This is a genomic window from Rhodococcus sp. MPR-R1B (assembly GCF_058793255.1).
In genome coordinates this window covers 115,343-230,685 of record NZ_JBXAFO010000009.1, presented here as the reverse complement: position 1 = coordinate 230,685, position 115,343 = coordinate 115,343, and the positions used below count along the sequence as shown (strand labels likewise).

Sequence of the window (115,343 nt, the reverse complement as noted above, 5' to 3'; positions counted from 1 at the left end):
AACGAACACCAAAACCGTTATCGCGCAACAGATCCTTGGCTCGTAGACAACCTACCGAGCACCTACCTGCCGATGCTGCACACAGCAGAAATCGTGGCCGAACGGTACAAGGTCAGCAGAGACCGGCAAGACGAGTTCGCGCTGCTGTCCCAGCAGCGGACCGCCGCAGCGCAGGCCGCGGGCCGCTTCGACGCCGAAATCGTTCCCATCGACAGCGTCAAAACCACCGAAGACGGAATCGCGCCCGTACAACTGATCGCCGATGAAGGGAACCGCCCCTCCACCACTGCCGCCGGACTCGCCGCCCTCCGGCCGGTCCTCCTCGACGGCGAAGTGACAACCACGTCTACTGTGACCGCGGGCAATGCTTCGCAGCTCTCGGACGGCGCCTCGGCGTCGGTCCTGATGGAGGCGAAGGAGGCCGAGCGACGCGGTCTCGAACCGCTCGGCGTGTACCGCGGCATGGCCGTGGCAGGGTGCGGACCGGACGAAATGGGAATTGGACCGATCTTCGCGATCCCGAAACTACTCGCGCAGCACAACCTCACTGTCGACGACATCGGGCTGTGGGAACTCAACGAAGCGTTCGCCTCCCAAGCCGTCTACTGCCGCGATCATCTCGGTATCAACCCCGACCGATTCAATGTCAACGGCGGCGCAATCTCGATCGGTCATCCGTACGGGATGACCGGCGCCCGCCTGGTCGGCCACGCTCTCGTCGAAGGGAGGCGCCGAGGTGTTCGGTATGTCGTGATCTCGATGTGCGTCGGCGGCGGAATGGGCGCAGCCGCACTCTTCGAAACAAACTGAAATCTGTCATCCCGCAGGACTTTTACCCTGAAGGCGCAAGATGGGCAATTGCAACGTGCAAATGTCCGGCCCGGTGGATTTCGCTCCTGGACCGTCAACCCTGCGTAGGGCTGACGGTCCAGGAGCCGTTTGGCAGCTAGAGCCGGTCAGGTCCACGGAAGGTCGACATAGTGGACGTCCGGCCCGGGGGTGGTCAGTGTTATTTCGGGAACCGCGCACCGCGGCGAGGTGCGCAAAAGGAATCGCACCGCTTCGGCGACGTCCGAGGGCGACAGCATGGCACTTGGCTCCTTGTCCATCCACGTGGATCCGGGTGTCTCGACCAATCCCGGGCAGATGGCGGTGACCTGGATGCCAAGGCGGCTGAGCTCGCCGTGCGCCGATTGGCTCAGGGCGATCATCGCCGCCTTGGTCATCGAATACGCGGCCACTCCTGCCCGCGGCAACTTGCCGAAGATCGAGCTCACGTTGACGATCAAGGCCTTACCGTGTTCGGCTCCCGCCACCTGCAGTGTCGGAATACAGCTTTGCATCAGCAGATAGGCGGACCGAAGGTTCAGATTCAGATGGAGGTCGAGCTTCGGTGTCGCCATGTCGGCGATGTTTCCGCTCAGTCCCAGGCCGGCATTGTTGATCAGGACGTCGGTGCGGCCGTACCGCTCGACGTGCGAGGTCACTACGGCCTCGCAGTCGGCGCTGTGGGCCAGATTCCCGGACACCGGCAGGACCTCGACGCCACGCGTGCGCAGGTGAGTCGCAGCGTCGGCGAGTTTGCCCTGGTCCCGGGCGACGATTGTCAGGTTGTAGCCCTCGTCAGCGAGCGCTTCCGCGATAGCCAGCCCGATTCCTGCAGACCCGCCAGTGACGAGCGCGGCTCGTTGATTCCCGTTCATCGCATCCTGCTTTCTATTCATGTTCGTTGCGGCACGTGGTTGTTCGGCGTGCTGTGGCATCCGCCCAGATTGGGGCCGCCACCTCCCGGCGACTGCCGGACGCAATTCTCAGGTGTGTCCCTTGACACATCAATTTACATTGGTGTTCAATATCTTACATCAACGTAAATGCTGTGACCATGGATGGCAGGACAATGACAGACACAGGATTCGCAATCAGGGATGTAAGAGTCTTCGACGGAGAGGACGTCGTCGAGCATTCGACGGTCCACATCAAGGGCGGATTCATCGAGTCCGTCGCGACGCAGTTCGACTCGACTGCCGACATCGACGTCATCGACGGGCGGGGCAAGACTCTGCTCCCCGGACTGATCGACAGCCACACACACGCGCAGCCGCCATCATTGGAGAACGCCCTGTTGTTCGGCGTGACAACGGAACTCGATATGTTCTCCTGTCCGGAATGGATGGACTCGCAGCGGCGCGATGCCGCCGAGCGCAATGACCTCGCTGACGTGCGGTCCGCATCCGTCGGTGCCACTGTGCTCGGCGGGCATCCATCGATGATGATCGGGACCTACTTCGATGAGCAGTACCCGGTGGTGAATTCCCTCCAGGACGCCTTCCCATTTGTCGCCGCCCGCGTGGCGGAGGGCGCGGATTACATCAAACTTCTCATCGATGACGGCACTTCGCTCGGGCACGATTCCCCCACCCTCGGCGAGGACGTGGCACGGGCAATCGTCGACGCGGCACATGACCACGGCAAGATGGCGGTTGCGCACGTCACGTCACTGGCCGGAGCGGAGCAGGCTCTTCGCGCCGGAGTCGACGGGCTCGTACACATCTTCTTCGATCGACCGCCCACAGACGAGATCATTGCCCAGGCACTCGATGCTGGGGTCTTCATCACTCCGACACTCAGCACGGTTGGTTCCCTCGCCAGCGACATCGACGGCACTCACCTCGCCAACGACGACAGAGCCCGTCCACTGATCCCCGCTTCGTGGCGCGAAAATCTATGCCAATGCTGGCATCTCGGTTCTCCTGGATCTGTCGACCATGCAATTGAAGCGACCCGGCGGATGCACGAAGCTGGAGTGGACATCTTGGCAGGCACTGATGCTGCCGGCATCGGAGTGGTCGGCACCGCGCACGGCGTAAGCATGCACGGCGAACTCGAGCTTCTCGTCCGGGCAGGTCTGTCGCCGGTGCAAGCGCTGCGCGCGGCGACGTCATCGCCCGCCCGGCGGTTTGGTCTCACAGACCGGGGTCGTATAGCACCAGGTCTTCAGGCTGACCTGCTTCTGGTCGAGGGCGATCCCACGCGTGAGATCACAGCAACTCTCTCGATCGCGGGCATATGGCGGCGCGGTGACAAACTCTCTCGCGTCCCCCGATAATCGGACAGGTACCCGACGACCGATCGGCAGGCGGTCTGATCGAAACGCACACTCACCGTCACGATCTCGTGTCCAGCGCGAGCAGCGGCGCATCCGGACTCCTCACGAGAGCATCTGCGGTTGCGGACAGGGTCTTGGCGAAGAGGGTGGCGGTAGCTGCATCGAAGAGATCGACGGAGTAGACGAGTGCCGCCTCGATCCCGGCGGGTTCACCGGTTTCGTCGAACACTTCGGCAAAGTGAAAATGAAGGTCACACTTGGCGATGTCGAGTGGCCGCGGCGTGACCTCGAAGGTAAGCCCGTCGGATTCGAGCACTGCGGCAGGGAAGTTCTCGAACGACATTGCCACCTGGAAGAACGGATGCAGCGACGCATGACGAGGAGGATCGAGATAGTCGACCAGTCGCTCGAACTGCACATCACTGTGGTCGTGCGCCAACAGTTCTACTCGGCGGCACGCGGCTACAAGAGAGTCGAAGTCCGCCGAAACGTCGACGTATGTGCGAAGCACGAGTGTGTTCACGAACATGCCCACGAGGTCGTCGAGTTTCGGATGGCCGCGGCCTGCGACCGGGCTACCGACGATGATGTCGTGGTCACCGGACAGAGCACTCAGTGTCGCCGCTAAGACGGCGTGAACGACAGTGAACAACCCGGTCTCGGCTCGCTTTGCAGACGTCGTCAACCCGCAATGAGTCTCGGGATCAAGCAAGAATTCGACTCGGCCGGCCCCGAACGTCCACATCGAGGGTCGAGTGTGGTCGAGTGGCAGAGAAATCTCGCTCGGTGCCCCGTCGAGAACCGTCGCCCAATGTTCGAGTTGACCGACAGCGAGGTCGCTAGGCGCCTCCTGCGCTCCCAGAATTTCCGTGCGCCACATGGCGTAGTCCGAGTACCGCACCGCGGTCTCCGGCCACGTCGGGTGCGTGTTCCGCGCGCGAGCCTCGTACGCGATGGACAAGTCGCGCGCGAGGATGGCGAGAGACCATCCATCTGCCGCGATGTGATGGACAACCGCCGCAAACAGATGATCGTCCCGACCGTATGCACACACGATCAAGCGAATGGGGATCTCGGAACGCACATCGAAACCCCGAGAGAGCGTCTGGTGAACGATCGATTCTGCATCGCTCGAATTCCCTTCGACCACTGTAAGTCCGCGCGGAATCCGGTCCGGATTCACTACTAGCGGGCTGGGCGAACCCGCGACATCCGGATATACGGTTCGAAGTGTTTCATGCCTGACCATTACGTCATGTACCGCCGAAGCCAATGCGTCGTGGTCGAGTCCGCCACGCACGCGAATTGTGAAGGGCAGGTTGTACAGAGCAGGAGAGGTGATTTCTCGACCGATGTATTCCTGTGCGGGTGAAAGCAGTGGCGGCGAGGCGTCGACGGCCTGTTCCACTGGTGGCACCCGTCCGACGTGTTGGCCGAAGGAACTCGCGAGCGCGGCGGCGCTCGGCGAGTCGAACAGATCACGAACACCAAGGTCTATGCCGAAATCAGCGTTGAGGCGGCCGATCACTCGAGTTGCAGACAATGAGTCTCCCCCGAGATCGAAGAACGAATCGCTGTGGCCGATCTCGGTGGCCGTGAGCACTTCCTCGAATGTACGGATGATGCGGGACTCGATCGGTGTTGCGACCCGTACCGCTTCTCTCCGCTCGAAGGTGGGAGCGGGGAGCGCGCCCCGATCGACTTTCTTGTTCGTGGTGAGCGGAACCGCGTCGATGCGAATCACGACGATCGGGACCATGTATTCCGGCAACTTCTGTGTCAGAAGGCGTTCGATACTCGCATCCGAGTCCAGGATTCCCGAGTGCAGTTTCACGTAACTCACCAGCGCCGGCGAACCGTTGGCCAGATCGCGGACCAACGTCGTGGCGAACTCGACCGACGGGTGGCCGTACAGGACGGAATCGATCTCACCAAGTTCGATTCGGCGCCCACGCACCTTCACCTGATCGTCTGTGCGGCCGAGGAATTCGAGTTGGGCGTCGTCTGTCCATCGGACCCGATCGCCGCTTCGGAACATACGCTGGCCCGCTGAAAGAGTGGACGCAACGAAACGCGCAGCCGTCTCCCCCGCTCTACCCTCGTATCCTCTGGCCAAACCAGGCCCCGACAGGTAGAGCTCCCCCGCGGCCCCGGTGGACAACGGCTCGAGCGATGCGTCGAGTACCACCGCCTCGACTCCGTGCATGAGCCGCCCGAGTGTCACACGATCGTCGACGTTCAAGACGTCGGTGATGGTGACACTGCATGTCGCCTCGGTAGGACCGTACGCGCTTCGAACACGCACGAACGGCGCCCACCGGCGCATCAGTTCGTGCGGTAATTTCTCGCCACCGACTATCAGGAATTTCAAACAGGGCACCCGTTCCGGAGCCAATGTTGCGAGCGCCGAAGGTGTTACGAGTAGATGTGTCACGGCATGACGGCAGATGAGGTCTTCCAGCTCGAAACCACCAACGGTCTCGGGTGGGCAGATCACCGACGAGGCGCCGAACAGAGCGGGAGCGAGCATCTCTACGACAGACGTGTCAAAACTGGTTGAAGCACAATGCATTACGACAGAGCGTGAATCGAGCTCGTATTTCTTGCGAATGTCGGTAGCCAAATTGGCCAGGCCACGGTGAGTGACCGACACCGCTTTGGGCCGGCCCGTGGAGCCGGAGGTGAAGATCATGTAAGCCCGATGATCGGCATGTGAGGGCTCGGCGTCGAAGGACGGCCCGAAAGCATCGGGGTTACGGTCCAAAAACAGCCACTCGAGGGCGTACGGCAACGAATTTCGCAGCCCGAAAGTCGTGAGCCCGATCTTCGGTTTGCATACACCCAGCATGTCCACGACCCGTTCGGCGGGGTGGGCCGGAACGATCGGTACGTATGTGGCTCCTACACGCGCCACAGCCCACATTGCCAGGACCGATTCGATGGATCGCGGGATCGCCACGACGACAACATCATCGGGGCCTACATCGACGGACTTCAACTGCCGACTCCAGAGTCCCGCCATCCGATCGAGGTGCCCGTAGGTCCACGATCTGTCACCGTCGGTGATGGCAACCGAATCGACAGCGCGGTGCACTGCGGAACGCAGAAGAGAATCAAGACTTCTGGGCTCGATCGAAGGCTCGCCACGCGCCGGCCTCGTGGCTCCCAGCTCGGCATCCGTCCACAGGGGCGGAGCAGGATGATCCGGCGGCGTGTCGACGAATGCCTCGAGAAACCGAACGAATCGATCATGATGCGCAGAAAGTTCGGCAGAGCTGTACAGCGCACCGTTGGCCTCGAGATCGACGCGAACGTTCCCTGTGTAACCGGGGTAGACGTTTAGCGCGATATCGTCGACCGGTCCGGTCGTGAGTATCTCGACGTGACCTCGTACCGCGCCCAAGGTCAGGGTCCTGTCGAACAACATGACATTGACGACCGGACCGAACGCTTGCACTCTTGACTGCCGTCGACCGTCAGTCAGAGCAGACATGTCCTCCCGGCGGTAACGTTGGTGCCGAAGTGCCTCGCTCAGTGCGCTTTCGACAACGCATACCGCCGAGGAGGGGGTCAATGCACCCACTCCGTGAAGTACCAGAGGAACCACGTTCGACATCGCGCCCGGCAACGATCTCGACGCAGCAGTCACTCGTCCGGATACCGGCAGAGACAAACACAGGTCGTCGACACCACACATCAGTGCGACGTATGACGCGAACGCCGATATCACGGTTGCTGCCGAGAGATCGGACAGTGGCACTGTGCCACTCGCTCGCAGCGTACTTCCCCAAGAAGTGCCCATCACACTCGTACCCAAGGACGGAAGTGAAGGAACTGACCGGAGTTTCTCGTGCCAGAATTCTCGATCGCGGCCACAGCGTTGTGATTCTCGGTATCGGCTTTCCTGGCGGGCAACCGCCGCCGCGCGATCCGCCACAACCGAGTCGACCTGATCCGGCCTCACCGGACCAGCGGACAGATAGATCTCGGCGGTGCGGCGCATCAGAAGTGCAGCGGAGTAACCGTCGAGTGCGATGTGATGCGCACGGTAGTACCAGAACCAGCGATGAGGGCCGACCTGCAACAGATTTGCGACGGTGAGGGCAGTATCCGGATCGAGAGTTGCCGTGCTCCACTCTCGATTCATCCACGTCTTCGCTGCCCGGACGGGATCGTCGTATCGACGGAAATCCAGCCTTCCGCCGACCAGTGTCAGATCAGGGTCTTCATCCAATTCGGGCACTCCATCCGTCACACGTAGACGAAGGCCCGCAACGCCGAACTCCCGGTGCGCGGCGACTGTCGATGATTCCAGCCGAGATGCGTCCAGTTCACCGTTCAGATCAACGAACTGAGCTATGACAAACGGCGACGCCGGGTCAAGGGACTGAGCGAACCACAACGAGCGTTGTGCGGCTGTCAACGGCGTCATCGTCTCGCTCGGATCACGACGATCTCCTCGGTGACCTGGTCAGGGTCGATGACGCCGATCGACTCCAGGTATCGCCTGCGCGACAGCAAGACCGGACCGAAAGGAATCGAGGTCCTCGAGACCACCGATGCCTCGAGTTCGTTGTCGGCGAGCAGTTCGACGGTGCGATCGATGCCGCTGAGTGCGGACTGGATCAGCAATATCGTGCCCTCCTTCTGCAGAACACCCGGTGCCGTCGCACATATGCGATCGAGCAACAGGCGTCCGTCGTTGCCTCCGTCCCAACTACGAGCACGGCCGGTGCGCGGCGCACGGTCGTCCACGGAAGGAACATAAGGCGGGTTCGAGACGACGAGGTCGAATCGACGACCGTGAAACGGGGTCAGGAGATCTCCGTGACGGGCGTGGATTCTGTGACCGCGGAGTCGCCCGTTCATCCAGGTGCACACCGCGGCACGTCGTGAGATATCCACGGCGAAAACCGTTCCCGCCCCGGCCTTGGCCGCACACACACTCAGCGCACCACTACCGGAGCACAGATCGAGAACCTGAGAAGACGCATCCAACTTCTCGGCGCGTACTGCGTCGGAAATAAGACGGGTATCGCTCTGAGGCGCATAGACACCGGGAAATCGAATCATCACACTGCGCTCCTGCCGTGGACTTACTCGGTGGATGTCTACGACTGCTCCTGCCAGACTGCCTTCGCTCCGCTCTCACCGATGCGATAGACCTGAACCATCGAACCCACTGCCGCGACAACTGCGATCGCCGCCATCGCGACTGTCACGACTCGGAGCAGCGTCGAACTGTCGGACAGTGAAGTTCGTGCGCTTCGCCACTCGGTGAATCTATTGGTATGCAGGACCCACCATGTCGCCGCGAACACGAACACCGCGATGGACCAGATCAGAAGTTGATCACCGAGTTCGGCGTGAATCTCGATCAACTCGCTGTGAGGCGAATTATGTTCGAGCCATTCACCTGCATCGGTGGTGATCGGTACGAGTATCAACGTGACGAGGGCGATGGCCGGTGGGAAGATCCCGAGCCTGCGCCGAGCACTCGGCCACAGAACGGAGCAGAGAACCAGAACCGCCGAGAGCGGAACCAACACGACAACGAAATGAACGAGGAGTGGGTGAGCGGGTAATCCGCCGATCGTGGTCAGGCCCATGTCGATCAACGTAGGCAGAATTTCTTGGAGAGTTCTGGGGACCCTGCTCGAACGTGCTCGGTGTCAACGAGCTACCGGCAGCACAATCTCGAAGGACGAGCCGACATCCGGTGTCGATTCGACGAAGACTTTCCCTCGGTGCGCGTGCGCGATCTCGCGAACCAAGGACAATCCGATGCCATATCGCCGGCTACCGGCGGGTTGAGTCGGGCCATGTGAGAATCGGTCGAACAGAACCGGAACCGCTTCAGGTTCGATTCCGATTCCCGTATCGCTCACGCGGATTCTGACGTGGTCGCGATCTCGCTCGACGCGGAGAAGGACGTGCCCTCCTGGACGCTCGTGAGCAAGTGCATTGTCGACAAGCGCGAGAACCGCTCGGCGCAAAGCCGATTCGATACCCAAGACCATTGGCTCTCCAGTCCCGGCCTTGCTCACGTCGACAGCAATGCCAGATTTCTGAGCATGATCGGCCACACTGTCACGGACCTTCTCACACACTGCCGCCATGTCCACTCGATTCCGGGGTTGTCCGCTGTCGTCCATTGATGCGGCCATCAACAGGTCCTCGATGACTTCGCCGAGGGCCCGAGTGTCGTCCACCAGCCCGTTGAGCTGCGAAACAAGCTCAGAAGACTCGAGCGAGTCTCCGCGTCGAGCCAAAAGTTGTGCACGGGTGTGCAGTACGGTCAACGGCGCACGTAGTTCGTGCGACGCATCGGCGACAAAACGACGTTGCAGCTCGAGCGCCTGCGTCAGCGGCTGAATCGCACGTCGGGACAACAACACCACCACGCCCACAGATGCAGCAATTCCGGTGAGTTCGGCAAATCCGAGTGCGAGAAGTAATCGTTGCCTTCCTGATTCATAGGGCTCGAGTGCCGCGATCACGACAACGCGACCTTCCGCACCGTCTGAGACGAGGGCCCTGAAGTTACTGTCACCATCGGTGAAATCCGAATACCCAGCAGGCGAATCCAAAAGTTCTGCGGCCCCGGTGGGGGCATGCACGCTCACGGTCTCCACGCCACCATTGGAACGAAAGGCCAGCGACATACCGGGTGGAGGATCGTCCGCATCGTCTGCTGTGGCTGCGACCTCGGTCAGTGCAGAACGAATCTGACGATCCTGTGCCCGCGCGTACCCCACGTAGGACACCGCTCCAACGATCAGCAACACGGCACCGAGAGCAATGGCGGCTTGGACCGCAGCTGAACGTCCGGCTCGCCGTAGGCGCACCTCGTCACCGAACCCGATCCCAGATGACTGCCTGTCCTTGTTTTTGCTGCGGTCAATCATGATCCGAGCCGGTATCCGAGTCCGTGGACGGTGGCTACGACGTTCCTGCCCAGTTTCCGCCTGAGATAGTGGACATAAGTGTCAACGGTGCCTGGAGTATCTGCACTTCCGAAGACACGCCCCAGAAGCTGAGTCCGAGAAAAGACTTGCCCAGGCGATGCGCACAGAAATCCGAGCAGTTCGCTCTCGCGTTCGGACAACGAGGTCACCGATCCGGACTCGGTGTCGGTAGCCGTTCGGTTCGCTCGATCGATTTCCCACCTTCCGACCACGATGGGCACTATGGAGGTTCGGCGACGCAACAGTGCACGCATTCGAGCCAACAACTCGGGGATCTCGAAGGGTTTGACCAAGTAGTCCTCGGCACCGGCATCGAGTCCCTCCACTCGATCGGCAACGGAACCGCGAGCAGTGAGGATCAACGACGGTACTGAGCAATCCCTCGCCCGGAGCGTTTTGAGCAATTCCACGCCGTCGATGACCGGTACTCCACGATCGAAGACGAAAGCATCGTAGGTGCGAGTCAACGCCAGATGCAGACCGACTTGTCCGTCGTGCGCCACGTCGACCTCGTGCCCTTCCTCCTCGAGGAGGTCCGCGAGCATGCCAGCCAATTGCCGGTCGTCCTCGACAAGGAGAATTCGTGGTTTCGTGCCCATGCCTGCGAGCCTGCCACGTCCGTTCTGAGAACTCTCCAAGATTGCAGCGCGATCGTGGAACTCGGAACTCTCCAACGGCACGACCGATTCCCTGCAGCTTCACAGCAGACATGCAGCCCTGGACAAGCACCTCGGCCGATTGTTGAGTTCTCAATCGAATCTTCGAGAGCAGGCATCATATGGATACACCGGAAGACGGATTTCGACGCACCCGAATCGTCACCGGGACCCTCGTGGCATTCGGAGTCGTGGGCGTTGTCGGCGGAACAGTACTTGCCTATTCGGATACGCAGGCCACGGCAATCACAGCGACCACAGACGAAACCAAGCAATCGAGCAGTGCACCTGGCGGCAGTTCGACTCCGAACTCGCAATCGAAAACTACCTCAACCGCGGCGGCACCGAAGACCTCGAGCGGAAGTTCTACTCCCCACGCTCGATCGGCCGGATCGTGACCACCTCCCCGATCGTCGCGAGTTCCATGTGGAGGGTGTGGGGCCTCGAAGCCTCGGTCGTGGTGACAAAACCCGAGGCGATTCCATCTGCCAGGTCGATAATCGACGAGCGCCTTCTCGAAATAGAATTGGCATGCAGTCGATTTCGTGACGATTCAGAGATTCGAGCTCTCGAAAAGTCGACAGGCCTACCGGTCGAAGTGAGTAGCACGCTTGCCCTGCTGATCCAGACAGCACTCGATGGCGCAGAGTGCACGGACGGCGCCGTCGACCCGACCATCGGCGCAGCGCTCGTCGCGCTCGGATACGACCGCGATTTCGCGCAGATCGAAGGCAGGGACGTGCCGATCAAGACATCGTTCGTCTCTACTCCGCAGTGGACCTCGGTCAAACTCGACGGACAAAAGGTCACAGTTCCCTCGGGCGTCCAACTCGACCTCGGGGCAACGGCAAAAGCACTTGCAGCAGACGAATGTGCGCACGCCGTCAGCATGTCACTCGACTGCGGAGTGCTTGTGTGCCTCGGCGGAGACATCGCTACCGCCGGACCGGCGCCGGACGGTGGGTGGATCGTTCTCGTCCAAGACGGCCACGACGCCCCGGCCGATACGGTCGCCATTCCAGGCGGGACATCCATCGCTACATCGAGCACCAGGAAGCGTCGATGGTCGCAAAATGGTAGACACGTGCACCACATAGTCGATCCGCGGAGCGGCACCAGCGTTGATGCCGCATGGCAGACAGTCACCGTCGGCGCGGACAGTTGTGTGTCCGCAAACCTCGCGAGCACCGCCTGCATCGTCCAAGGTTTCGAAGGTGCACGGAACCTCCTGAACACCGGGCTACCGGCGCGACTGGTGGATCGTGCAGGTGCGGTCCGCCTACTGAACGGATGGCCGACGGACGATGCTGTCGGCACCGGCAGAAGGCAACCCTAGTCGTGGACGAAGCACTGTGGGCATTGGGTCGAGGGACAGGTATCACCGCTCTCGTGTTCTTGACTGTGTCGATGATTCTCGGAATCGTCACGCGGTCCGGTAGGGCTCTACCGGGACTACCTCGATTCGGCGTGCAGAACGTACACAGGGCCGCCGCCTTGATCGGGGTGATCCTCGTAGTCGTACACATGCTGGCACTGTTGGCCGATCCGTACGCACAACTGAAACTCGTCGACTTCGCCTTCCCCTTCCTGGGCAACTATCGTGCCTTCTGGCTCGGACTGGGCACCCTTGCGTTCGATGTTCTGTTCGCGGTGTCCTTGACAGGACTGCTGCGAAATCACATAGGAAACAGCACTTTTCGACTCGTCCATTGGAGCGCGTACGCTCTCTGGCCGATCGCGTTCGCGCACGGACTGGGAAACGGAACGGACTCTGGACACACATGGTTTCTCGCCATCGCCATCGGATCAGCCGTCGCGGTGACCGGAGCAGTTCTCTGGCGAATCCGGACAGACTTCGTCGAATTCTCGACCCTGCGCCTCAGAGAAGGGACATGACGTGACAACCGAATCTACCGATGCCGGCCTTCTCGCCGCATGCTCACCCGATCTAGCCGCCCACACGGCCCTCCACGGCCACAACCCACGCCCGTCACGGGGTACCTTGAGCCGACAGCTCGCCGATGCGGGTCTCCACGGGAAAGGTGGGGCGGCATTTTCCACTGCGCGAAAACTCGATTCCGTAACTGGACGGCGTGTTGTGGTTATCGCAAACGGCAGCGAAGGCGAACCGCTCAGCGACAAGGATGCAGTACTACTCGAACGTGCGCCGCACCTCGTCCTCGACGGCTTACAACTCGTCGCACACGAGTGCGGAAGCGGAGAAACATACCTGTACGCAGGATCCCAGCAGCTTCACTTCCTACGGAATGCGTTGCAACAAAGAAGGACTGCCGGGCTGACCGAGCCCTTGGTCACACTCGTGGCTTCACCGAAGACATTTATCAGCGGCGAAACGTCCGCGGTAGTCGGAACGATCGAAGGCCGAGCACCCATTCCTCGAGACCGTTCGGTACACAGCACCGTGGCCGGGCTGGACGGTCGACCCACCGTGGTTCACAATGTCGAGACACTGGCACACATCGCACTCATCGCCCGATACGGACCCGAGTGGTTTCGCACGCGAGGGCTGGGCGGCGCGTCGGGGACCACCTTGATCACCCTGTCAGGTGATGTGACCGTGAGTGGTGTCGTCGAGATCCCGATGGGAATTCCATTGGATCAGTTGGTGACCCAGTATTCACGTACTGATACTCCGTCGATCAGAGCAGTCCTCGTCGGCGGGTTTCACGGAGGTTAGGTCGATGCGCAAGACTTGCCGACCACAAACATGACAACAACGGCTTTGGCGACGGTCGGTGCTTCGCCCGGCGCCGGAGTCATTCACGTACTGGGTCACGCAAGGTGTGGTCTGAAGACTTCAGCCGACATCGTTGAGTATCTCGCCGATCAAAGCGCTCGTCAGTGTGGACCGTGCATCAACGGAATGCCCCGAATGGCACGCGCGTTGTCCGATATTGCCTATCGCTCAGGGGCGGCCCACACCCAGGAGTCGATCCGATATCTGGCGGATCTGATCGAAGGGCGTGGGGCATGCAAACATCCGGACGGGACAGTGAGATTCGTGAAGAGTTCCCTTCGCGTTTTCCAGCACGATCTCCGAATGCACGCTGCAGGAGCCTGCGAGGTCGGCACACGGATGGGAGCGGCATCATGAGCGCAAGAACGCCCAAAGTCCTACACATCGATTGGACTACGTGTGAAGGTCGAGGACTGTGCACGGAGTTGCTGCCGACCCTGCTGACGCGTGACGAATGGGGATATCCACTCCCACACGATCGCCGACGTGAGCCGCACATCCCCACCGATCTCGAGACTGATGCCCAACGCGCCGTCAAACTTTGTCCCAGAGCCTCATTGAGGGTTCTCTCGGTTCGAGATCGATGAAAAACTGATTCCGTGCTCAGATCCGGACTTCGTAATCAGTCCTCACTGTCGACATCGATCATCGACCGCCGAGAGGCAGCGCTCCCCCGCCGACGGGATAGGGCGGCAGCGTTCCCACAAGCGTCGGTGTCAATGTGGTCGCAGACGGATCTGCACGACCGAGAGTGAATTTCCGAACTTCGGCACCCGTTCCGTTGCTGCCGCTGACGAGGAGATCCGCGCCGGCAGTCGTGCTCGTCGTGGCCACTCCCACACCCGACCCTGGAGCGGTGAACGGGTCGAAAGCTGCAACCTCCCGAAACGCCACGTCCGTCGAATGGTGATCTGGACTCTCGAGGTACATCTCGGGTGCACCGTCGAGCCTGGATCCACTCGAAAAGACGCGGATTGATCCTTCTCCTCCGAGCATGCCTGCCACTATCGACTTTGCGCCACCCTCGGCGCCGGCCACCCAACCCGTCGACAGAGACACCCCGTCGCGGTAGCCCTGGCCGAATGCCAAGAACTGTGATGTCGTTACAGGACCATTCGTATGACCTGCGTGTTCATCGGAGTCGCCCTCCGCAGCCGCAGTCGGTTCGTACAGGTCGTAGCGGAACGTCTTGATCAACGACTCCTCGCCCGGACCCGGTGCGGTCACGATGCTCGCTCGACCGGAGTGACTGTCAACCATTCCGGTTGCGAACGTGACTCCGCTACTCGATCCCGGGTACGGCGAGAACGAACCGAATTCTGCGGGTGCGGACCTCTTGTCCGCCGGAAGGTCGGTGGAGTAAATCTTGACCTGCGACTCCATCCCTGGGCCCGAGGCAACGATGATGTTGTCCGCCAGTGCGTTTCCGTCGATATCGACGCCGCCGATGTTCACTCCGCCACGAAAACCCACATCGAAGGGGGCGAATCTTGCCAACTCGTCGGTGAACGGCACGCCGCCGACTGCGTTGTACGCCACCACTTCCGGAGCCGAGCCTGCCCCTGTTCCAGCGACCAGATCAAGCACCATGTCTCCGTTCACGTCCGCCATCGCAACACTCGGGGTGCCTTCGAACGACGGGAAGGGCGTCACAGCGGTGATCAGTTTGTCGCCGTTGGCATCGAATATCTGCACCTTGGCGGGCACGCCGGCCGAACCAGGTACCGCGACGGCATACGTCGATACCTCGGGAATCACGCTGACGGTAGCCATCAAACCGTTGTCCTCGTGGTTGAGTCGGTGGCAATGGATGACAAAGGTTCCGGTGTACTCGGTGAACTTCGTCCGCAACGTCACCGATGCTGGTTCCAGCGCATTCTCGTTCTCGTCCGTCACCGGCGCCGGCACGTTCACGTTGTCGATTCCCCAGGGCTGAACGCCCGTCGTGGTACCTGCGACGGGATCCACAACTTCCGTTACCTGGAAGTCGTTGACGTGAATATGCATCGGGTGTTCGTCGTTGTTGAGGTTCGTGATCTTCCATTCCTCAACGGAATTCAGTCGCGGTTGAATCAGCGGAATGTTGGGGAACGTGTTGTCGGCGAATTCGTAGGTGAAGGCCTTCGGATCACTGTTGCTGGCCTTCTCGTTTCCGAACCCACCGGACACTGTGAGATTGCGGGTCACGTCGGGCGTCATCGCTGCGGTATCCACGAACGAGGTGTAGGTATCGAGCTTCTGTCCGAACTCGAATGGAGTCGTCTTTCCTTCACCCTCGTCTGGCGTCGCACGGATCAACTGCTGAGTCGGGAACGTGAAGAATCCGTCCGCGTAACTGATCACCGACGGGTCGACGGTGACGGTTCCGAGTTCGGCGGGCGGATTGTCGGTACCGTTGTTGGTGTAGAGAATGCCTGGATTGCTCACCGGCTTTGCACCTTCGAGCGGTGGCATCTCCAGCACCAGATCGCCGGACTCCGGCATCGTCACTGCGATTGCGTATCGCGAGGCCGGCGGAATCACCAGCCTGGTTCCGTCCCCATCCACGGGTGGCCTGACCTCGTCGAACGGGTTTCCGTCCTGCCCTACGATGGCGAACTTCGGATGGGCGCCGGTTGCGGTTTCCGTCAACGTGACCGGCATGTAGGCAAAGTCGCTGATGTTGGCAAGCACCCAGATCTCGGTCTGCCCCGGCTTCAGTTTCAGCGACGGCTGGAACTGACCGTTCACGGTGTACTGCACATCGCGTTGGTTGTCCGGCAGTGAGGGATCGGCCGGTACAGTCGTCGATTCACCCACAAAGCTCTGCAGATTGCCTGGAACGAATTGATTCTGTCCACGATGATTGGCCGGGGACAACGGTCCGGTATACCAGTTGGTGAAATACTGCGCGCCCTCGGTGGTGTCCGAGAAATTCACCGGAGCAAGGCTCGGACGGTACGTCCCGTCGGCTAGTTCCGTACCGGCGGGTGGCGTCAACGTACTGACGAATTGGGGCCAGTTCGCGTCGTTGAGCTGTAGGCCCTTTCCTTTGCGGTCGAATACGAAGTTGTACTGCAGTGCCATATCGCGAATCGGAACGTCGTTTGCCGTCACGACAGGCAGATTGCCGTCCGGCCGGCCGATTTCCAGTAGCCCGGCCAGGCCCATGTACGTCTGCTGGGCGGTGAGGGTGTGCCGGTGACTGTGATACCAGTACAGACCGTTCGGCATCGTCCCCGGAATCGCGTAGTCGTACACGTTTCCCTGGCCGGCGGGAATGTTGAGCAACACGTTGTCCGCATTGCCGTCCGGACTCACGTGCACTCCGTGCGTGTGCAGATTCAGCGGAGCCGACGTCAGCGCCGGCGGATAGATCGGCACGTCCCCGCCCGCCGGTGTGAATGCCGGATCGTAGAAGTCCTGGATCGTGAGATCCTGCAAATCGTTGTCGTAATGAATGATCAATCGCTCTCCGGGATTGACGCGGAGAGTCGGCGCCGGATAGACGTCACTCGCCGAGGTCGATCCGTCCGACGCCGTACCGCGGATGACCTCGTACCCGAAGAGCAGAAAATTCGACACGGGCGCCGAAGCGGTATCGAGCGGAATCACTCCCTGATGAGCGGACAAGCGCACCTCGAGAACACCATCTCGGCTACTCAGTTTCACCGGCTCCCGATAGTCGACGGCGGTTCCGCCAGAGCCGTAATTGCCGCCCACCTCGGGCGCCGATTCACCGGAGGTACACGCGGCCAACGCCATCGTCATGGACACCACTACTGCTGCGGCTAACGACTTTCCTCGCAGTGTGATCACTGGTTTCCCCGTTCCATGGTGGCGTGAGATACGTCCGATCAGCGCTCACCAGCCTATCGAGAAAACATGGGCTGAACAGGATATTCACGATAAATCGCCCACCTAAGGCCTGCGTGAGTGCTGCACCTTGCAAGCAGTCTCAGCAAACCGATCAGAAATCGAGAAGCACAGCCACGGGACCCGCAATTACGTTGAAAAACATGAACACACCACAGAAGTCCACTTCCGACCACACGTCGTCGATCCACACATCAGCAGGGAGCGCCCAGATGACCACCGCGCAATCCGTGATCCTCGACGTTCCCGACCTCGCGGCAGCCGAAGCCTTCTACAACGCTCTCGGCGTCGGAGATCGAATCCAGCTACACGAATCGAACGAACCGACAACAGGGTTTCGTGGGTACACCCTTTCGCTCGTCGTCTCTCGACCTAACATCGTCGACGCCTTCGTCGGCGCAGCACTCGCAGCCGGTGCCACCGCCTTGAAGCCTGTCAAGAAATCCCTCTGGGGATACGGCGGAGTCGTCCAGGCTCCAGACGGTTCCATCTGGAAGATCGCCACGTCGTCGAAGAAGAACGACGGGCCGGCCACCCGCACGATCGACAGCCTCGTGCTGCTACTCGGCGCCGAAGACGTCAAGGCCAGCAAGCAGTTCTACCTCGACCGCGGACTCGAGGTGTCCAAGAGCTTCGGTCGCAAGTACGTCGAATTCACCAGTGCAGCAAACAATGTGACACTCGCACTGTATGGTCGCCGCGCTTTGGCAAAGGATGCCGGGGTTGCTCCGGAAGGCACCGGATCACACCGTCTGACCGTTGCCGGCGCGTCTGAAACCTTCACAGACCCAGACGGTTTCGCCTGGGAAGCCGCCTGCGCTTGACATCAAGCACAGATCACCGGGAAGGCGGCCGGTATCAGACTTCGGAGTTGGCCGCGTCATGCGCCGGGTACGCATGCACCAAGGCAGTAGCGAGTTTGGGCACCGCGTGAGTGAGCGAATGCTCGGCGCTGTGTGCAATCGCATGAGCTTCGGCAAGTGTTGCCCGGGGATCGATGTCGAGTTCTGCATCGGCATGCAGTCGGTGTCCGATCCACCGCATCTTCAGATCACGAACACCGAGGACTCCAGGTTCGTGCATCAATGCATGCTCTGCGTCGTCCACCAACTCAGGTTCGACGCCGTCCATCAACCTCCGGAAGACGTCTCGCGCTGCAGTCCTGAGCACCGCCACGATGGCAACGGTGATGACAAGGCCGATGATCGGATCTGCCAACGGGAAACCCAGCGCAACTCCCCCCGCCCCCAGAAGGACTGCGAGCGAAGTGAATCCGTCGGTCCGAGCATGCAATCCATCGGCCACCAGGGCCGCTGAACCGATTTGCCTGCCGACCCTGATCCGATACAACGCCACCAATTCGTTTCCGATGAAACCGATCAAACCTGCCGCCGCTACCCAACCGAGGTGCTCGATCTCGACCGGGTTGATCAATCGCCTCACCGCCTCGACACCGGCGATCACTGCCGACAGTGCGATCATGGCGAGCACGAACAGTCCGGCCAAATCCTCCGCACGCCCGAAACCATAGGTATAGCGCCTGGTCGCAGCGCGCCGACCGAGCGCGAAGGCAATCCAGAGTGGGACTGCCGTGAGCGCGTCGGAGAAGTTGTGAATGGTGTCCGCCAGCAGCGCCACCGAACCCGAGATCGCCACGATCGCGACCTGAGCAACTGCGGTGACTCCGAGCGCAACAAGACTGATCTTGACCGCCCGGATGCCGATTACGCTCGATTCCAATGCGTCGTCGACACTGTCGGCAGCGTCGTGACTGTGCGGCGAGAACACTTCGCGGACTGCCGATCGAAATCCCTTCGGCCCGTGGACATGGCGGTGGCCGTGGCCGTGGCCGTGGGACGTCTTGGGTTCGTGCGTCACGACGCACCTTCTTCTTGATCGGTCCGATCGACGTTCGCCGAGCGCTCCGGGTGTATCTCCCGAAGCTCACCTTCACTACGGTGATGCCCCGGCAATCCGGGTCCGGCATGCTCCGCATTGAAGACCGCGTCCGTAACCAGTTGGCGCACATGGTCGTTCTCCAGGCGATAGAACACCGTCGTACCATCGCGGCGGGTTCGTACCAACCTTGCCATGCGCAATTTCGCCAGGTGCTGCGACACCGAGGGCGCCGGCTTGCCGACGCGTTCCGCCAGTTCGTTCACCGAGCACTCGCGGTCGACCAATGCCCACAAGACCTGCACACGGGTTGCGTCGGCCAGCATGCGGAACACCTCGACGACGAGGTCGACTTGATCATCGGGAAGCTTGCGGCGACAAACACCACTATCTGCGTTCATACGTAGATAGTAGATCATGCTGGACGCCGAAGATGACCTCTCGTCGATTCACCAGTTGTGCAAAGCTTGGCGGCAGAGCCCTTCGCCACTCGCAGACCGGGAGACAACGATGAGTACCGACGATTGGAACGCAGGAATCATTGCGGAATTTCGGGAGAACGAGGGCAAGGTAGGCGGCCCCTTCGAAGGTGCGCCCATGGTGTTGGTCCACCACACAGGACGCAAATCCGGACGCGATTTCGTGAGTCCCATGATGTATCTGGCAGACGAGCAGGATCCGAAGACCATCTACGTTTTTGCATCCAAGGCCGGTGCCCCGACCAATCCCGACTGGTACTACAACCTCGTTGCCACCGACCAGGCAGAGGTCGAGATCGGCACCGAAACATACCCGGTCTCCGTCAGCGAAGTAACCGGCGAGAAGCGTGACCGCATCTACGACGAGCAGGCCAGTCGATACCCGGGATTTGCCGAATACGCGGAGAAGACCGCTGGGATCCGCACAATCCCGGTGGTAGCCCTGACTCGCGCGTAAATCCTGGTAGCACCTCCCAGTCGTTTCCATTCGGAAACGGCTGGGATCGTTTGTACGGAATCAGGTCGCTGAAGAGGCTTTGACCTCACCCTTCGCATGCCGTCCGAGCAGCACGTATCCTACCCAGGATCCGACAACCACTGTCGCCGCGAGCGCCTGTACAAGGCCTTCGATACTCGCCGGATAGAACACGCCGGTGATGTAGTGCGAGATGAATCCGGTGGACGGCAACTCCGCGATCCCGGCCATCCGGCGGGCCCAGTTCTCGAGATTGGTCAGCGGGCAGTCGTATCCGACCGCTATCGAACCGACTCCCCAGACGACTGCAAGAAGGTGGAAACCGATGGTACGACGCCACTTCCACGCCACGAATCCACCCAGCACCACATAGAGGACAAACCCGAAGTGAACGAACACCGTTACTACTTCGATGAGCCGATACACCATCGTCGTCTCCGCTCGTGGCGCGGAAGTCCCGCAACAACCAGACTAATCCGATGTTAGTCCTCGTAGAGGTGATCTACCCGGTGTATGCAGCGGTCGTGCGAGCCGCGGCGGCTGCAGCCGCATCCGGGTCGTCGCCCGATGCGATCGCAGCTTCGGCCCACAGTTCACTGCTTCCCGCGATGAATGCCTTGGCCTCGTCGCTCGCCGACCACTCGGGTGTCTCGAGTGGCGTCGCGATCCCCAGTTCCACGTGTCGAGCCAGCCCGAGCAGTCCCATGTCCCACCCGACGCCGACGGCACCTGGACCGTACTCGGCCCACCGATCCGGCTCCACGTCCGCGGCATGTTCGAAATCGAACAGCGTTGCACCACTGCCCTTTTCGGCGAGATTTACAGTCACATAGCTCACATCGCCGCCATATTCCCAGGTGATGCGAAGAGTTCGAGGAGCTTCGCACGCCAAAATCTCGCCGCCGGCGTTGCCCTCGAGCTGATAGTGGCCGCCGATCATGGCTTCTCCCGCGACCGGCATGAACCATTGGCGAATGCGGTCGAACTCGGTGATCGCCGCCCAGACCGTGCCTATTGGTGCCGCGAGAGTCCGCGACATGCGCAGCATGCGCGTTTTCCCCTCGTCTCCGCCGAACGGGCCCAGTTCTCGCGCCACCAACTGCAACGAATCAACTGCTTTGTCGACCATGAGACTCCTCGGTTCGAGCGAAACTTTCAGCTCAGTCGCTGCTGTAGATGTACCGCTACCTCTTCTCCAGCGGCGCTCTTGCCGATCGCCTTGCACAGCGCCACGCGCAGCGGAAGCCAGTGCGGTCCGTCACCGGAGGGCATCAGCGTCGCCTCGAAGGGATGCTCACCATCGAGGGTCCCGACCACCTTCACAGCGCGTCTGGTTCCCAGAATTTCCGCCGAGCCGGGCACGGCCAAGAACGTTGCGAACGCACCGTCTTTCTCGATGGGAGCGGTGAACGAGTAATCGAGCGGTTGTGGAGTCTTGTCAGTGGCCATCTCGCGTCACTGCTCAGCAGCGAGCAGGACGTCGGTGTCGAAACACGTGTGAGTGCCGGTGTGGCACGCGGCGCCCTCCTGATCGACGATCAGCAAGACGGAATCGCCGTCACAGTCGAGTCGCACCTCGTGGACGTACTGGGTGTGCCCCGACGTCTCACCCTTGACCCAGTACTGCTGCCGCGAGCGCGAATAGTACGTCCCCTTACGGGTTTCCAGTGTTCGCGCGAGCGCTTCGTCGTCCATCCACGCGACCATCAGCACATCACCGGTCGACTTCTCCTGCGCAACCGCGCTGAACAGTCCGGCGTCGTTTCGCTTCAGCTTCGCCGCGATTGCGGGATCAAGACTCATATGACGTTTATACCTTCCACCTGTGACTTCCGTGGAATTCCCCTGCACGGCCGCCCTAGAATGGAAGTTCCTTCGCTTCTCTCGCTCTGGAAGAAGATCCGACATGAACCATCAACGTCATGACGGTCCGCACCCGGAGTACATCTGCCATCTCGCGAACCTGAGTACCGATCGCGTCCGAACCCGCCACGTCGTTCTCGGCATCGACCCAGGTGCTACCAGCAAGAATGTACTCAGCTACGCACTGACGCTTGCCGCCAAGGAGGATTCAGCCCTCCACGTCGTTCACTGCATCACGTCCGAGGACCTACCTGTCGAAACCGACTCACCAGAATTCGAAACGCGTCTGCACGACGAGATGGTGTCGCAACGCGAGCAGACAACCTCGGCACTTGCCTCGCACGCCGACACCTGGACGTACGACTGCACCTATGGAGACCCGGCCGGTGTCATTCTCGCAACCGCGGACAAATACGACGCATTTACCATCGTGATCGGATCTCCGCGAAAAGGCGCTGCCTCCGCGGTGAGCCGACTGATGCACATCTCGGTCACTTCCCGACTGAACCGGCAGAACCGTTATCCCGTGATATCGGTTCCGACCGGAGTCAGCTCGGCAAGATAGCCGAACGCGGGACAAGCCCGCCTAGATGATCGAATAGTCCTCGAGCGGAAAGCGTTTCGCTTCGACGAACGCATTCCGTGTAGACGTGGGCCGCAGAATCGCAGCCTCGCCGTGCTGATTGAAGTAATAGCTTCGTGCAGTCTGGCAACTACCGCCGTAGAAGACGGAGTCCGCCAGGTTCTCGGTCATCCGGTCGAGGAACTCGGCGTTGGCAGTTTCGGTGACCTCGAATGTTTCCGCGCCGCGCCGTTTCACCTCGCCGAACAGTCGATCCATGTGCTGCATCTGGGATTCGATCGTCGTGAAGTAGGACAACCCGCTGTACGAGTACGGACTGGCGAGCGTGAGGAAATTGGGGAAATACGGAACCGCGACCCCTTCGTAGGCCTGGAAACGGTTGTCGCGCCACCACTTACCGAGGTTTCGTCCCTCTCGACCGATAACCTCGATGGCTGGAAAATTCACATCCCAGAGGTTGAATCCCGTTGCCAGCACCAAGGTGTCGATCTCGGTCTTGCGACCGTCGGCGGTGACGATTCCGTCGGCAGCGATGTGGTCGATCGGCGTCGTTTCGAGATGCACGTTGTCCTTGGTGAACGTACGGAAGTAGCTGTTGGAAAATGTGGGACGCTTGCACCCGAAGTCGTAGTCCGGTGTGAGTTGTTTGCGAAGGCTGGCGTCGCTGACCTGGGACCGCAGAAACGCACGTGATGCGGCCGCCGCACCCTTGTTCAACAGTTTGACCTGCTTGTAGTGCAGGACCGCGCTGACCATGATCATTTCTAGGATCGACGAACTGACAGCGCGCGCGATTCGCTGGGTGAGCGGAATACGCGAGAACAGCTTCTGCACTGCATTCGGAATGGGGACGTCGATCTTGGGAACCACCCAGATCGGCGTGCGCTGGTAGACGGTCAACTCTGCGGCCTGACGCGCCACCTCGGGGATCAACTGCACAGCGGTGGCGCCGGTTCCGATGATTGCGGTCTTGGTGCCGGACAGATCGTAGGAATCGTCCCAGGCCGTGGTGTGGATGATCTTGCCGGCGAAGTCGTCGATACCGGAGATGTCGGGCCGATGCGGTTGCGAGAGGAAACCCGTCGCAGTCAGGAGGTACTTGGCAGTGATGTCCGGCGCGCCTTCGACGGATACGGCCCAGTGCGAGGAATCCTCGTCCCAGCGGGCTCCGTTGACCACGGCACCGAACGTCATGTGCTTCCGCAGATCGTACTTGTCCGCGACGTGGTCGGCGTACTTCTTCAGTTCCGCGCCCGGTGCGAAAAGCCTGGACCAGTTCGGATTGGGCTCGAACGAATACGAGTAGGTGACCGACGCGATGTCGACAGCCAGACCGGGATAGCGGTTGACGTGCCAGGTTCCACCCAGATCGTCCTCGCGCTCGAGGATCGCCAGGTTGTTCAGGCCCAGCCGCTTGAGTTGAATGGCCGCACCCATTCCGCCGAAGCCCGCCCCCACTACTACTGCGTCGTACTGCACTGCCATCGGAGAATCCCTCTCGTGAACTGCACATCAGAAAAACTGCACATCAGAAACTGACACGTCATTCCGTTATTGAGAACGGTATCATTCCTGATGTGACGAAGGCCATGACCAGAGCGGAACGAAAAAAGGCGGAATTGCGCCGCGAGATCATCGACGCATCATTCGAGTGCTTCGCCCAGCGCGGCTATCACGCAACCGGAATTGCCGACATCGCAACAACTCTCGGAATCGGCCACGGGACCTTCTACCGGTACTTCGAGAACAAGCGCGACATCATCGATCACGTCATCGACGACCTCGTCGCAAAGATCATCAGCGCACTGGCCACCGAGAATGCTCCCGACGCCGCCAGCACACTGGACGAGTACCGCGCCCAAGTGGGACGGATCGCCGAGGCGCTCCCCCGCATCTTCTTCGACGACCCCCGCATCCCGCGGGTTCTGCTGTTCGAGACGACGGGCGTCGACGCCGATCTGACGGGCCGGATGCTCGATCTACTCGACCAGTCGGCATCGTTGACCGCGGCGTACCTGCACCACGGAGTCGAATGCGGCTATCTACGCGCCGACCTCGATGTCGACAACACTGCCCACGCCGTCAACGGCATGATGCTGGCAAGTGCGATTCAAGGATTGCGAGCCGGTTCGTCCGTCGACTGCACGGCGTTGAACCAAGCCATCAGCCGCCTCATGTTCGACGGAATCCGCGCCGAGAACGCCTAGCGAACGACGATTCCCTCGGCACGCATCGCATCCTTGACCTCCGGGATGCTCAGATCGCCGAAGTGGAAGACACTTGCTGCGAGAACTGCGTCTGCGCCCGCTTCGACAGCCGGGGCAAAGTGCTCGACCAGGCCGGCACCGCCACTGGCGATCACCGGTACGTGGACTGCCGCCCGGACAGCGCGGATCATCAGAAGGTCGAAGCCCGCTTTGGTGCCGTCGGCATCCATCGAGTTGAGCAGGATCTCCCCCACTCCCAACTCTGCACCACGCTCGGCCCACTCGACAGCGTCGATCCCGGTGCCGCGCTTGCCCCCGTGCGTCGTGACCTCCCACCCCGACGGTGTGTCCGGCTGCCCCTGGGGAACGGTGCGGGCATCGACCGAGAGGACGATGCACTGCGAGCCGAAACGCTCACTCAGTTCCTTCAGCAGTTCCGGGCGCGCAATCGCCGCGGTGTTCACGCTGACCTTGTCGGCACCGGCACGCAGCAGACGATCGACATCCGCGACCGTGCGCACTCCACCGCCGACGGTCAGAGGAATGAAAACCTGCTCGGCAGTGCGACTTACGACGTCGAGCATCGTGCCGCGATCCGACGTGGAGGCGGTCACGTCCAGGAAGGTCAGTTCGTCGGCGCCCTGAGCGTCGTACGCTGCCGCGAGTTCCACCGGATCTCCGGCGTCGCGAAGATTCTCGAAATTGACACCCTTGACCACTCGCCCGGCGTCGACGTCGAGGCACGGAATCACACGAACTGCGAGGGTCATGACTGTGGTCCTCCTGAGGACGAAGCGCGCGGATCACCGAGCGCGTTGAGGATATCGAGAATCTCACCGTGGATGCCCGGAGCGGCAGCGAGCACCGACTCCGATTCTACGGTCCACGGGCGGCCGGCCAGGTCGGTGACCACCCCGCCCGCACCGCGAACGAGCGCGACCCCGGCCGCGTTGTCCCACGCGTTGCGGCCGTAGACGATCGCACCGCCCAGGATGCCGGCCGCGGTGAAGGCCAGATCGACTCCGGTTGAACCGTGTATCCGGATCCGCGAGGACACCTTGCTGATCTCGGCGAGGAGGTCGAGACGGAAACTGCCGGGGATCCGCCCTCGACTGTTGACGTTGAGCGCACCCAAGCCGACGATCGACGACGCCAGATCGGTTGGCTCCAGCGGCGGTACGGCGATTCCATTGACCAACAACGGACCGCCGGCGCGAGTCGCGTACGTGTGACCGATCAATGGAAGCCAGGTCAATCCGAGCACCGGGACACCGTCGTCGAGAAGCGCCAACAACGTTCCGGCAGTGGGCAATCCGGCCGAGTAGTTGAAAGTACCGTCAACGGGGTCGAGAACCCAGACGAGCCCGGAACCGACGTCGGGACCGCCGAATTCCTCGCCGTGCACCTCGATGCCGGTCTGCTCGAACAACTCCGCGGTCAACCGCTTCTCGAGCGCAAGATCGACCTCGGTGGCAAAATCACCCCAGCCCTTGCGGACCGCACTCGGGGCGCCGACACCGGAGACGAACTGATCGTGGACGCCGTCGAGAAGCCGACCCGCAATCGCGAGAAGTTCGTCGAGGTCACGCGTCGGAGTCATCTGGAAAATCTATCCGGAAACTGCTGCCAGTGCTTCGGGGAGAGTGAAGCGACCGGCATACAATGCCTTGCCCACGATCGCGCCCTCGACACCCTGATCAACCAGGCTGGAAATGGCGAGTAGATCCTCGATGGTCGACACACCACCGGAGGCGACGACGTGCGCGTCGGTGACCGCGCAGACCTGGCTGAGAAGTTCGAGATTGGGACCGGTGAGTGTGCCGTCCTTGGAGACGTCGGTGACGACGTAACGAGTGCAGCCGTCACGGTCCAGACGCGCGAGGGTCTCCCACAGATCGCCGCCGTCGGTGACCCAGCCGCGACCACGGGTGCGGTACCGACCGTCGACGAGACGAACATCGAGGCCGACAGCGATCTTGTCGCCGTACTTGGCCAATGCACGCGCACACCACTCGGGATCCTCGATAGCGGCAGTACCGAGATTCACGCGAGCACAGCCGGTGGCCAGTGCGGCTTCCAGGGAAGCGTCGTCGCGGATTCCACCGGACAGTTCCACCTTGACCGTCAGGTCGCCGATGACGCCGGCCAACAGTTCACTGTTGGACCCACGCCCGAAAGCAGCGTCGAGGTCGACAAGATGCACCCATTCGGCACCGTCGTTCTGCCACGCAAGAGCAGCGTCGCGGGGCGACCCGTAACCGGTCTCACTTCCCGCCTCTCCTTGCACGAGGCGAACAGCTTCACCGTTGACGACATCTACAGCAGGCAAAAGGACCAGGCTCACGTGCGGTAACCCTAGTAGGTCAGGACCTCGAACCGTCTTCCGGGTCACCGAACGCTTTTCGGGTCATCCGCTTGGATACGACGCCCATTGCCGCAATCGCAGCGACGACCCCCACGAGACCGATCACGAGGCCGACGCCCGGCGATGGTTTGAGAACAACGATGACGACGGTTGCGACCGCCAGCGCAGCCACAGCGGCGCCGAGCGAGAACAACGCCAGACGGGCGAGGGAGAAATCGTCACCGCGGTTCGGTCCGGATCCCCCGGTCACAAACTCTGCACCCAGTTGCTCAGCAACTCGGCGCCTGCGTCACCGGATTTCTCGGGGTGGAACTGCGTTGCCGACAACGCACCGTTCTCGACGGCAGCGAGGAACTTTCCGCCGTGATCGGCCCATGTCAGCTTCGGGGGTGCAATGTGCTCGGACGGCGCGAGCTCCCAACTCTGCACACCGTAGGAATGGACGAAGTAGAAGCGGGTATCGGCGTCTATGCCCTTGAACAGGGTGCTGGACTCCGGCGCCTCCACGGTGTTCCAGCCCATGTGCGGCAAAACCTCTGCTTGGAGCCTCTCGACGGTGCCGGGCCATTCGCCACAGCCCTCCGCCTCGACACCGAATTCGACTCCCCGGTCGAACAGAATCTGCATGCCGACGCAGATGCCCAGCACCGGTCGGCCACCGGCCAGGCGTCTGCCGATGATTCGGTCACCCTGCACTGCACGCAGACCTTCCATGCAGGCCGCGAACGCGCCGACGCCGGGCACCACGAGACCGTCGGCCGCCAGTGCAACCTTCATGTCGTTGGTCACCTCCACCTGCGCCCCGGTGCGCGCCAGTGCGCGAGTGGCCGAATGCAGGTTGCCGGAGCCGTAATCGAGTACAGCAATCGTGGAAGCGCTCATGCCCCAACTCTATCGGGCAACCCTGCTGCCGATCACTTTGCCGCCTGCGGCCAGTGCCGGGAGGAGCGCGACAACTACCGCGGAGACCGCGAAGACCCACGCATAGCCGGCAGTCGTGGCCACGAATCCCAACGCCAGTGCACCGATTCCGGTGCCGGCGTCGTAGCCGATGTTCCAGATCGCGCTGGCGGATCCGAGTTGCCTCGGGCCGGCAGCCTGAAACGCCATGACCAAGGATTCGTTCTGCACCGCCCCGAACCCGAGCCCGAAAAGGACCGCCGCGCAGAACAAGACCGGCGTCGACCCGCCGTCGACGTTGATCGCGAACAGCACCAATCCGATGGTCGACGACGCCAATGCCGGCGCGAGTGTCCGACCACTGCCGAGACGATCGGCGATCAGTCCCGCCGAGTACCGGCCGACCAACATCGACCCACTGGCGGTCGCCAACACCACTCCAGCAACGGCCGCACGCTCCGAGATTGCGATCGGCAGTAGAGACGACAATCCGCCGAACGAGGCGGACACACACGCCAGAGCGAGCACCGGAACCAAGACGGCGAACACACTCAGTCGAACGGATTCCCCGGTCGGCTGGGCGAAGATCTTCGGCAACCCGGCAATGGCCACCAGCGCGAGCGCCGGGATCAGCGCACCGAGAACGAACACCGGTGTTGCCGACCACCGTTCCATGATCGCAAGCCCCAGCGGAAGCCCCGCCATTTGTGACGCTGCGATCGCGATTCCCTGGGCACCGGTGGCACGGCCCAGAATTCGTTTGGGCGCCAACTCGGCCACGAGCGCGCTGCCTGCGACCGTCAGCATGCCGAAACCGATTCCTCGCACCGCGGAAACCGCCAGGACGGGGCCGGCGTCGGCCGAGATCAACAGCACCAACGACGGTGGACCGAGGAGCAGACACCCGACCGCCAGCACGCGCCGGTAGCCCTGCGTCCGCAACAACCGAGGCACGAGCAGTTGCGTCAAGACCGTGGCCGCCATGAAGACACCGGTCACCGATCCGGCAAGCGCATCCGATCCGCCGGACTGCGCAGCCAGCAACGGCACCACCGGCAACAGCAACGACCAGCCACCGAAAGCTGCTGCCGCCATGATCAGGACACCGATCATGCCCGGAGTGCGAAGCAACCCCGGCGATGGAGCAGGATCTTGCGTCTCAGACACAGTCACTTTTCGCGTCACAGACGCAGTGCGCCCGCTACCGCCGCCAGAACCGCCAACGCCAGAAGGATTCCCGACGCAAGCTTGTTGACCTTGAACATCGAGTAGGCGCCGCCCACGGCAATACCCGCGCCGATGAACAGCAGATAGGTGAAGAGGACGCTCACAGTGTGCCCTTCGTCGACGGCACGCCACTCACGCGCGGATCCGGCTCGACCGCCTCACGCAGAGCGCGCGCAACGGCCTTGTACTCGGCTTCGGTGATGTGATGCTGATCGCGGCCGTACAGAACCCGAACGTGCAGTGCGATACGTGCATTCAATGCGATCGACTCGAACACGTGGCGGTTGATCACCGCGTGATACGGAACGCCCGGGTACCCGCCGATGACGGAATGCACCATGTAGTCGGGCTCACCGGTGTGCACGCAGTACGGGCGACCGGAGACGTCGACCGACGCGTGCGCCAGCGTTTCGTCCATCGGGATGAAAGCGTCGCCGAAACGACGGATGCCCTTCTTGTCGCCGAGAGCCTGGCCGAGCGCCTGGCCGAAAACGATCGCGGTGTCCTCGACGGTGTGGTGAGCGTCGATCTCGACGTCACCCTTCGCCTTGACGTCGAGATCGAAGCTGGCGTGCGTACCCAGGGCGTTGAGCATGTGGTCGAAGAACGGAACGCCGGTGGAGACGTCGACGATGCCGGTCCCGTCCAGATTCAGTTCGACGACGATGCTTGATTCCCGAGTTGTTCGTTCGATCCGCGCGATGCGATCGCTCATGCCGTCTCTCCTGAATTCGTGTCGACCAGCTGGGTGCCTGCGATTTCGTCACTGGCCTTGATGAACGCGTCGTTCTCGGCTTCGAGTCCCACGGTGGCCCGCAGGTATCCGGGGATGCCGATGTCGCGGATGAGAACCCCGCGGTCGAGGTATTCCTTCCACGCCTGTGCACTGTCGGTGAACTGACCGAACAAGATGAAGTTCGCGTCACTGGGAATCACTCGGAAACCGTTGTCCGCCAGCGCCTTCGACACTCGATCGCGCTCGGCGGACAAGGCGTGCACACTGCCGAGGGTCTCGTCGGCGTGACGCAGGGCGGCACGTGCCGCCGCTTGCGTGACCACCGAGAGGTGATACGGCAAGCGCACCAACAACAGTGCGTCGATGAACGCGGGAGCGGCGGCGAGGTAGCCGAGTCGGCCACCGGCAAACGCGAAAGCCTTGCTCATGGTGCGGGTCACAACCAGCTTGGCTGGGAACTCCTCGATCAGCGTCATCGCGCTGGGGGCAGCGGAGAACTCCGCGTACGCCTCGTCGACGATCACGATGCCCGGCGCCACGTCGAGGATGCGTCGCAGTTCCGCAATGCCGACGCTGTGTCCGGTCGGGTTGTTGGGGCTGGTCACGAACACGACGTCGGGTCGACGTTCCGCAATCACGGTGACGGCAGCATCCACGTCGAGTGCGAAGTCGTCCCGACGGAAGACCTCGACCCACTCGGTATCGGTACCGTCGGCGATGATCGGGTGCATCGAGTACGAAGGCACAAAACCCATCGCGCTACGTCCCGGACCTGCGAACGCCTGAAGAAGTTGCTGCAGAATCTCGTTCGATCCGTTTGCCGCCCACAGATTGTCGACGGTGACCGGTACACCTGTCTGCTTCGCCAGGTACGCCGCCAGATCCGTCCGCAATGCGACAGCGTCACGGTCGGGGTAGCGGTGCAGTTCCTTCGCGGCTTCGCGCACGGATTCGGCCACATCGTCGATGAGCGCCTGGGTCGGCGGATGCGGGTTCTCGTTCGTGTTGAGCTGAACCGGAACCGTCAACTGCGGTGCGCCGTACGCCGACTTTCCACGCAGGTTCTCGCGAATCGGAAGGGCGTCGACCGAAATCGACTCTCCAGGAGCACTACTCATCGCAGAGCCTCGAATCGCAGACGCACAGCCTCGCCGTGAGCCGGCAGGTCCTCCGCATTGGCCAGCGTGATGACGTGTCCGGCAACGTCTTTCAGTGCAGACTCGGAGTAGTCGATCACGTGGATTCCACGAAGGAACGTCTGCACACTCAGACCGGAGGAGTGGCGTGCACACCCGGCCGTCGGCAGAACGTGGTTGGAGCCGGCGCAGTAGTCGCCGAGACTGACCGGCGCCCACGGGCCGACGAACACGGCACCAGCGCTGGTGACCTGAGCTGCCACCCCCGTTGCATCCTCGGTCTGGATCTCGAGGTGCTCTGCCGCATACGCATTGACGACGCGCAGACCAGCGGAAACATCAGAAACGAGCACCGTGCCCGACTGGCTGCCGGTCAGCGCCGTGGTGACGCGCTCGCGATGCTTGGTGATCTCGAGCTGCGCAGCCAGAGCCTTGTCGACCGCGTCGGCCAAGTCGACGCTGGTCGTGACAAGAACGCTGGCGGCCATCACGTCGTGCTCGGCCTGGCTGATGAGATCGGCGGCAACGTGGACCGGGTCAGCGGTGTGGTCGGCGAGGATCGCGATCTCGGTGGGACCGGCTTCCGCGTCGATGCCGACCAGTCCGCGGCACAGACGCTTGGCGGCAGTGACATAGATGTTGCCGGGACCGGTGATGAGGTCGACCGGGACAAGCTCGGTTCCATCGGTGTCGGTTCCGCCGTAGGTAAGGAGGGCGACGCCCTGCCCGCCGCCGACGGCCCACACCTCGTCGACGCCGAGCATGGCTGCGGCGGCAAGAATGGTCGGGTGCGGCAATCCGCCGAAGTCGGCTTGGGGCGGCGAGGCGACAACAAGCGACCCGACGCCGGCCGTCTGAGCCGGCACGACGTTCATGACAACGCTCGACGGGTACACGGCATTGCCGCCGGGTACGTACAGCCCGACGCGCTCGACCGGAACCCAACGCTCGGTGACCGTGCCGCCCGGAACGACCTCGGTGACGGTGTCCTTGCGACGCTGATCGGCGTGCACCTTGCGGGTGCGCTCGATCGCAACCTCGAGTGCTTCCTTGACTGCGGGGTCGAGTTCACGAAGTGCGCGCTCGAGCTCGGCTGCGGGTACACGAACCGAAGCCGGACGAACGCCGTCGAACTTCTCGCCGAACTCGAGGGCGGCTTCTGCCCCGCGATCACGAACAGCTTCGACCATCGGGCGAACCTGATGCAGCACCGCGTCCACATCCACTCCACCTCGGGGAAGCGCGGCGCGAAGTTCGGCCGTGGATGGGGTACGACCACGCAGGTCGGTGCGGGCAAGCATGAGAGTTCCTCTCGTACGCAAACGGGGTGCCTGTGCAAGCGGCAGCAAACCGGTCCGGCATCACAGGCCCTGAACAGCGCGCCTGAAACACAGAACTGACGTCAATTATCCAGGATAGGCGCACCCCATTTTTCACCGGTCCACCTGCAACGCTCACTGCAGGTCCGGCGCCCGCCGCCGGGCGAGTTCGATCAGCTCGTCCCTTCGAGGTGTTGCCACCGAGATTTCACGCCCGTCATGCAGACGAAAGCGGACCCCGTCGCCGGGAGATGCGAGAATTACCCGCATACCTGGGCCGGTCATTCGATAACCGATTCCGGAGCCCATCCCGATATGTACTGCAGTGGCAGACACAACTTCGTCCCACCGAAATACCTGACGCAGCCCCGGAGACAGCGCGATCGACACTCGTTCGACGTCTGTGGTGATGATCACGCGCACCTTCCACATGTACGCGGCCAACCCGAAGGACAGGACCGCGGACAACACGGCGCCGACGTAGCCCGCCGAGTCGCGATCCACGATTGCCGCGAACCCGCAGACAATTACCAGGACAATTCCGAGGACGACGCAGAATGCGGCCGCCGACCGCCGCAGTAGTGGGCTCAGCGGAATGGACTCGTGAAATTCGTGCACAGCACCCCCGCCTCGATCGCCGACAACCCCACCCCGAGGAATGACACCGGGAACACGACCATCCCATTACTCGCGCTTTTATAACAAACACGTCACGCACAGATAGGGTCCAAAGTCGTGACAGACAGTGACGTGGCCACGACCGCACCTCCGGCCTTGCCGACCCCCGAGCGATCCAGCGGACCGAACCGAGCACGGATCGTTGCGATTGTCGCATCCATCCTCGGCATAGTTTTGTGCGGCTCGATACCGTTCCTGCCGATCGAACAGGACACCGCCGCCGTCAACTGGCCGCAGGCCGAGTCGACGACAAGCGTCGAGGCGCCATTGGTCTCGTACACACCGTTGCGCATGGAGGCATCGATTCCGTGCGCGTCGATCAGTGAGTTGGCCGCCACCGGAGGAACGCTCGTCTCGACTGCTCCCCCGGGTGCCGCCGATGCGCGCCGCTACGGATTTGTTGCCACTGTCTCCCCCGAATCCTCCGACGCTCCCGCTCGGGTCGACGTTGTCCTGCGCGATCGAGTGTTGCTCTCGACACCCGTCGCTGATCTGCCGAGTGGATGCGCACTCACGCTCGCCGCCGAGCCGACCCGAACCACCTTCAGTGCCACCGGTTCCGAACCGCGCGTCATCGAGGGCGACAGCCGGCCACAGGTAGTCGGCGTCTTCAGCGACCTCGATTCGGCGGCAGCCGGTTTGAACGTCTCGATCGAGGCGGACTCACGCTTCACGTCGAGCCCGTCGGTGATCAAGACTCTCGCCATGATTCTCGGTGCACTCACGGCTGTCGTGTCCCTCTTCGCGCTGCACCGCCTCGACAACCGCGACGGCCGGGGCACACGCAAATTTCTGCCCGCCCGATGGTGGAAGTTCACCGTCCTCGACGGCGTCGTCGTCGGAACGCTGGTGCTGTGGCACTTCATCGGCGCTACCACCACCGACGACGGCTACCAGTTCACGATGGCAAGAGCCTCCGAGCAATCGGGCTACATGTCCAACTACTTCCGGTGGTTCGCGGTCCCCGAAACCCCGTTCGGAACGCCGTATTACAACATCCTCGGACTCCTGGCCCACGTCAGCACCGCAAGCCCCTGGGTCCGTCTGCCTGCTCTGTTGGCAGGCATCATCACCTGGCTCGTCATCAGCCGGGAGGTTGCGCCTCGGCTGGGCGCCGCCATTCGCGGAAATCGACTCGCCCTCTGGACCGGCGCGCTTGTCTTCCTCGCATTCTGGCTTCCGTTCAACAACGGACTGCGCCCCGAACCGATCGTTGCCCTCGGCGTGCTGCTGACCTGGTGCTCGATCGAACGCGCCGTCGCGACGAGACGACTTCTGCCGGTCGCAGTCGCGATCCTGATCGCCGGATTCACCTTGACTGCCGGCCCTTCCGGCCTCATCTGCTTTGCCGCACTCATCGCCGGAATACGCCCGATCATGCGCATCATCATCGAACGTGCGCGCACCACCGGTTACGTCGCGGCTGTCGGGCCACTGCTAGCTGCCGGACTCTCGATTCTCATCCCCGCGTTCGGCGATCAAAGTCTGGCCGCCGTCATCGAGATGCAACGCGTCCACTCGATCTCACCGAATCAGCCCTGGTTCGACGAGTACCTCCGCTATCAGTACCTCTTCAACATCTCCGTCGACGGTTCCCTGACTCGCAGATTCGGTGTGTTCGTCATGGTTCTGTGCCTTGGCGTCTGCACCGCGATGATGCTGCGCAAGGGGGGCCGGATTCCCGGTTTGGCCGCCGGCCCGTCACGCCGCGTCGTGGGGCTGACGATCGGCGCACTGCCACTGCTGATGTTCTCGCCGACCAAGTGGACGCACCACTTCGGAATCTTTGCCGGACTCACCGCCGTTCTGGCGATGATGACGGCCGTCGCCGTGGGAACGAAACTCCTGCGCTCGCCGCGCAATCGTGCCCTCTTCGCGGCGGCCGTCCTGTTCCTCCTCGCGGTGGCATTCACCGGCAGCAACAGCTACTACTACGTGTCCAGCTACAGCGTTCCGTGGTGGGACAAGCCTGTGTCCATCAGCGGACTCGGCGCGAGCACCGTCCTCCTCGGGCTGACGGTGCTGATGCTCGGCGTCGCCGCGTGGTACTTCTTCCGTGAGCCGTACACCGCGGGGAAGGAACCGTCCGCGAAGCACGCTCGACTGCTTGCCATCTCGCCACTGACGGTTGCCGCAGGTGCCATGGTCCTCTTCGAGGTGCTGTCCATGGCCAAGGGCGCGGTCACCCAGTACCCGGCCTATTCGGTGGGCCGTGCAAACGTCGACGCCGTTCTCGGCCAACACTGCGGTCTCGCCAACGACGTTCTGCTCGAGACCGATCCGAACGCCTCGATGCTGACGCCCCTCTCGGGCAGCGTCGCCACAGGACTGTCCGCCGGTGGGGCTACGGGATTCGATCCGAATGGCGTCGCCTCCGACCTTCGAGCAGACAAGGAAGCCACGGCTACCGGCGGCGCGAACACCGTCGACACCTCCGAGGACACCGCCGGCAACTCGGCCGGAACCGGCGGTGGCGCCGGACAGACCGGAGTCAACGGCAGTTCGGTCGCGTTGCCGTTCGGTCTCGACCCGGCGACAACACCCGTCATGGGTAGTTACGGTCAGCCCTCCCCCGGCACTCTGACCAGTGACTGGTACCAACTCCCCGACGTGGGCGAGAACGCCACACGTGGCGACATCATCTCGATTGCCGCGGCTGGTCGTGTTCGGTCCGTCGACAAGGACGGAATCGTCACCTACGGCCAGAACGTCGAGGTCGAGTACGGCACAGCGCGTGGCGTCGACGATGCCGAAACAGACGCTGTCGAAACACTCGGAAAGATCGCGCCCCTCGACATCGGCCCGGCGCCGTCATGGCGGAACCTGCGTGTGCCGTTGGATCAGATTCCCGTCGAAGCCAACAGCATTCGACTGGTCGTCAGCGACTACGACAGCAAGCCCGACCAATGGGTGGCCGTCACCCCGCCGCGGGTTCCGAAGACCCAGAAGCTCAACGACGTCGTCGGTTCACAGGCGCCCGTCATGCTGGATTGGGCTGTCGGACTGGCATTCCCATGCCAACGCCCCTTCGATCATCGGGTCGGTATCGCCGAGGTCCCCGAGTATCGGATCCTTCCCGACCATTCCGGCGCGCTCGTGACCAGTGCCTGGCAGGACCACTACGGCGGTGGACCGTTGGGGTGGATCGATCTGCTCCTGACCGCGCAGACCATTCCGTCGTATCTCGACAACGACTGGGCTCGCGACTGGGGTTCGATCGAGAAGTACACACCGATCGATCCGAGTGCAGTACCTGCCCAGGTCGACGAAACGACCGTTCAGCGCTCCGGGACGTGGAACCCGGGATCGATGACCATGGTTTTCTGAGCGGAATTTCTGAGCGGCTGGGTCACTGAGTGACACGGTCCAGCCGCGGGCGGATCGGACGAAACGCCTGCGACTGGACACTTGTATGACTTAGTCTCCCAGGCATGGGAGCCCTGTCACGGTCTATCGCGCCTGCGCTGATGGCACTGACGTGCCTGCTCGGGGCGCTGACCCTTCCCGCTCACGCCTCGGCTGAGGTACCGGATGACTTCCTCTGGGGCGTTGCCACCTCCGGATTCCAATCGGAAGGTTCGTCGCCGGACAGCAACTGGTCTCGATACTCCGATTCCGGACGAACCCACGACAAGATCGGTGACTCGGTCGACTTCCGTCATCGCTACGCCGAGGACATCGACCGGGCGGCCGATCTGGGATCGAAGGTTTTCCGATTCGGCGTCGAGTGGGCGCGAGTTCAGCCCGCCGCCGGGAGCTGGAACGAGACCGAATTCGCCTACTACGACGACGTGGTAGCTCACATCCGCGCGCGGGGCATGACTCCGATGATCACGCTCGACCACTGGGTGTATCCGGGATGGGTTGTCGATCAAGGCGGCTGGACAAATCCGAAGACGGAAGCCGATTGGCTCGTCAACGCAGAGAAGGTAGTCGAGCGGTACTCCGGAATCGGGGCGCTGTGGATCACGATCAACGAGCCGACTGTGTACGTTCAGCGCGAATTGACCTACGGCGGAATCGCACTCACCCAGGCGCCGTCGATGTTCGACTCATTGGTCCGAGTCCACCGGGCGATCTACGACCGCATCCATGTTCTCGATCCCGGTGCCCGTGTAAGCAGTAATTTCTCCTTCATTCCCGGCGTGTCCGAGGCGATCGATTCGGTATTCACGGATCGAGTGCGCGACAAGCTCGACTTTCTCGGCATCGACTACTACTACGGTGTGGCCCTGAACAATCCGACTGCCGCGTACGCCGCACTCGACGAGTTCTACAACGTCACGCCGCAGCCCGAAGGCCTGTACGACGCATTGATGCGGTACTCGGGCAAGTACCCGGAACTCCCCCTCTACATCGTCGAGAACGGCATGCCCACCGACAACGGAGCGCCGCGTGCCGACGGATACACACGCGCGAATCACTTACGCGATCACATCTATTGGATGGAACGCGCCCGAGAAGACGGTGCCGACGTGATCGGCTACAACTACTGGTCCATCACCGACAACTACGAATGGGGTTCGTACCGACCTCGATTCGGCCTCTACACGGTCGATGTTCTCGGCGATCCCACTGCGGCGCGAATCCCGACCGACGGCGTCGACGCCTACCGCCGGATCATTCACGAGAACGGCGTCGGGGCCGACTACGTGCCCGTCATGGCCCCGGCTTTCTGCTCGCTCGTCGATCCTCCCCGCAGCTGTACGGCTACTCGATGAGGGCCGTTTTCCGAAATTCCTCCACTCCTCGTCGTTAGGATGTCCCATGCGAACACTGCGAAATATCGCCGGAACTGCCGCTGCCACCGCTGTCCTGATCCTGGTTGCCGGAGGCGCTGCGACGGCAGCCCCGAACCCGGCCGATTCACCCCGCGAGGCGCAAGCACGCGCCTACATCGACGCCCTCGTCTCCCATGACGTCTCCGATGTTCATTTCGCCCCGGATGCGACCCGCGTCGAAGCCGGACTCAAGACGGGGTTCTCCGGACCACAGATGTCCGCCGACCTCGAAAACGGCATCCAATACCGCGTTATCCAGGGCGTCCGAGACCTCGAGATGTCGGAGGCCGGGGACATCGTCTCGACCACCTACCTGCTGGACGCGGGAATCGGCGGCACTCGCCTCATGACCGTGGAGATTCGTGAAACCTTCGAAGTCCGTGACGGTCTCATCCACGACGTCGTCGCCGACATCATCCCGGTGTCTGTGTCGTGACGCGCGCCCGATAGCTACTGGGCGGTGCACCCGAGACTCGGGTGCACATCGCCGCGAAGGCAGCCGGCGTCGAGTATCCGAGTTCAGACGCAACGGCCGTCACACTGGCCCCGGCAGAAAGTTTCGGAAGCGCGTGAAGAATGCAGGCACGCTGCATCCACGACGACGCGCTCATCCCCGTTTCCGAGATCAGCAAGCGGTGCAGTGTTCGTTCACTGACGTGGAGTCGGTCAGCCCACCGCGTGGGCGAGTCATGGATCGACGGGGCTGCGAGATACTGCGCGCACAACGCCCGCAATCCCGGGTGCCGAGGCAGCGGGAGTTCCACAGGTAGGGGCGCAAGATCGCGAAGTTCGTGCAGGATCAGCTGAAGTACCGCGGCGCCGCGTCCGTGTGCGGGGAAGTCGTCCTCCACATTCAGCTCGACATCCACGTCGACTGCAGCGACAAGTAGCTCACGCAGGAGCGACGATACTGCGACGACTCGGCACCTGACCGGGAACCACGGCGCTGCGGACGATTCGATGTAGAGGCTTCGCGTGCTGACGCCGTCCATTGTCACGGCATGAGCGACACCGGCGGGAATCATGACCGCATTGGACGGCAGAACCGTCCACTCACCGTCTTCGGTTTCGACGTTCATCGCACCGTTCACAGCGAAGAGAAACTGGGCTCGCCGATGTTCGTGGGCCGCCAGCACGTGACCGGGTGGGTAGTCGGTTCCGATTGCGAGAACACCGCGGGGTGAGTGATCGACGTCGTTGATCGAGATGTTGCGCACCGGAGGAACCTACCGAGTCCGTGTCCGATTTACAATGGAGCGTGGCGAACCTTCGAATGTGCGCCAACGGAGAAATCGCTACCGTTCATCAAGTGCTTCACTACTCCCTCATCCTTCTCGCTTTCGGCGCCCTGACCGGAGTCACCACCGTTCTTTTCGGATTCGGTGGCGGGTTCGTCACTGTCCCAGTCGTTTACGCTGCATCGACGCTGAGGCCGGACGTCATCGATCCGATGCATGTCGCCGTCGCATCCTCGGCGGCCGTGATGGTGGTCAATTCACTCGGTGCCACAGTCGCATTCAGGAAGTCAGGACGGCTTCGGACGGAGTACATCAGACCTCTGATCGGCCCCGTCGCACTCGGAGCCGGGCTCGGAGCGGTTGCGGCGGGCCACGTAGACGACGGCGTCGTCCGGATTCTGTTTGTGCTCTACCTGCTGGTGACAATCCTGGACAGTCTTCTGCGACAAGGGTTTCTGACACCACCTGAACCTCGCGAACATCTTGACCGTCACGGCGTCCGCGCTGTCGGGATAGGCATCGGTGCCGTCGCAAGTTTCCTCGGAGTCGGCGGGAGCGTCATGACGGTTCCGATGATGCGACGCGGCGGAGTTCCGATGGCCGACGCCGCCGCGAGCGCCAACCCGTTGAGCTTGCCTGTCGCCGTCGTCGCGACTGCGGTGTATGCGGTCTCATCAGGGCACAGTTCAGCCTCGGATCTGTCGGCGGGCAGAGTCGGCGCTGTCGACCTTCTGGCCGTCTGTGCACTACTCGCCGGTTCCCTACCGGCGATCGCGCTGAGCCGACGAATCGTCGGTGCCATACCGGACCGAGTCCATGCCGCCGCCTACATCGCTCTACTCGGCGTCGTCACGGCAGTGATGGTGATTGCTTAGCGAACGGCGTATCGCAGATAGATGACGCCGCCGTCGAAGGTTTTCTCCTCGAGCAGTTGCAGATCAAGCCGGCTTTCCGGGAGAGCTCGCAATCCGCCACCGATACTGACCGGACACAGGAACAGTCTGACTTCATCGACCAAACCCGCCGCGAAAGCACTAACCGCAACCGTCGGTCCACCGATCGAGATATCTTGTACCGCTTCACTCTCGAGCAAACGGATGGAGTCTTCATCGAAGCTCGGGACAATCCTGGTACGTGCGGTCGACACCTCGTTCAGCGTCGTGGAGTACACGATCTTGTCGATTCCACGCCAGATCTGAGCGAACTCGGCGGTCGCCGCCTCGATACCGGCAAACTCGTCCGGAGCCGAAAGTCCTCCTGCCACCGAAGAACGCTCGAGATCCTCGGATGCCATTGTTTCCCAGGGAATCATCGTCTCGTACATCCGGCGCCCGAGCAGGTACGTGCCGACTCCCCTCTCGAGCTCGTTGACGAACGCATGGACCTGCGCGTCGGGAACCGCCCAGTCGAAGTTTCCTTGCTCATCAGCCACATACCCGTCGATCGAGCAGATCGCCGAGTAGATCAGGCTCACCATCGGTCCACGTGCAGCACGTTGTCGACCGGTTCACGGGCGGCGGGTTTGAACGTCTCGCCGGTGAAGTACGCCGTCGGGATGAGCGCAGCCTGATGGAATCCGGCCGGAATACCCAGCAGCTCGGCAACTTCCGCTTCACGCTGCAAATGCAATGTCGTCCACGCCGTACCGAGCCCACGTGCCCGCGCGGCCAGCGCGTAACTCCACGCAGCCGGGAGTAGCGAACCCCACAGGCCGGCTTGGTTCCCCTCCGGCAGCGTCTTGCCCGCCTTGATACACGGAATGAGAAGGACCGGCACCTCACCCATGTGCTCACCGAGCCACGCGACGCTGGTGCCCACGCGCTGTTGGATCGGCGCGCGATCGGGATCATCGGCGAAGAGTTTTGCCGCCGAACCGTGAGAGGCAAGGTACTCGTCGGTCACTTCCTTGTAGATCTGCCCGACTGCTGCACGCAGTGCCGGATCGGTCACCACCATCCACTGCCAGCCCTGGCGATTCGAACCGGAGGGCGCTTGCAGGGCGATCTGGAGGCATTCCTTCACCAGGTCCAACGGCACGGGACGGGTCAGATCCAGACGCTTTCGAACGGTCCGCGTTGTGGTCAGCAATTCGTCGGGTGTCAGGTCGAGTACGGGATACGACGTCATCTCCCGATCATTGCACTGTCGCGAGCAGTGAGCAGGACTGTCCGTCTACACTTTTCTGATCCCGTGCGTGCTCGTTGTCGGGAGTATTTCCCGATCAAAGGACTTTCGACATGAGTTGGCACGTCTGGTTGGCGTTCTTCGGAGCAAGTTGGGTGATCAGCCTGTCGCCGGGGGCCGGCGCCATTGCGTCGATGTCGTCGGGACTTGCCTACGGCTTGCGACGCGGATACTGGAACATCTTCGGGCTGCAGTTGGGATTGTTGCTGCAGATCGGAATTGTCGCGGCGGGGGTCGGTGCAATTCTCGCCAGTTCGACCGTGGCCTTTTCCTTGATCAAGTGGTTCGGTGTCGCATACCTCGTCTACCTGGGGATCAGGCAGTGGCGATCGGCGCCCACCGAGGTGGAGACCGACGAGGCAGCCGCGAGCAGTTCCGGTCCGATGATGATGCTTCGCGGATTTCTCGTGAACGCGAGCAATCCGAAGGCCGTCGTTTTCATGCTCGCAGTGCTCCCGCAGTTCCTGGACCCGTCGGCGCCGCTGCTGCCGCAGTATCTGATCATCGCCGCCACGATGTGCGCAGTCGACGTGATCGTGATGACCGGATACACCGGCCTGGCCGCCCGGGTGCTCACCTTGATGCGCTCCCCCAAACAGCAGCGAACCACCAATCGAGTGTTCGCCGGCCTGTTCTTCGGAGCCGCCGGCTTCCTCTCGAGCATCGGGCGTGCAGCGGCTTGATCGGTCACACGGCTCGAGAGATCACAGGCCCGCAATCAAGTTGACGACGGACGCCACGATCACCGAACCGAACAGGTACGACAGCAATGCGTGGCCGAGTGCCATCGCGCGCATGTCCGACGACTTCAAGTTGGTGTCGGAAATCGCGAAGCTCATCCCGACCGTGTACGCCACGTAGGCGAAATCGCTGTACCTCGGCGGTTCTTCCTGATTGAAATCGATTCCGCCGTCGGGGCCGGAGTAGTACAGCCGTGCATATCCGAGGGCGAAGAGCGTGTGGACCGCCAGCCACGAGATCACGACGCTGCCGACTGCAACCGATGCCGCCACTACTTGGTAGTGATGTCCGTCGGGTGCCGCCAGGAGCAAGAACGCGATACCGACCAGGCTCGCGACGGCGGCACCGAGAATCAGCAGGTGCGCGACGTTTCGGGCCGGCTCTTCGCGCGTTGCGTGGCTTGCGGTGAGCGTCGCGTCGAAGGGCCAGACCAGAATCCACGTCCACACCGTGAACACCATCGCCGCCACATCCCAGCCGATCAGAAACGCGAATCGGGGATAGCCGACCAACGCCGTGACGACACCGGCGGCCACACCGAGCAGCAGACCCGTCGACACTCTCAGCGCCGGCCCGGCACCCAGGGCGCTCCGTGGAACCGGGTTGATCGGAAGGTCGTGCGGTCGATCGTTCACGGGCTCAGTCAACCACTGTTAGAAGTGAGACGGTGGTTACGTGACACGGCGACTCAGGCGTTGCACGCACCGACTATCGGCTTGCCGTTGAATCTGTCCAGCACGTACTGCAATCCGACGCCGAAATCCGCTACGGCCGGCGCGAGGTGGTTGTTGCCGCTCCCCGGATTCACCGCAGGCAAAGTGTCGGTGAACAACGTCGCCTCGGCCCCGCGCGCGCACCAGTCCTGAACCAGGCGCCGGGTTTGCTCGTACGGGATGAAATCGTCGTTGAGCGCTCCGTTGACCAGAATCGGCGAGGCCGGGGTTCGCCACCCGATGCGTTGTTCCTCGATCACCTGTTGGATCTCCGGTACCGATTCCACCACGTCGGCGAGTGGTCGTCCGTCTGTGGTCCACGACGCCGTCGACTGCTTCCCGTACTTGGTTCGGGAATCGATGAGGCATTGCCCGGCGACGTCGGCGAGCACGGACCGGCCGTAGTCGTTGAGTCGAGATTCGATCGGCTCTCGGGCGGCGGGATAGCGGTCGAGGACGCCGTTGATCGTGTAACCGATCGCGGCCATCAGGCCGGTACCGTCGATATGACGCAGAACGCTTGCCAGGTCTGCCGGGGGCGCGCTCGCGTAACTCCCGACCAGATTCAACTCAGGCGCGTATTCGGGTGCCAGTTCGGTTGCAGCGGCAGTGGCGCCGCCGCCCTGCGAATGGCCCCACAGCGCTATCGGATCGTCCTCTCCTGCCTGCGCGAGGGCTCGGGCAGCGCGTGCACCGTCCAACATCGCATGGGCTTCCTCGGCGCGATTGACGTAGGTATGGACGCCGGGTGTTCCGAGTCCGATGTAGTCGGTGACGAATACACGAACGCCCTGGGTGAGGAAAGCGAAAGCAAAAGCTGACTCGTAGTTGACACCGACACTGTCCACACCGGCACCGTAGTTCGACGGATTCCCGGGTTCCGCCAGGCGGAGCTGACCGGCAGTGGGAAACATCCTCGACGGCGCGCACTGATCACCTTGGCCCTGCGTACCCGGACCGATCACCACCGTCGGGCGGGGGCCCGCTCCTGACCACGGGGCAGCCGGCTCCAGGTACGAGCCCGACACAGCAACCTTGGATCCGTGGGTGTCGGTACTCGAATACAGGATCCGGGTCCCCACACCAGGCACTCCGCCGACGGCACCGGCCAGAGCCAGCGGTTCCGTCCGAATCACCGAACCCGGATCACCGACGTCGCCCGGAATCGCATCGTAGAAATCGTTCACAGGTTCGGCGTTCGACATCGGTGTGAACAACAGCGAGGTCGGCAACAGCGCTGATACCGCAACGGCCGAAATCGTCAGTGCCGCGAGGACAACCTTCCGGGTGCTCATGGAAATCCAACGTATAGGCCTCAGTCGACGCGCGGACCGGTTTCGATCTGCGGGACTTCAATCGATCGATACCAGTTGTCACGCGAGCGGGCCATGCCGCTGGCCCCCCGATCCCCTGGTTTCACGGCCAGAACCTGATGAATCGTAAGCCTGTGCGGCTCCTCGAAACCCAGGGCACTGGCAGCGAGATACAGCAACCAGGTACGCACCCGGGGAGCACCGACCTGTAAGACCGATGCGTCCCAGTTCTCACGAAGGTTCTGGACCCATGCGCGCAGTGTCAGTGCGTAATGCTCGCGCAACGCTTCGCTGTCACGCGTCTCGAAACCCGAAAGTTCCAGCGCATCAATGGTTTTACTCAAAGGAAGGATCTCACCGTCCGGGAAGATGTACCTGTCGATGAAGCTGGGACCGTCATCGACGTTGTCCGACAACGACTTCACCGCGGCGATGGCATGATTGAGCAGACGACCCTGCGGCACGAGCAGGTCGTAGAGTTTTGCCGTGTACACCGGCAAATTGACCAGGCCCACGTGCTCGGACATGCCGATGCTCGAAATCGCGTCGTAAGGGCCGTCGTCGACGTCGCGGTAGTCCTGCACCCGAATCTCGATGCGATCGGTCAAACCCGCGTCGGCAACTCGCCCCTTGGCGTATTCGACCTGCTCGTTGCTCAGCGAGACTCCGACGACGTCGACGCCGTAGTTCTGGGCGGCGTGTAATGCCATCGATCCCCAACCGCAGCCGACGTCGAGCAGTCGCATTCCCGGCTTCAGATCGAGCTTGCGGCAAATCAAGTCCAGCTTCGCGTACTGAGCAGCTTCGAGGGATTCGACACCTTCCGGCCAGTATCCGCACGAATAAACCATGCTCGGCCCGAGGAGCAGTTCGTAGAAGCGATTCCCGACGTCGTAGTGATGGGAGACAGTCGCCGAATCGCGTGATCTACTGTGCCGCTTGCCTCGCTTACTACGCATCTCGATCGCCGGGGGTGACGGTGGTGGACCCACCGCTCCCAAGCCGGCGAAAGTACCGGCGGCGCGAACAATCGAGCGCAGCGGCAACGTCGACAAACGTGACTCACCGAGCCGCGTGACCAGTTCCGGGACGTCGAGGAGCGCGAAGATGTCGCCGTCTACGTCCAGATCGCCGGAAACGTACGCCCTCGCCAGCCCTAATTCGTTGGGAGAGTAGAGGACCCGCCGTAGGGCACGCCGATTCCGGAAGTGAACCTGTGCGGCGGCGTCCGGTGGCCCTGCCTCCGAACCGTCCCAACATCGCACGCGAACCGGAAGCGGAACCCCGATCACTTCCTCGAACACCGTCAAAATCTTGGCCGCGGCACCAGTCACTGATCAACCCTCCGACAAAAGATGGTTAGCCGATGACAGAAAACTTACGCCCGATTCGCGAATCTTTCGCGCCATTTGTCCGAGTTTTGGACAGTGTTCATCGCGGTTTCGGTATTCATCGCCGAGTTCAGGGCTCCACCATTCCGGCGAGGAATTCCACCAGCAGTCTCTTCGTGGCCTCACGTGGCAGCGATTCCACTGCCGCGAGGACGGCCGCCATGTCCAAGGGAGAATCGGAAGAGCCCCGAGGATCCAGCCCCGCCGACGTCAACGCTGCCGCGACGGCGTCACTGGGCAACGCAAGAACATCGGCGACGGTGACATCGCCACGTTCGAATGCTCCGGCCAACTCTGCCAGGGCCGGCGGCGCCTCGGCTGCCGCCGAGCCGCGAACGTCGTCGGCACCGAGGACGAGTGCGCTGGTCAACTCGCCGAGCACAGATTCCGTCACCGGGGTGACGGTGAGGTGGGTTGTTCGAGGCAACGTCGTCCCGTCAGGTTGCGTCGACGCCGGCTGCCCTTGAAGGACGAAGCCGCGAGCACCGACAGCGCTCACCCAGCGATGCGGATCCACTCGCCGTTCGAGCGGCACGGAATCGTCGGTAGCGACCGCGAACAGTGGTCCCACCGGCGAGCCCACGACGCGAAGACCCTCGATTGCCTCGACCGTGCCGATCAGTGCACGAGTGGCCCGCTGCGCCCGGGACACCAATTCGGCGTACCCGGATTGCCCGAGGACTTGCGAAATCGCCCAAGCACCGGCAAGAGCAGCAACGGATTTGGAACCGAGAAGCGTGGGATTGACCACCGGGTACCCCGGCCAGTCCGTGAGTCCGAAATACTGCTTGCGATGCAGATCTCGCCCTCGGTGCAGCAGGACCGAAACGCCTTTGGGCGAGTATCCGTACTTGTGGAAGTCGACGGACATGCTGGTGACCCCGGGCACCCGGAAATCCCAGGGTGGCAGATCACCCCACCACGGCAACGCAAGCCCACCGATGCAGGCGTCGACATGCAGTGGAATCGAATGTGCACGAGCAACTTCCGCGACATCGGCGATCGGGTCGAGCGCCGCGAACGGGTAGCTGGGCGCGGAGACGACGATCAAGACCGTGTCTTTCCGAACTGCCGTCGCAATATCTTGTGCGCCGACGCGCCCCGACGTGGGATCTACTGGTACCAGGATCAGTTCCAGTCCGAGCAGGTGAGCTGCCTTGTGGAAAGCGGCATGCGCGGTGGTCGGAAGAACCAGCGAACCCTCACCCGGCGGGAGCCCACGGAAGTCGCGAGCTGCCTTGACGGCCAACACACAACTCTCCGTTCCGCCGCTGGTGACATTGCCGACGACTACGCCTCCGGCGTCTGTATCTGCGGCTGGGTCTGAAGCTCCATGGAGGAACTCGCGTGCGAACGCAACCAACTCACGCTCCATCACCGCGGTGGACGGGAACACCGTCGGGTCGAGACCGTTGACCGGCTGAACCAATCGAGCTGCGTCCGCTGCCAACTCGTCGAGCGCTGCGAGGCCGCTGTCGTACACGTACGACAGAACCCGGCCTCCGTGCGTCGGAGCGTCCTGCTCGCGAAGCGAACGCAACCGACTCAAGATGTCGGCCGCCCTCTTCTCGAGGTTTGCGCTCTCGACGATCTTGCCCTGAAGTTCCTCGGCCCGAGTGGAACTCATCGTTCACCTTTCGTTCTCGTGAGTGGATTCTTGTTCGGTGCGGTAATTCCGCAATACGACCAGGCTGATCGCAACCAGGATCGCCGGCACGACCGAGAAGCCGAGGGCAATTCCGGTCAGCGCCGATTCCGGTTGCACGACAGTCTCGCCCGCAGTTTTCGAGACGAAGCCGGTCACCGCGAGTACACCCAAGAACACCGCGGGTCCCAGGGCAAGGCCTGCGGTTTCCGCGGCGGTCCAGATACCACTGAGCGAACCACCGCGTTGGCGCCCACCGATTCGCGCGTCGTCCTCGATGACGTCCGGAAGCATCGCCAGCGGGAACACCTGCATGCCGGCGTAGCCGACGCCGGCAAGCGCGACGGCACCGTAGATCCACGAACCCGCGTCGACAGCCGCAAGCGTCAACAACGCCGTGGCGACGACGAACAGAACCGAAGACACCACGTAACCGCGAAGCTTTCCGTACCGATGCGAGAACCGGTACCACAGCGGCATGACGACGAGAGCTGGTCCGACGAGTGCAACGAACAGACCGGTGAGCGCACCTTCGTTGCCCATCACATAGGTCGCCAGATATTGCGCACCCGCCAACATCACGGCGGTGGCAAGAGCTTGGAGCACGAAGACGCTGACCAGCAATCGGAACGCGCGGGTACGTCGTATCGCGTCGAACCCGTCCCGGTACTGCGAGAGCAACGAGCCGACCGGCGCGTCCGCGTGAGTCACCGTGTGGCGCGCGGCTCCGCGAACTGCCCAGATCATTGCCCCGCACATCAGCGCCGACACCCCGATCGCCATGACCAGATAACCGCGTGCTCCGCCTCCGGCAGCATCGCGGAGCTCGGGTCCGCCGGCGCCGATGACCAGAATTGTCAGGGCCAACACCGCAATTCGAACCGATACCAACCGAGTGCGCTCGTGGTAATCGCCGGTCAACTCGGTCGGCAACGCGATATATGGAACCTGAAAGAGGCTGTAGGCACTCGCCGCGAGCAGGAAGAAGACGAGCACCCACATCGCCCCGACTCCTGGGCCGGCCGACACCGGGGCCGAGAACGTGAGAATGAAGAGCAACGGCAGTCCCAGAGCGCCTGCGAGCATGAGTGGCACTCGCGTACCAGTTCGATGAGAGCTTCGGTCGCTGATCGACCCGATCAGCGGATCGATCAGGACGTCGGCGATTTTCGGGACAATGACCACAAGCGACGCGAGCGCCGCGGCAACGCCGAGCGTGTCGGTCAGGTAGTACGCCAGTACCAGACCTGGCAGAACACCGAATCCACCCGTACCGACACTTCCCGCTGCGTATCCGGCCACCACACCACGCGAAAGCCTGTCAGGCGATCTACCTTCACGAAGACGTACCGGTTTGTCTGTAGTCACCGTCCACACACTAATGTCACGACTCCGTACCGCGAGGGCAAAAGAATCCCGATGACCAGAAGTCGCTCACTCGGACGGGCCTGGCATGCCAGACTGTGACCCGATTCGCACACGAAACGAAGGTCTGAAGCCGATGGTTGACCCACTGCGAGAGATCTGGCCTCCGTACGGAGTCACGATCACGTGTGGGCCCGTCACCTTGCTCCCTGTGCGCGACGATCATTTCCCCGAACTCACTGCGCTGGTCCGAGCCGGCATTCACCCTGCCGAACAGATGCCGTTTCTCGTCCCCTGGACGGTGGGCACTCCCGACGAAGTGTCGCGAAGATTCATCCAATACCACTGGTCGGTCCGCGGAGCGATGACCATGACCGACTGGAAATTCGAAACAGCCATTGTCGTCGACGGAGAAATCGTCGGCTGCCAGGCGTTCGCCGCGACGGACTTTCCCAAAAGTCGTACCGGTGAAACCGGCTCGTGGATCGGACGCGGGTTCCAAGGCCGGGGTGTCGGCACTCTCGCCCGACAGGCAATCTGCGCATTCGCATTCGACTCTTTGGGTGCACGAAGCGTCGTGTCGTCGGCATTCACGGACAATCCCGCCTCGATCACGGTGTCCACCAAAGTCGGGTACCGCGCAGACGGCACAGTAGAGGAGTTGGCTGCCGACGGTCGCATGACCGTGCGTCGTCTCTTCACCCTCAGCCGCGAAGATTTTGTCGCACCGCCGTATCCCGTCGAAGTGACCGGCGTGCGCGCGTTCAAGACGATGCTCGGCATCGACTGAGCGAGCTCCCCGTGCACAGTGAGAACCGAGAGAGCAGCGACAACCGGAAGACCAGTGACAACCGGTAGAACAGACACATGGAACCCTCCGACATGATGGCCGCAGTCACCTCGTCCATGCGCGACCGTACCGGGCGCACCCTCGAAGAATGGGTTGAGGCCGTACGGACGTCCGGGGTCGACCCGCTCGATCAGAACGAAGTGCGCAAGTGGCTGAAAGCAGAGCACGGTGTACCGCAGAATTCGCAGTGGGCAATTGCATTCGAGACTGCCGAACAGTCCGGATGGGTGGAGCCGACCGTCGAGCAATACATCGACCAGCAGTACAGCGGCCCGAAGGCAGCACTGCGGCCGATCTTCGATGCAGCCCGACGTCTGATCGAAGAACTCGGAACCGATGTTCGGGTCGAAGGCCGCGGAACCTACACGCCCTTCGTTCGCGCTCGCCAATTCGCCGCCATCGCAGCGGCCACCAAGGCCCTAGTCGACCTCGGACTACGTTTTGTCGAGGCCCCCGAATCCGAACTTCTTGTCCCGGCCAAAGCTCCCGGGCAGTCGACCCACAAGATCGGGCTCAGCAGCACCGCAGACGTGAACGACGAAGTCGGATTGCTGACAGCGATCGCGTATCAACAGAACGGCCGGTAGGTCACTCACTCACCGCCACGCAAACGCTCACCTGCAGGCTGCACGAAAGTCCCTGTTCTCCTTGTCGGAGAACAGGGACTTTCTTCACCGCGGGGGAAGGTCGCTGCGACGTGTCAGCTCAGGCCGAAGAGCGCGCCGATGATGGTCCGAGCAGCCTCGAAGAGCGCGTCGACGGACGGAACACCGATTTCAGAGCTGATGGAAAAAAGGGAACCCAACATACGATCCTCCGGAGATAGTTTCTGAATGGCTTACTGCCACAAGGGAAATGCTACAGATTCTACTTGCGGAACTGAAGCAAGGGGACCACGGGAGTGACAATTCCGGACCAAAGTCCCGGCCCGTTAGATCTACTGCACCCCAGTATGATTGCGATCCTTCGAATCCGAATCGACATCTTCGAGATAGCCGACGAGAACTTGGGCGACCTCCGCCAACACCTCAGTGCTCGACATTTCCGAGTGGGAGCAGTCGACCAGGTACGCCCGCAACGGCCCCACCAGTTCGGACCACCTTTCGACCAGGTGACGATGTTCAGGCAGATCATGCTGCGCCACAAACAGTTCCACTGACCCGAAATAGTGCCTCGGCGTGTGGTCCCGAACGATTCGCGACAGTTTTTCCACACGACCCACTACGGATTCGAGTACCGTATCGGAAAGGAAATCCATACCGGTCTGCCTTCGGATCTCTGTCGCAACGTCTGTGAAAGTCAGTGCTGCAGTTTCAGTTTCAACCTCGGATAGCCCGATCTGCGCGAACAGTTCGGAAGGTTTCGGAGCCGCTTGTACCGATGGCATCATCTCCGGTAACAGCGCGTCGAGCATGACAACCGAACCGACTAGATCGCCGGCCTCTTCGAGCTGGCTCGCCATCTCGAGCGCGATCGTTCCGCCGGCAGACCAACCCAGTAGATGGTATTCACCCGACGGCTGCACCGTCCGTACGGCATCGACGTACCCCGACGCCAACTCCGCCACCGTGCCTGGCAATTCACCTGCTCCCGTTGCCTGGATGCCGTACACCCGTCGACCCCGCAGCTGACCGACGAGTCCGGCGTAGCACCAGGCGATTCCGCTGACCGGATGCACACAGAACAACGGCGGCCGTTGGTCATCGGGGTCGCCGCCGAGCATGACGACCGTGTCCAGCGGATCCGAACGAAGCGAATCACCCTCGAAGACATCGGCATGAACGAGATCCATCCGAGAGGCAAGCTCCGCCACAGTTCGGTCGGTGAAAATCCATTGAACCGGGAATTCCCTGTTAAGGCTCTCACGCAAGCGCGTAGCCACTCGAACTGCACCCATCGATGTCCCGCCGAGCTCGAAGAAGTCGTCGTAGCGGCCGACCGATTTCGCGCCGGTCACGCCCTCGAATGCCTGTGCCACGTGACGTTCGGTATCCGAGATGGGTCGATCCACACTCGACCCCGGCTGCGGTGAAGGAGCAGGAAGTGCCGCTGCGTCTATCTTCCCCGAAGCGAGCAACGGTACCTCGCCCACTATCGTCACCGACGAAGGCAGCAGGTGCTTCGGCAGCAGGCCGGAGACGAACCCGCGAAGCTCCGATTCCGTCGCCGAACCGTTTTCCGCCAACGTCACATACGAACGGAGCTCAGCGGATCCGTACCCGTCGTCACAGACAACGGTTACCGAGAAGGCCACTGCTCCATGGCTTGACAGAGCCGCGTCGACCTCCGCCGGTTCCACGCGGACACCCCGCACCTTCACCTGCGCGTCGTTGCGACCCAGGTACTCGAGCGCTCGGTCGTGACGCCTACGACGCACGAGGTCACCCGTGCGATACATCCGGGTCCCCACCGCATGAGGATTGGCAACAAAGCGCTCGGACGTCAGAGCCGGGGAAGCGACGTACCCCCGTGCCACATTCTCACCGGCGAGGAACAGTTCTCCCGCAACGCCATCCGGAACCGGTCGGAGCCTCTGATCGAGAACAAATGCTGTCGTACCAGGGACTGGAGTGCCGACAGTGACGTCCGCGTCAGTGATCCGTGCGGAAATCGATGCCGCGATCGTTGATTCGGTCGGTCCGTATCCGTTGACGATGCGATGTCGGGGTGACCACGCCGACGCAAGGCGCGCAGAGAGCGGCTCCCCCATCGATTCGACGATCAACGGTTGCACTGCATCCGGATCGACTGTCGCCAGGACCGTCGGCGTCACGATCAGATGTGTTACGTCAGCGGCTATCAGCAGATTCGTGAGTTCTTCTCCCCCGTAGACGAAGTCGGGAGTCAGAATCAGCGTTCCACACCCTGCAGCCGCGAGAAGGATCTCGATCACCGACGCGTCGAAGGTCGACGACGCCAATTGCAGGACTCGGGGGCCACGCTCGAGCTCGGCGATCTCGGCGTGGGCGGTGCAGACGTTCATGATTCCGCGATGTGAAACCTCCACGCCCTTGGGTCTTCCCGTGGAACCCGACGTGTAGATGACGTAGGCGAGGTTGTCGGGGTGAGCCGGCGTTGCCGATACCTCGGCAGCGCCACCAGCAGTGCGGGATTCGTCCATCGCCACCCACTCGACGCACTCGGGCAAACTCTCGGATGCACCTCCAGCTGTCAAACCGACAACCGAACCGCATTCCTCGACCATCGTCTGCCGGCGCGCTGTCGGCAGCGCCGGATCGAGCGACAGCCACGCTGCGCCTGCACGCGCTACTGCCCACAACGCAACGATCCACAGATGCCCGCGCCCGAGCGCAACGGCCACCACGTCGTCGGGTCCGATTCCTCGGACCACCAACTCGCGTGTCCAGTGCGACGACTCCTCGTACAGGTCGCGGTAAGTCCAGCGTCTGCCGTTCTCTTCCAGCGCTACGCCGTCGGGCGCCTGACGCAGAGCGCGTTCGAAAATGTCGGCAATCGTCAGAGGTTCGACGTGGCGAGGATTCGCAGCAGTCAGCGCCGAGCGTTCGAGTCCGGACAGCAGTTCGATCTCCCCGATCACAATCTCGGGTTCCACGGTCACTGATTCGGCGATACGTCTCACCCGCTGCATGAGCAGTTCCGCGGTCGACTCGCGGAACTTGTCCGTCGCATACAGCAATCGAATAGTCAGACTGTCACCGGTGTCGACCAGGTCCCACGTCAAGTCGTAACCGGTCGACGCCCCTGCATTGTCGATGTCGAAGACGGTAATGCCGTCGATCTGCGGCAACTCCAGCGCTCGCCGGTACGCCAGCATGACCGTGAACAGCGGATGCTCGTTCATCCTGCGCGGCGGATCAACCTTCGCAACGACGTCGTCGAACGAGACGTCCGCGTTCGCCATTGCTTCCAGATCGACGCGGCGAACCTCGTCCAGAACAGCAGCGAAACGATCGGTGGAGTTGATTCTCGTGCGCAATGCGACAGTACCCACCATCATTCCGGCGACGCTCAGCAGCGCCGGATCGTTCCGCAGACTCACAGCTGCTCCCACCACGACGTCGTCCGTGACGCACTCGCGAGCGAGCAGCACGGCAATCACGCTGTGGACGACCATGAATACCGTGACGCCATGCGAACGAGCCAACGCCGACAACGCGTCGTAGGTGGCGCCGTCGAGGACTTCCGTCACCATCTCCTCGGATCGTGAAGACACGGGACTCCGGGGGTTGTCGACGGGTAGAGCCAACACATCCTCGACGCCACAAAGTGCGTCTGACCAGTAGTCGAGTTGCCGGTGGGCCATGCTGAGAGAATCCTCGGGGTCACCCAAGCTCTCTCTCGCCCAGAAACTGTAGTCGCCGTAGCTGATCTCCCCCGACGAGCGATCCCAGGGAAGACCTGCCGACCTGGCCTCGAAGGCTGCCACGAAATCGGTCAGGATCGGGCCCATCGACGCTCCGTCGATCGCGATGTGGTGAACAACGATGACCAGGACCGTCAGTCCTGCAGAGTCGACTCCTGCCTTTTCGGTGAACACACGCACACGGAACGGAACATCTCGTTCGAGATCGAACGGCACAGTCGCGAATGCCGAAGCGCTCGCACGGATATCGCCGACGTATACCGCAGTGAGATCGAATGCAACAGAGTCCATTTCAAGTTGTTGCGGACCGAATTCACCCGGAACACAGACAGTTCGCAATACGGCATGGTGATCGACGACGTCGCCGAGCGCGCTGCTCAAGACCGAACGATCGATGTCGTCTGCCAGGACCGCTGCAAACGTCAGGTTGTACGCAGTCGATTCCGGCTGAAGCTGATTGATCAGCCAGAGTCGTTGTTGCGAGGGCGCCAGCGGGGCCGGCTTGCCGGGATCACGTCGAGTCAGTTCGCGGCGTTTGCCATCGGACGCGCTCGCCGACAGCCACTGAGACATCGCTCGCGGCGACGGATTGTCGAAGACGGCGCGAACAGGCACATCTCGCGCGAAGATCGAGGCGAGTCGACCTGCCACCGCTGCCGCAGCCAACGAATCACCACCTGATTCGAACAGGTTGTGCAGAGCGCCGAAACTTCCGGACACGTGTTCCGACATGACAGCGGTGACGAGTTCCTCCGAAACCGTCACTGCTGCATCGGGCGCCTGGCTCTCGAACACATGGCGCCGCAACGCATCTGCGTCCAGTTTTCCGTTCGTCGTGAGCGGGATCGACTCCAATACGACCACGCGGCCGGGCATCAGATACGCAGGCAACATCGCGGCCAACTCGATTGTCAGCTGATCCGCCTCCACACCATCGCCGACCGCGCACGCAACGGCGATGTCGTCGACGAGGACAACCGCCGCAGCCTCGACGCCCGTGCACCGACGCAGAGCTGATTCGATTTCGGCGGGCTCGACGCGGATTCCTCGCACGCTCATCTGACGGTCGGAGCGTCCGACGAATCCGAGCCTGTCATCCGTGCGGCGATGAACCAGATCACCGGTCCGATAACGGCGGTGCCCGCCGGGTGCTGCGATGAACGACGTGGCGGTGCCGGCAGGATCTCCGGCATAGCCCATCGCAAGCCCGGGCCCGCTGACGTACAACTCACCGATCCCGGCCCACGGCACCGGACGCAGTCGCGTATCGAGCACCTCTGCACCGATTCCGGCGAGCGGGACTCCGATGGTGACCCGATGATCCACCTCGGCGACAGTGGTGACCACCGTGCATTCCGTCGGTCCGTACGCATTGAGCATTCGCGCGCGGCGACTCCACGCACGCGCGGTGGAAGGTGAGAGCACATCGCCACCGACTGCCACCACCTCGAGCGAATCGAACCGCTCTGGAGCCATCGTGTCGAGTACGGCTGGAGTGGACAACATGTGAGTGACGCCGCGTTCTGCGACGAATTCTTCGAGTGCCCTTCCGCCGAAAGCCTCCCGAGGAGCGACCGCCAAGGTAGCCCCGGCGCCGATCGCCAACATCATCTCGAGGATTGCTGCATCGAACGTCGGTTTGTAACCGTGCAGCACAACCGAGTCCGAGGTCACGCCGTACTTGCGGACAGCATCGTCGGTCAGCAGGCCCAGTCCTCGGTGGGTGACTGCAACGCCTTTCGGTTCACCGGTCGACCCGGACGTGTGAACAACGTACGCGACTGAATCCGGATACTGCCGACCGGGAACAGGGCTGCGATCGGAGAGGACTGTGCGCAGCTGCTTCAGACGTGCCGGTGGCAGGTCGGGGTCGATCGGCACGAATGCCGCTCCCGTTTTCGAGATCGCCAACATTCGGACCAGGTACGCGATAGTCCGCACCGCCGGAATCTCGTACACGGCACCCGGTCCTGCTCCCCGAGCCACCAGTTCCCAGGCTTGGGCATCCGAGGCAGAGTCGAGTTCGGCATACGTCACCGTGCGGTGTCCGTCGTCGAGAGCAATGTTGTTCGGGAATCGCGCCGCGGTGGCGGCGAAGATCTCGGTCAGTGTGCGGGACGAATCGACCTCGGCAGCAGTCCAACTGGGCGCCGCGCCCACCACGAGATCCGAAACGAGTACTGGTACATCCTCGGCAATCGAGGTGAGCACTCTCGACAGCTGTCGGGTAACCGCGTCGGCGCTCGAAGGATCGAATGCGCTCGCGGCATAGATGAGCGCTCCGGTCAATGAACCGTCGTCAGCGGGTGCGAGCGAGACATGCATGGGGAACTTCGTTGTCGCGGTCTCGATTTCGCGAGCCTCGATCGTGAGGCCGGAAACCTCCACGGCAGGGATCGCGAAGTTCTGCAGACCCAGCGCAATCTGGGGAGTTCGTCCACCGAGCAGCTCACCAACCAACTCGGCAGGAACAGAGCTGTTTTCGAACGCTGCCACATCAGCATCGAAAGCTGCACCCAACAGAAGATCGATCGGCACGTCCCCGTCGATCCGAAGGCGAAGAGGCACCGTATCCACGAACATGCCGACCACGCCGTCGAGCTGAGGCGCCCGCCGTCCGTCGACAGCTGTCGCGATCACGACATCGGGATTTCCACTCAGCTTGGCAAGCACCACCGACAACGCCGCATGAACCACCGCGAACAGCGAGACCTTCAATCGGTCGGCTCGCGCCTGCAGTGCCGAGGTGATGACGGCTGGTATCACGAAGTTCACTCGCTGCGCTATGGTATCCGGCCCGCCATCGGAGTGATCCACCGTCAGCGGAGACACAGATGTCACACCGTCCAGCGTTCGGCGCCAGAACTGCTCGACGCCAGGGGAAACGTCACGTGCTGCCTCCCACGCGGCAAAATCCCCGTACTGGATCGGCAACGGAGACCATTGCGAATCCAGTCCAGCTCGTCGCTTGCCGTACGCGGTCAGCAGGTCGCCGACCACCGTTCGCATCGACACCCCGTCGACTGCGATGTGATGAAAGCTCACTGCCAGAACGTGCCTGACCGGTGACACCTGGAGCAGCATCCAGCGCACCGGCAGGTCTGCCGCTACATCGAAACCACGCGAGCCGAACTCTCGCAGCAGCACCTCGACCTCGATGTCGGCGACCAGCCGCGTTTCCATTGTCACGGAGGTCGGAGGATCCACGACCTGAACCGGTGGAGTGCCCGGATACCGGGTTCTGAGGACATCATGACGACCGACAAGATCCGTTGCTGCCTGACGCAGCGCCGCCGCGTCGAGTTCACCGTCGATCTCGATGCAGATCGGCAGGTTGTACGCGCCGCTCGCCGTGTTCCGCTGATTCAGTACCCACATCGCACGCTGGTTTCGTGACAGGGGTGCGGGCGTGGGGTCGCGGCGCGGTTCCAGTCGGACAAGATCGGTCACCGAGTCGTTCTGCTCGAGCGAATCGAGCCGGGCTGCCAACGCCGCAACTGTTGGATGCTCGAATACGGTCCTGAGCGGAACAACCAGCCCCAGAGTACTACTCAAGAGCGAGGTAACCTCCGCGGCCGACAGCGAGTTGCCCCCGAGCGAGAAGAAGTCTGCGTCGCGGTCGTCCTCATTCCCACCGAGGACGGAACCAAAAGCTCCGGCTACAACACGTTCGGTGGCGGTGGCCGGCCCCTCGGCACGGGAAGCATCCAGTGTCGGAGACGGGAGACGGGCGAAGTCGACCTTGCCGTTCCGCATCGGAAGCTCGCCCTCGATGTCGACGATGGCATGCGGAACCATGTACGTCGGAAGGACTTCTGCGGCGGCAGCGCGAAGTTGACCAGTGTCAACTCTTTCGGCACCTGAACTTCTCACGTAGGCGACCAACAGAGGACTTCCACCTTCGGCCGACCGAACCCCGACGACACAGAAGTCGACGTTCGCGACAGACTGAATGACTGCCTCGATCTCACCCGGTTCGATCCGGACACCGTTGACCTTCACCTGCACGTCGGTTCGCCCGAGATAATGCAGGCGATACGTATTTCCCTCGGATTTGGGGCTTTCCGGCTTCCACATCACCAGGTCGCCCGTCCGGTACTTCCGGGCGCCTGAACCGGTTGCCACGAATCGTTCCGCAGTTCGGGCCGGTTGGCCGGCGTAACCGCGAGCGAGCATTCGACCCGAGAGATACAGTTCGCCGGCGACTCCCGGCGGCACCGGTTCGAGTCGATCATCGAGCACGACGGCGTCGACCCCGGCCAGTGGATACCCGATCGATCCGTCGTGAGTGTCACCCGACAGTTGTTCGATCGACAGTGGTTCGGTAGCAAGCGAATACATCGTCGACTCGGCAGGTCCGTATCCGTTGATGACTCGGCGTCCGGCTTGCCAGCGCTTCGCCAACGCGCCGCCGAGTCGCTCGCCCCCGAACATCACCGTGGAAAGGTCCGGCAGCGAAGGATCGCCGATCGAGGCGACGACAGTAGGTGTGGCGCACAGATGAGTAATTCGCTCGCGCCTCAGTGCTGATGCGAGTCCCGAGCCGAACAGTTCTTCGTTCTTCGCCAGAACGAGCGTGGCCCCGGACGCACTCGCGATGAGCACCTCGAGCAACGTCATGTCGAATCCTGGCGCTCCGCGATGGAATACGCGAGAACCTGGCCCAGCCGAGAATCGACCGGGCAGGTCTTCGGCGATCACACCGAGCCCGCCGTTGGTCACGACCACAGCCTTGGGGGTTCCGGTCGTTCCTGACGTGAAAACTACGTAGGCCGCCAGGTTCTCGGAATATTCGCGCACCGAGTCGGTGACTTTCTCACCACCAGCGTCTTCAGCACCAGCGTCTTCACCACCAGCGTTGCGGCCGCCGATCGCTCCGGTGCCCAGTGTTTCGAGGACATCGCGTACTCGCGCCTGCGGCTGTTCCGGGTCCGTCAATGCCGGAGCTGCACCGACCTTCGCGATTGCCCACAGTTGCACGATCGACGCAATCGACCGATCTGCAGTCCAAGCAGCGACCTGGTCGACTCCAACTCCCCGGGAGCGCAACTCGTCGGCTGCGACATCCGACTGGGCATCGAGTTCCCGGTAAGTCAGTGTGTTGCCCTCACCCTCGACCGCCACAGCGTCCGGGGCGGATTCGACGCCGAAGCGCAGCATGGAGGCAAGTGTCGTACCGGAAAGTCGAGATCGATCAGGCCGGTCGACCGCGCCGTGTGCGGGGACGAGAAGAGCTCGTTCCGCACTGTCCAACAGGTCGATTTGCCCTACGGCGACATTCGGGTCGACAGACACTTGATTCAGGAAGCGCTCGAACCGGCCCGCAAAGCTCGATACCGTCAGATCATCGAATAGATCAGCGTTGTAGACGAATTCGAGACCGAGTTCGCCCCCGACCCCCTCGTCCGTGACGTTGACCTGCAGATCGAAATTTGCGTGCCTGACTTCAGGAGCAATCTGTGTGATGTCCAGCCCTGGTATCGACCACGCGGCGGTCTCAGCAGTTCGGAACGAGAGCGCCACCTGGAACAACGGATGTCGCGAACGCGATCGCGGTGGGTCGATCAGATCGACCAGCGATTCGAAGGGCATCTCTGCGTGCGCGAACGCCGCTACGTCACGCTGACGAACCTGCTCGACCAACCGGCCGAACGAGTTCGACGGATCGACTTCGGTTCGAAGAACAATCGTGCCGGCAAACATGCCGACCAGCTCGTCGAGTTCAGGTGTGACGCGTCCGGACACAACAGTGCCGACAGCTACGTCATCGCTACCGTTGTACCTCGCCAACAGCGCCGCGAGAGCGGCGTGTACAACCATGAACATGGTCGCGTTGTTCGATCGTGCGAGTGTCTGAAGGCCCGTTCGTACCGAACCTGAGATCTCCACCCGACAGCTCGACGCACGGGCGAACGTCGAACGTGGACGATCGAGGGGAAGCGTCACCTGCTCGGGAAGTCCTTCGAGAGCCTGCATCCAGTAGCTGCGTACCGTCTCGGGAATCCCCGATTCCCTTTGCCATGCACTGTAATCGGAGTATTCGAGCGCGAGCGGCGACCACTGCGGAGCGTGCTGCGCCGAGCGGGCGATGTACGCCGCAGTGAAGTCGCGGACCAACAATTCGAGTGATCGAGCGTCGGCGGCAATGTGATGGACGACGACAGCCAGGATGTGCTCGACAGGTGAAACCTGGAGAAGTGCCGCACGTACGGGCGGATCAACGGTGACATCGAAGCCCGAACCCACCAGTTCTGCTACACAATTCTCGGCGTCGCCGCCGTCGAGTGCCTCGAGCTGAAAGGCCGGAAGCGCATCCTCGGCGTCGAGCACCGTCTGAACCGGGCCGCCGCCGACAACCGGGTACACGGTCCGCAGAGTGCGATGGCGATTGATCACGTCACGAATTGCCAGTTCGGCCGCAACCACGTCCAGCTCGCCTGCCAAGCGCAGCACGATCGGGATGTTGTATCCGGCGGAGTCTGTATCCAACTGATTCAGAATCCACATTCGATGCTGGGAAGCTGACAGGTGCACTTCCGTGTTGTCCGAACGAGGCCCCAAGGACACGTCAGACGCGTGCTCCGCGCCGGTTCGCCCTACACCTATCCGCGCAGCAGCGATGTCTGCGAGCTGATCGACGGATGGGTGCTCGAACACATCGCGGACGTCGAGGTTACAGCCCAGGGCGGAGTTCAGACGCGACGAAAGACGAGTGGCGATCAAGGAATTGGCGCCTTGATCGAAGAGGTTCCGGACCGGATCGACATGCGGAACTTCCATCAAATCGCTCAGAATGGCTGCGACTGTCTGCTCGAAGAAGTCTCGCGACTGCCGAGTCGGCTGCGTGAGAGACACCGGGGTCGGCAACGATGCTCGGTCGATTTTGCCGTTGATCGTGACCGGTAATGACGCGAGCGCCATCAAAGCCGACGGAACCATGTGCGCGGGCAGCAACGAACGAGCAGTCCGCAAGACGCCGTCGAGGTCGTGTCCGCTCCCCGGGGTGATGTAACCGACCAAAGTCGGCCCGCTGTCGAGTTCTCTCACCACTACCGCGGCCTGCTCCACCGACGTGTGAGCCAACAGCGCGGATTCGACCTCGCCCGGTTCGATGCGGTAACCGCGCAGTGCCATCTGACCGTCGGCGCGGCGAACATATTCGAGTCGGCCGGCTCGCCAACGGACCAGATCGCCGCTGCGGTACATCCGTGATCCATCGAATCCGGGTTCAGGCACGAATCGCGAAGACGTCATCGCGGGTCGACCCAAGTAGCCTTCGGCCACCTGCGGACCCGCAACATACAGTTCGCCGACAGATCCCGGAGGGACGGGCTTCAACGACGCGTCCAGTACGTAGCTGCGCAACCCTGGTAGTGGGGACCCGATCGGCGAGACAGTCTCGTCACCGGGGACAAGATCGAAACTGGTGACATGGACTGTGGTTTCGGTGATTCCGAACATGTTGACGCCCCGCACGTCCGGGTGCCGATCGAACCAAGCCTCCACGCGCCCGGCGTCGAGGCGATCACCGCCGAAAACAATCGTCCGGAGCGGAAGCAGCATTTCCTGCGTGACTTCCGCCAACGCATAGAAGGCGGCCGGGGTCTGATTGAGAACGGTCACTCGTTCCCGCACAATCAGATCCGCGAATCTTTCGGGTGAGCGCGCGACATCACCGTCCACGATCACGAGGGATCCGCCAGTGGTCAACGAACCCCACATCTCCCAGACCGAGAAGTCGAATGCGTACGAATGAAACATCGTCCATACATCTTCGGCGTTGAAGTCGAAGATCTCTCGGGTCGAGGCGAGCAGCGCCAACACGTTGTCCTGAGACACCACTACGCCTTTGGGAGCTCCAGTTGATCCGGAAGTGTAGATCACGTAGGCGGCGGACTCCGACTGTGCAACGGGCCAGTCGGCCGTAGCGTCAGTCGTCTCGTCCACGAAGATGACAAGTTGCTCGTACCCAACGAACCGCCCAGCAGATTCGTCCGTCGACAGAATCGCTTTCGGGCCTGCATCGGCAAGTACGTAGTGGATACGAGCGTCGGGATACTGCAAGTCGATCGGTACGTACGTCGCGCCCGCGCGAACGACAGCGATGATGGCTACGACGAGGTCGACCGATCGAGGCAGGGCGACCGCCACGCGATCACCGACTCGAATTCCTCGATCGATCAAGACAGCGGCAAGGCCCTCCGAACGAACTCGCACCTCTTCATAGGTGAAACGAGTATCGCCACTCGACACCGCGATTGCATTCGGATGCCGGGCTGCGACGGCCCCGAAGAGGTCAGGCAGCGACTGCGCGACAATCGACGGCGCCGGCACCCGAGCCGACAATTCTTCGCGTTCCGCAACACTGAGAACATCGATGTCACGCAGCATGATTGACGAGTTCTCGGTAATCGAGCCACACACTCGACGAAGCCGCTCGACCCAGCTCTGCACGGTGCCTGCATCGAACAGATCGGCGGCATATCGGAAAGTGCCGCGAACACCGCTCGCGTCGCCGTCAATCGTACGATCCTCGCGCACAGTCACTTCGAGGTCGAAGCGAGGGTGGACCGGAGGTAGCGGAGTGCCGTGCGCCGTCAAAGTTCCCATCGCGATCGCGGAGTCGGGCGCTACCGGATCGACAGCGAGAACCACTCTGAGGAAGGAATTCTTCTCACCTACGCCCCCACCGACCGCACGGTCGACCACCCAGTCGAACGGAACGTCGGCATTGGACAGGGCCGCCACATCAACCTCGCGCACCTGAGTCAAGAACTCACCGAACATGTCTCCGCCGCGAAGGAGCGTTCGCAGCGCGACGGTCCCGACGAACATACCGACGACACCGTCGAACGAAGGATGCGTTCGTCCGGAGGTCGGGGTCCCGATGACCACATCGGACGCACCGGTGATCTTGCTCAGTGCGATCGAAAGGCAGGCGTGCAACACCATGAAGGTTGTGCAGTCGTGCGCGCGAGCGATCTCGTTCAGCGCCGCATGGATAGGTGAGGGCAACTCGAACGTCACGTCCCGAGCCGACGACGGTTGGTCCGGCCGGCGGGATCTGTCCACGGGAAGCGCCAGAGTCGGATCAACACCGGCGAGTGTGTCGGACCAGAATTCCAGCTGGCGCCCTGCCAAGCTCTGTGGATCCGCGGGATCACCGAGAATGGTTCTGTGCCAAGCGGAATAGTCGCGGTAGTCGAGAGCGGGCGAAGGCCAGATCGGCGAACTCCCAGCGGCGCGAGCGTCGTACGCCGCGACGAGGTCCGAGACGATCGTCGCGAACGAAAGGCCGTCCAGGGCGACGTGATGGGCAACCACGGTCATGCGGTGGTCGGCGTCGCTGCCGGAGGCGAGGATCAAGCGAAGAGGCGCATCGGTCGCCAGGTCGAAACCCGCCGCAACCAAATCCGCTGACGCAGCCTCGTAATCCTCGGACGCAACCTCGATCAGAGTCACCGGAGTCGCGGTCGCAACCTGGATCGGCCACGCATCGTGATTCTGGTCGAACGAGAAAACAGTACGCAAGACGAGATGGCGATCGGTCAGGTCACCTACCGCCGCCCTCATCGCCTCGATATCCAGAGCACCACTGAACGCGACCTCGAACGCAATGTTGTACGCCGACGACTGGGGATCCAGACGGTTGAGTAACCACAGGCGTTGTTGCGCCGGTGCGATTTCCACGACGAGGTCGTCCGAAATGCGCTGGGGTTCCTCCACCCACTCCGCCCGCCCCGCACGGATCACCCGGGCCAGGCGCGCCGGCGTCGGGGCACCGAACACGTCCCTCACGCCAACCCGTCTTCCGAGGGCGGAACTCACTCGCGCGGCAACATACACGGCGTCGAGTGAACTACCGCCCCAGGCGAACAAGTCGGAGTGCGGTCCGAGAACTCCGACGCCGAGGACCTCGGCCATCACCGAGGCAATCAATTCCTCGTCGTACCCGATCGGGTGGTTGACCGCCGCGCGCTGCTCGGCCGGCGCGGACGACGCCGGTTCGGGGAGCGCTGAACGGTCAGTCTTTCCATGGCTCGTGACGGGCAATACTGCCAAAATAGTCACCGAACTCGGCAACATGGAACGAGGAAGTCGGGAAGCCAGATGATCGAGCACCATCGTCTGGCTCAACGGATGAGCTGCACCTTCGGCCACGGTCACATACGCCGCAAGCGACCCGGATCGCTCGACCACCGCTGCTTGCGCAACGCCGGGAGTCGACAGGAGCACAGCCTCGATCTCGCCCAGTTCGACGCGTACTCCACGGATCTTCACTTGTTGGTCAGAGCGGCCCAAGAACTCGAGTTGACCGGCAGCGTTCCATCGCACCATGTCCCCGGTGCGGTACATACGCTCACCAGCGCCGGCAGCACCGAAGGGCGCAGCGACAAAACGCTCCGCGGTGAGCGTCGGAGAAAGGTACCCTCGCGCCAGTCCGTGTCCCATCACGTACAGCTCCCCCGCGGCGCCGACCGGAGTGGGCAGCAACGACGAATCCAACACCACAGCGGAAACGCCGTCGATCGGGCGCCCGATCGGAGTATCACCACCAGGCTCGAGCGGCTCGCTCATGAATGCCGCGACGGTTGCTTCACTGGGCCCGTACGAATTCACGATATCGACGTGACTCGACCACGCATCCACGAGCGCTCCCGGCGGTCGCTCGCCGCCGACGTTCAGGACTCGAAGTTCCGGCAAAGCCCGAGGATCCATCGTCAACGGAACCGATGGCGTCGAGTTCAGGTGCGTGACACCTTCGAGCCGCAAATAGTCTTCGAGGTCCACTCCGCCGATCAATCCGGGAGGAACGATCACTGCGGTCGCGCCGCAGCCGTGTGCAAGCAGAATCTCGAGGATCGCCACGTCGAACGATGTGTTTGCAAGGAGCGCGACGCGGGAGGAACTATCGATGTTCAGACGCCGTGCGTGAGAACGCAGCAACGGCACAATGCCTCGGTGCGTGACCGCGACACCCTTCGGTCGCCCGGTAGAACCAGAGGTGTAGACCACGTAGGCGGTGTCGTCCAGAGACAGGTCGGCGATAGATGAACCCGCCCCCACGCGTCGATCCACCGGACCTTCGACGGTCTCGTCTTCCCTGGGGTTGACGACGCAGACCCAAGCCGGCACGTTCACGAGTTCGCCACCGACCACAACGGACACGTCGGCGTCGTCGAGAATGAAAGCGGCACGCTCGGAGGGTGTTTGAGGATCCACGAAGAGAAGGGCAGCACCAGCCCGCACTACTGCGTGGAATGCAACTACGGAATCGGTCGAGCGCCCGGTGAGGATCCCGACGACGTCGCCTCGTCCGACTCCGTTCTCCACGAGCAAGGCGCAGAGTGCATCCGCGCGAGCGCCGAGCTGGTCGTAAGTGACGTCCACACCTTGCTCGCGGATCGCGACGGCACTCCCCTGCCCTGCGCCGCCTCTGATGACCGAATCGAGCGTCGCGAATCCGTCCGTCCGCGGACCTAGCGCAGGGACCAGATCCTTCACTTCATCCGTCGAGAGGATGGGGAGGTCACCGAGCGCACGGGTAGCCGAGTCGAGGAACCCCTCGAGTAGCCGAACGAACTGACGATGATGCATCGCCAAGTCACGTTCGCTGTAGAGGTGCGGATTGGCTTCGAAGGACAGGCGAACGTTCTCCCCCGCGATCGACGGATAAATGCTGAAGAACAGGTCTTCGGTGGGTCCGGATGTGAGGACGTGAAATTCGCCGACGACGTCACCGAGCCGAATCGCTTCGTGAAACATCATGACGTTCACGGCCGGGCCCGCCGCCTCACGGGATCCGCCCTGACCCTCCTGGAAGCCCATGTCCTCGTAGCGGAATCGCTGGTGGCGTAGCGCACCGGTCATTTGAACCGAGATCTGACGCACCAGTTCTTGTGGCGACAGATCCCGTTCGAGTTGCGCACGAACAGGCACGATGTTGGACAGCATCCCACCTGAACGTTTCGACGTCGCCGTGGTGCGGCCGGACACCGGCAAGCTGAGGACTACGTCATCGGAATCAGTCATGCGACCGAGATAGGACGCGAATGCACCGACGAGGACCGCCACCTCGGAGGTAGTCCACTCGGTCGCGACATCCGAAAGCTGTTTTGCAAGAGTTGGATTCAGTGTCCGCACCATCATGCGCTGCGGCATGGACGTCAGGCCGGCGCCGTCGGCGAGGCGAACCGGGCGGGGCAGGCCTTCGGACATCTCCGTCCAGTACTGCTCGTCCGATCGATACCGCGACGAGGATCGGTAGTCGACGTCGAGGTCATGCAGTGCACGTACCCCGAAACCACCGAAAGGAGTCAGCGTCTTGCCATGAACCAGATGCGAATAGCGCTCGGCCACCCGAGCGGTGAGTGTCATCGCCGCATGTCCGTCGAGCACGAGGTGATGGGCGTGCGAGTACCAGTAGTAGTGCTCATCTGCCAGGTGAAGCAAGGTCGCCGAGATCAGGCGGTCAGACATCACGTCAAGTGGCCGTGAGTATTCCGCTGTCATCCACTCGTTCGCGCGCTGAACCGGGTCGCGGTCGCTGCGTAAGTCGAGGTATGCGAGATCGTCGACGATCGCATGATCGACGACCTGTGCCGGCTCGGCATCGGTAGCGACGAGGCGAACGAACGGCGACTCCAATTCATGACATGCCGTATTCGTTGCCTCGATCAGCGCGTCGACGTCAACCGGTCCGCGTAGTTCCACGTACTGAGCCACCACGAACGGAGTTGACGGACTCAATTGCTGCGCGAACCACAGCGCGAGCTGAGCCCGAGACAACGGAAAAGCACTCAACCCGTCACCTCACATTTCACCAGCCTTGTTTTTCACGAACGTTCGGTGGCTGATCACGTGAATCCATGGGAGCGAACACCACGAACGGCCGAACCGAACCCTACTGTCTCGTCTAAGTTTTCACCACTGGGCCAACACTGCTAGACATGTCGACGCAGCTTTCACGCACTCAAACGTCAGGAGCTTCAGCGGATGAACAACGACACGGTGGGACCAAAGTCCGACGACGATTCCGGGGCTGAACCGATCGGCTCCAACACCATCCCACCGAGGGGCCCGGAGCGCGAAACCAAGGGGGCGGCCGCTTTTCTCCGAAGCCGTAGAACGGCAGTCGCGATCACCGCAACGACGCTGGTAGTGGGCGGTTTCGTGGCATGGCTCGGGTACACGGCATACGAGGCGAAAGATAACCTGGAGGCGGCTCGCGACCACGCACAGTCGGCGAAGAGCGCTCTCCTGGCCGGAGATACGGGAGTCGCAGAGTCTGCCGCGGCGGAAGCCGATCGCGAAGCATCGGCCGCATACGACAACACCCATTCACTCCCCTGGAACATCACCGCCGCAATTCCCGTCATCGGGTCGCCGTTCGAGTCGACGCGCCAGATGACCGAGGTCGTTCAGGGGCTTACGCGTGACGTTCTCGGCCCTGCCGTGACTACCGGAACTTCACTCGCACCAACGGAATTGGTGCAGCCCGGTGGGCGCTTGGCACTCGCACCGTTACGCGAAGCGGAACCGAAACTGGCCGAAACAGCTATCGCCGCGGAATTGCTGTCGTCGCAGGCACAGGAAGTTCCCGAATCGAAGTACCTGGGCCGAGTTAACGATGCCAGAGCAGAATTACAGTCGCAGACAAGCGAACTGGCTACCCTCCTGACGAACACCGCCACCGCGGCGCGCATCACACCGGCGATGCTCGGCACCGACGGACCGCGCAACTACTTCATCGGTTTCCAGACCAATGCGGAAGCGCGAGGAACCGGCGGCCTGTTGGGTGGATACGGCATCGTCCGAGTCGACAACGGCGCCGCTCGGGTGGACACACTCTCCCCCAACTCCGAACTAACACTGGACAATCAACCGATAGACCTTGGTCCTGACTTCAACCAGCTGTACGGAAACAGTCGACCGACCACCGATTTTCGCAACAGCAACCTCAGCTCGCACTTTCCGTACGCAGCGCAGATCTGGCAGTCCCTGTGGTCACAGGAGTCCGGGGGTGAGCTGGTCGACGGCGCGATAGCGACCGATCCGATAGCACTGAGTTACCTCCTCGCGGCGGTGGGACCAGTAGAGATGCCGGACGGAGAGTCGGTAACGGCCGACAACGTCGTTGAGTTGACCGAGTCGACCGCGTACGCACGCTTTCCCTCCGACAACAAGGCACGAAAGCAGTATCTGCAGACAATCGCGGCCCGTGTCGTGGCGAAGATGACCGGGAACATCAAGTCGCCGAGCGCATTACTGGAGGCTCTGGGCAGAGGTGTCAGCGAGGGCAGAATCGCAGTGTGGAGCTCTCACCCCGACGAACAATCGGTTCTTGCCGACACCGTCCTCGGGCACACCATTCCCGATGATGCCGCTCCGTACGCCGGTGTGGTGATCAACAACCAAGCCGGCAACAAGCTCGACTACTACCTCACACGAGAAATCGACTACACAGCCCAGACGTGCACCGGCGACACCCGAAAGACAACGGTCACCGTTCGACTGACCAACAACGCGCCCGACGCCGACCTGACCGAATATGTCAGCGGGATCGTCGACAACCCCGGACGACTGCCCAATGGCACCAATGTGGCTGCAGTCACTCTGCTTGCGACAGCCGGCGCCAAACTCGATGCCGTCTCCGTGGGTGGACAGATTTCGTTTGCCGTCAACGGAACCGAACAGGGTCACCCGGCCTACATGACCAGGGCCGTCATTCCGCGAGGCCAGACGGTTGAGCTGAAGTTCGATCTGACCGAGCCCACAGCCGAGGGCGAAGCTCGCGTACCGGTCCAGCCGCTTGTCGACGACCCGAAGATTACCGTCGACGTTCCTAGCTGCTGAGCTTGTCCGGCAAACGTCGACGAGGCCCCTGGCATGTCGCCGTTTGTCGGACTCGTGAACTTTCAGCAGATTTGAAACTTTGGCGAAGGCTAGCCTATGCTTCCTGACGCGCCTGGAACCGGCCGTCGGCTGCGATCCGTCGGAGTCTCACTCCTCGGCGCATCGACAACGGAAGGTTCCCCATGCGATACGCCCGTGTGCGCTCACTTCGCCGAACTGTGGCGCTGAGTGGATTGGTCATTGCCGCCCTGGTAATCGGCGGATGCAGTAACAACGACACCGCAACCGAATCGAGCAGCAGCGACTTCGAAACCGTCACCATCGAAAGTGCGCTCGGAAACGCCGTCATCACCGAAAAGCCCGAGCGAATCGTGACTCTCGGCATGGGGTCGGCGGAGACCGTAATCGCGCTCGGCACGATCCCCGTCGGCGTCGAAAAGTACGCATGGGGCAGCGACGACACCGGGTATCTGCCGTGGGTCCACGAAGCGGTCACGAAGCAAGGTGGCGAACTGCCAGAGCAGTTCACCGGCGGAACCGATCTCAACATCGAGGCGATCATCGCTCTCGAACCCGACCTGATCCTCGCCCCCTGGTCCGGCATCACACAGCAGCAGTTCGACTCGCTCAACGCGTTCGCGCCGACCGTCGCCTACGCCGAGAGCCCCTGGACCATCACGTGGGAAGACCAGATCAACGTCATCGGCAAAGCCATGGGCGAATCCGAGAAGGCGACAGCCGAAATCGACAAGATCAAGTCGCAGTTCGCGGAATCGACTGCAGCACATCCGAACTACGCCGACGTCAGCTTCTCCTTCATCTACAACACGGGCCCAGGAACCCTCGGCGTCTTTTTCGCCGAAGAGCAGCGTGTGGCCATGGTCCGCGCACTTGGCCTGCAGGTGGATCCCGTCGTCTACACCTTGACGGAATCTGAAGGAACAGACTCCGCCGTCATCGGCCTCGAGAACGCAAACCTCCTCGACAAGTCCGACCTGCTCTTCACCTTCTACTCGGACCCGGCCAACCGGGCCGAGATCGAAGCGCAGCCCGCTTACCAGGCAATCCCCGCTGTGGCTCGGGGAACTGTCATCGCTCCGACCGAACAGCCCTTCGTCACCGGTTCCTCGATGATCAACCCTCTGACCGTGCCCTGGTCGCTCGAGCGCTACGTGCCGATGATCGACGAGGCAATCGCGAAGCTGAACAAGTGATGTAGATCAGCATCGTGCGATCGAGAAACCCGCGTCCTATTCGGACGCGGGTTTCTTGCCGTCGCGTTCAGCTTTGAATCGCATCCACTCACTGCTCAGCATGCGATTGCCGATGATCCACCCCATGTAATCGCGCATGTTGAGCACACGAATGTACGCGGGACCGTTGGGATTTGCGTACTGCAGGGCCTCGGTCGCAAGCTTGCGTTGATTCTCGAGATACACGTGCTCTGTTTCGAGGAATCCGCCCCACACGTCGGAATCCATGACGTAGTAGTGAGTCCGATCCCGAGGCTTGCGCGTGAGCTTGACGAACCCCCGGTCGATCAACCGACGAATGTAGGTGGACACCGATCCGCGACTTGCTCCGAGTGCCTGCGCCAACTCTTCGGCGCTGACCCCTGGCGACTCGCTGATCAACAGATAGCCCGCAATACGTCCTTCGATGCGGGCCCCACCGCCGGACTGCCAGTACACGGAGAACTGATCGATGAACCAGGTGGAGAAATCGTCACCGCGAGCAGGGCTGGCATCGCCCATTCGTTGAGCCTCCGACGTCTCTGGGTACGAACAATTCGCCACTATTGTGCCAGCACCACCGTCACCGAGCCGAAATCACCAGCCCTGGAGTGGTTGCGATGAACTCGAGCTGTTCGATTGTCAAAGGCGACGCCGATGTGGAGCCAGCCGATGTCACGAACTGGGTCACCACTACTGTTTCGCCGGAGGGGTGAACAACCCGGACCGTGTCATCGCCCGAGCCATCGGGATCGACCAGGCGAGTCACGGTGGTGGAGCCTGGCAACGTCAGTGTCTCACCCGGTTCCGGCACAGCGGTACCAACTGATATTTCGACATCGCTGCTGCCGTCCGCTGTCGAGGCGACGATCCGCTCGCACACTCCTCCCTGTCCGTAATCATCTGGAACCAACGAACCGAGCGGGCGCTCCAAAGTGACGCCTGCCGCGCCGAGATCCTTCCAACGTGCATCGAGCAACTGATTCAGTCGGTCGATATCCATGCGCGACGCAGGTGGACCGGCATTCACAGAATCGGTGTAGCAGGATGCCATCGGCGGCGGCGTCGAGTCTGGAACCGGCGCAGTCACCGCAAGCCCCGGCGCGGTCGCTAACGCGATCAGTTCGTCCATCGTCAAGAGCGGGGAAGCATCCGACGAAGTTCCGGTCGACGTGTCGACGCTGGCAACAACCCGGGATCCATCACCGAGATACGCGACGACTCCGCGCTCGCCCCCGACTTCCGAACCGTCTGTGTCTTCGAAATCGGCTCTGTCCTCGAAATCGGCGATGTCGAGCACTGTTCCGTTTTCGAGATGCTCCCGCCGATCCACCAGACCCTCCAAGCACGGCGGCACCGGCTGATCCCATGCACGCACCTGAACCGAGATATCCGCAGTCCGCCCGACGCGAGTCAAGGTTCCCTTCGCCGACGTAGAACCGCTGAACTCGATCGGGTCGACCCCGTCAGGAAACGAGGCACCCCGGTAATTCTGGATCGGCGCAAACTCGAGCGATTTCGATGGACTCGCAAATGCAACGTCGACATCGGAAGGCAGCGATTCGAGTAGTGCGTCGCTCATGGCGGTGGCCTTCGGTCCCGAGAACCATGGATAGTCCGGGTCGTCATAGCCGGGCTCACCGGCAAAACCGTAGTTGATACGCACCGGCGGACCCGGCGATGCCACCGAATCGCAGCCGGGAATCGACGCGCCCGTGTCTTCGTTCGTCACCGCCGCGACAACAGTTCCCAAGGCGACGATCGAGACGATCACCAGCCCGTCACGCCAGGTCCATTGCTCGCGGCGACGGTTCGACTCGTGTGCGGTGCGCCCAGACATTTCTCGATCATTGCCTACCACAACAACTACGTCGCTATCCGACATACCCGCTGAGGTCGTAGATCGTGGAATTTCCCACCGTTGTCGACGTGAAATTCGCTTCGACCCATTCCTGGATGACACTCGACGTGCTGTCCCCGCTTTGGCCCTCTCGCTGGCTTCCGCCCTGGCCACCGGCAATGTAGTAGTGAATTTTTCCGTCTGCCACGTACTGGATGAATTGATCCAATGTCGGTGCGGGATCGGAACTCCAACCGCCGATCGCCATCACCGCGGTATTGCTGGCCAACTCGTAGGTTGCTGCGCTTTGCGAGCCGTTGGTCGCGGCCGACCACGTGGTGCCCGCATTGACCAGCATTGCCGTCAACTCGGAAGTACTTTCACTGCCGCTACTCAGTTCTTGCCCGTTCGACGCCGGATTTACAGTCGCGTCAGAAGAATTCGGCGGAGCGTCACCGTTTTGCAGCTCTGGGCCCCCACCCATACCTCCTCCCCCGCCGATTCCGGAGTCGGACACGGCGCCGGTCGATCCGGCCGTCGGGATGGACCCACCGTGCGCTGTTGCGGCAGTGGCAATCGCGTAAGACGCAGAACCGGTTATCCCTGCCAACGATCCAAGAATCAATCCAGCGACAGCGAGCTTGCGAAATCGATCCTTAGCTCCCACGAGAACCAGGATCGCGCCGACGACAGTGCCTACCAACAGAATCCACTTCAGCATCGGCAGCCAGTCGGCATTGCGGTGCAACAACACCCAGCTCCAGATTCCTGCGGCCAGCATCGTCGCAGCCAACCCGCAACGTCCGATCCAACGGGCACGGACCAACCACAGAGCGTATCCACCGGTCCCGATCATCCCCGCGACGGCGGGCGCCAGCGCAACTGTGTAGTAGGGGTGGATCGTGCCGGACATGTAGCTGAAGATCAGGCCGGTAACGAGAAACCAGCCACCCCAAAGGATCAACGACGCACGGACAAGATCTGTGCGCGGTGCGCGCCCACAGGCGAGCAGGCCGAACACCAGCGCAATCAAAGCCGCAGGAATAAGCCAGGAAATCTGGATACCCATCTCGCTGCCGAACAGCCGTTCGAGTCCGGCACTTCCCCCGAAGCTCGAACCTGCACTGCCACCGGCCATTCCGCCACCGCCACCGGTGCTCCCGAAAAGTCGACCCAATCCGTTGTATCCCACTACCAAGTCCATGACGCTGTTGTTGGTCGATCCGCCGATGTACGGGCGAGAATCAGCGGGCCACAGCCACACTGCCAACACCCACCACCCAGCCGATATGACAACGGACGCAGCACCGATCACCAGGTGGACCAGGCGAGTCCGCAAGCGCACCTGTCCGGCGATCAAATACGCGGCACCAAATGCAGGCAACACCATCAGCCCTTGCAGCATCTTGGTGAGAAAGGCAAACCCCAGCGCTACTCCTGCGAGCGCCACCCACATAGCGGCTCGACGACCTATCGCCGTGCACATGGCGCGAATAACGAAGTAGCCGGCGAGAGTCATGAGCAGAACCAACAGTGCATCAGGATTGTCGAACTTGAACATCAGGGCGGCAGCGGGCGTAGCTGCCAAAACAGCTCCCGCCACCAAACCCGCAGCGGGCGACGCCACTCGTTTGACGGCCGCGTATACGAGCGCAACCGATCCGATGCCCATCAATGCCTGCGGAACTAGAAGGCTGGCACTCGAAAATCCGAAGATTCGCCCGGACACACCCATGACCCACAATGAAGCGGGCGGTTTGTCGACCGTGATGAAATTCGAGGTATCGAGGGACCCGAAGAACCACGCTTTCCAATTCTGGGAGCCGGCCTGCGCCGCTGCAGCGTAGAAGGTGTTGGCGTAGCCACTCGCGGTCAGATTCCACAAATACAGGACTGCCGTTGCTGCCAACAGGATCGTCAGCGCCAATCCCGTACTGCGCGTGCGGAACCACGACGGCGAGGGCTCCGCGCGATGGGCAGTTGGTGCCGGCCGCTGACGCGGGGCCGGATGCAGAACGGCGGTCATCAGGAAGTCCCTTCACGAGTTACTGTCCTGCCAACGATCGCGTCTCCAACCCTGGCGGCACTGGGAGCCGCCTGGAAAGTTGCTGTGAATGGATCAGGTCAGGGAGCGCTCGAACAGCACGACGCTGAACCACCCGTTGTCGGCATCGTCTCCGAAGTCACGACGCCCTACCTCGGCGAAACCCGCGTCTCGGTAATAGCGGCGCAACCGCACGTTGGTTTCTACACAATCGAGCCGCAGGTACTGCGCGTTCTCCTGCGCGGACCGTCGATGGGCCCAGACGAGTAAGCGTTCGCCCAACGAGGTGCCCGAGAATTCTCGATCGATAACCAATCCGTGCACGTAGCCGGCAGGATCGTTCGAATTGGGCCAGACCACGGGGTCTGACCAGATCAACCGCAGGGCACCGACAATCCTCGACTGTTCCCGGTCTCGCGCAACAAAGAACTCCCCTCTCGAAATCTGCTCCCCGACCTGCTCGACAGACACTGAACGCGGGCGCCACTGGATGATTCCGCGTTCTGCCAACCAGTCTTCTGCCGCGTGCCGCAGCGCCAGAATCTCCGGCCCATCGGTCTCGACCGCTTGCACAACGTCGACAACCATATGACCTCCCCCATATCTGCAGCCGTTCACAACAACACGGCCTCCAGGCCCCAACCCGGGTGTATCTCCGAGTTGAAGCCTATCGGCGTGAAGTTGTGCGCCTGAACGGGTGTCACCACTCAGTCAGGTTTTGAATGTGGTGTTGGCCGGTCGCGGGTGCTGGCCGGGGTCGATCGAGGGCGGCGGGATGAACCACGGTTTGTTGTCGGCGCCTATTCGGATCGCCCATTTCCCGACGAACCCTGATTTGCGGTGCATCAGTCGGTGATGTGAACGGCACAGCAGCACCAGGTTGTTCATCACCGTCGGGCCACCGTTCGCCCAGTGCCGGATGTGGTGCGCATCAGTCCAGGCGGGCACGCATGTGCAACCCGGGAACGCGCAGCCTCTGTCGCGGGCAATCAACGCAGTCCGTTGTTCGGCGGTGACCAACCTCTTTCCTGGTTTCGCATCCAAGGGCGCGCCGTGATCGTCGAGCAGCACGGTCGACAGGAAACAATCACACCCGAGGAGCCTGGTCTGCGACACCGACAGCGGGCCCAGCCAGGGCATGTGCCCGACATCGAGATCCGACACAGCCATTCCGTCATCAGAAGCAGCGGGTGCGGCGGCGCAGTCCCGATGCTCCGCCAGATCCCGAGCGTTGATGTGCACGTTCACGTGCGGCCGCTGACCACCATCGGTGCCGGTCTTAGCGCAATCGAGATACCGCCGGATCAGTTCCGTGAACCCGTCCGCGGTCCGCTTCGCCGCCGACCGAGAATCCGGCGTCCCATCCGGTGCCTGGGTCGGCATCGTCAGATTCGACAACGCCGACAACAACATTTCACCGGTGAGGGCGTCGAAATCACCGCGCACCACCACCCGGCCGTTCAAGGTCGAGGCGATCCGCAACTCGTTGAGATCGACATCCTCGGCGGGCGGGATCTCATCCGATTCGAACAACCGCTCCAAGGTCGCGATTACGTTCCGCACCTTCGTGGTCGTCGCCTCCACCCCCGATGCCGCAGCCAACAACAAATCGATGCACTTCGGTAGCGCCTCCTCCGGCATCCCCTTCGGCGGTGACTCACAGAACGCCACGATCAACACGGCATGATCGAACGAGCAATCCCCGCCATCGAACCGAGCCGCCACCGCCGGAAACGGCCGCAAAGCCGCACCCAACGCGGCGATCTTCTTCCCGTCCCGAACCTGCAGCATCGTGTTCGCCGCCAACCAGGACCCCACACCGCGGCTGGCAATCACCTGATCATCCGGGCGCAACGACAACTCGTCCACCACAGCCACACGCACAGCTTCGAGGCGCAGAATCTCCGCACTCGCCGACACCGCAGCAGCGCGCAACTCAGCAGCAGTCAACCGCCACAACCGTCCGCGTAACCCCACCGCAGAACCAGACACCACATCCGACAACAAGACACTCATTGAATCCCCCGATCCCCTCCCCAAATCATACTCGAACACCCGTTCGAGTCAAGAGTGGTAGACCTCGAGCGCCCGCGCTACCGATTCGTCACCCGCAGGTAGCAACGGCAGTCGCACATGGGGAGTCGGAATCTGTCCCAACGCATGCAATACGCCCTTGATCACAGTCGGGTTCGGTTCGGAAAACAGAGCTCCGGACAGCTTCGACAAACTCCGCCCGAGGTCACGGGCGCCGTCCACATCGCCACTGTCCCAAGCTTTTACCAAGCGGACGAACTCAGCGGTCGACACATGAGCGGACGCCAAGATGCCACCGGCCGCACCCAAGGCCAGAAGAGGCGCGAGAAATAGATCATCCCCCGCCAGTACGGCGAAGTCGCCTGGAAGATCCGCGAAGAGTTCGACGGCAGCTGCGTCGATACCGCCCGCGGCATACTTCACACCAACAACCCCGGGCAAAGTACCCACCTCCTGCAAAGTGCCGCTGTCCAGATCGCACGCAGTCCGGTACGGCACGTGATAGACGATCAGCGGCACTGGGCTCGACGACTGCAGATGCGCGAAATGCGCCGCCACACCGGCTTTCGACGGCCTCGTGAAGGAGGGAACCGGCACCAACGCCGCCGAGACCTCAGGCCACCGAGCCAGCCTCCCGAGCGCCTGCGCACTGCCCGCCGTGTCGTTACTGCCCGCGCCGACGATCAACGTCGCACCTCTCGCACGGCACACATTCGCACAGATATCCAGAACGGTCACTCTCTCCTGTTCGGTGAGTGTTGCGGCTTCCGCTGTAGTCCCCAGCGCAACGAGTCCGACCGCACCCTCGGAGAGGACCTGGTGCGCAAGCTGTTCGAGTGCACCGATTGCAATACGACCGTCGCTCTCGAAGGGCGTGATCAGTGGAACATGGATTCCGGCCAGGTCAACTCGAGTCGTAGTCATAGAACTCAGCCTCACCGAACAAACCTTGTAGGTCTAGTTCGCATTTCCATCGTCGAGCGTAAGCTGAGCTGATGCTCGATGTTCGCCGACTGAAGCTCTTGCGCGAACTAGCGCTGCGCGGAACCATCGTTGCCGTTGCCGAGGCGCTGTCGTTCAGTCCCTCCGCGGTGTCGCAGCAGTTGGCCGTCCTCGAACGTGAAGCCGGCGTGCCGCTGCTGGAACGAACAGGCCGTCGCGTCCGACTCACACCCGCCGGTGAGAACCTCGCACGTCATGCCGAAGCCATCCTGCAACGCCTGGAGCAGGCGTCAGGTGAATTGGTCGACGCACGTCGTGGACTGGCGGGGCCGCTGCGCATTGGAACGTTCCCGACCGCGGCACGGGCGATCCTCCCGGCGGCATTGATCGCCCTGTCTCGCGAGCATCCCGGGTTGGAACCGATGGTTTCGGAGATCGACCCGGCGGACGTCGCCGACGACCTACGAGCTGGGACTCTGGACTTGGCGTTGATTCACGACTACGACTTCGTCCCTCGCCCCACCGAACCGGGCCTGACGACATTGCCGCTGTGCAGCGAAGCCGTGTACCTCGCTTCGAGTGACATCGAGTCAGATCCCCACGACGCTGTCGCATCACTGACCGACTGCGTAGAACGTCCCTGGATTACCGCAATTCCCGGAACTGCTTGTCATGCAATGACTATTCGCGCATGCCAGGCAGCTGGATTCACCCCGAAAGTGCGACACCACATCGACGAATTCGCCACCGTTCTCGCCCTCGTCGCTGCGGGACAGGGTGTTTCGCTGGTTCCTGAACTCGGAGCAATCCATCCGCCGCTAGGTGTGCGCCTGACGCCGATGCCAATTCGACGAAGGACGAAGATTGCACACCGAGCGGGCTCCGACGCTCACCCGGCGGTCGCAACCGTGACAAACGCGCTTCGCTCGGCCGTCCCACAACTGCTGGACGCCGAGCAATAGCGGCATCTACATGTCGAGCCCGAGGTCGAGGACCGTCACCGAGTGTGTCAGGGCACCGACAGCGAGGTAGTCGACGCCGGTTCGGGCGTACTCTGCGGCAACGTCGATGGTGAGACCACCGGATGACTCGAGTTTGGTTTCTGGAGCAACAGCGTCTCGGCGCTGGACCGCGATCTGCGTCTGCCACAGCGGGAAGTTGTCCAGCAGAACAAGTTCCACGTTCTCCGCCAGCACCTGATCGAGCTGAGTGAGGTTGTCGACCTCAACTTCGCACTCGATGTCCGGGGCGAGCTCACGGACCGCACGAAGTGCTGCGACCACCGAACCGGCAGCAGCAACATGGTTGTCCTTGATCAACGCCGCGTCACCCAATCCCATACGGTGGTTGACGCCTCCGCCCACGTGGACTGCATATTTCTGCAGAGAACGCAGTCCGGGCAGTGTCTTTCGGCTGTCCCGCACTTTGGCATGAGTGCCGGCGATGGCGTCGACCCACTGTGATGTCGCCGTGGCGATTCCCGAGAGATGGCAGACGAGGTTGAGCATCGTGCGCTCTGCCGTGAGAAGTCCGCGGGTGGGTGCGACAACGGTGAGCACCGATTGACCTGGCGCAACCCGAGTTCCGTCGGCCACCCGATCAACGACCTCGTAGTTACCCGCGCCGATCACCTCGTCGAGAACAAGCAGTCCGACGTCGATGCCGGCGACAGTACCCGAGGAGCGTGAGACGACCGACGCCTTCGCGACCGCATCGGCGGGAACCGTTGCGGTAGAAGTGATGTCGGGGCCATAGCGCAGATCCTCGTCCAGAGCGAGCCTGACCAATGTGAGCAGCTCGTCACGGTCGAGCGGCGCGGGCAGGATCTTCTGCTCGGTCATCAATGAACTCCTGTCAACAACATGTCGGGTATTTCGAGCGCTCCGTCGGCACCCATCTTGATCCGAGTGCTGCGACGCTGATTCGGATCTGTTTCAGGATAGTCGGTGCGGGTATGGCAGCCACGGCTCTCGGTTCGCGCCACGGCCACGTCGACCAATGCAGTCGCGGTCAACGTGAGCGCCGCGTCTTCGAGGTCCGGAGCAGCCACCGCCACTGTCTGTTCGGCGTCGGCAAGCGCGGCTCGCGCAATCTGGAGACCGCCTCCGTCGCGAACCACTGACGCGTGTGCCGTCATGACGGACTGCACGGTCTCTCGCGGCAGGATCGGCATCGGCTTGCGCACCACGTTGACCACTTCGGCATGAACCTCGCGACGCTCGGCAGCTGCGATTCCTGCACGCTCCCCGACTACCAAACCCTCGAGAAGGCTGTTGGACGCAAGACGATTCGCGCCGTGCAATCCCGTGCGAGCCACTTCGCCTGCTGCGTAGAGACCAGGCACTCCCGTTCGTCCATGGACGTCGGTGGCGACTCCGCCGCACGAATAGTGCGCGGCCGGAGCGACCGGAATTAATTGGGTGCGTGGATCGATGCCCGCTTCGAGGCAGGACGCCGTGATGGTCGGGAATCTCGAATCGAAACCGTCGAGCTTGCGAGCGTCGAGATAGACGTGATCAGTGCCGAGATCGCGTAGGCGTGCTGCGATTGCCCTCGAGACCACGTCACGCGGGGCGAGATCACCCAGCGGATGAACACCTGCGGTGACCGAATCACCGTTGGTGTCGACAAGAATCGCGCCCTCGCCGCGGACCGCCTCACTGATCAGGGGTCGGCGGCCTACCCCGCCCGGAGTGAAGAGCACCGTCGGATGGAACTGAACGAACTCCAGGTCCGCAATCGCCGCACCGGCTTCGAGTGCCAACGCGATTCCGTCGGCAGTCGCTCCGGGCGGATTTGTGCTGCAGGCATACAGCTGACCGAGTCCGCCGGTAGCGAGCAGCACCGCGGGCGCATGGATCACTCCGAGGCCTTCCGGCGAGGAGACGATGAGTCCGCACACCCCACGCCGGTTGGTCACCACCTGGACTGCCGCTGCACCGAACAGAACGGGGAGCCCGGCAGCATTGAGAGCCCGCTGCACTTCCGCGCCAGTGGCGTCGCCGCCGGCATGGATGATCCGACGCGTGCTGTGCCCACCCTCGCGGGTGCGCGACACCTCGCCGTCTCGCCCGCGATCGAAGACCGCTCCCAACGCGGCCAGCGCAGCAACAGCGTCGTGACCAGCTTCGACGATGGAATAGACAGCTTCCTCGTCGCACAAACCGACGCCGGCCTCACACGTATCCGAAACGTGCGACTCGACGGAATCGGTATTCAGATCGTCGACGACCGCGATGCCGCCCTGCGCGTACTGAGTCGCGGTGTCCGTCGGACCGCCCTTGCTGACCGTGAGTACTTTCAGTCCCCGCAGAGAAGCGGTGCGCGCAGCGGTGAGGCCCGCGACACCGCCTCCCACGACGACCAGGTCGGCATGAGCCTCCCAGGCGAAACGCCCGGCAGGGCTGGTCACTCGCCGCCGCCCGGATTACCGATCTCGATCATGCGCTGCACCGACTTCTGTGCACGCTTGGCCATCTCGAGATCGACGTGGACCTCGTCCTTGCCCTCGAGAAGGCAGCGAAGCAACGCGGCAGGCGTGATCATCTTCATGTACGGGCACGACGCGCGGTCGTTGACGGCCTGGAAATCGACGTCGGGCGCTGCCTTGCGCAACTGGTGCAGCATCCCGATCTCGGTCGCGACCAGAACCTGCTTGCTCTTGGTGACGCGGGCAGCGTCGAGCATTCCGCCGGTGGAGAGAATCTTGACCTTGTCCGCGGGGACCGCGCCTTCACCGGCTAGGTACAGAGCCGAAGTAGCGCAACCACATTCAGGGTGCACGAACAGCTCGGCGTCTGGGTGCGACTTGGACTTGGCCGTCAGCTCGTCACCGTTGATGCCGGCGTGCACGTGGCACTCACCGGCCCAGATCTGCATGTTGGTACGGCCCGTCACGCGCTTGACGTGAGCTCCCAGGAACTGGTCCGGCAGGAACAGAACCTCGCGGTCGGGATCGATCGAGTTGACCACGTCGACGGCATTGGACGAGGTGCAGCAGATGTCGGTGAGACCCTTCACCTCTGCGGTTGTGTTCACGTACGACACCACCAGCGCGTTCGGGTTGTCGGCCTTCCACTCACGAAGCTGCTCGGCATTGATCGAGTCGGCCAGAGAGCAGCCGGCTCTCTCGTCCGGGATCAGCACGGTCTTGGACGGCGACAGGATCTTCGCGGTCTCGGCCATGAAGTGCACACCGCAGAAGACAATCGTGTCCTCGGGCGCCTCGGCAGCGATTCGCGACAGCGCCAGGGAGTCACCGACATGATCGGCGACGTCCTGAATCGCAGGCAGCTGGTAGTTGTGCGCAAGAATCGTCGCGCCGCGTTCGCGAGCCAGACGTTTGATCTCAGCGGCCCACTCGGGGGTCGCTTCGACTCCGTTGTATCCGCCGGGGCCGTCGTGAATCTGCGAGGCCGATCCCTCCCATAACGTCGTGGTCGTCATGGCGTTCTCCTTCACCGTGAACCCGGGCTCGTCACCCAGTTCAAATCCGGACGGGCTGGCCCGGATTTCCGTATTCGAGGTTTTCGACTTAGGATCGAAAACGTGCCCAATAGTAACACCACCCACGAAGTGCTTGCAGCGGTGTTCCAAGTTCGCACCTTCCCCGCAAGCATCGCCGCAGGTGACGGCGATCACTGCCCGCAAGGGCGTGAAGAGTTGGCCGTACTGCTGTGGCAGCGTGCACTCAACCCACAGAAGGGCACGTGGTCCCTGCCCGGGGGCACTTTGCGCGACGACGAGGACCTGACGACCTCCGCTCGACGACTCCTCGCCGAGAAGGTCGACCTACGAAAGGTCGCCCACCTCGAACAGCTCTCCGTCTTCAGTGATCCACAGCGCGTGCCGGGTCCGCGCCGCATCGCGTCGACCTTCCTCGGACTCGTTCCCCTCAGCGCCGACCCACAACTGCCACCGGACACAGCCTGGCACCCCGTTTCGAAGTTGCCGGAGATGTCGTTCGACCACGGAACCGTCGTACGGCACGCGCGCAATCGACTTGCCGCGAAACTCTCGTACACCAACATCGCATTCGGGCTGGCCCCGGAAGAGTTCGCGATGTCGACACTGCGCGAAATCTACTGCGCTGCCCTCGGTTACCAGGTCGATGCCACCAACTTGCAACGCGTGCTGGGGCGTCGAGGCGTTCTGACTCCCACCGGCAACACCGCACCGTCCGGCAAGTCGGGTGGACGTCCACCCGCCCTGTACCGTTTCACCGACTCCACCTTGCGGGTCACCGACGAATTCGCCGCACTACGGCCGCCAAGCTGACACCGATCGCACTGTCAGGCAACAGCTTCGAGACTTCCGCGCTGCAACCACACCGAGGTCACGGCGCCGGCCGGATCGATGACCCGGTTGATTACACCGAACCGAGTCGTCACCCGATCGAGAATCCGATCGGCCTGCCAACGATCCGTCGGATCGGCGACAATCGCAAAGAAGCGATGGGCAGGTTTTCCCGCCATGACGCGAACCAATTCGGTGACCGTCCGCGCCGTGACTGCCACGCTCCAACCAGCGTCGAGAAACTCGGCGGCCGTGCGCGCACCGTGCTCGAATCCGATGTCCGTGACAAGTACAACTCCCCTGTTGGGGGCGATCTCTGAAACACTCATTGCCGAACCTCCACTCGGAATCAAACTTCTTGACTCCTATGTAAGTCCGCAATCTTGTGCTTCCCTTGTGCTGGTTCTGTGAGAACTCTGGGGAATTGCGCGCCCCACCTCAGACTGCCCTGGAAAGGCCCGCCCAGAAGACCGTCGAGGCCGCGTTCACCACCTCGCCCACCGGCACGTCGCCCAACATTCCGCCCGCAGCAAGCGTCGCGACGCCGTGGAACGTCGCAAAGGCAACCAGCGCAATACTTTCCGGATCACCGGCGGCAATGTCACCTGCGGCCTGAGCTTCCGAAACGAGCCGGACGGTCAGGTCCATCGTCGCGTGCCCCGCGTTGACGACAGTTTCGGCGGCGCCCGGCGCATGCTTGTTGCTGTACATCAGAGAGAGCAGGCCCGGATGCTCCAGCGCAAAATCCACGTAGGCATTGGCGAGCGAGGAGAACCGGGCCCTCGCGGTCGGTGGAGCATCCGCGACTGCCCGCTCGAGCGCACCGGTCATCCGATGGAATCCACTTTCGGCCAAGGCATCGAGCAAAGCCTGGCGATCACGAAAGTGCTTGCCCGGAGCCGCGTGGCTCACGCCCGCCTCACGCGCGAGTTGCCTCAGCGACAACTTGTCGACGCCATCTCGTTCGAGTGTTGCTTCGGCCGACGCCAGGAGTTCCTGTCGCAGGCTGCCGTGATGATACGGCTGTTCGTGGGCGGGCATGGTGGCACCATATCAAAATGTTGTCATTGACAACTATGGTGTCAGTGCCTACATTTGGGATCACCCGAACCGAAGGAGCCACCATGGCCATCGACGTAGCCGGAACCACCGTCCTCATCACCGGAGCCAGCGCTGGGCTCGGAGTGGAATTCGCTCATCGCTTTGCCGCTCGCGGCGCAAACCTGGTTCTGGTCGCCAGGCGGGCCGACCGCCTCGAGGCACTCGCCACCGAACTCCGTGGCGCCCACGGCATCATCGTGACAGTCCTGCCCGCCGACCTGGCCGCACCCGGCGTCGGTGCATCGCTGCACCAGGAGCTGACAAACCGTGGCATCACCGTCGACTCGCTGATCAACAACGCCGGATTCGGAACACACGGGGCATTCGTGGACGAAGATCTCGAGCGCGTCACGTCCGAGATTCAGCTCAACATCGCCACGCTGGTCGAGCTGACACACACATTCCTGCCCGACCTTCTCACCGGCCGCGGAGCACTGGTCAACATCGCCAGCACAGCGTCGTTCCAGCCGACACCGGGCATGGCCGTCTACGGCGCGTCCAAGGCGTTCGTACTCAACTTCACCGAAGCACTCTGGGCCGAAGCTCGCGGCAGCGGATTGACTGTATTGGCGGTGTGCCCCGGTCCGACGCGCACCGAGTTCTTCGACGTAGTCGGCTCCGAAGACGCGGCGGTCGGGCGAATGCAGACGGCAACTCAGGTGGTGGACACCGCTTTCCGAGCACTGGATCGACGCTACGCGCCGCCGACCGTCGTATCGGGACTGCCGAACTGGGTGTCCTCGATCAGCACTCGCTTCGCAACCCGCCGGTTGGGCGCGCTGATTTCCGGGCGACTGTTGGGTGACGTGCGAATGAAAGCCGAAACCAAGCGCTCGTCGACCTCGCCGGCCTAGCGACGCAACAGTTACGGAAGTTTCGGCTGGCTCTCGACTTCGGTCTGTTCGGTGTCGGTGGCCGGATCCCCAGATTCCGGATCCCCGGATTCCGGGTGGTCCCCCACCCCGAGGTCGTCGTACGGATTGAGCACTGCAAGAACCAATGTCACGACGCACGCCGCGAGCGGCTGAAACAGAAGCACGAGCAAAGTTCCGACGTTCGGGGCCCGCGCGATGATCTCCCCGACCGCCGGATTGTCGGCCGTAGGGAAACGCAGTTTTGTCACGCCCGAACCCACGAGTGCCATCAGTCCGGCACCTGCCACTGAACCGACTATCAACCCGCCCAGGGCATAAGGACCTCGACTCAGGCGTGCCAACCAGGCCGCCACAGCCGACAGCACACCGACGATCAGTGCCAGCCAGATGAACACGGCGCTCGCGTCGAACTGATGAAGGCTCTCACCCGTCAACGCGACGCCGCGCCCCTCGGACACCACCAACAGGTGCTCGGCCGGAGCCAAGAACGCCCACAGCACACCGACGAGCACGCTCACGCCCGCAATGGTTGCGGCGATCACGATCGCGGTGCGCAGACGAGTCTGCCGAAGAGAGATCACACAGAGTGACGCTACCTGCGGGCGACGTCGATCGAGTCGACGACACCGTGTCGGGAGCATTTCGCCCACCATCCGTCAGGGCTGACCTGAACGATCATGCGGCGCCCGCACTGCTCGCAGAAGCGAGGAGGCTCGAGCCCCATCGACGCCCGGTGAACGGGTTGTACCGCTCCTCGGTCACCGGAGTGCTCACAGAGTGTCGTTCAGTGCTTTGATCGGCATCTGCAGATCCACCAACAAATCCAGATCCTTCTCGGCGGGACGTCCGAGGGTCGTCAGATAGTTGCCGACGATCACGGCGTTGATTCCGCCGAGGATGCCCTGCTTGGCACCCAGGTCGCCGAGAGTGATCTCGCGTCCACCTGCGAAGCGCAGGATCGTGCGAGGCAGCGCGAGACGGAAAGCGGCCACGGACTTGAGCGCCTCACTGGCGGGCAGCACGTCCAGATCACCGAACGGCGTACCCGGACGCGGGTTGAGGAAGTTGAGCGGGACCTCGTCCGGCTCCAGTTCAGCCAGGTTGGCCGCGAATTCTGCGCGCTGCTCCAGCGATTCGCCCATGCCGAGGATTCCGCCGCAGCACACTTCCATGCCTGCTTCACGAACCATCCGAAGCGTGTTCCACCGCTCTTCCCACGAGTGCGTGGTCACGACGTTCGGGAAATGCGACTTCGAAGTTTCCAAGTTGTGGTTGTACCGGTGCACACCCATGGCGGCCAGTTGGTCGACCTGCTCCTGGGTGAGCATGCCGAGCGAGCAGGCGATCTGGATGTCGACCTCGTTGCGGATCGCCTCGATGCCTGCGGCAACCTGAGCGAGCAACCGGGCGTCGGGTCCGCGGACGGCGGCCACGATGCAGAACTCGGTAGCGCCCGACTTCGCAGTCTGCTTGGCAGCTTCCACCAAGCTCGGGATGTCCAACCACGCCGCGCGAACCGGCGACTGGAAGAGTCCGGACTGCGAGCAGAAATGGCAGTCCTCAGGGCAGCCGCCCGTCTTCAGGCTGATGATGCCCTCGACCTCGACCTCCGGTCCACACCACTTCATACGCACATCGTGGGCGAGAGCCAGCAGGTCTTCGAGCCTGTCGTCGTCGAGTCGGAGTACGTCGAGCACCTGGCTTTCGGTCAGGCCAACTCCTCTTTCGAGAACTTGCTCGCGCGCCTGGTCGAGGATGTCGACCGTCGCAGGGGCCGTGCTAATCGGGGGCGGGGTCACAGACGTCTCCTTCGAAACCAGCAAAATTGAACACCGTACAAGTTGAACGGTGTTCACGTTAGAGACGTGGTGGAATACTGTCAAAGGCGGGTCCGATCGACATCCGATCGACATCCGATCGCGAGCGGTCCACAGCGGGACGAAACGAGGGGAACAACAAGTGCAGTTGCGACGCGGCGACGTGCTGGACGGCGCCATGGCGATACTCGACGAGTTCGGACTTGCCGACCTCACGATGCGCAGGCTCGCAACCTCACTAGGTGTCCAACCCGGCGCTCTCTACTGGCACTTCCCGAACAAACAGACCTTGCTGGGCGCGGTCGTCGACAAGATCCTCGAAGACCTCGACGCCCCCGTCGACGCAGACACGTGGCAAGAAGCGTATTCCGAACTGGCACACAGACTTCGGTCTGCCCTACTGGCGCACCGCGACGGCGCCGAGTTGGTCAGCGCCACCTTCGCCTCGCGGATGACGAACAGCAAGGTGCGCGAGCATTTCGTACAAGCCGGGCAAGAATCCGGTCTCTCACGCGAGCACGCCCAACTCGCGGCGTACGCCCTGCTGTATTACGTACTCGGCCATACCGTGGACGAGCAGTCCCGAGCGCAGATGGAAGAAATGGGGGCACTGACCAGAGCACCCATTTCCCCCGACTCCCCCGAGGTGATCGGCGGCGGTTCCGACGAGGACCTCCTCGACGGCGATCCGACAGTGCGCTTCCAGTTCGGCCTGGACCTGTTCATCGACGGCATTCGCACTCGCCTGAATTCGATCCCCGATTCAACGCCCATCGAATCGGCTCTACGACACTCCTGACAGTCGGAGTACTGCAGTAGTGCCGGCCGCGACAATCACCACGACCACCAACGGCGCCTTGAACCAGGCGCAGATGCCTCCGGCCACCACGCCGAGCATCCGCGCCGGCCCCGCAACGTCATGCCCGGTGAAGACCGTCGATGTCACAACCACTGCGAGCAGCAGCACCACGACAGCACGATCGAGGGTTTTCTCGGCGAAGCCGGAGAGCTTCACCCGAGCGCGGAGCAGAACGCCACTTGCCCGCAAAGCGTAAGAACCGCAAGCGAACACGACGATACCGATCCAGACCGACGCGGTATTCATCGAACCTTCTCCCGGAACGGTATCGTCACCGCGATACTCAGCAGCGCAACGAGCGGAGCGGTACCCGACGGCAGGAACGGCGACGTGGCCACCGCGACTGCTGCACCGATCAGGGCGGCAAGCAGCGTCACCTTTTCCTTCAGCGCAGGCAAGACAAGGGCCAGAATGACAACCGGAAACGCGGCATCCAATCCCAACGCGCCGGGGTCTCGGACGACTCTGCCGAGCAGCCCGCCCAGGAGAGCTCCGATCGGCCACGACACCGCGATCCCGATCCCACAGAACCAGAAGGCCGCACGCTTCTGCTTCACCGAGCCCTGCGCCATGGCAACCGCGACGCTTTCGTCGTTGACCAGGTGCGCGCCGACCAACTTGCGCCAGCCCGAGCCCCTGCGCCAGCCTGAATCCGTGTGGCGAGCCTCGCCGAGAAAAGATCCCGCTGCCAATCCGTAGGCGAAGTTTCGGGAGTTGATCAGCAAGCCGGCTACAACTGCAGCGACGGCGCCGCCTCCGGCCGCGATGATTCCGATGAATAAGAACTCCGAAGACGCTCCCAGAACGAGTACAGCCAACGCCGAAAGCTGCCACAACGAGAATCCAGCCGATCCTGCCGTCACACCGTAGGACACACCGACGATGGCCACGGAGAGACAGATCAGCACGCTCACCCGAACCGTGTCTCGATCAACTGTTCGCCATAAAGAACGCATGTATTCTATGTTGAACGAAGTGACACCGTTCGTCAAGTAGAACGATCGATCGGAGAATCGAACGATGCCCAGTAATGAAACGGATACAGCGGAGACTCCTCAGAAACTGGTCGCCGTCGCACTCAAACGCGAACGTGCCCGAGCAGGCTTGAGCCTTTCGGAGGTCGCCCGGCGCGCCGATATCGCCAAGTCCACACTCTCCCAACTCGAATCCGGACTCGGAAATCCGAGCCTCGAAACTCTGTGGGCACTCGGAAACGCATTGGGTGTGCCGTTCTCACAACTCGTCGACTCTCAGGCACAGACCGTTCAGTTGATTCGAGCCGGAGAAGGTCCGGCGATTGCGTCGGCAAACGCGTCGTACATCGCGACGCTCTTGGCGCCGAGCCCACCGAACGCACGACGCGATCTGTATCGGATAGTCGCCGAACCGGGCGAGCCGCGTATTTCCACTCCGCATGCACGCGGCACCACCGAACACGTCGTGATCGGCACCGGACGGGCGGAGGTCGGGCCCACTGCAAATCCGATCGAACTCGGACCGGGCGATTATCTTGCTTATCCCGGCGACGAGGAGCACATCTTTCGGGCGCTCGAACCAGGGACGACAGCGATCTTGGTGTCGGAACACACCTGAGCCGCGATGAGTTTCGCCGCTGCGGGAAGTCTGTATCTGGGAGGTGACGTGGCCAGAGCCTCGATTGCCGACGACAGTAACGACCGACAGCAGGAGGACCCATGTCCGGATCCAGCATCAGCAGCATTTTGCTCTCGAGCACCGACCCCGAACGCTTGCGCGACTGGTACGCCGAGGCGTTCGCCCCGAAGGTCGACCGGACTCCCGGCGAACCCGGCTACGACGTGCTCGACTTCAACGGTTTCTACGTGATGCTCGACAGACGCGACGACGTCGGCGAGACCAACCCCCAGCCGGGTCGCATGTTCCTCAACGTCGAAACCGACGACGCCCGGTCGATCGCACAGCGCATCGATACGCTCGGCGGAAACTGGCACGCTCCACTCGAAGACCGCGGGGGCAGTTTGTTCGCCACTGCGATCGACCCCGACGGAAACTACGTTCAGATCATCCAGTTCAGCGAGGAAGCCAGGGCCGAGATGGAATCCGGAATGACGGATTCCCAAACCACCTAGTCCGGCAACCGCTGGGAACGGAGATAGTCATGCTTACAGACACGAAAGCATTCAGCGGATTTTCGGTGACAGACATCGACTCTGCAAAGAAGTTCTACGGCGAAACACTCGGGTTGAAGGTAACCGACGGAGACATGGGACTGATTCGCCTACATCTTGCCGGCGGAACCGAGATCCTCGTTTATCCGAAGCCGAATCACGAAGCGGCGACCTACACGATTCTCAACTTCGTCGTCGACGACATCGACACAACCGTCGACCAACTGACCGCACGTGGCGTGGAGTTTCTCAAATACGACGGATTCCCCCAGGATGCGCGAGGCATCATGCGTGGCAACGGCCCCGACATCGCGTGGTTCACCGATCCCGCCGGCAATGTTCTGTCGGTGATCAAGGAGTCCTGACGCGCTTAACCGCTGAACAGCTGCGACTGCCGCTGTTCAGCGGTGTCGGTGTTGGAGCGTTCTGCTGCCGCAGTTTCACGCTCGGCAGCCAGTTGCTCGGCGCTTTTTGCGTCGACAACGGGCTCCGACGCGCTGAGGTCGGAAAACAAGCCACTGCTCGATTCGTTCACATGCCACCCTTTTGCCTGGTCATCGTTGCCGCGCGCAGATAAACCTGCGTTAGAGATCGGTCGATGGCTACTCAATTACTGCCGCCCGTACGGCGCCGACAAGACGCCGATGACTCAGCAGTTCTTCACCCAGTGTTGCACGCCTGTGTTTTCCACGAGAAATTCGGTCCAGACGGGTTGTCATCGCCCGCACGGCGGAGCAATGTGAAAGATGAGCGCGGAGCAGGTCGGCAGCACTTTCGTCGGACACCTGGCCCCTCAATTCACCGCACAATTTTTGGAGGAATCATGTTGGGAATTGCTTTGGGCCTCGGCAGCGCCGCTGTCGGAATCGGCCTCGGACTGCTCGGCGCAGGAGCGGGAATTCTGCTGAGCGACAAGACCGTCAAAACCGCACGACGTGAACTCACCGCCTGACGAGGGCGAGCGCACTGAATTTTTGGGCACTCGGGTCGGTATTCGGGTGAACGCCGCGATGCGACACCCCGCGCAGTGGGTGTTCGCACGGGCCGCGCATCGACGTGGCGTGCATACCGGCGTAGATGTTCCGACGAGCGCGCAGGACGTGCTCGACCGGTTGACGGCACTCCGAATAAGTACGTGGAGTTACGGATTCGACCACAAGTCGGTCCGTCACCTGGGTCCGATGGCGCAAGACTTTGCGGCGATTTTCGGCTTGGGATCCAACGCCCGCCGGATCTCCGCCGTCGACGCGAACGGCGTCTGCATGGCGAGCATCCAAGCGTTGAACCGCAAAATCAGTGCCCTCGAGACAGAAGTCAGCGCGCTCGAGAAGGACGTGAACAGACTGAGACGGGAAACGGGAGACACGAGCACGACTCGGAATGCATTGGAAACAAACAACAATCACATATCCACACCGCTCGACGAATTCGGTGGATCCACCGGTCTGTAGTTTGTTCGGTGTGACCGCCCCTGATTCAGACTCCGACTCAGCGCCCAACGTGATTGCCGCGCTGTTCGACGTGACGTCCGATTCAGTCGGCGACGAACATGTCGAACAGGTACTTGCCGAATTCGGCTTTGGCGCAACGGAGGTCGCGGAGACCGCGGCCCTCATCCGGGCCAGTCGGTCGGAATTTCGGCGACTTCGCCGTCGCGAGAACGAATTGGCGGTTCTCTATTCGAGTGCACGTGAGCTCGCGCAGGTTCGCGACGTGGACACACTGCTGCAGAGGCTGGTCAACCGCGCACACGACATCATGGGCACCGACGTCACGTACCTGTCCGAGTTCGACGTGATCACTCGTGACCTGAATGTTCGAAAGACGGCCGGCGCGGTCTCGCCGGAACTCCAGCATCTGCAAGTTCCTGCCGGCGCGGGACTGGTCAGCGCGATTGCCGAATCTCGAGCAGCCCAATGGGTTCAGAACTACAGCGACTACACGCAGTCGCGCCATGACGAAGTGGTCGATGCCGCGATCGTCGCCGAGGGTCTGGTGGCGATTCTCGGCGTGCCGATGCTCTCCGACGGCCAGATCCTCGGAGTCCTGTTTGCCGCCGACCGCCGGGAACGACGATTTACCGCAGATCAGATCGCCCTGCTCTCTGCGCTGGCTGATCACGCCTCGGTAGTCCTGCAAACCGCACGGGCGCTGGACCGCGCCGAGGAATCCGCCGCCGAGACCGGGCGAGCACTCGACGAGCTGCGCGAGCACGTGTCCGCGCGGGACAAATCGAACATCGTCCACCAGGATCTGATCCACGCCGTTCTCCGCGGCGGTGGCTACGCCCAGGTTGCACGAACTCTCAGCAGCTCGCTCGAGCGCAGCACCGTCGTCGTCGACAGTGAGCTACGCCCTCTCGTGAAATCCTCTGGCGAGCAGATCACGACGGTGCCGTTGTCTCTTCCTCCCGCCGTGTCCGAGGCCATCGACCAGAGTCGCCGAAGCGGCCGATGCACGTTTGTCGCCGATGACAGTGAGACCGTGATCCAACTCGTCAGCGCCGTCACCGCCGGAGAATCGTTCCTCGGGGCCATCTTGCTGAATCGTTCGGACGCGCCGATCGGCCCCGTCGAACTCCGGACCGTGGAACGGGCAGCTCAGGTCACTGCCATCCTCGTGTTGCAACACTCGGCGGCAGCAGCAGCGGACCGGCGTGCACGTGACGAACTGGTCGCCGACTTGCTGAGCACTGCGCCCGAGCGCAGGCGCGATCTCGAACGTAGGACCCGCAACCTCGGCATCTCCCTCGGCGAACTGGACACCGTCCTCGTGGTGTCGGTCGCTCCGGAACTCCGCACCGCCGCGCTCCGCGCAATCGGGCAGTCTCTGCCGGTAGCGGGGTTGGCGGCGCAGCATGCCGGATTGATCGCGGTGGTCTCGCGCTCGGGAAACCCGGCAGCCGCGGCGACGGTCATTCACCGTCAGATCACCGGTTCGGTAGGACCGCACGCAGTAGTCATTGCGCCGACGACGGCGGAACGCCCCGAAGAGCTCCCGGCGCGCTTCACCTCGGCGCTGCGCACGGCCCGCCTACTCACGGCATTGGGCAAGACCGACGGCGCGGTCACGACGGCGTCATATCTGCCGTACACCGTTCTGTTCGGCGAGAATCCGGAATCACTTCATCAGTTCATCGACGAAGTAATCGGCCCGGTACGCGCGTACGACCGCGACAAGGACACCGATCTCACCGCGACCCTTCGTGCCCTGGTACGCAACGAAGGGAGCCCGACCAAGGCTGCCCGCGCACTCAACTATCACCCCAACACCGTCGTTCAGCGTCTCGACCGCATCCGTACGCTCCTCGGTCAATCGTGGCGCGAAGACGAGAACTTTTTCCGGGTGTCCATGGCGACGAGGCTCGACGAACTTCGGGACGTGGGAACCGAAGAGGCCGGAAGCGGCATCAACGACAGCGGCGATGGTGCATGACACTACAATTTCGACCGATCGATGTGTTGTGAGCACGTGGCCTGGCAGGCATCAACCTCCCTACTGTGAAGCGGAGCACAGAACCACTTCAGGAGGACGACCCCACGTGTCTATGAACAACCGGTCCATCAACAGCCGCATCGCCGATTTCCGGTCCTACGACGTCGCCGCACGACGCGCCGAGATCGTCCGCCAGACCGACCTGACCGAAGCAGACATCGCGGTCTACGACGCCGCCGACGGCCTCACCATCGACCAGGCCGATCGCATGGTCGAGAACGTCCTCGGCGTCATCGGCATCCCGGTCGGCGTGGCCACCAACTTCACGATCAACGGCACGGACTACCTGATCCCGCTCGCCACCGAGGAGCCGTCGGTAGTCGCAGCCGCAAGCAACGCTGCTCGCATCGCACGCGGACTCGGTGGCTTTCACGTCTCGAGTACCCCGCCGATCATGCAGGCCCAGATACAACTCGTCGACGTCGTGGATCCGGCAGCCGCCCGTATCCGACTCCTCGAGGCACGTGAAGAAATCATTGCACTCGCCAACGAACAGGACCCGAAGCTGGTCAGTGTCGGCGGTGGCGTGAAGGACATTTCGGTACGCATCGTTTCTTCGGACAAGGCCACCTACGTCGTCCTTCACCTTCACGTCGACGTACGAGATGCCATGGGCGCCAACGCCGTCAACACGATGGCCGAGGCAATCGCGGATCGAGTGGCCGAGATCGGCGGCGGACACGTCGTCCTGCGCATCCTCACCAACAAGGCCGATCTGCGGCTGACACGCGTTCGCGCCGTGTTCGATGCCGAATTGATCGGCGGCGCAGAGGTTGTGGACAACCTGATCCATGCCGCACGCTTGGCGGAGCTGGATCCCTACCGCGCCGCGACGCACAACAAGGGCATCATGAACGGCATCAGCGCCGTGGTGCTGGCGACCGGAAATGACACGCGCGCAGTCGAAGCCGGGTGCCACTCCCATGCAGTCAACGCCGACGGAATCTACTCGTCGCTCTCGCATTTCGAGAAGAATGCCGACGGAAACATCGTCGGCACCCTCGAACTGCCCATGCCGGTCGGCCTCGTCGGCGGGGCCACCAAAGTGCACCCCGTAGCGCAGGCCGCAATCAAGATGCTCGGCGTCGAGAGCGCCGAGGAACTCGCCGGCATCATCCTGGCAGTCGGCCTGGCGCAGAACCTGGCTGCGGTCCGCGTTCTGGCCAGTGAGGGTGTCCAGCGCGGACACATGGGGCTGCACGCCCGCAACATCGCTGCCACCGCCGGAGCGCAGAAGAACGAGATCGACGCCGTGGTGGCACGCCTGATCGCGGACAAGAGCATTCGCGTCGAGCATGCCGAGAAGGTTCTCGCCGAGATCCGCGGCGGAAACTGACGACAATGACCGAAACAGTTGCAGGATCACCGGTGTGGAAGCCGGCGCCTCATCGAGTGCCGGCGCCGGGGCTGCCGACCTCGGTCCGGATCTACGAAGTCGGGCCACGCGACGGACTTCAAGCGGAAACAGCGGTGATCCCGACCGAGACGAAAGCCCAGTTCATCGAACGCCTGGTCGCGGCCGGCTCCCGCACTGTCGAATTGACGAGTTTCGTCTCACCTCGATGGATCCCGCAACTTGCGGACGCGGAAGAATTGATGGGTCGGCTGCACCTGCCGGACTCGGTACGTACGGTCGTTCTTGTCCCGAACCGCAAGGGTCTCGAGCGGGCCGTCGCCGCCGGAGCAAGCGAGGTTGCAGTATTCGTCAGCGCCACAAAGGAATTCGCGAAACGCAACCTCAATTCCACGGTGGACGGCGCGATCGCCGCGGCTGCCGAGGTCACTACGGCCGCCCGAGCCCTGGGACTTCCCGTCCGCGGCTACATCTCCATGTGCTTCGGCGACCCCTGGGAAGGCTCCGTGCCCGTCGAGCGTGTCGCCGACATCGCAAAGACCCTGATCGACAGCGGTGTCACGTCACTCTCACTCGGCGACACCATCGGCGTCGGCACACCTGGCCATGTGCTCGCTTTGCTCGGCGCCCTCCGAGAACGTGGCATCCCCACATCGCAGATCGCCATGCACTTTCACGACACCTACGGCCAGGCGCTGTCGAACGTCTATGCGTCGTTGACCGCTGGGGTATCCGAATTCGACAGTTCCGCAGGTGGTCTCGGACGGTGCCCGTATGCCAAGGGCGCGACCGGAAATCTCGCCACCGAGGATCTGGTGTGGATGCTCCACGGCCTCGGGATCGACACCGGCATCGACCTGGATTCGCTCACCGATACAAGCAGCTGGATGGCCGAACAGATCGGCCACTCGAGCCCGTCCCGAGTTGTCACCGCCCTCCGCGCAGCACGCACCTGACACCCGCAACGCAAGCCCCTCATCTCGCAAGCCCCTCCCTGTACGACCCCGCCATGCATGACACTGGAGAAGACTGATGTCACCACCGCAGCCGGCAACGACGCCGACCACCACAACCGAGCCGACCGAGCAGCAGACATACCTCGAGGTCTGGGGCGACACCGTCAACGGTCGACACCTCGCGATCTCCGTTGCAGTCGGCAGTGTCGTCGGCGCCTCGGCCCTTCTCGCGGCCCAGGTACTGTTCGAACGGGTCGTCAGCGAACCGTCGTTGGCCCAGGCGTACAGCCTTCTGGTCGGCATCGCGGCCTGCCTGCTCGCCGGCGTGGTCTGCGGAATCTTCATCAAGCCGAAGCGGATAGTCGCCTTGGCCGCCGCCGACGCGGAGTCGATCGACGGTGTCATCACGACGATGAGTGAACAGCGCCAGGGTCTGGGCACTCTCGCCGACATTCCGGAGCAGAGCCGACAGGAACTTCGCGAGCTGGGTCTGTACGACCACTTCGCCGCTGCCGAGGCCGAGCACGCACGGGTCTCGAACACACCGAAGGACGGTGGGCGCGCATGAGTTCGGTTCTGACCAACGAAATTCTGATTGCCGTTCTCTTCGGCATCATCGGCGCGGTCGCATTCACGTTCATCGGATTGATCTCCGGCACGGACGAGACCGCCACGATCGCACCGCTGACTCTGCTCGTGATTCTGCTCGGCGCTCCCCCGGCGGCGGTCTTCACGTTCTTCCTCTCCGGTGCGATCGCCAAACACATGACTCACGCGGTGCCGACGATGCTGCTGGGCATTCCCGGCGACACGATGGCGATTCCACTCTTGCCGGAAGCGCAGATGATGCGCTCACTCGGCATCCCGCACATCGCACTCCGCAAGGCGATCTCGGGAGCAGTGATCTCGGCGTTCGTCGCTGTGCCGGTTGCCGTTTTGTTCGCGACCATCCTCGCGCCGTTCGCGGACACCGTTCAGTCGATAGCACCGTGGCTGTTCCTGGTCGCCGCCATCGGCATCGCCTACGCCTCACCAGGCCGCTGGGCCGGGGTTGTCGCCCTCGTTCCCTTCGTCATCTTGATCCTCGGCGCCCGCGCGTTGACGTCGAATTACGATGTGTCGCTGAACATCAGCTACTTCCTTGCGATCGCAGTCGGGCCGCTGATCGCGGACCTCGCATTGACCTTGGGCCCGTCGAGCCGTAAGGACATGGAACGCAGTGAACCCAAAACCGTTGCATTGGCCCCGGACATCAAAGGATGGAAGGGATACTTCCCCAATCCTCTGAAGGTCCTCGATCGCAAGCAGATCGGTTACACCGCCGCCGCTTCCACGGTGTCGAGCGCAACCTTCGTCTTCAGCCCGGTCGCCATGACTGTTCTGATGGGTGAGCTGGTAGGTGCGCGGATCAAGAACGGCTATCACCGACTGACCACAATGGTCTCGGCGAAGAACGGTACGACGGAATCCACCTACATCGCGGAAACCCTCATCCCACTCGTCGCTTTCGGCCTTCCGCTCAGCCCGCTCGCGGCAGGCCCCGCAGCCCCTCTGTTCAACGCTCCACCGGTGTTCGAGACCAATCAGGAAACCGGAGTGATCAACAATCTCTCCACGTACCTGACGCAGTGGGAGTTCCTGCTCTACGGACTGCTCGCAGTGGTCACGGCAACGGTCATCGCATACCCGTTTGCCATGAACTACGCGTACCGCGCTGCGTCAGCGGTGGTCAAGCACATCAGTCACGAAGCTGTGATCGCGGTGTTCACGGGACTGGTCGTGGTCATCAGCATCTGGGAGGGCGGCATCCTCGGGCTTCTGATCACCGTGACGGTCGGCCTGGTCGGTGGTCTTCTCGGGCGCCTGTTCAAGATTCACGGCGGAGTTCTGTTCATGGGTTACTACGTAGCGCTGTTCAGTGTTCCTGCGCTGATCAATCTGTTCTGAATCGGTCGACTCCACCACCACGTGCGGACCCGCAACAAACTGCGGGTCCGCACGTATTTCTTCAGCTACCGACCGTGAGCGCCACGGTTCGATTGCGGTCCAACTTCTTCGCTCGATACAACGCCTCGTCAGCGCAATCGACCAATTGCGTCAGGTCTGCGTCGCCGTGGGGTGAACACGCGACGCCGATGCTGACCGTCGGCCCGAATTCACCCAATACTGCCGACGAATTCTCCGCTTGCGCGCATCGAATCATCTCGGCTGTTTCGGTCGCACCCTCGAGATCGACGCCGGCCATCAGTACGACGAACTCCTCGCCGCCCAATCGGGCGAAGAGATGCTTGTCATCGAGGTGCCGCCGCACCTGATCGGCAAAACTCACCAACGCCGTATCGCCGGCACGATGACCGAGGTTGTCGTTCACCATCTTGAAGTGATCCAGATCCATCATCAGGACGCTGACCGGACGTCCAGAGTGGCGACGCGGATCGGTCGCACCCGTCACGCTGCCGCCTCGCCGCAAGAATTCGTCCCGGCGCAACGCACCGGTGAGATCGTCGTGGGTGACGGCCTGGGTGAGTGCCTCGAGCGCGCGGCGACGCTCGAGGATCACGCAGGCCACCGCGATCGGCGCTACCGCCAGCAGCGACAATCCGATCTGGACCGACGCGCTGACCGGCGAGACGCCCTCGCTGGACAATCCGAGATGGCCGTCGGCCGTCAGTACCAACGTCCAGGCAGTTGACACAGCGGTGAGCACCGACGTGACAAATACATTGGTGAGCAAGGCTGCAGTCACCAGCGCCGGCATGGCAAACGCGATCGCTCCGGCACCGCCTATCACCCACTCCAAGATGATGCAGACGGCCAGCAGCGCCGTCGGAACGACTGATCGACGCACAAGCGTGGCAACAGCTTTCGGTTCTCGATCCACTCGTCGAAGCGAAGGGAATGTCAGCACCAAGGGGACGATGGTCATGTAGTTGACGAACTCACTCGAGAACCAGAGCAACCAGCCGTCCCACCACTGCCCGCCGAACAGCACGCGGTTCGCGATTCCGCCCACGAGCGCCGCCATCGACGCGGCGGCGACAGTCATCGACACGAGATAGCCGACGGACTGAATACTGGTCAGTCGACGGTCCTCACTGTCGACCCAGCGAAAGGCGTAGAAGCCGCTCGCAACCCCGACGATGTTGGCCGCGTTGAGCCACACCGTGGACTCCCATGCCCCACCGGTGATCAGGTCGGCTCCGACATAACCGACTACGACGCAGATCCAGGTGAGCAGTGTGGCGGAACGCGGCGACCGAAAGAGGATCCCGAGTAGCAGCGCGTTCGCCGGCCAGAAGACTGCAAGCGTGCCCGGCAGACGGCTCAGAATTCCGACCAGGCACGAGACGAAGACGACTACGCCGATAAGCAGTGCGCGACGTACGGCCGATGACGACAACGACTTTTCGACCGTGCTCACCACCTACATTCGACTGACCTACTCACAATTCGACAACCACTGTCGGTGACCAAGGCGCCCCGGATGCAGGGTCGCCGCAAGACACCCGTCGAAATATACCGACCGGAATCGTACGCGAGGGACGTCGAAACCCAAGGCGCCCCACTGTGCCTTGGCTATCGATGCGGACAAATCGGATGTTACGTCGTCAGTTGGTCAAATGAAGTTCACCGAGCGTGATCGAAGCGGTGCGAGCAAACTCTCGGACACTCGCGCCTCCACTTCCGGCAGGCATTACCCCGAGAAGGGGAACACCGCTGACCGAAACCAGATCCTCGCGATTGCATCTCTCGGCGAGGTCCGGTTCCTGCGGCCACGAACCGATCACCAACCCGGCGCAGTCCACGCCGGATGCACGTAGGGCTTCCACGGTCAGTGCGGTGTGATTGAGCGTGCCCAGGCCGGACGCAACCACCAGCACCACTGGCACTGCCAGAGCCGCGGCAAGATCGCGAGCGGTGAACCCGTCGACGCCCAAGCGGACCAGCAAGCCGCCGGCGCCTTCGATCAGGGTCAAGTCGTGGGTGGTGTCCAGGTCGCGAGCAACTCGGGCTACTTCGTCGAGCGCCAACAACGGCAGACCACTTCGACGGGCAGCAGTATCCGGCGCCAAAGGTTCGGGATACCGCGCCAACTCGACCAGCGTCACGCCGCCGCCGGTCAGACGCTCGATCTCGGCCAGATCACCCGCACCGTCCACGTCGACGCCGGTCTGGGCCGGTTTGAGCACTGCAACCGACTTGCCCGACTGCAAGGCCACCGATGCCAATGCGGCTGTCACCACTGTTTTTCCGACGTCGGTCGACGTTCCGGTCACCAGGAAAATGCTCATGCTCGGGCTCCGGCCAATACTTCGCGCAGTACGAGAGCGATCTGCTCCATCTCGGATGCGGACAGCGTCGCTCGTGCGGTCAGACGCAGCCGTGACGTTCCTTCCGGAACCGACGGCGGGCGGAAGCAACCGACATGCAACCCCTGATCCCGGCACGCCGACGCGGCATCGAACGCCCGCTGCGGATCACCGAGAACGACTGAGACGACAGCAGATTCAGGCGACCGAGCACCGGTGACGTCCGCCAACTCGGATGCCCGGGCCAGGACGTCGAGCGCTCGCGTCGGCTCACGCTGGAGTACGGCGAGTGCAGCCCTGGCCGCGCCTACGGCGGCCGGTGCGAGACCGGTGTCGAAGATGAACGTTCTTGCCGCGTCGATGAGATGCGCGCGGATCTTGTTGTCACCGAGCACAACTCCGCCCTGGCTGGCGAGCGACTTGGACAGTGTTGCCGTCACGACGACGTCGGGTTCACCGGCCAGGCCCGACTCGTGGACGAGTCCACGTCCACCGGCACCGCGCACACCGATGCCATGCGCCTCGTCGACCAACAGGATCGCCCCGTACTCGCGGCACACCTGATGCATCTGCCGCAGTGGCGCGAGGTCTCCGTCGGCACTGAAGACCGAATCAGTGACGACCAGCGCTCGCTCTTCCACTCTGCTGCGCAACGTGTCGGCGAGAAAGCCCACGTCCGAATGCGGAGCAACGGCGACCCGAGCACGTGACAGGCGGCAGGCATCCACCAGCGAGGCATGCGATCCCGCATCGGAGACGATCAACGACCCTGGACCCGAGAGCGCCGTCACCGCGCCGAGATTGGCTGTGTAACCGGAGGAGAAGACAAGTCCGGAGTCCGCCCCGACGAACTCGGCCAGTTCGACTTCGAGCAATTCGTGTTCGGTGGTGGTGCCGGTGACCAGACGCGAGCCCGTGGCGCCCGCGCCCCAACGGCGCAGAGCCGCCGCGGCACCCTCGATCACATCGGGGTGCCGCACGAGTCCGAGGTAATCGTTCGACGCCAGGTCGATCAACGGGGAGTCGACCGTGCGAGGACGGAGTTCGCGACGCAGTCCAGCGGCCCTGCGGTCCGCTTCGACGGCCGTCAGCCAATTCAGCGAGGTGTTCACTTTTCCGACCATACTTGAACACCGTTCAACTCAATGGTTAGGGTGCATCCGTGCTCACAACCGGACTTGATCCCCATGACGTCTCCGCCATCGATGCCGATGTCCTCTGGCATCCGTACGGATCGTTTCCCGCGTCGACTCGTCCGCTGATCGTCGACTCTGCGCAGGGGGCTACCCTGACGCTCTCCGACGGCCGCCGATTGGTCGACGGGATGAGCTCGTGGTGGGCCGCCATTCACGGCTACCGCAATCCCGTGCTCGACACCGCCGCCGCACGGCAGCTCGGCAAAATGAGCCATGTCATGTTCGGCGGACTGACGCACGAACCCGCCGCTCGCCTCGGGCGACTGCTCGTCGACATCACACCACCTCACCTCGACAAGGTGTTCCTCTCCGACTCCGGTTCGGTGGCGGTCGAAGTCGCAGTGAAGATGTGCCTGCAGTACTGGCGGAGCCTCGGAAAGCCGTCGAAGAATCGTTTGATGACCTGGCGCGGCGGATACCACGGTGACACCTTCACCCCCATGAGCGTCTGCGATCCCGACGGCGGCATGCATTCTCTCTGGACCGACGTCCTGCGCCCTCAGGTCTTCGCGCAGGCTCCCCCGGCGGGCTATCTCCCCGAATACGTGCAGGAGTTGGAATCGCTCTTGGCCGAGCATCACGAGGACCTCGCAGCGGTGATCGTGGAACCGGTGGTCCAAGGCGCCGGCGGAATGCGTTTCCACGATCCCGCGTACCTGATCGACCTGCGTAACCTCTGCGACAAGTACCAAGTCCTCCTGGTCTTCGACGAGATCGCGACCGGATTCGGACGCACTGGAGAACTGTTCGCCGCCGATCACGCCGGCGTCAGTCCCGACGTCATGTGCGTCGGCAAGGCACTGACCGGCGGGTACATGAGTCTGGCGGCAACGCTGTGCACCACGGAGATCGCGGAGACCATCACTGCCGGTGAGGGCGGCGGGCTGATGCACGGCCCCACCTTCATGGGCAATCCACTCGCGTGCGCCGTCGCGGTGGCGTCGACCGAACTTCTGCTTGCGATGGACTGGCGGCGTGACGTCGCAACCCTCGAACGTGGCCTCGCTCGAGGCCTCGCCGAAGCCGTCACAATTCCCGGGGTCGTCGACGTCCGCGTCAAAGGCGGAATCGGAGTGATCGAACTCGAACAGCCGGTCGACATGCAGAGCGCGACCGATGCAGCCGTCGACGCCGGCGTCTGGCTCCGGCCGTTCCGCAACCTCGTATACGCGATGCCTCCGTACCTGTGTTCGGAGGCAGAGGTGGAACAGATCACAGCCGGAATGCTTGCAACCGCCCGCAGCCAGGCGAAACGGTGATCGGCACCGTAGACAGTCGACGAGATTCGATCGGCTGCACCCGATAGGGTCTGATTCATGGATCAACCGCCGAGCGAGACCTCAGCCACTCCCATCCCGGTATGGCCTGGCAGTGCGTACCCACTCGGTGCCACCTACGACGGCGCTGGGACCAATTTCTCGCTCTTCTCCGAGGTCGCCGAGGCCGTCGAGCTGTGCCTGATCGCCAAGGACGGAACCGAAACCCGCATTCGGATGGACGAGGTCGACGGTTACGTCTGGCATGCGTACCTTCCGTCGGTATCCCCCGGCCAGCGATACGGCTACCGCGTACACGGGCCGTACGATCCGGCTGCAGGTCTGCGATGCGATCCGAGCAAACTCCTGCTGGACCCGTACGGAAAAGCGTTCGACGGAGACTTCGACGGAGACCGTTCGCTGTTCTCGTACGACGTCGAATCGGCGGCGGACCCCGAACCTTCAGGAGACGACGAATCTCCCGCCGTGGGGCCGCAAGAGGCTACCGACGAAACGAGTTCGGAAGCCGAATCGGACGAGGTGGGCCTCGAAGACGACTCGCCCACGGGCGATCAGGAATCGGACGAGATCCTCGAGCCCGAACCCTTCGAGCCGGAACCACTCGTCGACGAACCCGCCACCATCCCTTTCCCCCAACATGATTCGCTCGGCCATACGATGTCGACCGTCGTCATCAACCCGTTCTTCGATTGGGCGTCCGACCACTCGCCGAAGCGTCCGTATCACGAGACGGTCATCTACGAAGCGCACGTCAAGGGTATGACCGCGACGCATCCCGGAGTTCCGGAGGAATTGCGCGGCACGTACGCGGGGCTCGCTCATCCGGTGATCATCGAGCACCTCACCGATCTGGGTGTCACGGCGATCGAACTGATGCCGGTCCACCAGTTCATGCACGATCAGGTGCTTCTCGACCAAGGTCTGCGAAACTACTGGGGTTACAACACCTTCGGCTTTCTCGCTCCACACACCGACTACTCCTCGGCCACGAAACCCGATGCGGCCGTAGCGGAATTCAAAGCCATGGTGCGCAGCTTCCACCAGGCGGGTATCGAAGTGATCCTCGACGTGGTCTACAACCACACCGCCGAGGGAAATCACATGGGGCCGACCATCAGTTTCCGCGGAATCGACAATGCCGCCTACTACCGCCTGGTCGACGGCGACGAAGAGCACTACATGGACTACACCGGAACGGGCAACAGCCTCAACGCCCGTCATCCGCATACGCTGCAATTGATCATGGACTCTCTGCGGTACTGGGTCACGGAGATGCACGTCGACGGTTTCCGCTTCGACCTCGCCTCGACACTCGCCCGTGAACTGCACGACGTGGACCGCCTTTCGGCCTTCTTCGATCTCGTGCAACAGGATCCGATCGTCAGTCAGGTGAAGCTGATCGCCGAACCGTGGGACGTCGGCGAAGGCGGTTACCAGGTCGGCAACTTCCCCGGCCTGTGGACCGAATGGAACGGCAAATACCGCGACACCGTCCGCGACTACTGGCGTGGTGAGCCGGCAACGCTGGGGGAGTTCGCCTCCCGTCTCACCGGATCCTCTGATCTCTACGAGGCCACCGGACGTCGCCCCGGCGCGAGCATCAACTTCGTCATCGCTCACGACGGTTTCACCCTGCACGACCTCGTCTCGTACAACGAGAAGCACAACGAAGCCAACGGCGAGAACAACAACGACGGCGAATCGCACAACCGATCTTGGAACTGCGGGGTCGAAGGCCCCACCGACGACCCGGAAATCCTCGAACTGCGTGGCCGTCAGAGCCGGAACATACTGGCTACGCTGATGCTCAGCCAGGGCACCCCGATGCTTGCTCACGGCGACGAGATGGGCCGAACTCAGCAGGGTAACAACAACGTTTACTGCCAGGATTCGGAACTGTCATGGATGGATTGGACTCTCGCGGAAACCAACGCCGACCTCGTCGAGTTCACCAAGCGCGCAATTGCCTTGCGCGCCAAGAACCCGGTCTTCCGGCGTCGTCGATTCTTCGAGGGGCGACCTATTCGAAGCGGCGATCAGAGTCGCGACATCGCCTGGCTCACGCCGTCTGGCGAAGAGATGACTCCGGCCGACTGGGACAGCGGTTTCGGCAAGTCGTTGGCTGTCTTTCTCAACGGTGACGCGATCCCGGAACCGAACTACCGTGGCGAGCGCGTCACCGGAGATTCGTTCCTTCTCTGCTTCAACGCCCACTACGAAGATCTCGAATTCTCCACCCCCAACGCGGACTACGCGTCGGAGTGGACCGTCGTACTCGACACCTCGGTCCCCACTGGTGAGAGCGATACCGTGATCAAAGCCGGAACAACATTGGATGTAAAAGCGCGAGCATTGACGGTACTTCGCAGAACCGCTTGAGGGAGACGTGCACATGGCCCCGATAACCAGCACCTACCGACTGCAGTTGCGACCGGATGCATTCACTCTTCGTGATGCGGCCGCACAGGTGGACTACTTCGAGGCATTGGGGGTCTCACATCTCTATCTCTCCCCCATCCTCACGGCAACGTCCGGATCGACGCACGGCTACGACGTCACCGATCCGACAACCGTGTCCGAAGGACTTGGTGGCCGCGAGGCCCTGGTGGAGCTCTCGCGCGCCGTTCGATCACGTGGGATGGGCCTGATCGTCGATCTGGTCCCCAACCATGTCGGTGTCGCCAAACCTCGCGAAAATGCTTGGTGGTGGGACGTTCTCACGCACGGGCAGTCGTCGGAGTACGCGCATTTCTTCGACATAGATTGGGCCGAGGACAACGGAGCCAACGGCGCCGACGGCAAACTCTCACTCCCGGTACTGGGCAGCCCGGACGATCTCGACGCACTGACTGTCGAGAAAGATGGCGAGGAAACACTTCTCGCGTTCTACGAGCACCGCTTCCCCATCGCTGCCGGTACTGAATTCGGATCTCCACAGGAGGTGCACTCCAGGCAGTCGTACCGACTCGTACCGTGGAACGCCGGGATCGTCAACTACCGACGGTTCTTTGCCGTCAACGAACTCGCTGCGCTGCGCCAGGAGGACCCCCAAGTCTTCGAACTCTGCCATCGGCAAGTGAAGTCGTGGGTCGACGAAGGACTGATCGACGGCGTTCGCATCGATCATCCGGACGGACTCGCGAATCCGGCGGAATATCTCGGGCGCCTGCGAGAACTGATCGGACCAGATCAGTGGCTCGTGATCGAAAAGATCCTCGGCCATACGGAACCACTCGATCCGATGCTCCCGATCGACGGCACCACCGGATACGACGCCCTCAATCAGCTGGGCGGCATTTTCGTCGATCCCGCCGCCGAACTCGAATTGACCGAACTCTCGGCAGATCTGACCGGCGACGACGGGGACAGTACGTGGTTGCATCACACCGAACGTCAGTTCAAACGCGACACCGGGCGCGGTGACCTGGCACCGGAGGTTCGCAGGCTCGTACGTGCAATCCGACGCGAAACCGGAAGTCGTTGCAGTGAGACCGAACTGAACGACGCAGTTGTCGTCGCGATCGCTCGGATGCCGGTGTACCGATCCGACTACAGTCCCCTCGCCGGTTTGGCCGCTCGGATCGTCGGCGACATGCACGAATTGGCTCCCGGACATGAACCATCGTTCAACGTGTTGGCGCAATCCCTGGTGAACAGCGGTGAAGCCTCAGTTCGCTTCCAGCAGGTGTGTGGCGCTGTCATGGCCAAGTCCGTCGAAGATCGACTCTTCTATCGGACGGCGCGCCTGGTCTCACGTCAGGAAGTCGGCGGCAACCCGGCATCGCTTGCCGTCTCCGTCGCCGAATTCCATCTCCACAACGCGGACCGAGCGAAGCGGTGGCCGCGCGCGATGACGAGTCTGTCCACTCACGACACCAAACGCGGCGAGGACGTGCGGGCACGGATCGGTGTTGTGTCTCAGGTGCCGACGCTGTGGGCCCGGCTGATTCGCGAGTGGGAAGACGTGTGCCCCAGCCCTGATCCGCTTACCGGATTGTTCTTGTGGCAGAACATCATCGGTGTGTGGCCGGCGGACGGCCGCTCGGCAGCCTCGGTTCCAGAGCTGCGCGAGCGTTTGCACGCCTATGCGGAGAAAGCCGTCCGCGAGTCCGGCGCCAGAACTTCCTGGAACGATCCGGACGTCGACTTCGAGTCGGCAGTGCACCGCTGGATCGACGAGGTGATCGACGGCCCGGTCGGTGATTCGGTCAGCGAATTCGTCGGCAGGATCGCGCGTCACGGCTGGTCGGACTCTCTGGGCCAAAAGCTGCTCCAACTTCTCGGGCCCGGCGTTCCCGACGTCTACCAGGGCACTGAGCTGTGGGAGGACTCGTTGGTCGATCCGGACAACCGGCGGCTTGTCGACTACGGAACGAGGCGATCACTGCTCGATTCCGGCGCCGCGCCGATCGACGCAACAGGAACCGCAAAGTTGCACCTCGTTCGCACGGCACTGACACTGCGGCGGGAGAACCCCTCGTGGTTCGATCACGGTGAGTACCGGCCGGTCTTCGCTTCAGGTTCCGGATCCGGTCATCTGGTCGGCTTCTCGCGCGGCCCGGCAGGTGATCCGCCTATGGTCGTTGCTCTGGCGACGCGACATTCGCTCAGACTCTCGTCGCACGGTTGGAGAGATACGCGAGTGGACCTGCCAGATGGCGAATGGGTCGACGCACTGAGCGGACAACCCGTCTTGTCTTCGGATGCGCGGGACATCTTCGCTGCCGGGCCATGTGCCCTGTTGACCAGGGTGCGCTGAGCGGTTTCCGCTGACTGGGCATTCACCCCCGAAAAGAACTTCGTCGCGCTAACTTCCGAAGAGCAGATCATCACCACTAGTCGGAGGTTTGAGCATGGCCGCCAGTCGATTCACCGGAAAAGTTGCCTTCATCACCGGAGCCGCCCGTGGTCAGGGGCGCGCCGAAGCTGTCCGGCTGGCAGAAGAGGGCGCAGACATCATCGCCGTCGACGCGTGTGTTCAATTCGAATCCACCTCGTATGCCGGCGCCACCGACGACGACCTGGCCGAGACAGTCGAACTGGTCAAGGCCCTGGACCGTCGAATTGTCGCTACCAAGACCGACGTTCGCGACTTCTCTGCGCTGTCCGCGGCGCTCGCGGCCGGCATCGACGAATTGGGGCGACTTGACGTCGTCGTCGCGAACGCCGGAATCTGTTCTGCCAACATGTCCTGGGAGATCACGCCCGAGCAGTGGCAGGAAACGCTCGACGTCAACCTGACCGGCGTCTTCCACACCGCCAAGGCAGCGATCCCGCACCTGATCAAGCAAGGCACCGGTGGCTCGATCATCTTCACCAGCTCCGTCGCCGGCCTGCGCGGCCTCCCCTTCCTCGGCCATTACGTCGCGAGCAAACACGGCATCACCGGTCTGGCCAAGACGATGGCCTCGGAGTTGGGGCAGTACAACATTCGGGTCAACACCATCCACCCACACGGCGTGGAAACCGGAATGCAGATGACGGACATGCGGCCGCTCATCGACGCCAACGCCCACACACTCGGTCCGATCTTCATGCAGACCTTGCCCGACCCGGTCAGCCAGCCGGAGGACATCGCCGCCGCCGTCGCGTTCCTCGGTTCCGACGAGGCCCATCACATCACCGGCATCGCGATGCCGCTCGATCTGGGCACCCTGATCCGCTGATCGAATCTTCTCGAGTTTTTCCCGTCCTCGGGGAATATCGCTTCCCCGAGGACGGTTGCGCGAGACATGACCAAAACTGTTGTAGCGCAGACGTACGGCACGCCCGAGGTCCTGAAGCTGGTGGACGTCGATTTACCGGCACCGAAATCAGGTGAAGTCCTGGTCGACGTGAAGGCGATCGGCGTCAATCCCTTCGACTTCAAGCTCTACAGCGGCGCTTTCGGCACCGACCCCGAGAAACTTCCCATCCGCCTCGGCGGCGAGGCAGCGGGCGTCGTCTCGGCTGTCGGCGACGGCGTCACAAATGTGAACGTCGGCGACGAAGTGATCGTCAGCCCCGGCAACGGCCTCTACTCCGAACAAGTAGTCGTGCCGGTCTCCTCTGTCACCGCGAAGCCCGCAGGCATCAGCTGGGAACAGGCAGCCGGCCTCCTTCTGGTCGGCGGAACTGCAGTCGACGCCCTCGACACCATTCGGGTCGGTTCCGGCGACACCGTTCTCATCCACGGCGCGTCCGGCGGCGTCGGCGCGATCGCTGTTCAGTTGGCAGTTGGTCGCGGAGCTACGGTGATCGGCACTGCGGGAGCCTCGAATCAGGATTACGTGCGCTCGCTCGGCGCCACGCCTGTGCTCTACGGCCACGGCCTCGAAGCGCGTGTCCGTGAACTCGCGCCGAACGGCGTCGACGCCGCCTTCGACACCGCCGGAACGGACGAAGCCGTCGATGCATCTCTGGCTTTGGTCACCGACAAGAGTCGCATCGTCACCATCGTCGCGTTCGGACGCGCCCAGACCGACGGCTTCGCTTCCGTCGGCGGAGGCAATCCGGCAAGTGCGGAAGCGCGTTTGAAGGCACGATCCGAACTTGTCGAACAAGCCGGTTCCGGACACCTCATCGTGAAGATCGCCAAGACCTTCCCGCTAGCGGACGTGGCACTCGCTCACACCGAGTTGCAGAGTTCGCACCCCGCGGGAAAGTTCATCCTCATTCCCTGACGTTGCTTGCGGTTCCCTGTGTCTGAGGGGCGAGTGGAACCAACAGGGTGGTGCCGAACGCGACGAGCACGGATTCGCATTCGCGTTCGGCATGTACCTCGGCAGTGACGAACACCTGCTTGCGCCCGGCCTTGACCGAGCGCGCCGTAGCGACAAATGCGGTTCCGATGCCCGGACTCACGAAATTGACCGCGCAGTTGGACGCCGCCACGACACCTACCTGGGTGAAAGCAGCAAATCCGCACGCGGTGTCGACGAGTCCCGCCACGAGCGCAGCGTGCAGGTGTCCCGAGTACTGGCCCAGATCCTCACGCCATTCGAGCCGCAGACAAACGCGACCCGGTTCGGCCTCCGTGACTTCGAATCCGGCCCACCGGTTGAAGGCCGCCGAGGCGTTGACCGCGCGCAACTGTTCGAGCATTTCAGAATTTCCCATGTAGACCAGTCTACATAGATTGTGGTGGATCGCTGGGGTGTTTAAGCTCCAACTCGTGGCGACTCCCCCGAAACACCGCGAAGCACTCGTACGAGCTGCGGCCGATCTGTTTCGCCGCCAGGGGTATGCGGCAACGGGCCTCAACGAGATCCTCAAGTCGAGCGGGGCGCCGAAAGGTTCGCTCTACCACTACTTTCCCGGCGGCAAAGAGCAGATCGGCGAAGAGGTCGTCCGCGTCGGCGGGCAATTGGTCACCGACACCCTGACCGAACTCGCCGACAGCCAATCGGACGCCGGGTCGCTACTGCGCGAGTACGCGCGGTTGCTCGCCGGATGGGTGAGCGATTCGGATTTCCACGAAGGCTCGCCGATCACGACGGTGTTGTTGGAACTTGCCCCCGATTCGGAGAGCGTGACAGCCGCCGGACAGGCGGTGTATCGACAGTGGACTTCGCTACTGCGCGACACACTGATCGCGTCCGGGGTCGGACGTGCGCGAGCGGAACGGCTTGCCGTCCTGGCAGTGTCCGCGCTCGAGGGCTCGCTGGTGCGGGCTCGCGTCGAACGATCCGGTCAGCCGATTCTCGATTCCCTCGGCGAGGTCGCCGACGTGTTCGACGGAGCAATCGCCGCGGCGCACTCTCACTGAGCGAACGCGACCTGAGCGAACGGCACTCTCGGTCTCATGAAGGCGCCGAAAGGTACGTTCGCTCGGAATCGGAGGGTGGCTCAGTCGGCTTCCGGGCGCCACCTCGAGCACCACCGCGGGCCGCGCCGATCCCTGCGACGACGACGCACGCGATACCTGCCACGGCCAGAACACTCGGAACCTGTTGCAGCACAACCAGACCGATAAGCTGCGCGAAAGCAGGCTCGAGACTCATCAGCGTGCCGAACGCCGCCGTGGACAGCCTTCGCAACGAGACCATCTCCAGAACGAACGGCACGACGGGCAGCAAGATCGCGAGTCCGAGGCCCACGAGAATCAGATGCGGAGTCAGCCGCCCGATAGCCGAGTGGCCTACGGCAATTGTCGCGGCCAACCCGGCTACCGCCATCGACACCGCCAGCCCGTTGATACCGGCAACCTCGTCGCCGACGCGCTGGGTGAGCAAAATGTACATCGCCCAGCAGAGCGCCGCACCGAGTGCGTACGCCACACCGACCAGATCGACTGTCCCGGCCCACGGTTCGGTGAGAAGCACGACGCCCACGCCTGCCAGAACCGGCCACAGAACGCGGCCACGCCCCCGGAGCAAAGCAACCGTCAGCGGACCCAAGAATTCCAATGCGCTTGCTGTTCCCAGCGGAAGGCGCTCCACCGCTGCCATGAACAGGAGCGTCATGCCTGCGGTGACCACACCCAGAACCACGCAAGCCAGAAACGCCTTGCGAGTGAACGCCGAAGGGCGGGGCCTGACGATGATCAGAAGAATGATGCCTGCCCAGGCGAGTCGTAGCCACGCCGCTCCGTCTGCGCCGAGCTGATCGATCAGGCCCACCGACACGGCGAGCCCGAGCTGCACGCACAACATCGCCAAAACAGCCAGGCCCACTCCGGCCCGCGCTTTCGTATCCATAGCTGAATTGAACGGGAGGCCAACCGTTCGTGTCCACGCGATTTTGACCTACATTATGTTCACGATTAGTGAATGATCGAAGGATGGAAACCCGTCGACTCCATCTCCTCCTCGAACTCTCCCGCTTGGGTTCGATGCGTGCGGTCGCCGAAGCGCACAACCTCACGACGTCGACAGTGTCCCAACAACTCGCGGCCTTGACCGCGGAGACCGGTACCGCACTGATCGAGCCCGACGGTCGCCGGGTGCGGCTGACGCCGGCCGGTCAACGACTGGCCGATCATGCCGTCACCATCCTGGCAGCCGTCGATGCAGCTCGCCTGGACCTCGATCCGGACGCGGAACCGGTGGGGACCCTGCGAGTCGGCGGATTCGCAACTGCGATCAGAACCGCGATGCTCCCCGTCGCTCGAAGCCTGCAACGCAGTCACCCGCAGGTGGACGTGATGATCTACGAATACGAACCCGTCGAGGCTTTTGCACTCCTCGAACGCGACGATCTAGACCTCGCACTGACGTACGACTACAACCTTGCCCCCGCGTCGCCGAGCCCACTACTCGAAGCAATTCCGCTCTGGTCGACGCCCTGGGGACTGTGTGTTCCCGACGACGCCAAAGCTCCCGACAAGTCCACAGAATCCGGAATCGATCTCCGCGCCTTCGCCGACACGTCATGGATAGTGAACTCACGCAACACGGCAGACGAGCGCGCTGTGCGAACCCTCGCGTCGCTGGCCGGGTTCACCCCTCGGATCACTCACCAGATCGACAGTCTCGACTTGGTCGAACTCTTGATCCTCAGTGGTTACGGCGTGGGGCTGATGCCGCTCGAACGCAAGACTCGCGAAGGCGTGCGCGTCGAACCACTCGTCGATCCGCCCGTCATCCTCACTGCCTATGCGGTGACGCGTCGCGGCCGATCGTCGTGGCCGCCGCTTCGGCTCGTGTTGGACCGACTCACGGCCTACCGATAACTCACATCCGATCAGCGTCGCCGTCGCGGCGCTGCTGCTTGGCAATTCGACGCTGCTCTTCCGCCCGCTCGCGGCACTGACGCAAGAAGGCTTCGTCCGCCGCCGGATCCTGCGCAACGGCACGTCCCGGGCGCTCGTATTCGCCGTAACCGGTTGGGCCGACGTAACCGCGGGGCGCGTTCTGTCCGCGCCCGACCACCAGCCACAGAACCGATCCCAAAGTAGGAAGGAAGATGATGATCAGAATCCAGACGACCTTGGGTAGGTACTGGATGTAGGCGTCATCTCTCGTGATGGCGTCGACGATGCAGAAAATCCACAGCAACATCGTGATGAGGCCGAACAAGGCATAGGGCACGCTGGCGATTCCTCCCGAGAATAAAAAACCCTCGCCATGCTAACGAAAACAGACCAATTAGTACATTAGATTCTGGCGAATGTTGAACTCGAGCCATCCTCGGTACGCATCGACGTCCCACCCACTGACCCGACGCAATTGCTGATGAAGCTGAGGCGAGACGAAAGCGGCAAGTATGCCCGCGGCTTTCTCGAGCGAAATCTCAGGCCTCAACAAGCCATGCTCGGAGAGACCCTCGGCTATCGACATCGCATTGACGGCCGACTGATCCGACGACTCCTCGGATAGTCGACGCATGTCGGCATCCGCACCCGAGGATTCGACCGCGACCATCATCAGAGCGCCGGCACGTTCGAGCAGTCCGATGCCCTGAGCCACGATCTGGGAGACGATCCGGCGAACGTCATCGGGGTCCGAGGCCAGGTTCGGCGCGCCGAGTGGAACCTCTTCGGCATCGAGCGCCGCAGCGAGGGCCGCTTCGAAGATCTCGAGTTTCCCGCCGGGGAAGGCTGTGAACACCGTCCGATCGGCGACGCCGGCCGAGGCGGCAATCTGCTTGACGGTGGCTTTGACATACCCGTCTCGAATAAACAAGGCCGTCGCCGCATCACGAATGAGTTCACGCGTTCGCTGCGCGGAAGCTTCACGCACGCGGGAGTGGTACTGGCGTCTGCCCTCCATTGCGCACACTTTAGCCGCATTCGATGCAACGACCATGCATGGAAAGAATCGTGCAGCTCAGGAGCCTTTTCCGGGGTGATCTATCCAGCCGTCGCTACCGGGAAACACCAACGCCTCGTGGCCGTTGTCGTACCTGACCAGATACGGAGGACCGCCGTCCTCGCCGTGCACCTCGAGAACCTCGGCAGTTACCTCCGCCTGCCCCACCACGCGCCCCTGGACGTGGAGACGGTCACCCACTTCGGCATGCATCACTCCTCCTCGCTGCCCGCTCGCGCAGGCGCAGACCAACCACTGACGTTGTTCCCGCCATGCCGACTCGGAAACCCCGGGGCGAGTTGCCGTCGTGAGAAATCGCATATTCACCGAAGGTGACACCGACGGGTGAACAGTGGTTCACTCAGGGTGAATTCCCGTTCACCATCGCCGCGTGAAGGACCGTCTCTTGGCATTGCACTCGTCTCCGACCACTCGCCGTTCAAGTCGGCTCATTACCGCAATTCTCTGTCTTTCCGGCACCGTGGTCGCGCTGCAACAAACGATGGTCATTCCGTTGTTGCCCGATTTCCCGAAGATCCTCGGCGTCAGCGCTGACGACGCCTCCTGGCTCGTCACCGTCACGCTCCTCACGAGTGCCGTCGCCACTCCGATCGTCTCCCGCCTGGCAGACATGTTCGGAAAACGACGCATGATGCTGATCTCGATGACGATGATCGTGGTCGGATCACTGGTCGCGGCGATCGGCGGCAACTTTGTCGCCCTGCTGATCGGACGTGGTCTCCAGGGCTTCGCGATCTCGATGATCCCCGTCGGAATCAGCATCATGCGCGACGAACTGCCCAAGGAGAAGGTGGCGTCGGCAACAGCGTTGATGAGTGCCACTCTCGGAATCGGCAGCGCACTCGGGCTCCCGCTGTCCGGGTTGATCTTCGAGCATCTGGGCTGGCCCGCCATCTTCTGGCTCTCGGCGATCGTGGGCGTCCTGCTGATCATCGCGGTAGCCGTCGTCGTCCCGGAATCGAGTGTTCGTACCCGCGGCAAATTCGACTTCCTGGGCGCGGTCATGCTCTCGACAGCACTCACGGCGATCCTCCTCGCCATCTCCAAGGGCGCCCGTTGGGGATGGACGAGCGAACTGACATTGCTGATGTTCGTCATCGGAATCGTGACTCTCGCATTGTGGTTCCCTTACGAACTCCGCGTCACCCAGCCGATGGTCGATCTACGAACGTCGGCCAAGCGGCCTGTTCTGCTGACCAACGTCGCCTCGATCCTCGTCGGCTTCTCGATGTACGCGAACAACCTCTCCACCACCCAACAACTTCAGATGCCGAAGATCTCCGGCTACGGCTTCGAACTGGGCGTGATGGCGGCCGGACTGTGCATGATTCCGGCAGGCCTCGCGATGGTCTTCTTCGCGCCCGTCTCCGCGAACATCACGAAGCGATTCGGAGCCAAGATCACCCTGATCGTCGGCGGCACGGTGCTCGCGCTCGCCTACATCGCGCGAGTGTTCCTGACCGGTTCGATAGCACTGATCATCATCAGCGCGGCGGTGGTCAGCATCGGAACCGCAATCGCCTACTCCGCGATGCCGATGCTGATCATGCGATCGGTTCCGATTACCGAAACCGCGTCGGCAAACGGCCTCAATTCGCTGCTCCGCTCAGTCGGTACTTCCACGTCCAGCGCGGTGGTTGCCGCCATGCTCACTTCGATGGTCATCCCGTCCGGGCCGGGCGAGGGCCTTCCGTCGATCGACGCCTTCAAGAACATCTTCTGGCTGGCCGCCCTCGCCGCCGTGGCTGCTGCCGCTGCCGCTGCGTTCATTCCTCGCCGCGGCGCAAAACCGGAAGCGGCACTTCGCCCGGTGACCCCGGAAGGGTTCGAGCTTCCCGACGCCGCCGTGTCCGAAACGGAAATTGTGGTTGCCGGTCGTGTGGTCCGGGCCGACAGCCGACCGATCCGGCAGGCCGTTGTCACCGTGATGGACATGGAGGGGCGACCGATCGACTGGAGTCGCGCCGACAACGAGGGCAACTTCTCCCTCGCCCTACCCCGGCCCGGCCGGTACCTGGTGGTCACGAGCGCCGACGGTTGGTCCCCGAGATCACAGGTAATCAGCTTCGACAGCGCGCAATCGACGCACACCGTCGAACTCGGTGACCGCCTCACCATCTCCGGCAAGGTCGGAGTCGGCGGCCGAACGACCTCGGGAACCGTCGTCACGCTCACGAAACCGACCGGCGAATTCGTCGCATCCACGGTCACCGACGGAACCGGGCACTACGGAATCGCACTTCCCACATCCGGCCGGTACATCCTGACCGCGCTGACCGAGAGCGGACACGGCACATTGGCTCGTCAGATAGCGGTCATCGCGCAGTCCACCGTCGTCGATTTCGACGTACCCGTCGATGCCGAGCCGTTGACGACAGTATGAACGCCAGTACGAGCAACCGAACGCATGGCGATCGGGTATCGAGGCGGAGGCGAGCGACATGAGCAGCGGCGAAGCCAGCATCCTCACAGCAGCGAAAGCCTTGTTCGCGAAACGCGGTTACGCATCGACGACCATCAAGGACATCGCGGTCGCAGCCGGCTACTCCCCTGCCCTGGTCATGAAGATCTACGGCAGCAAAGCTCGGCTGTACTCGGCTGCGATCCCGTCCGCACCTCCGATGGACGAGGATCCGAATGCCGACGCCACCGGACACATCGGCTGTCAACTGGTCGAGAAACTTGTCGCTCGTAGAGAATCCGACGAAACCGATCCGTGGGCAATGCTCGCAGTACACGTTCACGAGGCGCCAGATCCGGACGCCGCTCGGGCCGAGATCAAGCAACGATACGTTCACGGGATCGCGCGCCGCATCGGCGACACGGAGCCCGGTTTGGTACGCAGCCAGATCGTCGTCTCACTGCTGCTCGGACTGGCCACCGGCATGCGGACACTCGAACTCCTCGGTGAGGATTCACTGTCGTCGGAGGATCTGATCCGGCGCTACGGAAGGCTGATTCAAATAGCCGTCGACGAAATCGAACCGGTATCCGAGCACGAATCGTTCATCAGTGACACGGTGGAGGAATGACTACTTACCGATACCTCGACGCCGACCGGAATCTCCTCGAAGAGAAAGATTTCGAAACCGAGCAGGACGCACAGGAATACCGACTCTCCGTCCTCGGTGCCGAACACATCGAGCCCACCGACGAATGACGCCTCCGCAAAGGAAGCCGAAGCAAGGC

At 62.4% G+C, this 115,343-nt stretch carries 102 protein-coding genes and 1 pseudogene (1 of these 103 cut by a window edge); 44 read left to right on the top strand and 59 right to left on the bottom strand.

Annotated features, from left to right (window positions below; translation table 11 throughout):
* On the top strand, positions 1-810 hold the 3' portion of the coding sequence (locus AC1Q61_RS15485; protein ID WP_283309685.1) for an acetyl-CoA C-acyltransferase. The gene continues 372 nt to the left of window position 1, outside the view; the window shows 810 of its 1,182 coding nt (coding positions 373-1,182); its start codon lies beyond the left edge, outside the window; the stop codon is at positions 808-810.
* A gap of 146 nt (positions 811-956) precedes the next feature.
* Here AC1Q61_RS15485 and AC1Q61_RS15480 read toward each other — a convergent pair whose 3' ends face one another.
* Entirely contained in the window at positions 957-1,703 is a 747-nt protein-coding gene (locus AC1Q61_RS15480) for an SDR family oxidoreductase (protein WP_019748751.1), read from the bottom strand.
* A gap of 194 nt (positions 1,704-1,897) precedes the next feature.
* On the opposite strand from AC1Q61_RS15480, the gene AC1Q61_RS15475 reads away from it, so the two are divergent.
* Positions 1,898-3,106 carry an amidohydrolase family protein gene (locus AC1Q61_RS15475; RefSeq protein WP_019748752.1) on the top strand — a complete coding sequence of 403 codons (1,209 nt, stop codon included), beginning with the start codon at positions 1,898-1,900 and terminating at the stop codon, positions 3,104-3,106.
* Positions 3,107-3,164: 58 nt separating this feature from the next.
* Here the strand turns inward: AC1Q61_RS15475 and AC1Q61_RS15470 are convergent, their stop codons facing one another.
* The 5 genes from AC1Q61_RS15470 to AC1Q61_RS15450 form a co-directional block, all read right to left on the bottom strand.
* Positions 3,165-7,538 carry an amino acid adenylation domain-containing protein gene (locus tag AC1Q61_RS15470; protein ID WP_492650914.1) on the bottom strand — a complete coding sequence of 1,458 codons (4,374 nt, stop codon included), beginning with the start codon at positions 7,536-7,538 and terminating at the stop codon, positions 3,165-3,167.
* Complete coding sequence (locus AC1Q61_RS15465) at positions 7,535-8,182, bottom strand: HemK2/MTQ2 family protein methyltransferase (RefSeq protein ID WP_195791361.1); 648 nt, start codon at positions 8,180-8,182, stop codon at positions 7,535-7,537. The genes AC1Q61_RS15470 and AC1Q61_RS15465 overlap by 4 nt, the downstream gene beginning before the upstream one ends.
* A 35-nt stretch (positions 8,183-8,217) precedes the next feature.
* Entirely contained in the window at positions 8,218-8,715 is a 498-nt protein-coding gene (locus AC1Q61_RS15460; protein WP_019748755.1) for a DUF2231 domain-containing protein, read from the bottom strand.
* A 63-nt stretch (positions 8,716-8,778) separates the two neighbouring features.
* On the bottom strand, positions 8,779-10,014 hold the full coding sequence (locus AC1Q61_RS15455; protein ID WP_019748756.1) for a sensor histidine kinase: 1,236 nt from the start codon (positions 10,012-10,014) through the stop codon (positions 8,779-8,781).
* Positions 10,011-10,673 carry a response regulator transcription factor gene (locus AC1Q61_RS15450; protein ID WP_195791359.1) on the bottom strand — a complete coding sequence of 221 codons (663 nt, stop codon included), beginning with the start codon at positions 10,671-10,673 and terminating at the stop codon, positions 10,011-10,013. The genes AC1Q61_RS15455 and AC1Q61_RS15450 overlap by 4 nt, the downstream gene beginning before the upstream one ends.
* Positions 10,674-11,154: 481 nt before the next feature.
* Here AC1Q61_RS15450 and AC1Q61_RS15445 point away from each other — a divergent pair, with 481 nt between their 5' ends.
* The 5 genes from AC1Q61_RS15445 to AC1Q61_RS15425 are packed head-to-tail and all read left to right on the top strand — an operon-like array spanning position 11,155 to position 14,075.
* The gene (locus AC1Q61_RS15445) at positions 11,155-12,066 is read left to right on the top strand and encodes an FAD:protein FMN transferase (RefSeq protein ID WP_051119156.1); all 912 of its coding nucleotides are present in this window, start codon (positions 11,155-11,157) and stop codon (positions 12,064-12,066) included.
* Between the two features lie 2 nt (positions 12,067-12,068).
* Positions 12,069-12,626 carry a ferric reductase-like transmembrane domain-containing protein gene (locus tag AC1Q61_RS15440; protein ID WP_019748760.1) on the top strand — a complete coding sequence of 186 codons (558 nt, stop codon included), beginning with the start codon at positions 12,069-12,071 and terminating at the stop codon, positions 12,624-12,626.
* 1 nt (position 12,627) lies between these two features.
* Complete coding sequence (locus tag AC1Q61_RS15435; protein ID WP_492650915.1) at positions 12,628-13,428, top strand: hypothetical protein; 801 nt, start codon at positions 12,628-12,630, stop codon at positions 13,426-13,428.
* A 30-nt stretch (positions 13,429-13,458) separates the two neighbouring features.
* Positions 13,459-13,845: an NADH-ubiquinone oxidoreductase-F iron-sulfur binding region domain-containing protein gene (locus tag AC1Q61_RS15430; RefSeq protein ID WP_492650916.1), complete on the top strand. Its 387-nt coding sequence runs from the start codon at positions 13,459-13,461 to the stop codon at positions 13,843-13,845.
* Complete coding sequence (locus AC1Q61_RS15425; protein ID WP_080572300.1) at positions 13,842-14,075, top strand: ferredoxin; 234 nt, start codon at positions 13,842-13,844, stop codon at positions 14,073-14,075. Before AC1Q61_RS15430 ends, AC1Q61_RS15425 begins: the two co-directional genes overlap by 4 nt.
* Positions 14,076-14,133: 58 nt before the next feature.
* On the opposite strand, the gene AC1Q61_RS15420 is transcribed toward AC1Q61_RS15425, so the two are convergent.
* Positions 14,134-17,238 (bottom strand): multicopper oxidase family protein, encoded by a 3,105-nt coding sequence (locus tag AC1Q61_RS15420; protein ID WP_492650927.1) that lies wholly within the window; start codon positions 17,236-17,238, stop codon positions 14,134-14,136.
* A 317-nt stretch (positions 17,239-17,555) separates the two neighbouring features.
* On the opposite strand from AC1Q61_RS15420, the gene AC1Q61_RS15415 reads away from it, so the two are divergent.
* A complete protein-coding gene (locus AC1Q61_RS15415) occupies positions 17,556-18,167 on the top strand; it encodes a VOC family protein (RefSeq protein ID WP_042923073.1) in 612 nt (203 codons plus the stop codon).
* 34 nt (positions 18,168-18,201) lie between these two features.
* On the opposite strand, the gene AC1Q61_RS15410 is transcribed toward AC1Q61_RS15415, so the two are convergent.
* Both AC1Q61_RS15410 and AC1Q61_RS15405 read right to left on the bottom strand, forming a co-directional pair.
* Positions 18,202-19,221, bottom strand: coding sequence for a cation diffusion facilitator family transporter (locus tag AC1Q61_RS15410; protein WP_031331634.1), 1,020 nt, complete (start codon positions 19,219-19,221; stop codon positions 18,202-18,204).
* Complete coding sequence (locus tag AC1Q61_RS15405) at positions 19,218-19,640, bottom strand: ArsR/SmtB family transcription factor (RefSeq protein WP_003942406.1); 423 nt, start codon at positions 19,638-19,640, stop codon at positions 19,218-19,220. The genes AC1Q61_RS15410 and AC1Q61_RS15405 overlap by 4 nt, the downstream gene beginning before the upstream one ends.
* A gap of 109 nt (positions 19,641-19,749) precedes the next feature.
* Here AC1Q61_RS15405 and AC1Q61_RS15400 point away from each other — a divergent pair, with 109 nt between their 5' ends.
* A complete protein-coding gene (locus tag AC1Q61_RS15400) occupies positions 19,750-20,175 on the top strand; it encodes a nitroreductase/quinone reductase family protein (protein WP_029255500.1) in 426 nt (141 codons plus the stop codon).
* Positions 20,176-20,235: 60 nt separating this feature from the next.
* Here the strand turns inward: AC1Q61_RS15400 and AC1Q61_RS15395 are convergent, their stop codons facing one another.
* The 4 genes from AC1Q61_RS15395 to hisI form a co-directional block, all read right to left on the bottom strand.
* Positions 20,236-20,622, bottom strand: coding sequence for a DUF2784 domain-containing protein (locus AC1Q61_RS15395; protein WP_030537060.1), 387 nt, complete (start codon positions 20,620-20,622; stop codon positions 20,236-20,238).
* A gap of 73 nt (positions 20,623-20,695) precedes the next feature.
* Entirely contained in the window at positions 20,696-21,322 is a 627-nt protein-coding gene (locus AC1Q61_RS15390; protein WP_007732240.1) for an SRPBCC family protein, read from the bottom strand.
* Between the two features lie 26 nt (positions 21,323-21,348).
* Positions 21,349-21,642, bottom strand: coding sequence for a DUF1905 domain-containing protein (locus AC1Q61_RS15385; RefSeq protein ID WP_030537061.1), 294 nt, complete (start codon positions 21,640-21,642; stop codon positions 21,349-21,351).
* 6 nt (positions 21,643-21,648) lie between these two features.
* Positions 21,649-21,996, bottom strand: a complete 348-nt coding sequence (gene hisI / locus AC1Q61_RS15380; protein ID WP_003942390.1) for a phosphoribosyl-AMP cyclohydrolase — start codon at positions 21,994-21,996, stop codon at positions 21,649-21,651.
* 103 nt (positions 21,997-22,099) lie between these two features.
* Between hisI and AC1Q61_RS15375 the strand changes: the two genes are divergently transcribed.
* Positions 22,100-22,621 carry a universal stress protein gene (locus AC1Q61_RS15375; protein WP_042923075.1) on the top strand — a complete coding sequence of 174 codons (522 nt, stop codon included), beginning with the start codon at positions 22,100-22,102 and terminating at the stop codon, positions 22,619-22,621.
* Positions 22,622-22,642: 21 nt separating this feature from the next.
* Here AC1Q61_RS15375 and AC1Q61_RS15370 read toward each other — a convergent pair whose 3' ends face one another.
* The gene (locus AC1Q61_RS15370; RefSeq protein ID WP_492650917.1) at positions 22,643-24,124 is read right to left on the bottom strand and encodes a flavin-containing monooxygenase; all 1,482 of its coding nucleotides are present in this window, start codon (positions 24,122-24,124) and stop codon (positions 22,643-22,645) included.
* A gap of 104 nt (positions 24,125-24,228) precedes the next feature.
* Here AC1Q61_RS15370 and AC1Q61_RS15365 point away from each other — a divergent pair, with 104 nt between their 5' ends.
* A complete protein-coding gene (locus AC1Q61_RS15365; protein ID WP_030537064.1) occupies positions 24,229-24,846 on the top strand; it encodes a TetR/AcrR family transcriptional regulator in 618 nt (205 codons plus the stop codon).
* On the opposite strand, the gene hisF is transcribed toward AC1Q61_RS15365, so the two are convergent.
* From hisF to AC1Q61_RS15310, 11 genes are all read right to left on the bottom strand, one after another.
* Positions 24,843-25,616 (bottom strand): imidazole glycerol phosphate synthase subunit HisF, encoded by a 774-nt coding sequence (gene hisF / locus AC1Q61_RS15360; RefSeq protein WP_003942380.1) that lies wholly within the window; start codon positions 25,614-25,616, stop codon positions 24,843-24,845. The two genes, AC1Q61_RS15365 and hisF, sit on opposite strands and share 4 nt — an antisense overlap.
* Positions 25,613-26,446, bottom strand: a complete 834-nt coding sequence (locus AC1Q61_RS15355) for an inositol monophosphatase family protein (protein WP_003942414.1) — start codon at positions 26,444-26,446, stop codon at positions 25,613-25,615. Before AC1Q61_RS15355 ends, hisF begins: the two co-directional genes overlap by 4 nt.
* Positions 26,447-26,455: 9 nt before the next feature.
* Positions 26,456-27,190, bottom strand: a complete 735-nt coding sequence (gene priA / locus AC1Q61_RS15350; RefSeq protein ID WP_042923078.1) for a bifunctional 1-(5-phosphoribosyl)-5-((5-phosphoribosylamino)methylideneamino)imidazole-4-carboxamide isomerase/phosphoribosylanthranilate isomerase PriA — start codon at positions 27,188-27,190, stop codon at positions 26,456-26,458.
* Positions 27,191-27,209: 19 nt separating this feature from the next.
* Positions 27,210-27,461 carry a hypothetical protein gene (locus AC1Q61_RS15345; protein ID WP_042449550.1) on the bottom strand — a complete coding sequence of 84 codons (252 nt, stop codon included), beginning with the start codon at positions 27,459-27,461 and terminating at the stop codon, positions 27,210-27,212.
* The gene (gene hisH, locus AC1Q61_RS15340; protein ID WP_003942389.1) at positions 27,458-28,093 is read right to left on the bottom strand and encodes an imidazole glycerol phosphate synthase subunit HisH; all 636 of its coding nucleotides are present in this window, start codon (positions 28,091-28,093) and stop codon (positions 27,458-27,460) included. The genes AC1Q61_RS15345 and hisH overlap by 4 nt, the downstream gene beginning before the upstream one ends.
* A gap of 9 nt (positions 28,094-28,102) precedes the next feature.
* Positions 28,103-29,224, bottom strand: a complete 1,122-nt coding sequence (locus AC1Q61_RS15335) for an MFS transporter (RefSeq protein ID WP_492650928.1) — start codon at positions 29,222-29,224, stop codon at positions 28,103-28,105.
* 68 nt (positions 29,225-29,292) lie between these two features.
* The gene (locus AC1Q61_RS15330) at positions 29,293-29,442 is read right to left on the bottom strand and encodes a hypothetical protein (RefSeq protein ID WP_007732248.1); all 150 of its coding nucleotides are present in this window, start codon (positions 29,440-29,442) and stop codon (positions 29,293-29,295) included.
* The gene (gene hisB / locus AC1Q61_RS15325; protein WP_003942383.1) at positions 29,439-30,053 is read right to left on the bottom strand and encodes an imidazoleglycerol-phosphate dehydratase HisB; all 615 of its coding nucleotides are present in this window, start codon (positions 30,051-30,053) and stop codon (positions 29,439-29,441) included. The genes AC1Q61_RS15330 and hisB overlap by 4 nt, the downstream gene beginning before the upstream one ends.
* Positions 30,050-31,192, bottom strand: coding sequence for a histidinol-phosphate transaminase (locus AC1Q61_RS15320; protein ID WP_042923083.1), 1,143 nt, complete (start codon positions 31,190-31,192; stop codon positions 30,050-30,052). The genes hisB and AC1Q61_RS15320 overlap by 4 nt, the downstream gene beginning before the upstream one ends.
* Positions 31,189-32,511 carry a histidinol dehydrogenase gene (gene hisD, locus AC1Q61_RS15315; protein WP_007732254.1) on the bottom strand — a complete coding sequence of 441 codons (1,323 nt, stop codon included), beginning with the start codon at positions 32,509-32,511 and terminating at the stop codon, positions 31,189-31,191. The genes AC1Q61_RS15320 and hisD overlap by 4 nt, the downstream gene beginning before the upstream one ends.
* 153 nt (positions 32,512-32,664) lie before the next feature.
* Positions 32,665-33,147 carry a hypothetical protein gene (locus AC1Q61_RS15310; RefSeq protein ID WP_225320046.1) on the bottom strand — a complete coding sequence of 161 codons (483 nt, stop codon included), beginning with the start codon at positions 33,145-33,147 and terminating at the stop codon, positions 32,665-32,667.
* A gap of 132 nt (positions 33,148-33,279) precedes the next feature.
* Here AC1Q61_RS15310 and AC1Q61_RS15305 point away from each other — a divergent pair, with 132 nt between their 5' ends.
* From AC1Q61_RS15305 to AC1Q61_RS15295, 3 genes are all read left to right on the top strand, one after another.
* Positions 33,280-36,534 carry an arabinosyltransferase domain-containing protein gene (locus tag AC1Q61_RS15305; protein ID WP_215515948.1) on the top strand — a complete coding sequence of 1,085 codons (3,255 nt, stop codon included), beginning with the start codon at positions 33,280-33,282 and terminating at the stop codon, positions 36,532-36,534.
* A gap of 140 nt (positions 36,535-36,674) precedes the next feature.
* The gene (locus AC1Q61_RS15300) at positions 36,675-37,928 is read left to right on the top strand and encodes a glycoside hydrolase family 1 protein (RefSeq protein ID WP_082239003.1); all 1,254 of its coding nucleotides are present in this window, start codon (positions 36,675-36,677) and stop codon (positions 37,926-37,928) included.
* A 46-nt stretch (positions 37,929-37,974) separates the two neighbouring features.
* Positions 37,975-38,424, top strand: a complete 450-nt coding sequence (locus AC1Q61_RS15295) for a DUF8021 domain-containing protein (protein WP_007732260.1) — start codon at positions 37,975-37,977, stop codon at positions 38,422-38,424.
* Here the strand turns inward: AC1Q61_RS15295 and AC1Q61_RS15290 are convergent.
* Positions 38,402-39,205: an AraC family transcriptional regulator gene (locus AC1Q61_RS15290; protein ID WP_042923086.1), complete on the bottom strand. Its 804-nt coding sequence runs from the start codon at positions 39,203-39,205 to the stop codon at positions 38,402-38,404. The genes AC1Q61_RS15295 and AC1Q61_RS15290 overlap by 23 nt on opposite strands.
* A gap of 92 nt (positions 39,206-39,297) precedes the next feature.
* Between AC1Q61_RS15290 and AC1Q61_RS15285 the strand changes: the two genes are divergently transcribed.
* The gene (locus AC1Q61_RS15285) at positions 39,298-40,101 is read left to right on the top strand and encodes a sulfite exporter TauE/SafE family protein (RefSeq protein ID WP_228232677.1); all 804 of its coding nucleotides are present in this window, start codon (positions 39,298-39,300) and stop codon (positions 40,099-40,101) included.
* Here the strand turns inward: AC1Q61_RS15285 and AC1Q61_RS15280 are convergent.
* Complete coding sequence (locus AC1Q61_RS15280; RefSeq protein WP_050655344.1) at positions 40,098-40,703, bottom strand: dihydrofolate reductase family protein; 606 nt, start codon at positions 40,701-40,703, stop codon at positions 40,098-40,100. The two genes, AC1Q61_RS15285 and AC1Q61_RS15280, sit on opposite strands and share 4 nt — an antisense overlap.
* Positions 40,697-41,353, bottom strand: coding sequence for a nitroreductase family protein (locus AC1Q61_RS15275; RefSeq protein ID WP_003942413.1), 657 nt, complete (start codon positions 41,351-41,353; stop codon positions 40,697-40,699). The genes AC1Q61_RS15280 and AC1Q61_RS15275 overlap by 7 nt, the downstream gene beginning before the upstream one ends.
* 110 nt (positions 41,354-41,463) lie before the next feature.
* On the opposite strand from AC1Q61_RS15275, the gene AC1Q61_RS15270 reads away from it, so the two are divergent.
* Positions 41,464-42,093, top strand: coding sequence for a LysE family transporter (locus tag AC1Q61_RS15270; protein ID WP_037130153.1), 630 nt, complete (start codon positions 41,464-41,466; stop codon positions 42,091-42,093).
* Between the two features lie 21 nt (positions 42,094-42,114).
* Here AC1Q61_RS15270 and AC1Q61_RS15265 read toward each other — a convergent pair whose 3' ends face one another.
* The 5 genes from AC1Q61_RS15265 to AC1Q61_RS15245 form a co-directional block, all read right to left on the bottom strand.
* The gene (locus tag AC1Q61_RS15265; protein ID WP_030537075.1) at positions 42,115-42,786 is read right to left on the bottom strand and encodes a DUF1345 domain-containing protein; all 672 of its coding nucleotides are present in this window, start codon (positions 42,784-42,786) and stop codon (positions 42,115-42,117) included.
* 53 nt (positions 42,787-42,839) lie between these two features.
* Positions 42,840-44,159, bottom strand: a complete 1,320-nt coding sequence (locus AC1Q61_RS15260; protein WP_042925070.1) for a lipase family protein — start codon at positions 44,157-44,159, stop codon at positions 42,840-42,842.
* Positions 44,160-44,179: 20 nt separating this feature from the next.
* Positions 44,180-45,511 (bottom strand): SAM-dependent methyltransferase, encoded by a 1,332-nt coding sequence (locus AC1Q61_RS15255; RefSeq protein WP_042925073.1) that lies wholly within the window; start codon positions 45,509-45,511, stop codon positions 44,180-44,182.
* 127 nt (positions 45,512-45,638) lie between these two features.
* The gene (locus AC1Q61_RS15250; protein ID WP_215515942.1) at positions 45,639-47,195 is read right to left on the bottom strand and encodes a pyridoxal phosphate-dependent decarboxylase family protein; all 1,557 of its coding nucleotides are present in this window, start codon (positions 47,193-47,195) and stop codon (positions 45,639-45,641) included.
* 3 nt (positions 47,196-47,198) lie between these two features.
* On the bottom strand, positions 47,199-48,590 hold the full coding sequence (locus AC1Q61_RS15245) for an MFS transporter (protein ID WP_042925076.1): 1,392 nt from the start codon (positions 48,588-48,590) through the stop codon (positions 47,199-47,201).
* A gap of 124 nt (positions 48,591-48,714) precedes the next feature.
* Between AC1Q61_RS15245 and AC1Q61_RS15240 the strand changes: the two genes are divergently transcribed.
* Both AC1Q61_RS15240 and AC1Q61_RS15235 read left to right on the top strand, forming a co-directional pair.
* Complete coding sequence (locus AC1Q61_RS15240; RefSeq protein WP_179090782.1) at positions 48,715-49,368, top strand: GNAT family N-acetyltransferase; 654 nt, start codon at positions 48,715-48,717, stop codon at positions 49,366-49,368.
* Between the two features lie 77 nt (positions 49,369-49,445).
* Entirely contained in the window at positions 49,446-50,015 is a 570-nt protein-coding gene (locus AC1Q61_RS15235) for a DUF5655 domain-containing protein (protein ID WP_042449568.1), read from the top strand.
* 350 nt (positions 50,016-50,365) lie between these two features.
* Here AC1Q61_RS15235 and AC1Q61_RS15230 read toward each other — a convergent pair whose 3' ends face one another.
* The gene (locus tag AC1Q61_RS15230; RefSeq protein WP_492650918.1) at positions 50,366-66,577 is read right to left on the bottom strand and encodes an amino acid adenylation domain-containing protein; all 16,212 of its coding nucleotides are present in this window, start codon (positions 66,575-66,577) and stop codon (positions 50,366-50,368) included.
* Between the two features lie 192 nt (positions 66,578-66,769).
* On the opposite strand from AC1Q61_RS15230, the gene AC1Q61_RS15225 reads away from it, so the two are divergent.
* Positions 66,770-68,629 (top strand): DUF4012 domain-containing protein, encoded by a 1,860-nt coding sequence (locus tag AC1Q61_RS15225; RefSeq protein ID WP_042925080.1) that lies wholly within the window; start codon positions 66,770-66,772, stop codon positions 68,627-68,629.
* Positions 68,630-68,811: 182 nt separating this feature from the next.
* Positions 68,812-69,843: an iron-siderophore ABC transporter substrate-binding protein gene (locus AC1Q61_RS15220; protein WP_007732282.1), complete on the top strand. Its 1,032-nt coding sequence runs from the start codon at positions 68,812-68,814 to the stop codon at positions 69,841-69,843.
* A 36-nt stretch (positions 69,844-69,879) separates the two neighbouring features.
* Here AC1Q61_RS15220 and AC1Q61_RS15215 read toward each other — a convergent pair whose 3' ends face one another.
* From AC1Q61_RS15215 to AC1Q61_RS15190, 6 genes are all read right to left on the bottom strand, one after another.
* Positions 69,880-70,383 carry a GbsR/MarR family transcriptional regulator gene (locus AC1Q61_RS15215; RefSeq protein WP_042925083.1) on the bottom strand — a complete coding sequence of 168 codons (504 nt, stop codon included), beginning with the start codon at positions 70,381-70,383 and terminating at the stop codon, positions 69,880-69,882.
* Positions 70,384-70,444: 61 nt separating this feature from the next.
* Complete coding sequence (locus AC1Q61_RS15210; RefSeq protein WP_042925087.1) at positions 70,445-71,701, bottom strand: hypothetical protein; 1,257 nt, start codon at positions 71,699-71,701, stop codon at positions 70,445-70,447.
* A gap of 34 nt (positions 71,702-71,735) precedes the next feature.
* On the bottom strand, positions 71,736-73,727 hold the full coding sequence (locus AC1Q61_RS15205; RefSeq protein WP_215515945.1) for a glycosyltransferase family 39 protein: 1,992 nt from the start codon (positions 73,725-73,727) through the stop codon (positions 71,736-71,738).
* A 93-nt stretch (positions 73,728-73,820) separates the two neighbouring features.
* Positions 73,821-74,333, bottom strand: a complete 513-nt coding sequence (locus tag AC1Q61_RS15200) for a GNAT family N-acetyltransferase (RefSeq protein WP_042925090.1) — start codon at positions 74,331-74,333, stop codon at positions 73,821-73,823.
* A 123-nt stretch (positions 74,334-74,456) separates the two neighbouring features.
* Entirely contained in the window at positions 74,457-75,761 is a 1,305-nt protein-coding gene (locus AC1Q61_RS15195; RefSeq protein ID WP_042925091.1) for an HNH endonuclease signature motif containing protein, read from the bottom strand.
* A 48-nt stretch (positions 75,762-75,809) separates the two neighbouring features.
* Positions 75,810-76,703 (bottom strand): dihydrodipicolinate synthase family protein, encoded by an 894-nt coding sequence (locus tag AC1Q61_RS15190; protein ID WP_042925094.1) that lies wholly within the window; start codon positions 76,701-76,703, stop codon positions 75,810-75,812.
* Positions 76,704-76,774: 71 nt separating this feature from the next.
* Here AC1Q61_RS15190 and AC1Q61_RS15185 point away from each other — a divergent pair, with 71 nt between their 5' ends.
* On the top strand, positions 76,775-77,683 hold the full coding sequence (locus tag AC1Q61_RS15185) for a LysR substrate-binding domain-containing protein (protein ID WP_030537090.1): 909 nt from the start codon (positions 76,775-76,777) through the stop codon (positions 77,681-77,683).
* Positions 77,684-77,689: 6 nt separating this feature from the next.
* On the opposite strand, the gene nadC is transcribed toward AC1Q61_RS15185, so the two are convergent.
* From nadC to nadA, 3 genes are read right to left on the bottom strand one after another with little or no spacing between them, the layout of a single operon-like run.
* Positions 77,690-78,562, bottom strand: coding sequence for a carboxylating nicotinate-nucleotide diphosphorylase (nadC, locus tag AC1Q61_RS15180; RefSeq protein WP_003941805.1), 873 nt, complete (start codon positions 78,560-78,562; stop codon positions 77,690-77,692).
* Positions 78,562-80,133, bottom strand: a complete 1,572-nt coding sequence (locus tag AC1Q61_RS15175) for an L-aspartate oxidase (RefSeq protein WP_003941771.1) — start codon at positions 80,131-80,133, stop codon at positions 78,562-78,564. Before AC1Q61_RS15175 ends, nadC begins: the two co-directional genes overlap by 1 nt.
* On the bottom strand, positions 80,130-81,167 hold the full coding sequence (gene nadA, locus AC1Q61_RS15170; protein WP_003941702.1) for a quinolinate synthase NadA: 1,038 nt from the start codon (positions 81,165-81,167) through the stop codon (positions 80,130-80,132). Before nadA ends, AC1Q61_RS15175 begins: the two co-directional genes overlap by 4 nt.
* Positions 81,168-81,269: 102 nt before the next feature.
* Between nadA and AC1Q61_RS15165 the strand changes: the two genes are divergently transcribed.
* Entirely contained in the window at positions 81,270-81,998 is a 729-nt protein-coding gene (locus AC1Q61_RS15165; RefSeq protein WP_007733069.1) for an NUDIX hydrolase, read from the top strand.
* Positions 81,999-82,012: 14 nt separating this feature from the next.
* Here the strand turns inward: AC1Q61_RS15165 and AC1Q61_RS15160 are convergent, their stop codons facing one another.
* Positions 82,013-82,345, bottom strand: coding sequence for a Rossmann-fold NAD(P)-binding domain-containing protein (locus AC1Q61_RS15160; RefSeq protein ID WP_003941794.1), 333 nt, complete (start codon positions 82,343-82,345; stop codon positions 82,013-82,015).
* 109 nt (positions 82,346-82,454) lie between these two features.
* Positions 82,455-83,057 carry a TetR/AcrR family transcriptional regulator gene (locus AC1Q61_RS15155; RefSeq protein WP_007733070.1) on the bottom strand — a complete coding sequence of 201 codons (603 nt, stop codon included), beginning with the start codon at positions 83,055-83,057 and terminating at the stop codon, positions 82,455-82,457.
* A gap of 83 nt (positions 83,058-83,140) precedes the next feature.
* Between AC1Q61_RS15155 and AC1Q61_RS15150 the strand changes: the two genes are divergently transcribed.
* Positions 83,141-83,971, top strand: coding sequence for an SDR family NAD(P)-dependent oxidoreductase (locus tag AC1Q61_RS15150; protein WP_042925098.1), 831 nt, complete (start codon positions 83,141-83,143; stop codon positions 83,969-83,971).
* Positions 83,972-83,982: 11 nt separating this feature from the next.
* Here AC1Q61_RS15150 and AC1Q61_RS15145 read toward each other — a convergent pair whose 3' ends face one another.
* The 3 genes and pseudogenes from AC1Q61_RS15145 to bioB form a co-directional block, all read right to left on the bottom strand.
* Positions 83,983-84,573: a DUF2567 domain-containing protein gene (locus AC1Q61_RS15145; RefSeq protein ID WP_003941661.1), complete on the bottom strand. Its 591-nt coding sequence runs from the start codon at positions 84,571-84,573 to the stop codon at positions 83,983-83,985.
* Positions 84,574-84,584: 11 nt separating this feature from the next.
* Positions 84,585-84,766, bottom strand: a pseudogene (bsaP, locus tag AC1Q61_RS15140) (biotin synthase auxiliary protein BsaP).
* Positions 84,763-85,776 carry a biotin synthase BioB gene (gene bioB / locus AC1Q61_RS15135; RefSeq protein ID WP_024487821.1) on the bottom strand — a complete coding sequence of 338 codons (1,014 nt, stop codon included), beginning with the start codon at positions 85,774-85,776 and terminating at the stop codon, positions 84,763-84,765. Before bioB ends, bsaP begins: the two are co-directional and overlap by 4 nt.
* 175 nt (positions 85,777-85,951) lie before the next feature.
* On the opposite strand from bioB, the gene AC1Q61_RS15130 reads away from it, so the two are divergent.
* On the top strand, positions 85,952-86,608 hold the full coding sequence (locus AC1Q61_RS15130; RefSeq protein WP_007733086.1) for a TetR/AcrR family transcriptional regulator C-terminal domain-containing protein: 657 nt from the start codon (positions 85,952-85,954) through the stop codon (positions 86,606-86,608).
* Here the strand turns inward: AC1Q61_RS15130 and AC1Q61_RS15125 are convergent.
* Positions 86,594-86,914 carry an AzlD domain-containing protein gene (locus AC1Q61_RS15125; protein WP_007733089.1) on the bottom strand — a complete coding sequence of 107 codons (321 nt, stop codon included), beginning with the start codon at positions 86,912-86,914 and terminating at the stop codon, positions 86,594-86,596. The two genes, AC1Q61_RS15130 and AC1Q61_RS15125, sit on opposite strands and share 15 nt — an antisense overlap.
* Positions 86,911-87,624, bottom strand: coding sequence for an AzlC family ABC transporter permease (locus AC1Q61_RS15120; protein WP_051649715.1), 714 nt, complete (start codon positions 87,622-87,624; stop codon positions 86,911-86,913). Before AC1Q61_RS15120 ends, AC1Q61_RS15125 begins: the two co-directional genes overlap by 4 nt.
* Before the next feature lie 64 nt (positions 87,625-87,688).
* Between AC1Q61_RS15120 and AC1Q61_RS15115 the strand changes: the two genes are divergently transcribed.
* The 3 genes from AC1Q61_RS15115 (at position 87,689) to AC1Q61_RS15105 (ending at position 89,180) form a co-directional block, all read left to right on the top strand.
* Positions 87,689-88,261, top strand: coding sequence for a helix-turn-helix domain-containing protein (locus AC1Q61_RS15115; RefSeq protein WP_030537098.1), 573 nt, complete (start codon positions 87,689-87,691; stop codon positions 88,259-88,261).
* A gap of 101 nt (positions 88,262-88,362) precedes the next feature.
* Positions 88,363-88,776 (top strand): VOC family protein, encoded by a 414-nt coding sequence (locus AC1Q61_RS15110; protein ID WP_042925105.1) that lies wholly within the window; start codon positions 88,363-88,365, stop codon positions 88,774-88,776.
* A 29-nt stretch (positions 88,777-88,805) separates the two neighbouring features.
* Entirely contained in the window at positions 88,806-89,180 is a 375-nt protein-coding gene (locus tag AC1Q61_RS15105) for a VOC family protein (RefSeq protein ID WP_030537100.1), read from the top strand.
* Positions 89,181-89,185: 5 nt separating this feature from the next.
* Here the strand turns inward: AC1Q61_RS15105 and AC1Q61_RS15100 are convergent, their stop codons facing one another.
* Positions 89,186-89,350, bottom strand: coding sequence for a hypothetical protein (locus AC1Q61_RS15100; RefSeq protein ID WP_003941708.1), 165 nt, complete (start codon positions 89,348-89,350; stop codon positions 89,186-89,188).
* Between the two features lie 288 nt (positions 89,351-89,638).
* Between AC1Q61_RS15100 and AC1Q61_RS15095 the strand changes: the two genes are divergently transcribed.
* The 7 genes from AC1Q61_RS15095 (at position 89,639) to AC1Q61_RS15065 (ending at position 96,567) form a co-directional block, all read left to right on the top strand.
* The gene (locus AC1Q61_RS15095) at positions 89,639-89,767 is read left to right on the top strand and encodes a hypothetical protein (protein ID WP_003941742.1); all 129 of its coding nucleotides are present in this window, start codon (positions 89,639-89,641) and stop codon (positions 89,765-89,767) included.
* A complete protein-coding gene (locus tag AC1Q61_RS15090; RefSeq protein ID WP_030537101.1) occupies positions 89,751-90,266 on the top strand; it encodes a tail fiber domain-containing protein in 516 nt (171 codons plus the stop codon). Before AC1Q61_RS15095 ends, AC1Q61_RS15090 begins: the two co-directional genes overlap by 17 nt.
* 10 nt (positions 90,267-90,276) lie before the next feature.
* Positions 90,277-92,250: a helix-turn-helix domain-containing protein gene (locus tag AC1Q61_RS15085; protein ID WP_308251878.1), complete on the top strand. Its 1,974-nt coding sequence runs from the start codon at positions 90,277-90,279 to the stop codon at positions 92,248-92,250.
* Between the two features lie 112 nt (positions 92,251-92,362).
* Positions 92,363-93,646 carry a hydroxymethylglutaryl-CoA reductase, degradative gene (locus AC1Q61_RS15080; RefSeq protein WP_042925108.1) on the top strand — a complete coding sequence of 428 codons (1,284 nt, stop codon included), beginning with the start codon at positions 92,363-92,365 and terminating at the stop codon, positions 93,644-93,646.
* 5 nt (positions 93,647-93,651) lie between these two features.
* Positions 93,652-94,620: a hydroxymethylglutaryl-CoA lyase gene (locus tag AC1Q61_RS15075; protein ID WP_080712772.1), complete on the top strand. Its 969-nt coding sequence runs from the start codon at positions 93,652-93,654 to the stop codon at positions 94,618-94,620.
* A 76-nt stretch (positions 94,621-94,696) separates the two neighbouring features.
* Positions 94,697-95,188, top strand: a complete 492-nt coding sequence (locus tag AC1Q61_RS15070) for a hypothetical protein (RefSeq protein WP_042925110.1) — start codon at positions 94,697-94,699, stop codon at positions 95,186-95,188.
* Entirely contained in the window at positions 95,185-96,567 is a 1,383-nt protein-coding gene (locus tag AC1Q61_RS15065) for a tripartite tricarboxylate transporter permease (protein ID WP_003941745.1), read from the top strand. The genes AC1Q61_RS15070 and AC1Q61_RS15065 overlap by 4 nt, the downstream gene beginning before the upstream one ends.
* A gap of 61 nt (positions 96,568-96,628) precedes the next feature.
* Here the strand turns inward: AC1Q61_RS15065 and AC1Q61_RS15060 are convergent, their stop codons facing one another.
* The 3 genes from AC1Q61_RS15060 to AC1Q61_RS15050 all read right to left on the bottom strand — a co-directional run bounded on the left by AC1Q61_RS15060 (position 96,629) and on the right by AC1Q61_RS15050 (position 100,054).
* Positions 96,629-98,041, bottom strand: a complete 1,413-nt coding sequence (locus tag AC1Q61_RS15060) for a GGDEF domain-containing protein (RefSeq protein ID WP_308251879.1) — start codon at positions 98,039-98,041, stop codon at positions 96,629-96,631.
* Positions 98,042-98,228: 187 nt separating this feature from the next.
* On the bottom strand, positions 98,229-98,912 hold the full coding sequence (gene bioD, locus AC1Q61_RS15055; protein WP_042925116.1) for a dethiobiotin synthase: 684 nt from the start codon (positions 98,910-98,912) through the stop codon (positions 98,229-98,231).
* Entirely contained in the window at positions 98,909-100,054 is a 1,146-nt protein-coding gene (locus AC1Q61_RS15050; protein WP_042925119.1) for an 8-amino-7-oxononanoate synthase, read from the bottom strand. Before AC1Q61_RS15050 ends, bioD begins: the two co-directional genes overlap by 4 nt.
* Positions 100,055-100,092: 38 nt before the next feature.
* Here AC1Q61_RS15050 and AC1Q61_RS15045 point away from each other — a divergent pair, with 38 nt between their 5' ends.
* The 5 genes from AC1Q61_RS15045 (at position 100,093) to AC1Q61_RS15025 (ending at position 108,065) form a co-directional block, all read left to right on the top strand.
* The gene (locus tag AC1Q61_RS15045) at positions 100,093-101,385 is read left to right on the top strand and encodes an adenosylmethionine--8-amino-7-oxononanoate transaminase (protein WP_030537108.1); all 1,293 of its coding nucleotides are present in this window, start codon (positions 100,093-100,095) and stop codon (positions 101,383-101,385) included.
* Positions 101,386-101,442: 57 nt separating this feature from the next.
* Entirely contained in the window at positions 101,443-103,782 is a 2,340-nt protein-coding gene (gene glgX, locus AC1Q61_RS15040; RefSeq protein WP_030537109.1) for a glycogen debranching protein GlgX, read from the top strand.
* A gap of 13 nt (positions 103,783-103,795) precedes the next feature.
* Entirely contained in the window at positions 103,796-106,162 is a 2,367-nt protein-coding gene (gene treY, locus AC1Q61_RS15035) for a malto-oligosyltrehalose synthase (RefSeq protein ID WP_064075428.1), read from the top strand.
* Between the two features lie 94 nt (positions 106,163-106,256).
* Complete coding sequence (locus tag AC1Q61_RS15030; RefSeq protein WP_007733124.1) at positions 106,257-107,069, top strand: mycofactocin-coupled SDR family oxidoreductase; 813 nt, start codon at positions 106,257-106,259, stop codon at positions 107,067-107,069.
* Positions 107,070-107,135: 66 nt separating this feature from the next.
* Positions 107,136-108,065, top strand: coding sequence for an NADP-dependent oxidoreductase (locus AC1Q61_RS15025; protein WP_042921812.1), 930 nt, complete (start codon positions 107,136-107,138; stop codon positions 108,063-108,065).
* Here AC1Q61_RS15025 and AC1Q61_RS15020 read toward each other — a convergent pair.
* The gene (locus AC1Q61_RS15020; RefSeq protein WP_244993118.1) at positions 108,055-108,501 is read right to left on the bottom strand and encodes a PaaI family thioesterase; all 447 of its coding nucleotides are present in this window, start codon (positions 108,499-108,501) and stop codon (positions 108,055-108,057) included. The genes AC1Q61_RS15025 and AC1Q61_RS15020 overlap by 11 nt on opposite strands.
* 55 nt (positions 108,502-108,556) lie before the next feature.
* Between AC1Q61_RS15020 and AC1Q61_RS15015 the strand changes: the two genes are divergently transcribed.
* Complete coding sequence (locus tag AC1Q61_RS15015) at positions 108,557-109,150, top strand: TetR/AcrR family transcriptional regulator (RefSeq protein ID WP_003941729.1); 594 nt, start codon at positions 108,557-108,559, stop codon at positions 109,148-109,150.
* 34 nt (positions 109,151-109,184) lie between these two features.
* Here AC1Q61_RS15015 and AC1Q61_RS15010 read toward each other — a convergent pair whose 3' ends face one another.
* The gene (locus AC1Q61_RS15010; RefSeq protein ID WP_042921816.1) at positions 109,185-110,081 is read right to left on the bottom strand and encodes an EamA family transporter; all 897 of its coding nucleotides are present in this window, start codon (positions 110,079-110,081) and stop codon (positions 109,185-109,187) included.
* A gap of 83 nt (positions 110,082-110,164) precedes the next feature.
* On the opposite strand from AC1Q61_RS15010, the gene AC1Q61_RS15005 reads away from it, so the two are divergent.
* Positions 110,165-111,055 (top strand): LysR family transcriptional regulator, encoded by an 891-nt coding sequence (locus tag AC1Q61_RS15005; protein WP_042921818.1) that lies wholly within the window; start codon positions 110,165-110,167, stop codon positions 111,053-111,055.
* Position 111,056: 1 nt separating this feature from the next.
* Here AC1Q61_RS15005 and AC1Q61_RS15000 read toward each other — a convergent pair whose 3' ends face one another.
* From AC1Q61_RS15000 to AC1Q61_RS14990, 3 genes are read right to left on the bottom strand one after another with little or no spacing between them, the layout of a single operon-like run.
* Positions 111,057-111,413, bottom strand: a complete 357-nt coding sequence (locus AC1Q61_RS15000) for a PLD nuclease N-terminal domain-containing protein (protein WP_003941757.1) — start codon at positions 111,411-111,413, stop codon at positions 111,057-111,059.
* A 57-nt stretch (positions 111,414-111,470) separates the two neighbouring features.
* Entirely contained in the window at positions 111,471-112,094 is a 624-nt protein-coding gene (locus AC1Q61_RS14995; RefSeq protein ID WP_042450140.1) for a TetR/AcrR family transcriptional regulator, read from the bottom strand.
* Between the two features lie 57 nt (positions 112,095-112,151).
* Positions 112,152-112,346: a DUF1918 domain-containing protein gene (locus AC1Q61_RS14990; RefSeq protein WP_003941743.1), complete on the bottom strand. Its 195-nt coding sequence runs from the start codon at positions 112,344-112,346 to the stop codon at positions 112,152-112,154.
* A 178-nt stretch (positions 112,347-112,524) separates the two neighbouring features.
* Between AC1Q61_RS14990 and AC1Q61_RS14985 the strand changes: the two genes are divergently transcribed.
* Genes AC1Q61_RS14985 through AC1Q61_RS14975 form a run of 3 tightly spaced genes read left to right on the top strand, consistent with a single transcriptional unit; the run spans position 112,525 to position 115,314 of the window.
* Positions 112,525-114,537 carry an MFS transporter gene (locus tag AC1Q61_RS14985; protein ID WP_054186682.1) on the top strand — a complete coding sequence of 671 codons (2,013 nt, stop codon included), beginning with the start codon at positions 112,525-112,527 and terminating at the stop codon, positions 114,535-114,537.
* Positions 114,538-114,595: 58 nt separating this feature from the next.
* Positions 114,596-115,186, top strand: a complete 591-nt coding sequence (locus AC1Q61_RS14980) for a TetR/AcrR family transcriptional regulator (protein WP_042921820.1) — start codon at positions 114,596-114,598, stop codon at positions 115,184-115,186.
* A complete protein-coding gene (locus tag AC1Q61_RS14975; RefSeq protein ID WP_256082667.1) occupies positions 115,183-115,314 on the top strand; it encodes a hypothetical protein in 132 nt (43 codons plus the stop codon). The genes AC1Q61_RS14980 and AC1Q61_RS14975 overlap by 4 nt, the downstream gene beginning before the upstream one ends.
* The last annotated feature ends 29 nt before the right edge of the window (positions 115,315-115,343 follow it).

Coding starts and splice junctions, on each gene's coding strand:
- AC1Q61_RS15020 (WP_244993118.1), bottom strand. CDS start 108,501: ATGGGAAATTCTGAAATGCTCGAACAGTTGCGCGCGGTCAACGCCTCG.
- treY (WP_064075428.1), top strand. CDS start 103,796: ATGGCCCCGATAACCAGCACCTACCGACTGCAGTTGCGACCGGATGCA.
- AC1Q61_RS15160 (WP_003941794.1), bottom strand. CDS start 82,345: ATGAGTGTTTCAGAGATCGCCCCCAACAGGGGAGTTGTACTTGTCACG.
- AC1Q61_RS15260 (WP_042925070.1), bottom strand. CDS start 44,159: ATGAGCACCCGGAAGGTTGTCCTCGCGGCACTGACGATTTCGGCCGTT.
- AC1Q61_RS15455 (WP_019748756.1), bottom strand. CDS start 10,014: ATGATTGACCGCAGCAAAAACAAGGACAGGCAGTCATCTGGGATCGGG.
- AC1Q61_RS15275 (WP_003942413.1), bottom strand. CDS start 41,353: ATGACGTCGTATCCCGTACTCGACCTGACACCCGACGAATTGCTGACC.
- hisI (WP_003942390.1), bottom strand. CDS start 21,996: ATGAGTCTTGATCCCGCAATCGCGGCGAAGCTGAAGCGAAACGACGCC.
- AC1Q61_RS15240 (WP_179090782.1), top strand. CDS start 48,715: ATGGTTGACCCACTGCGAGAGATCTGGCCTCCGTACGGAGTCACGATC.
- AC1Q61_RS15295 (WP_007732260.1), top strand. CDS start 37,975: ATGCGAACACTGCGAAATATCGCCGGAACTGCCGCTGCCACCGCTGTC.
- AC1Q61_RS15470 (WP_492650914.1), bottom strand. CDS start 7,538: ATGACGCCGTTGACAGCCGCACAACGCTCGTTGTGGTTCGCTCAGTCC.
- AC1Q61_RS15475 (WP_019748752.1), top strand. CDS start 1,898: ATGACAGACACAGGATTCGCAATCAGGGATGTAAGAGTCTTCGACGGA.
- hisF (WP_003942380.1), bottom strand. CDS start 25,616: ATGACCCTCGCAGTTCGTGTGATTCCGTGCCTCGACGTCGACGCCGGG.
- AC1Q61_RS15355 (WP_003942414.1), bottom strand. CDS start 26,446: ATGACTCCGACGCGTGACCTCGACGAACTTCTCGCGATTGCGGGTCGG.
- AC1Q61_RS15065 (WP_003941745.1), top strand. CDS start 95,185: ATGAGTTCGGTTCTGACCAACGAAATTCTGATTGCCGTTCTCTTCGGC.
- AC1Q61_RS15270 (WP_037130153.1), top strand. CDS start 41,464: ATGAGTTGGCACGTCTGGTTGGCGTTCTTCGGAGCAAGTTGGGTGATC.
- AC1Q61_RS15210 (WP_042925087.1), bottom strand. CDS start 71,701: ATGTCTGGGCGCACCGCACACGAGTCGAACCGTCGCCGCGAGCAATGG.
- AC1Q61_RS15415 (WP_042923073.1), top strand. CDS start 17,556: ATGACCACCGCGCAATCCGTGATCCTCGACGTTCCCGACCTCGCGGCA.
- AC1Q61_RS14975 (WP_256082667.1), top strand. CDS start 115,183: ATGACTACTTACCGATACCTCGACGCCGACCGGAATCTCCTCGAAGAG.
- hisD (WP_007732254.1), bottom strand. CDS start 32,511: ATGCTTGCCCGCACCGACCTGCGTGGTCGTACCCCATCCACGGCCGAA.
- AC1Q61_RS15385 (WP_030537061.1), bottom strand. CDS start 21,642: ATGGCCACTGACAAGACTCCACAACCGCTCGATTACTCGTTCACCGCT.
- AC1Q61_RS15445 (WP_051119156.1), top strand. CDS start 11,155: ATGTGGAGGGTGTGGGGCCTCGAAGCCTCGGTCGTGGTGACAAAACCC.
- AC1Q61_RS15075 (WP_080712772.1), top strand. CDS start 93,652: ATGACCGAAACAGTTGCAGGATCACCGGTGTGGAAGCCGGCGCCTCAT.
- hisH (WP_003942389.1), bottom strand. CDS start 28,093: ATGAGCGCTTCCACGATTGCTGTACTCGATTACGGCTCCGGCAACCTG.
- AC1Q61_RS15115 (WP_030537098.1), top strand. CDS start 87,689: ATGCCCAGTAATGAAACGGATACAGCGGAGACTCCTCAGAAACTGGTC.
- AC1Q61_RS15390 (WP_007732240.1), bottom strand. CDS start 21,322: ATGGTCGACAAAGCAGTTGATTCGTTGCAGTTGGTGGCGCGAGAACTG.
- AC1Q61_RS15405 (WP_003942406.1), bottom strand. CDS start 19,640: ATGAACGCAGATAGTGGTGTTTGTCGCCGCAAGCTTCCCGATGATCAA.
- AC1Q61_RS15400 (WP_029255500.1), top strand. CDS start 19,750: ATGAGTACCGACGATTGGAACGCAGGAATCATTGCGGAATTTCGGGAG.
- AC1Q61_RS15430 (WP_492650916.1), top strand. CDS start 13,459: ATGACAACAACGGCTTTGGCGACGGTCGGTGCTTCGCCCGGCGCCGGA.
- AC1Q61_RS14990 (WP_003941743.1), bottom strand. CDS start 112,346: ATGCATGCCGAAGTGGGTGACCGTCTCCACGTCCAGGGGCGCGTGGTG.
- AC1Q61_RS15335 (WP_492650928.1), bottom strand. CDS start 29,224: ATGATCGGTGTCCTGATCATGGCGGCAGCAGCTTTCGGTGGCTGGTCG.
- AC1Q61_RS15150 (WP_042925098.1), top strand. CDS start 83,141: ATGGCCATCGACGTAGCCGGAACCACCGTCCTCATCACCGGAGCCAGC.
- AC1Q61_RS15450 (WP_195791359.1), bottom strand. CDS start 10,673: ATGGGCACGAAACCACGAATTCTCCTTGTCGAGGACGACCGGCAATTG.
- AC1Q61_RS15370 (WP_492650917.1), bottom strand. CDS start 24,124: ATGGCAGTGCAGTACGACGCAGTAGTAGTGGGGGCGGGCTTCGGCGGA.
- AC1Q61_RS15050 (WP_042925119.1), bottom strand. CDS start 100,054: ATGGTCGGAAAAGTGAACACCTCGCTGAATTGGCTGACGGCCGTCGAA.
- AC1Q61_RS15195 (WP_042925091.1), bottom strand. CDS start 75,761: ATGAGTGTCTTGTTGTCGGATGTGGTGTCTGGTTCTGCGGTGGGGTTA.
- AC1Q61_RS15250 (WP_215515942.1), bottom strand. CDS start 47,195: ATGAGTTCCACTCGGGCCGAGGAACTTCAGGGCAAGATCGTCGAGAGC.
- AC1Q61_RS15190 (WP_042925094.1), bottom strand. CDS start 76,703: ATGACTACGACTCGAGTTGACCTGGCCGGAATCCATGTTCCACTGATC.
- hisB (WP_003942383.1), bottom strand. CDS start 30,053: ATGAGCGATCGCATCGCGCGGATCGAACGAACAACTCGGGAATCAAGC.
- bioD (WP_042925116.1), bottom strand. CDS start 98,912: ATGAGCATTTTCCTGGTGACCGGAACGTCGACCGACGTCGGAAAAACA.
- AC1Q61_RS14995 (WP_042450140.1), bottom strand. CDS start 112,094: ATGGAGGGCAGACGCCAGTACCACTCCCGCGTGCGTGAAGCTTCCGCG.
- AC1Q61_RS15095 (WP_003941742.1), top strand. CDS start 89,639: ATGTTGGGAATTGCTTTGGGCCTCGGCAGCGCCGCTGTCGGAATCGGC.
- AC1Q61_RS15005 (WP_042921818.1), top strand. CDS start 110,165: ATGGAAACCCGTCGACTCCATCTCCTCCTCGAACTCTCCCGCTTGGGT.
- AC1Q61_RS15420 (WP_492650927.1), bottom strand. CDS start 17,238: ATGACGATGGCGTTGGCCGCGTGTACCTCCGGTGAATCGGCGCCCGAG.
- AC1Q61_RS15460 (WP_019748755.1), bottom strand. CDS start 8,715: ATGGGCCTGACCACGATCGGCGGATTACCCGCTCACCCACTCCTCGTT.
- AC1Q61_RS15215 (WP_042925083.1), bottom strand. CDS start 70,383: ATGGGCGATGCCAGCCCTGCTCGCGGTGACGATTTCTCCACCTGGTTC.
- AC1Q61_RS15155 (WP_007733070.1), bottom strand. CDS start 83,057: ATGCCCGCCCACGAACAGCCGTATCATCACGGCAGCCTGCGACAGGAA.
- AC1Q61_RS15105 (WP_030537100.1), top strand. CDS start 88,806: ATGCTTACAGACACGAAAGCATTCAGCGGATTTTCGGTGACAGACATC.
- AC1Q61_RS15030 (WP_007733124.1), top strand. CDS start 106,257: ATGGCCGCCAGTCGATTCACCGGAAAAGTTGCCTTCATCACCGGAGCC.
- AC1Q61_RS15185 (WP_030537090.1), top strand. CDS start 76,775: ATGCTCGATGTTCGCCGACTGAAGCTCTTGCGCGAACTAGCGCTGCGC.
- AC1Q61_RS15395 (WP_030537060.1), bottom strand. CDS start 20,622: ATGGTGTATCGGCTCATCGAAGTAGTAACGGTGTTCGTTCACTTCGGG.
- AC1Q61_RS15125 (WP_007733089.1), bottom strand. CDS start 86,914: ATGAATACCGCGTCGGTCTGGATCGGTATCGTCGTGTTCGCTTGCGGT.
- AC1Q61_RS15225 (WP_042925080.1), top strand. CDS start 66,770: ATGAACAACGACACGGTGGGACCAAAGTCCGACGACGATTCCGGGGCT.
- AC1Q61_RS15200 (WP_042925090.1), bottom strand. CDS start 74,333: ATGGTTGTCGACGTTGTGCAAGCGGTCGAGACCGATGGGCCGGAGATT.
- AC1Q61_RS15280 (WP_050655344.1), bottom strand. CDS start 40,703: ATGGTGAGCCTGATCTACTCGGCGATCTGCTCGATCGACGGGTATGTG.
- AC1Q61_RS15235 (WP_042449568.1), top strand. CDS start 49,446: ATGGAACCCTCCGACATGATGGCCGCAGTCACCTCGTCCATGCGCGAC.
- AC1Q61_RS15220 (WP_007732282.1), top strand. CDS start 68,812: ATGCGATACGCCCGTGTGCGCTCACTTCGCCGAACTGTGGCGCTGAGT.
- AC1Q61_RS15480 (WP_019748751.1), bottom strand. CDS start 1,703: ATGAACGGGAATCAACGAGCCGCGCTCGTCACTGGCGGGTCTGCAGGA.
- AC1Q61_RS15205 (WP_215515945.1), bottom strand. CDS start 73,727: ATGACCGCCGTTCTGCATCCGGCCCCGCGTCAGCGGCCGGCACCAACT.
- glgX (WP_030537109.1), top strand. CDS start 101,443: ATGGATCAACCGCCGAGCGAGACCTCAGCCACTCCCATCCCGGTATGG.
- AC1Q61_RS15425 (WP_080572300.1), top strand. CDS start 13,842: ATGAGCGCAAGAACGCCCAAAGTCCTACACATCGATTGGACTACGTGT.
- AC1Q61_RS14980 (WP_042921820.1), top strand. CDS start 114,596: ATGAGCAGCGGCGAAGCCAGCATCCTCACAGCAGCGAAAGCCTTGTTC.
- AC1Q61_RS15375 (WP_042923075.1), top strand. CDS start 22,100: ATGAACCATCAACGTCATGACGGTCCGCACCCGGAGTACATCTGCCAT.
- AC1Q61_RS15110 (WP_042925105.1), top strand. CDS start 88,363: ATGTCCGGATCCAGCATCAGCAGCATTTTGCTCTCGAGCACCGACCCC.
- AC1Q61_RS15365 (WP_030537064.1), top strand. CDS start 24,229: ATGACCAGAGCGGAACGAAAAAAGGCGGAATTGCGCCGCGAGATCATC.
- AC1Q61_RS15080 (WP_042925108.1), top strand. CDS start 92,363: ATGAACAACCGGTCCATCAACAGCCGCATCGCCGATTTCCGGTCCTAC.
- AC1Q61_RS15010 (WP_042921816.1), bottom strand. CDS start 110,081: ATGGATACGAAAGCGCGGGCCGGAGTGGGCCTGGCTGTTTTGGCGATG.
- AC1Q61_RS15120 (WP_051649715.1), bottom strand. CDS start 87,624: ATGCGTTCTTTATGGCGAACAGTTGATCGAGACACGGTTCGGGTGAGC.
- AC1Q61_RS15300 (WP_082239003.1), top strand. CDS start 36,675: ATGGCACTGACGTGCCTGCTCGGGGCGCTGACCCTTCCCGCTCACGCC.
- AC1Q61_RS15320 (WP_042923083.1), bottom strand. CDS start 31,192: ATGAGTAGTGCTCCTGGAGAGTCGATTTCGGTCGACGCCCTTCCGATT.
- nadC (WP_003941805.1), bottom strand. CDS start 78,562: ATGACCGAGCAGAAGATCCTGCCCGCGCCGCTCGACCGTGACGAGCTG.
- nadA (WP_003941702.1), bottom strand. CDS start 81,167: ATGACGACCACGACGTTATGGGAGGGATCGGCCTCGCAGATTCACGAC.
- AC1Q61_RS15070 (WP_042925110.1), top strand. CDS start 94,697: ATGTCACCACCGCAGCCGGCAACGACGCCGACCACCACAACCGAGCCG.
- AC1Q61_RS15025 (WP_042921812.1), top strand. CDS start 107,136: ATGACCAAAACTGTTGTAGCGCAGACGTACGGCACGCCCGAGGTCCTG.